At 34.5% G+C, this 115,343-nt stretch carries 103 protein-coding genes, 1 tRNA gene, 1 other RNA gene and 4 pseudogenes (1 of these 109 only partly in view); 50 read left to right on the top strand and 59 right to left on the bottom strand.

The window, feature by feature from the left end:
- The 6 genes from CYAN10605_RS15260 to CYAN10605_RS15235 form a co-directional block, all read left to right on the top strand.
- Positions 1 to 386, top strand: the end of a protein-coding gene (locus CYAN10605_RS15260; RefSeq protein WP_015220843.1) for a S8 family serine peptidase. It extends 1,195 nt beyond the left edge of the window; 386 of the gene's 1,581 nt are visible here — the last part of the coding sequence; its start codon lies beyond the left edge, outside the window; its stop codon occupies positions 384 to 386.
- Positions 387 to 538: 152 nt separating this feature from the next.
- Positions 539 to 1,786 carry a sensor histidine kinase gene (locus tag CYAN10605_RS15255; RefSeq protein ID WP_015220842.1) on the top strand — a complete coding sequence of 416 codons (1,248 nt, stop codon included), beginning with the start codon at positions 539 to 541 and terminating at the stop codon, positions 1,784 to 1,786.
- A gap of 73 nt (positions 1,787 to 1,859) precedes the next feature.
- A complete protein-coding gene (locus tag CYAN10605_RS15250) occupies positions 1,860 to 2,384 on the top strand; it encodes a PPC domain-containing protein (RefSeq protein ID WP_015220841.1) in 525 nt (174 codons plus the stop codon).
- Between the two features lie 394 nt (positions 2,385 to 2,778).
- The gene (locus CYAN10605_RS15245; protein ID WP_015220840.1) at positions 2,779 to 3,441 is read left to right on the top strand and encodes a DUF4079 domain-containing protein; all 663 of its coding nucleotides are present in this window, start codon (positions 2,779 to 2,781) and stop codon (positions 3,439 to 3,441) included.
- Between the two features lie 272 nt (positions 3,442 to 3,713).
- The gene (locus tag CYAN10605_RS15240) at positions 3,714 to 4,937 is read left to right on the top strand and encodes an RNA-guided endonuclease InsQ/TnpB family protein (protein WP_015220839.1); all 1,224 of its coding nucleotides are present in this window, start codon (positions 3,714 to 3,716) and stop codon (positions 4,935 to 4,937) included.
- Between the two features lie 132 nt (positions 4,938 to 5,069).
- Positions 5,070 to 5,327 carry a hypothetical protein gene (locus tag CYAN10605_RS15235; RefSeq protein ID WP_015220838.1) on the top strand — a complete coding sequence of 86 codons (258 nt, stop codon included), beginning with the start codon at positions 5,070 to 5,072 and terminating at the stop codon, positions 5,325 to 5,327.
- Between the two features lie 57 nt (positions 5,328 to 5,384).
- Here the strand turns inward: CYAN10605_RS15235 and rpmB are convergent, their stop codons facing one another.
- Positions 5,385 to 5,633 (bottom strand): 50S ribosomal protein L28, encoded by a 249-nt coding sequence (gene rpmB, locus CYAN10605_RS15230; RefSeq protein WP_015220837.1) that lies wholly within the window; start codon positions 5,631 to 5,633, stop codon positions 5,385 to 5,387.
- Between the two features lie 310 nt (positions 5,634 to 5,943).
- Here rpmB and rsmI point away from each other — a divergent pair, with 310 nt between their 5' ends.
- From rsmI to hpnK, 3 genes are all read left to right on the top strand, one after another.
- Complete coding sequence (gene rsmI / locus CYAN10605_RS15225; RefSeq protein WP_015220836.1) at positions 5,944 to 6,768, top strand: 16S rRNA (cytidine(1402)-2'-O)-methyltransferase; 825 nt, start codon at positions 5,944 to 5,946, stop codon at positions 6,766 to 6,768.
- An 85-nt stretch (positions 6,769 to 6,853) separates the two neighbouring features.
- Positions 6,854 to 6,925 (top strand) — tRNA-Gln (locus CYAN10605_RS15220).
- A 26-nt stretch (positions 6,926 to 6,951) separates the two neighbouring features.
- Positions 6,952 to 7,800 (top strand): hopanoid biosynthesis-associated protein HpnK, encoded by an 849-nt coding sequence (gene hpnK / locus CYAN10605_RS15215; RefSeq protein ID WP_015220835.1) that lies wholly within the window; start codon positions 6,952 to 6,954, stop codon positions 7,798 to 7,800.
- Between the two features lie 197 nt (positions 7,801 to 7,997).
- Here the strand turns inward: hpnK and CYAN10605_RS15210 are convergent, their stop codons facing one another.
- Positions 7,998 to 9,194, bottom strand: coding sequence for an NAD(P)/FAD-dependent oxidoreductase (locus CYAN10605_RS15210; RefSeq protein ID WP_015220834.1), 1,197 nt, complete (start codon positions 9,192 to 9,194; stop codon positions 7,998 to 8,000).
- Between the two features lie 188 nt (positions 9,195 to 9,382).
- Here CYAN10605_RS15210 and CYAN10605_RS15205 point away from each other — a divergent pair, with 188 nt between their 5' ends.
- Positions 9,383 to 9,769 carry a c-type cytochrome gene (locus CYAN10605_RS15205; RefSeq protein WP_015220833.1) on the top strand — a complete coding sequence of 129 codons (387 nt, stop codon included), beginning with the start codon at positions 9,383 to 9,385 and terminating at the stop codon, positions 9,767 to 9,769.
- A 45-nt stretch (positions 9,770 to 9,814) separates the two neighbouring features.
- Here the strand turns inward: CYAN10605_RS15205 and rimI are convergent, their stop codons facing one another.
- From rimI to CYAN10605_RS15195, 3 genes are all read right to left on the bottom strand, one after another.
- Positions 9,815 to 10,288, bottom strand: coding sequence for a ribosomal protein S18-alanine N-acetyltransferase (gene rimI / locus CYAN10605_RS15200; RefSeq protein WP_015220832.1), 474 nt, complete (start codon positions 10,286 to 10,288; stop codon positions 9,815 to 9,817).
- A 123-nt stretch (positions 10,289 to 10,411) separates the two neighbouring features.
- Positions 10,412 to 10,596, bottom strand: a non-coding RNA gene (ssrS, locus tag CYAN10605_RS18250) — 6S RNA.
- Positions 10,597 to 11,024: 428 nt separating this feature from the next.
- The gene (locus CYAN10605_RS15195) at positions 11,025 to 12,020 is read right to left on the bottom strand and encodes a CsgG/HfaB family protein (protein ID WP_015220831.1); all 996 of its coding nucleotides are present in this window, start codon (positions 12,018 to 12,020) and stop codon (positions 11,025 to 11,027) included.
- Between the two features lie 182 nt (positions 12,021 to 12,202).
- Between CYAN10605_RS15195 and CYAN10605_RS15190 the strand changes: the two genes are divergently transcribed.
- Positions 12,203 to 13,279 carry a RuBisCO accumulation factor 1 gene (locus CYAN10605_RS15190; RefSeq protein WP_015220830.1) on the top strand — a complete coding sequence of 359 codons (1,077 nt, stop codon included), beginning with the start codon at positions 12,203 to 12,205 and terminating at the stop codon, positions 13,277 to 13,279.
- A 75-nt stretch (positions 13,280 to 13,354) separates the two neighbouring features.
- Here the strand turns inward: CYAN10605_RS15190 and hpnI are convergent, their stop codons facing one another.
- The 4 genes from hpnI to CYAN10605_RS15170 all read right to left on the bottom strand — a co-directional run bounded on the left by hpnI (position 13,355) and on the right by CYAN10605_RS15170 (position 18,025).
- The gene (gene hpnI / locus CYAN10605_RS15185) at positions 13,355 to 14,458 is read right to left on the bottom strand and encodes a bacteriohopanetetrol glucosamine biosynthesis glycosyltransferase HpnI (protein ID WP_015220829.1); all 1,104 of its coding nucleotides are present in this window, start codon (positions 14,456 to 14,458) and stop codon (positions 13,355 to 13,357) included.
- A 230-nt stretch (positions 14,459 to 14,688) separates the two neighbouring features.
- Entirely contained in the window at positions 14,689 to 15,780 is a 1,092-nt protein-coding gene (gene ychF / locus CYAN10605_RS15180; protein ID WP_015220828.1) for a redox-regulated ATPase YchF, read from the bottom strand.
- A 760-nt stretch (positions 15,781 to 16,540) separates the two neighbouring features.
- Complete coding sequence (locus tag CYAN10605_RS15175; protein WP_015220827.1) at positions 16,541 to 17,185, bottom strand: ribonuclease H1 domain-containing protein; 645 nt, start codon at positions 17,183 to 17,185, stop codon at positions 16,541 to 16,543.
- Between the two features lie 84 nt (positions 17,186 to 17,269).
- Positions 17,270 to 18,025, bottom strand: coding sequence for an amino acid ABC transporter ATP-binding protein (locus CYAN10605_RS15170; RefSeq protein WP_015220826.1), 756 nt, complete (start codon positions 18,023 to 18,025; stop codon positions 17,270 to 17,272).
- Between the two features lie 34 nt (positions 18,026 to 18,059).
- Between CYAN10605_RS15170 and CYAN10605_RS15165 the strand changes: the two genes are divergently transcribed.
- Entirely contained in the window at positions 18,060 to 19,601 is a 1,542-nt protein-coding gene (locus CYAN10605_RS15165; protein ID WP_015220825.1) for an ABC transporter permease subunit, read from the top strand.
- Positions 19,602 to 19,723: 122 nt separating this feature from the next.
- Here the strand turns inward: CYAN10605_RS15165 and CYAN10605_RS15160 are convergent, their stop codons facing one another.
- The gene (locus CYAN10605_RS15160) at positions 19,724 to 20,926 is read right to left on the bottom strand and encodes a class I SAM-dependent methyltransferase (protein WP_015220824.1); all 1,203 of its coding nucleotides are present in this window, start codon (positions 20,924 to 20,926) and stop codon (positions 19,724 to 19,726) included.
- Between the two features lie 103 nt (positions 20,927 to 21,029).
- On the opposite strand from CYAN10605_RS15160, the gene CYAN10605_RS15155 reads away from it, so the two are divergent.
- Positions 21,030 to 21,638 carry a PH domain-containing protein gene (locus CYAN10605_RS15155; RefSeq protein WP_015220823.1) on the top strand — a complete coding sequence of 203 codons (609 nt, stop codon included), beginning with the start codon at positions 21,030 to 21,032 and terminating at the stop codon, positions 21,636 to 21,638.
- A 336-nt stretch (positions 21,639 to 21,974) separates the two neighbouring features.
- On the opposite strand, the gene obgE is transcribed toward CYAN10605_RS15155, so the two are convergent.
- Entirely contained in the window at positions 21,975 to 22,973 is a 999-nt protein-coding gene (obgE, locus tag CYAN10605_RS15150) for a GTPase ObgE (protein WP_041922944.1), read from the bottom strand.
- A gap of 185 nt (positions 22,974 to 23,158) precedes the next feature.
- On the opposite strand from obgE, the gene CYAN10605_RS15145 reads away from it, so the two are divergent.
- Complete coding sequence (locus CYAN10605_RS15145; RefSeq protein WP_015220821.1) at positions 23,159 to 23,446, top strand: cupin domain-containing protein; 288 nt, start codon at positions 23,159 to 23,161, stop codon at positions 23,444 to 23,446.
- A gap of 42 nt (positions 23,447 to 23,488) precedes the next feature.
- On the opposite strand, the gene CYAN10605_RS15140 is transcribed toward CYAN10605_RS15145, so the two are convergent.
- Both CYAN10605_RS15140 and CYAN10605_RS15135 read right to left on the bottom strand, forming a co-directional pair.
- The gene (locus CYAN10605_RS15140; protein WP_015220820.1) at positions 23,489 to 24,367 is read right to left on the bottom strand and encodes an alpha/beta fold hydrolase; all 879 of its coding nucleotides are present in this window, start codon (positions 24,365 to 24,367) and stop codon (positions 23,489 to 23,491) included.
- An 11-nt stretch (positions 24,368 to 24,378) separates the two neighbouring features.
- Entirely contained in the window at positions 24,379 to 24,816 is a 438-nt protein-coding gene (locus CYAN10605_RS15135) for a hypothetical protein (RefSeq protein WP_015220819.1), read from the bottom strand.
- 205 nt (positions 24,817 to 25,021) lie between these two features.
- Here CYAN10605_RS15135 and CYAN10605_RS15130 point away from each other — a divergent pair, with 205 nt between their 5' ends.
- Positions 25,022 to 25,414 carry a hypothetical protein gene (locus tag CYAN10605_RS15130; protein WP_015220818.1) on the top strand — a complete coding sequence of 131 codons (393 nt, stop codon included), beginning with the start codon at positions 25,022 to 25,024 and terminating at the stop codon, positions 25,412 to 25,414.
- 245 nt (positions 25,415 to 25,659) lie between these two features.
- Here CYAN10605_RS15130 and CYAN10605_RS15125 read toward each other — a convergent pair whose 3' ends face one another.
- A complete protein-coding gene (locus CYAN10605_RS15125) occupies positions 25,660 to 26,580 on the bottom strand; it encodes an Hpt domain-containing protein (RefSeq protein WP_015220817.1) in 921 nt (306 codons plus the stop codon).
- A 90-nt stretch (positions 26,581 to 26,670) separates the two neighbouring features.
- Between CYAN10605_RS15125 and CYAN10605_RS15120 the strand changes: the two genes are divergently transcribed.
- The 3 genes from CYAN10605_RS15120 to CYAN10605_RS18245 all read left to right on the top strand — a co-directional run bounded on the left by CYAN10605_RS15120 (position 26,671) and on the right by CYAN10605_RS18245 (position 29,419).
- A complete protein-coding gene (locus CYAN10605_RS15120; RefSeq protein WP_015220816.1) occupies positions 26,671 to 27,822 on the top strand; it encodes a cysteine desulfurase family protein in 1,152 nt (383 codons plus the stop codon).
- Between the two features lie 173 nt (positions 27,823 to 27,995).
- The gene (locus tag CYAN10605_RS15115) at positions 27,996 to 29,204 is read left to right on the top strand and encodes an FAD-dependent monooxygenase (RefSeq protein ID WP_015220815.1); all 1,209 of its coding nucleotides are present in this window, start codon (positions 27,996 to 27,998) and stop codon (positions 29,202 to 29,204) included.
- Positions 29,205 to 29,302: 98 nt separating this feature from the next.
- Entirely contained in the window at positions 29,303 to 29,419 is a 117-nt protein-coding gene (locus CYAN10605_RS18245) for a photosystem II reaction center protein I (protein WP_015220814.1), read from the top strand.
- Between the two features lie 212 nt (positions 29,420 to 29,631).
- Here CYAN10605_RS18245 and CYAN10605_RS15110 read toward each other — a convergent pair whose 3' ends face one another.
- The 11 genes from CYAN10605_RS15110 to CYAN10605_RS15065 all read right to left on the bottom strand — a co-directional run bounded on the left by CYAN10605_RS15110 (position 29,632) and on the right by CYAN10605_RS15065 (position 35,886).
- The gene (locus CYAN10605_RS15110; protein WP_015220813.1) at positions 29,632 to 29,877 is read right to left on the bottom strand and encodes a DUF4926 domain-containing protein; all 246 of its coding nucleotides are present in this window, start codon (positions 29,875 to 29,877) and stop codon (positions 29,632 to 29,634) included.
- A 21-nt stretch (positions 29,878 to 29,898) separates the two neighbouring features.
- Entirely contained in the window at positions 29,899 to 30,231 is a 333-nt protein-coding gene (locus tag CYAN10605_RS15105) for a DUF6883 domain-containing protein (protein ID WP_015220812.1), read from the bottom strand.
- 101 nt (positions 30,232 to 30,332) lie between these two features.
- On the bottom strand, positions 30,333 to 30,473 hold the full coding sequence (locus CYAN10605_RS19220; RefSeq protein WP_241212841.1) for a type II toxin-antitoxin system HicA family toxin: 141 nt from the start codon (positions 30,471 to 30,473) through the stop codon (positions 30,333 to 30,335).
- A gap of 89 nt (positions 30,474 to 30,562) precedes the next feature.
- On the bottom strand, positions 30,563 to 30,769 hold the full coding sequence (locus tag CYAN10605_RS15100; protein WP_015220811.1) for a type II toxin-antitoxin system HicB family antitoxin: 207 nt from the start codon (positions 30,767 to 30,769) through the stop codon (positions 30,563 to 30,565).
- 437 nt (positions 30,770 to 31,206) lie between these two features.
- Positions 31,207 to 31,434 (bottom strand): DUF433 domain-containing protein, encoded by a 228-nt coding sequence (locus tag CYAN10605_RS15095; RefSeq protein ID WP_015220810.1) that lies wholly within the window; start codon positions 31,432 to 31,434, stop codon positions 31,207 to 31,209.
- Positions 31,435 to 31,600: 166 nt separating this feature from the next.
- A complete protein-coding gene (locus CYAN10605_RS15090; protein WP_015220809.1) occupies positions 31,601 to 31,867 on the bottom strand; it encodes a type II toxin-antitoxin system RelE family toxin in 267 nt (88 codons plus the stop codon).
- 2 nt (positions 31,868 to 31,869) lie between these two features.
- Complete coding sequence (locus CYAN10605_RS15085; RefSeq protein WP_015220808.1) at positions 31,870 to 32,082, bottom strand: hypothetical protein; 213 nt, start codon at positions 32,080 to 32,082, stop codon at positions 31,870 to 31,872.
- Between the two features lie 162 nt (positions 32,083 to 32,244).
- Positions 32,245 to 32,736, bottom strand: a complete 492-nt coding sequence (locus tag CYAN10605_RS15080) for a hypothetical protein (protein ID WP_015220807.1) — start codon at positions 32,734 to 32,736, stop codon at positions 32,245 to 32,247.
- A gap of 137 nt (positions 32,737 to 32,873) precedes the next feature.
- Positions 32,874 to 34,919 carry a magnesium chelatase ATPase subunit D gene (bchD, locus tag CYAN10605_RS15075; protein ID WP_015220806.1) on the bottom strand — a complete coding sequence of 682 codons (2,046 nt, stop codon included), beginning with the start codon at positions 34,917 to 34,919 and terminating at the stop codon, positions 32,874 to 32,876.
- Positions 34,920 to 35,236: 317 nt separating this feature from the next.
- A complete protein-coding gene (locus tag CYAN10605_RS15070; protein WP_015220804.1) occupies positions 35,237 to 35,677 on the bottom strand; it encodes a PIN domain-containing protein in 441 nt (146 codons plus the stop codon).
- Between the two features lie 2 nt (positions 35,678 to 35,679).
- Positions 35,680 to 35,886: a hypothetical protein gene (locus CYAN10605_RS15065; RefSeq protein ID WP_015220803.1), complete on the bottom strand. Its 207-nt coding sequence runs from the start codon at positions 35,884 to 35,886 to the stop codon at positions 35,680 to 35,682.
- 386 nt (positions 35,887 to 36,272) lie between these two features.
- Between CYAN10605_RS15065 and CYAN10605_RS17960 the strand changes: the two genes are divergently transcribed.
- Positions 36,273 to 36,785 (top strand): Spy/CpxP family protein refolding chaperone, encoded by a 513-nt coding sequence (locus CYAN10605_RS17960; protein WP_015220802.1) that lies wholly within the window; start codon positions 36,273 to 36,275, stop codon positions 36,783 to 36,785.
- A gap of 119 nt (positions 36,786 to 36,904) precedes the next feature.
- The gene (gene fba, locus CYAN10605_RS15055; RefSeq protein WP_015220801.1) at positions 36,905 to 37,978 is read left to right on the top strand and encodes a class II fructose-bisphosphate aldolase; all 1,074 of its coding nucleotides are present in this window, start codon (positions 36,905 to 36,907) and stop codon (positions 37,976 to 37,978) included.
- A 124-nt stretch (positions 37,979 to 38,102) separates the two neighbouring features.
- Here the strand turns inward: fba and CYAN10605_RS19215 are convergent.
- Positions 38,103 to 38,546, bottom strand: a pseudogene (locus CYAN10605_RS19215) (M23 family metallopeptidase); the annotation flags it as partial.
- Positions 38,547 to 39,886: 1,340 nt separating this feature from the next.
- Here CYAN10605_RS19215 and CYAN10605_RS15045 point away from each other — a divergent pair.
- Positions 39,887 to 40,222, top strand: coding sequence for a hypothetical protein (locus tag CYAN10605_RS15045; RefSeq protein WP_015220799.1), 336 nt, complete (start codon positions 39,887 to 39,889; stop codon positions 40,220 to 40,222).
- 223 nt (positions 40,223 to 40,445) lie between these two features.
- On the opposite strand, the gene CYAN10605_RS15040 is transcribed toward CYAN10605_RS15045, so the two are convergent.
- The 6 genes and pseudogenes from CYAN10605_RS15040 to CYAN10605_RS19400 form a co-directional block, all read right to left on the bottom strand.
- Positions 40,446 to 41,369, bottom strand: coding sequence for a class I SAM-dependent methyltransferase (locus tag CYAN10605_RS15040; RefSeq protein WP_015220798.1), 924 nt, complete (start codon positions 41,367 to 41,369; stop codon positions 40,446 to 40,448).
- A 533-nt stretch (positions 41,370 to 41,902) separates the two neighbouring features.
- Positions 41,903 to 42,400 carry a cytochrome b6-f complex subunit IV gene (gene petD / locus CYAN10605_RS15035; protein ID WP_015220797.1) on the bottom strand — a complete coding sequence of 166 codons (498 nt, stop codon included), beginning with the start codon at positions 42,398 to 42,400 and terminating at the stop codon, positions 41,903 to 41,905.
- A 159-nt stretch (positions 42,401 to 42,559) separates the two neighbouring features.
- Positions 42,560 to 43,228 (bottom strand): cytochrome b6, encoded by a 669-nt coding sequence (petB, locus tag CYAN10605_RS15030; RefSeq protein WP_015220796.1) that lies wholly within the window; start codon positions 43,226 to 43,228, stop codon positions 42,560 to 42,562.
- A gap of 708 nt (positions 43,229 to 43,936) precedes the next feature.
- The gene (rpsU, locus tag CYAN10605_RS15025; protein WP_015220795.1) at positions 43,937 to 44,113 is read right to left on the bottom strand and encodes a 30S ribosomal protein S21; all 177 of its coding nucleotides are present in this window, start codon (positions 44,111 to 44,113) and stop codon (positions 43,937 to 43,939) included.
- A 111-nt stretch (positions 44,114 to 44,224) separates the two neighbouring features.
- A complete protein-coding gene (locus CYAN10605_RS17955) occupies positions 44,225 to 44,707 on the bottom strand; it encodes a thermonuclease family protein (protein ID WP_015220794.1) in 483 nt (160 codons plus the stop codon).
- Between the two features lie 302 nt (positions 44,708 to 45,009).
- Positions 45,010 to 46,316: pseudogene (locus CYAN10605_RS19400) on the bottom strand (NF041680 family putative transposase).
- 305 nt (positions 46,317 to 46,621) lie between these two features.
- Here CYAN10605_RS19400 and CYAN10605_RS15010 point away from each other — a divergent pair.
- The 16 genes and pseudogenes from CYAN10605_RS15010 (at position 46,622) to nadB (ending at position 61,530) form a co-directional block, all read left to right on the top strand.
- A complete protein-coding gene (locus CYAN10605_RS15010) occupies positions 46,622 to 47,893 on the top strand; it encodes a DNA cytosine methyltransferase (RefSeq protein ID WP_015220793.1) in 1,272 nt (423 codons plus the stop codon).
- Positions 47,839 to 48,018, top strand: coding sequence for a ribonuclease toxin HepT-like protein (locus CYAN10605_RS19470; protein WP_370670897.1), 180 nt, complete (start codon positions 47,839 to 47,841; stop codon positions 48,016 to 48,018). The genes CYAN10605_RS15010 and CYAN10605_RS19470 overlap by 55 nt, the downstream gene beginning before the upstream one ends.
- Before the next feature lie 34 nt (positions 48,019 to 48,052).
- Positions 48,053 to 49,087: a DNA cytosine methyltransferase gene (locus CYAN10605_RS15005; protein ID WP_015220792.1), complete on the top strand. Its 1,035-nt coding sequence runs from the start codon at positions 48,053 to 48,055 to the stop codon at positions 49,085 to 49,087.
- Positions 49,088 to 49,170: 83 nt separating this feature from the next.
- Positions 49,171 to 49,506, top strand: a complete 336-nt coding sequence (locus CYAN10605_RS15000; protein WP_015220791.1) for a cupin domain-containing protein — start codon at positions 49,171 to 49,173, stop codon at positions 49,504 to 49,506.
- Between the two features lie 25 nt (positions 49,507 to 49,531).
- Positions 49,532 to 50,173 (top strand): 7-carboxy-7-deazaguanine synthase QueE, encoded by a 642-nt coding sequence (locus CYAN10605_RS14995; RefSeq protein WP_015220790.1) that lies wholly within the window; start codon positions 49,532 to 49,534, stop codon positions 50,171 to 50,173.
- 194 nt (positions 50,174 to 50,367) lie between these two features.
- Positions 50,368 to 50,712, top strand: coding sequence for a slr0373 family blue light stress response protein (locus CYAN10605_RS14990; RefSeq protein WP_015220789.1), 345 nt, complete (start codon positions 50,368 to 50,370; stop codon positions 50,710 to 50,712).
- 57 nt (positions 50,713 to 50,769) lie between these two features.
- Positions 50,770 to 52,290 carry a stress-responsive protein Ycf46 gene (gene ycf46 / locus CYAN10605_RS14985; protein ID WP_015220788.1) on the top strand — a complete coding sequence of 507 codons (1,521 nt, stop codon included), beginning with the start codon at positions 50,770 to 50,772 and terminating at the stop codon, positions 52,288 to 52,290.
- A gap of 122 nt (positions 52,291 to 52,412) precedes the next feature.
- A complete protein-coding gene (locus CYAN10605_RS14980) occupies positions 52,413 to 52,763 on the top strand; it encodes a DUF1257 domain-containing protein (protein ID WP_015220787.1) in 351 nt (116 codons plus the stop codon).
- Between the two features lie 388 nt (positions 52,764 to 53,151).
- Entirely contained in the window at positions 53,152 to 54,747 is a 1,596-nt protein-coding gene (locus CYAN10605_RS14975; protein WP_015220786.1) for a glucose-6-phosphate isomerase, read from the top strand.
- 168 nt (positions 54,748 to 54,915) lie between these two features.
- Positions 54,916 to 55,230 carry a lipopolysaccharide assembly protein LapA domain-containing protein gene (locus tag CYAN10605_RS14970; RefSeq protein ID WP_015220785.1) on the top strand — a complete coding sequence of 105 codons (315 nt, stop codon included), beginning with the start codon at positions 54,916 to 54,918 and terminating at the stop codon, positions 55,228 to 55,230.
- Between the two features lie 51 nt (positions 55,231 to 55,281).
- Complete coding sequence (locus CYAN10605_RS14965; RefSeq protein WP_015220784.1) at positions 55,282 to 56,589, top strand: cytosine deaminase; 1,308 nt, start codon at positions 55,282 to 55,284, stop codon at positions 56,587 to 56,589.
- Positions 56,590 to 56,766: 177 nt separating this feature from the next.
- Positions 56,767 to 56,985, top strand: a complete 219-nt coding sequence (locus CYAN10605_RS14960) for an NAD(P)H-quinone oxidoreductase subunit O (RefSeq protein ID WP_015220783.1) — start codon at positions 56,767 to 56,769, stop codon at positions 56,983 to 56,985.
- Between the two features lie 666 nt (positions 56,986 to 57,651).
- Positions 57,652 to 59,238, top strand: a complete 1,587-nt coding sequence (locus tag CYAN10605_RS14955) for a glycosyltransferase family 39 protein (RefSeq protein WP_041922548.1) — start codon at positions 57,652 to 57,654, stop codon at positions 59,236 to 59,238.
- A 23-nt stretch (positions 59,239 to 59,261) separates the two neighbouring features.
- Positions 59,262 to 59,363: pseudogene (locus CYAN10605_RS19465) on the top strand (IS1 family transposase); the annotation flags it as partial.
- A 15-nt stretch (positions 59,364 to 59,378) separates the two neighbouring features.
- Entirely contained in the window at positions 59,379 to 59,765 is a 387-nt protein-coding gene (locus tag CYAN10605_RS14950; RefSeq protein ID WP_041922939.1) for a RidA family protein, read from the top strand.
- 100 nt (positions 59,766 to 59,865) lie between these two features.
- On the top strand, positions 59,866 to 61,530 hold the full coding sequence (gene nadB, locus CYAN10605_RS14945; protein WP_041922547.1) for an L-aspartate oxidase: 1,665 nt from the start codon (positions 59,866 to 59,868) through the stop codon (positions 61,528 to 61,530).
- A gap of 430 nt (positions 61,531 to 61,960) precedes the next feature.
- Here nadB and glgA read toward each other — a convergent pair whose 3' ends face one another.
- Positions 61,961 to 63,379, bottom strand: coding sequence for a glycogen synthase GlgA (gene glgA, locus CYAN10605_RS14940; RefSeq protein ID WP_015220779.1), 1,419 nt, complete (start codon positions 63,377 to 63,379; stop codon positions 61,961 to 61,963).
- A gap of 236 nt (positions 63,380 to 63,615) precedes the next feature.
- On the opposite strand from glgA, the gene CYAN10605_RS14935 reads away from it, so the two are divergent.
- The 3 genes from CYAN10605_RS14935 to CYAN10605_RS14925 all read left to right on the top strand — a co-directional run bounded on the left by CYAN10605_RS14935 (position 63,616) and on the right by CYAN10605_RS14925 (position 67,274).
- Positions 63,616 to 64,023: a hypothetical protein gene (locus CYAN10605_RS14935; protein ID WP_015220778.1), complete on the top strand. Its 408-nt coding sequence runs from the start codon at positions 63,616 to 63,618 to the stop codon at positions 64,021 to 64,023.
- A 475-nt stretch (positions 64,024 to 64,498) separates the two neighbouring features.
- A complete protein-coding gene (locus CYAN10605_RS14930; protein WP_015220777.1) occupies positions 64,499 to 66,391 on the top strand; it encodes a DNA-directed RNA polymerase subunit gamma in 1,893 nt (630 codons plus the stop codon).
- Between the two features lie 229 nt (positions 66,392 to 66,620).
- Positions 66,621 to 67,274, top strand: coding sequence for a DUF8619 family protein (locus tag CYAN10605_RS14925; RefSeq protein ID WP_015220776.1), 654 nt, complete (start codon positions 66,621 to 66,623; stop codon positions 67,272 to 67,274).
- Positions 67,275 to 67,332: 58 nt separating this feature from the next.
- Here the strand turns inward: CYAN10605_RS14925 and CYAN10605_RS14920 are convergent, their stop codons facing one another.
- The 10 genes from CYAN10605_RS14920 to trmB all read right to left on the bottom strand — a co-directional run bounded on the left by CYAN10605_RS14920 (position 67,333) and on the right by trmB (position 79,450).
- The gene (locus CYAN10605_RS14920) at positions 67,333 to 68,847 is read right to left on the bottom strand and encodes a sensor domain-containing diguanylate cyclase (protein ID WP_015220775.1); all 1,515 of its coding nucleotides are present in this window, start codon (positions 68,845 to 68,847) and stop codon (positions 67,333 to 67,335) included.
- 513 nt (positions 68,848 to 69,360) lie between these two features.
- Complete coding sequence (locus CYAN10605_RS14915; RefSeq protein WP_015220774.1) at positions 69,361 to 70,047, bottom strand: YggS family pyridoxal phosphate-dependent enzyme; 687 nt, start codon at positions 70,045 to 70,047, stop codon at positions 69,361 to 69,363.
- A 220-nt stretch (positions 70,048 to 70,267) separates the two neighbouring features.
- On the bottom strand, positions 70,268 to 70,669 hold the full coding sequence (locus CYAN10605_RS14910) for a fasciclin domain-containing protein (RefSeq protein ID WP_015220773.1): 402 nt from the start codon (positions 70,667 to 70,669) through the stop codon (positions 70,268 to 70,270).
- Between the two features lie 151 nt (positions 70,670 to 70,820).
- Positions 70,821 to 72,107 (bottom strand): CO2 hydration protein, encoded by a 1,287-nt coding sequence (locus CYAN10605_RS14905; RefSeq protein ID WP_041922938.1) that lies wholly within the window; start codon positions 72,105 to 72,107, stop codon positions 70,821 to 70,823.
- A gap of 113 nt (positions 72,108 to 72,220) precedes the next feature.
- Positions 72,221 to 73,735: an NADH-quinone oxidoreductase subunit M gene (locus tag CYAN10605_RS14900; protein WP_015220771.1), complete on the bottom strand. Its 1,515-nt coding sequence runs from the start codon at positions 73,733 to 73,735 to the stop codon at positions 72,221 to 72,223.
- Between the two features lie 272 nt (positions 73,736 to 74,007).
- Entirely contained in the window at positions 74,008 to 75,828 is a 1,821-nt protein-coding gene (locus tag CYAN10605_RS14895; protein ID WP_015220770.1) for an NAD(P)H-quinone oxidoreductase subunit F, read from the bottom strand.
- 498 nt (positions 75,829 to 76,326) lie between these two features.
- A complete protein-coding gene (locus CYAN10605_RS14890) occupies positions 76,327 to 77,226 on the bottom strand; it encodes a LysR family transcriptional regulator (RefSeq protein WP_015220769.1) in 900 nt (299 codons plus the stop codon).
- A 253-nt stretch (positions 77,227 to 77,479) separates the two neighbouring features.
- Positions 77,480 to 77,986: a tRNA adenosine(34) deaminase TadA gene (gene tadA / locus CYAN10605_RS14885; RefSeq protein WP_015220768.1), complete on the bottom strand. Its 507-nt coding sequence runs from the start codon at positions 77,984 to 77,986 to the stop codon at positions 77,480 to 77,482.
- 147 nt (positions 77,987 to 78,133) lie between these two features.
- Positions 78,134 to 78,703 (bottom strand): DUF3611 family protein, encoded by a 570-nt coding sequence (locus CYAN10605_RS14880; RefSeq protein ID WP_015220767.1) that lies wholly within the window; start codon positions 78,701 to 78,703, stop codon positions 78,134 to 78,136.
- Positions 78,704 to 78,814: 111 nt separating this feature from the next.
- Positions 78,815 to 79,450, bottom strand: a complete 636-nt coding sequence (trmB, locus tag CYAN10605_RS14875) for a tRNA (guanosine(46)-N7)-methyltransferase TrmB (protein WP_015220766.1) — start codon at positions 79,448 to 79,450, stop codon at positions 78,815 to 78,817.
- 46 nt (positions 79,451 to 79,496) lie between these two features.
- On the opposite strand from trmB, the gene CYAN10605_RS14870 reads away from it, so the two are divergent.
- The 4 genes from CYAN10605_RS14870 (at position 79,497) to murJ (ending at position 85,489) form a co-directional block, all read left to right on the top strand.
- On the top strand, positions 79,497 to 80,579 hold the full coding sequence (locus CYAN10605_RS14870; protein WP_015220765.1) for a metallophosphoesterase family protein: 1,083 nt from the start codon (positions 79,497 to 79,499) through the stop codon (positions 80,577 to 80,579).
- Positions 80,580 to 80,888: 309 nt separating this feature from the next.
- Positions 80,889 to 83,156 (top strand): ATP-binding protein, encoded by a 2,268-nt coding sequence (locus tag CYAN10605_RS14865; RefSeq protein WP_041922546.1) that lies wholly within the window; start codon positions 80,889 to 80,891, stop codon positions 83,154 to 83,156.
- 56 nt (positions 83,157 to 83,212) lie between these two features.
- The gene (locus tag CYAN10605_RS14860) at positions 83,213 to 83,665 is read left to right on the top strand and encodes a tRNA (cytidine(34)-2'-O)-methyltransferase (RefSeq protein ID WP_015220763.1); all 453 of its coding nucleotides are present in this window, start codon (positions 83,213 to 83,215) and stop codon (positions 83,663 to 83,665) included.
- A 228-nt stretch (positions 83,666 to 83,893) separates the two neighbouring features.
- Positions 83,894 to 85,489, top strand: coding sequence for a murein biosynthesis integral membrane protein MurJ (gene murJ / locus CYAN10605_RS14855; protein WP_015220762.1), 1,596 nt, complete (start codon positions 83,894 to 83,896; stop codon positions 85,487 to 85,489).
- A 57-nt stretch (positions 85,490 to 85,546) separates the two neighbouring features.
- On the opposite strand, the gene CYAN10605_RS14850 is transcribed toward murJ, so the two are convergent.
- On the bottom strand, positions 85,547 to 85,732 hold the full coding sequence (locus tag CYAN10605_RS14850) for a DUF3285 domain-containing protein (RefSeq protein ID WP_015220761.1): 186 nt from the start codon (positions 85,730 to 85,732) through the stop codon (positions 85,547 to 85,549).
- A gap of 381 nt (positions 85,733 to 86,113) precedes the next feature.
- Between CYAN10605_RS14850 and CYAN10605_RS14845 the strand changes: the two genes are divergently transcribed.
- Together CYAN10605_RS14845 and CYAN10605_RS17950 are read left to right on the top strand one after the other, a co-directional pair.
- Complete coding sequence (locus CYAN10605_RS14845; RefSeq protein ID WP_015220760.1) at positions 86,114 to 86,764, top strand: beta-carotene isomerase domain-containing protein; 651 nt, start codon at positions 86,114 to 86,116, stop codon at positions 86,762 to 86,764.
- 231 nt (positions 86,765 to 86,995) lie between these two features.
- Positions 86,996 to 91,780: a response regulator gene (locus CYAN10605_RS17950; RefSeq protein ID WP_015220759.1), complete on the top strand. Its 4,785-nt coding sequence runs from the start codon at positions 86,996 to 86,998 to the stop codon at positions 91,778 to 91,780.
- Between the two features lie 201 nt (positions 91,781 to 91,981).
- On the opposite strand, the gene CYAN10605_RS14835 is transcribed toward CYAN10605_RS17950, so the two are convergent.
- The 5 genes from CYAN10605_RS14835 to CYAN10605_RS14815 form a co-directional block, all read right to left on the bottom strand.
- The gene (locus tag CYAN10605_RS14835) at positions 91,982 to 92,848 is read right to left on the bottom strand and encodes a hypothetical protein (protein ID WP_015220758.1); all 867 of its coding nucleotides are present in this window, start codon (positions 92,846 to 92,848) and stop codon (positions 91,982 to 91,984) included.
- A gap of 134 nt (positions 92,849 to 92,982) precedes the next feature.
- A complete protein-coding gene (locus CYAN10605_RS14830) occupies positions 92,983 to 93,237 on the bottom strand; it encodes a DUF3146 family protein (protein WP_015220757.1) in 255 nt (84 codons plus the stop codon).
- A 44-nt stretch (positions 93,238 to 93,281) separates the two neighbouring features.
- A complete protein-coding gene (locus CYAN10605_RS14825; RefSeq protein ID WP_015220756.1) occupies positions 93,282 to 94,061 on the bottom strand; it encodes a pentapeptide repeat-containing protein in 780 nt (259 codons plus the stop codon).
- A gap of 119 nt (positions 94,062 to 94,180) precedes the next feature.
- A complete protein-coding gene (locus CYAN10605_RS14820; protein WP_015220755.1) occupies positions 94,181 to 95,047 on the bottom strand; it encodes a formylglycine-generating enzyme family protein in 867 nt (288 codons plus the stop codon).
- A 293-nt stretch (positions 95,048 to 95,340) separates the two neighbouring features.
- Positions 95,341 to 96,639: a hypothetical protein gene (locus tag CYAN10605_RS14815; RefSeq protein WP_015220754.1), complete on the bottom strand. Its 1,299-nt coding sequence runs from the start codon at positions 96,637 to 96,639 to the stop codon at positions 95,341 to 95,343.
- A gap of 149 nt (positions 96,640 to 96,788) precedes the next feature.
- On the opposite strand from CYAN10605_RS14815, the gene gshA reads away from it, so the two are divergent.
- Positions 96,789 to 97,943, top strand: a complete 1,155-nt coding sequence (gene gshA, locus CYAN10605_RS14810; protein ID WP_015220753.1) for a glutamate--cysteine ligase — start codon at positions 96,789 to 96,791, stop codon at positions 97,941 to 97,943.
- 136 nt (positions 97,944 to 98,079) lie between these two features.
- Positions 98,080 to 98,445 carry a hypothetical protein gene (locus CYAN10605_RS14805; protein WP_015220752.1) on the top strand — a complete coding sequence of 122 codons (366 nt, stop codon included), beginning with the start codon at positions 98,080 to 98,082 and terminating at the stop codon, positions 98,443 to 98,445.
- 68 nt (positions 98,446 to 98,513) lie between these two features.
- Here CYAN10605_RS14805 and CYAN10605_RS14800 read toward each other — a convergent pair whose 3' ends face one another.
- From CYAN10605_RS14800 to CYAN10605_RS14780, 4 genes and pseudogenes are all read right to left on the bottom strand, one after another.
- A complete protein-coding gene (locus CYAN10605_RS14800; protein ID WP_051018161.1) occupies positions 98,514 to 99,911 on the bottom strand; it encodes a transporter substrate-binding domain-containing protein in 1,398 nt (465 codons plus the stop codon).
- An 88-nt stretch (positions 99,912 to 99,999) separates the two neighbouring features.
- Positions 100,000 to 101,054 (bottom strand): annotated as a pseudogene (locus tag CYAN10605_RS18415) (IS630 family transposase).
- A gap of 10 nt (positions 101,055 to 101,064) precedes the next feature.
- A complete protein-coding gene (locus CYAN10605_RS14785; RefSeq protein ID WP_041922545.1) occupies positions 101,065 to 102,171 on the bottom strand; it encodes an alpha/beta hydrolase in 1,107 nt (368 codons plus the stop codon).
- 358 nt (positions 102,172 to 102,529) lie between these two features.
- Positions 102,530 to 103,843, bottom strand: a complete 1,314-nt coding sequence (locus CYAN10605_RS14780; protein ID WP_015220751.1) for a dihydroorotase — start codon at positions 103,841 to 103,843, stop codon at positions 102,530 to 102,532.
- A 257-nt stretch (positions 103,844 to 104,100) separates the two neighbouring features.
- On the opposite strand from CYAN10605_RS14780, the gene CYAN10605_RS14775 reads away from it, so the two are divergent.
- Positions 104,101 to 105,636, top strand: a complete 1,536-nt coding sequence (locus CYAN10605_RS14775; protein WP_015220750.1) for a hypothetical protein — start codon at positions 104,101 to 104,103, stop codon at positions 105,634 to 105,636.
- A 536-nt stretch (positions 105,637 to 106,172) separates the two neighbouring features.
- Positions 106,173 to 107,363, top strand: coding sequence for a HEAT repeat domain-containing protein (locus CYAN10605_RS14770; protein ID WP_015220749.1), 1,191 nt, complete (start codon positions 106,173 to 106,175; stop codon positions 107,361 to 107,363).
- 140 nt (positions 107,364 to 107,503) lie between these two features.
- Here the strand turns inward: CYAN10605_RS14770 and CYAN10605_RS14765 are convergent, their stop codons facing one another.
- The 6 genes from CYAN10605_RS14765 to der all read right to left on the bottom strand — a co-directional run bounded on the left by CYAN10605_RS14765 (position 107,504) and on the right by der (position 115,116).
- Complete coding sequence (locus tag CYAN10605_RS14765) at positions 107,504 to 107,698, bottom strand: hypothetical protein (RefSeq protein WP_015220748.1); 195 nt, start codon at positions 107,696 to 107,698, stop codon at positions 107,504 to 107,506.
- A 73-nt stretch (positions 107,699 to 107,771) separates the two neighbouring features.
- Positions 107,772 to 108,539, bottom strand: coding sequence for an imidazole glycerol phosphate synthase subunit HisF (gene hisF, locus CYAN10605_RS14760; RefSeq protein ID WP_015220747.1), 768 nt, complete (start codon positions 108,537 to 108,539; stop codon positions 107,772 to 107,774).
- A 258-nt stretch (positions 108,540 to 108,797) separates the two neighbouring features.
- On the bottom strand, positions 108,798 to 111,077 hold the full coding sequence (locus CYAN10605_RS14755) for a ribonuclease catalytic domain-containing protein (protein WP_015220746.1): 2,280 nt from the start codon (positions 111,075 to 111,077) through the stop codon (positions 108,798 to 108,800).
- Between the two features lie 230 nt (positions 111,078 to 111,307).
- Complete coding sequence (gene pdxA / locus CYAN10605_RS14750; protein ID WP_015220745.1) at positions 111,308 to 112,345, bottom strand: 4-hydroxythreonine-4-phosphate dehydrogenase PdxA; 1,038 nt, start codon at positions 112,343 to 112,345, stop codon at positions 111,308 to 111,310.
- Between the two features lie 38 nt (positions 112,346 to 112,383).
- Positions 112,384 to 113,604 (bottom strand): RNA-guided endonuclease InsQ/TnpB family protein, encoded by a 1,221-nt coding sequence (locus CYAN10605_RS14745; protein ID WP_015220744.1) that lies wholly within the window; start codon positions 113,602 to 113,604, stop codon positions 112,384 to 112,386.
- A 150-nt stretch (positions 113,605 to 113,754) separates the two neighbouring features.
- On the bottom strand, positions 113,755 to 115,116 hold the full coding sequence (gene der / locus CYAN10605_RS14740; protein ID WP_015220743.1) for a ribosome biogenesis GTPase Der: 1,362 nt from the start codon (positions 115,114 to 115,116) through the stop codon (positions 113,755 to 113,757).
- Positions 115,117 to 115,343: the final 227 nt, after the last annotated feature.

Genomic DNA, 115,343 nt, shown 5'->3' with positions numbered 1-115,343 from the left:
TGGGATGGAACTATGATACTATGACGGAAAATACGGTTCACGACTATATAATTGATACTCCTTTAAAAGCAGAAAGTTTTATCAATATAACTGTTACATGGCATCGAAAAGTTGGATTAAATGATAAAAATAAAAATAATCAGTATGACTTAGGAGAAAATTTTATTAATGAGAGTTTAAATAATTTAGATTTATACTTAATTAATAATGATAAAAAAGAGGAAACAGTTTGTTCGTCTATCAGTGAAGTTGATAGTGTTGAGCATATTTTTTGCCCTATTCCCGTGACAGGAGAGTATAAAATCAGGGTAAAATTTACAGAAAAGGAAAATGATTCAGTTCAACCTTATGCTATTGCTTGGCACGGTATTTCAATTAGCGAATAAAAAGGGTGGCAAAGGGCAACGATGCACAGGGCAAAGTTAAATAGTTGATAATTTATAATTAAAAACTTCTTATTTCTACTTATTGCTCGTTTCTCCCTAATTTCTCATATTCCAAGACCAATTACTTAGGATTTTAGTAAAACATAAAGATAATGAATAAAGATGATGAAAATATTAAAATTAGTGATGAATTTCTGCAATTATGTCATTCTCAATTAAATCTTTTATTTACACAATTTTTTGCTCAAGAAAGTGTTATTTATTTAACTGATAGCCAAGCAGAAGAACCTAAATTAATTCCCATTTTAGTATATCCAAATTCTTCTTCCCACCATTTCCCTAGTTTACCCCCTCTTCAAGAAAATCCATGGGAAGATAGTTTTTCCGACGCTTTAGATGAGAAAAAAAATAGTGAGCCTTTAATTAATTATTATCCTAACTCCCACGCTCCTCATCAACTTATTTTACCTTTAATTTATCAAAATATTGTTTTAGGATTATTAGCAACTACAAGAAAAAATTCTCCTTGGCAACCCACAGAAATTTTACAAATTAAAGAAATTACCAACACAATTGCGATCGCACGTATTTTAGAACAAAAACAACAAATAACTGTCGAAAAGTTAAGTCAACTACAAAAATTTAGACAATTAGAAAGTGATCATTTAGATGATTTTTTACATCAACTACGCAATCCTTTAACTGCAATTCGTACTTTTGCGAAATTATTACTTAAGCGTCTTTTTGTGGACGATCCTAATTATAGCACCAGTCAAAGCATTTATCGAGAAAGCGATCGCATCAAAGAATTAATTGCCGATTTTAGTGAACAATGGCAAGGAAAAAATGAAGAAGAAATTTTCACTTTAGATACTCTTCATACTAGCTTTTTTTTAACAGAAAACATAGAAAATTTAGAGGTAGTAAATATCATTAATGTTATTAAGCCAATGTTAGAAAATATAAGAATTATTGCGGAAGAGAAAAATATTCAAGTCTTAGAAAAAATAAATATTGACACAGAATTCATATTAACTAACAAAAAAGCATTAAGAGAAATAATCAATAATTTACTAGATAATGCTGTGAAATATACCCCTAATAATGGTAAAGTAAGAATAGAAATTGAACAGAACAAAGGTGATAAAATCATAGTGAAAATTGCAGATACAGGCTATGGTATTCCTTTAGAAGACCAAACACATATATTTGAGAGACATTATCGAGGGAGTCAAATTAATGGCAACATATCGGGGACAGGTTTAGGTTTAGCTATTGTTAAAGAATTAGCTGATAAAATTAATATAAAAATTAAGTTAATTAGTCCTTTTCAATGGTTAGAAAATCAAGTTGATAACGGGACAGAATTTATTTTAGAAATACCAATTAATACTGATTAGAAATAAATAATATATTGCTTTATTAAGCAAACATTTAATTTTCATAAAATCTGGTTAATAACTAATCAAAAAAATGACTTTTAGAAATATAAATTTTGTTATTTTCTTTTATTTTCTGGTTGCTATTGTTAACATACTTCTATGGGGAAAAAATGCGATAACCCTAGCCGCACCTTTGGTGAACCAGCAGAGTAACTTCTTGAAGGGAGAGGAGGAAACATTACAAACTGCTCAATCTAAAATTTATAATCCCATACCGATACCGGAAAATCAACCTATTAATGATCAATTAACTGCTGATGATATTCCCACTGGAGAAGGGGGATTTGCTAGAGATTACTATATATTTTTACAGAAAGGTGACCAAATTGCGATCGACCTTATCTCTGATGAATTTGACAGTATTGTTGTATTGATGTCAGAAGACGGTACAACTATCGCAGAAAATGATGATGCCCCTGACAGTAGCACAAATTCCTTATTATTTACCAGAATTGCGGAAACAGGAAAGTATATTATTAGAGTTAGAGCATTTGGACAAACAGGAAACGGTAATTTTCAATTAAAAGTTACTCGCTTACAGCCGATAAAACCCTAAATATTAATTTAGTAAAAATAATTATTGATTTCTGGACATTGAATATCGGATAAGATTAGGTGTCAAGGATGAAAGGATGGGGGGATGAGGAGATGAGGAGATGAGGCGAGAGGGGGAAGTAGGGGCGAATGGCCATTCGCCCGTAAAGGAGTTCGTGGTTTTTCATTCTTAATTCTTAATTTTTAATTATCAACTATTCACTATTCACTTTTGCCCTTTTAACTTTGCTTCTTGCCTTCGACTAACAACAAAAAATCATAGCTCAAATCACCAAAGCGGATTTCAGATAGTCCTTTTCAGAGAAATTTTATAAACATCTATTAGAATAAAGTTGTTTCGCTTTACTGAAATTATTTATTTCTGAACATACTTAATTTAATACTCTCAGAAAGTCATGACAGCAGAACAATTTACTCTTTTAATTCATCCCACATTAGTGGTAATAAGTGTTTTTCCTCTGATTGGAATAGTTTGCTATTTTGCATGGGAAACTCGTCAAAGGAGACTACAAATAAAAGCAGGAGAAAAAAGTAAAATTCCTCCCCTTGTGGGCAAAAACCATGTGGAAATTGGGAAATGGCTATCCACCGCAGTAGTTACGGTTAGTTTAATTGGGTTAGCAAGACCAATTATTGCTAAAAATATAGTTAAAAATACACTTTGGGCAACCAACACTTTTCAATTTATTTTCTTGATTCTGATTTTCCTTTTTACCATCATTACTTTTATCCTTTTATTTCGTGCTAGAAACAAATTGTGGCGGGGAATTTTTGCAACTTTGAGTGGCATGGGAGTAGTAATATTAGGTTGTCAAGATGGTATTTTTCGCCGCACCAATGAGTGGTATTGGTCACATTATTATTATGGTGTAATTGTCACTTTATTGATGATTTTTTCTGTAGCAATTATTGATGATATTTACCGAGATAAATCTTTAAAGTGGCGTAATATTCACATCATTCTTAATTGTTTAGCTTTACTATTATTTATCGGACAAGGATATACAGGGGCTAGGGACTTATTTGAAATCGGTTTGTGGTCTCCCCCCCCTTCATGACGAAAATGAAAAAGTAACAGGAGTATGAAATTTTGGTGTCAAAGGGAATTAGGAATTAGGAAAAAGCAAGAGTTTAACAATTCTTCATTTGTCATTCCTCTATCTTAAATGTCACTCATAGGACTCCCGTTCAATTTCTCCCGAAAAAATACCCTTGAAATGAACGGGAGATGAATTTTGACCAACAGAAAAATGGAGGGATAGCGACATCTACATCTTGACAAATCTGTGTAGATAACTGAAGATGTTAGAAAAGGTAAATTGTTTCCCAAATGTTGAATCTTTCCTACGAGTATAAACTCAAACCAAGTAAATTCCAAGTCGAGCAAATAGAACATACGCTAGATGTGTGTCGCTCAATCTGGAATTTTGCGCTCTTGGAAAGAATCGACTGGGTACGATCACGAAAATCACCTGTAAACGCTTGCTCCATTCAACAGGAGTACATTATATCACCTGAGACAAAATATCCTAATTATAATCAACAAGCAAAATCCTTGACTTTGGCAAGGAAGCAAAACGAAAGGATTGCTTCGGTTAATGCACAGGTTGAACAACAGGTATTGCGGACGCTAGAACGAGCTTTTGCGGATCGTGAAAAGAAAAAACTAGGTTTTCCTAGATTCAAGAATCGTAATCGCATGAGATCTTTTGTTTTCCCTCAAATGTTAAATAATTGCATTCAGGGAAATAGGATTAAATTACCGCAACTAGGATGGGTTAAATTTAGACAATCTCGCCCCATTCCCGATGGTTTCTTGGTAAAACAAGCCCGAATCGTGAGAAAAGCGACAGGATATTTTGTCATATTGTCCTTGCAGTCAGATGTAGACATTCCCCGGCCAATCCCTCATGGGCATCCCAAAGGATTAGACTTAGGTTTTATTTTGGCGGTTGTTACCAGCGATAACGAATCAATCCCAAGACCCAGATTTCTGAATAAATATGCTAGGGAGTTGAAAAGACTACAGCGAAGACTCAAAAACAAACAAAAAGGGTCTTGTGGATGGCGAGAATTGCAGAAACGTATATCCCGTTTACACTTTAAGATTGCTTGTCATCGGAAAGATTATCACTTTAAACTTTCTCACCATTTGGTGCAGGATACGGGAATGATTTTTGTTGAAGACCTAGATTTTAAGTCTTGGCAAAGATCTTTTCTCTCCAAATCCAGTGCTGATTTTGCTTTCGGGCAATTCGTTAATATCTTGGAGTGGGTTTGCTTCCGCACGGATACTTACTTCGAGAAGGTTGATTATCGCTACACATCTCAGGAATGCCCTGAGTGTGGTGTTATGACAGGTAGAAAATACCTCCAGGAACGGGTACATCATTGCCCTGAATGTGGTTTCACCACAGGGAGAGATCATGCCTCCGCTCTTGTGGTCTTAAAACGTGGATTAGATTTAGTGGCGGTCGGACAGCCCGTCCAAGAAAAAGCTAGTGGAGATGGTCGCAGCGGGGGCGAGTTTATTCGTCTAGCCACGAATCTGTGAAGCTAGAATCTCCCGACACAATCTTTTGATTTGTCGGGGGAGTGTCAAAAAACCTAAAAATATGATTTTTTTTCCTAATTTTATGAGAAAATGATCAGATTAGCGTGAGAATAAACGATTAGGAAACAGTTTATGCCCAGAAAACCAGACGAGTATATAGTGCATATATTAATCAGTAATGGTCATAGGGAAGAGGTTAGATTTCCCAGTATTCAAGAGTTTCAAAAGTGGTACAGTGGAGAGTTAGTACCAAAGGCAGATTCTAAAGATTTTATTAATGTACCTATTAAAAACATTCAGGGAGAATACATGGTTGTTCGCCCTTCTTCTGTGGTGGGATTAAGAGTTGAGCCAGTATTTTTTGGTAGTGTGGACAGAAACGACATTTAGTCACCTGTTCCATTACTCACAATTTAAGATAACTTTGTCAACTCTTAGGAAAATGGTTTAGTTTTCGCACTTGAATTGTCTTAAGTCTAAACCAGCCTCTCTTGCCATAGCGTTAATACCTTTTTTGTCAAGGGTTTTTAAGGCTTTAGTTGATAAGCGTAATCTAACGAAACAGTTACCTTCTGCCCACCAAATTTTTTTATCTTGTAAGTTAGCGTGTTGTAACTTTTTGGTACGGCGATGGGAGTGAGAGACGGCAAAACCATTATTCGCTCTTTTTCCTGTCAACTGGCAAACACGAGCCATAATAATTATCTCCTAATGTTAATTTAATATTTAATTTAGTAAGCAAATTACCATTTTACTCTTATTTTGTCTTGATCTGCAAATTTATTGAAGCTAGTTTTTGCGTTTAATTTGTTTGATGATGGTGGGGAAAAGAGAAGAGTCAAGAGGCAAAAGGGAAACCCCTCTGTGTCTCCCCTTAAAAGAAACCACCCTTTATCCCCCTTATCGAAGGGGGAGGGCAAAAGTGTTTAATTAATTTTTATATCTGAAACCTGATACCTTTTTTTAGTAATCATTAATCACGACGGGAAGCAAAATAGCCAGATTTATGAGTGGATTTCTTTATTTAGTGGCAACACCTATCGGTAACTTGGAAGATATTACTTTTCGAGCCATTAAAGTTTTACAATCGGTGGATATTATCGCCGCCGAGGATACTAGACATACTGGCAAGTTGTTAAAGTATTATCAAATTAGCACACCAACGATTAGTTATCATCAACATAATCACCAAAGTCGTGTACAAGAATTGCTAACCAAACTAGAAGATGGTTTAAGTATTGCTTTAGTTACTGATGCTGGTACTCCTGCTATTTCTGATCCGGGCTATCATTTAGTATCAGCTTGTATTAAGCATCAAATTAATATTATACCAATACCAGGTGCGATCGCAGCTATTAATGGTTTAATTGCTTCTGGTTTGAGTAGTGATAGGTTTTGTTTTGAAGGATTCTTGCCCCAGAAAAAGAAAGAAAAAGATAATTTACTCAAAGATTTACAAGGGGAAAAAAGGACGATTATTTTTTATGAAGCCCCCCATCGTCTCTTAAAAACTCTAAAGGATTTTTCTCAGTATTTTGGAGATAATCGCCGTATCACCTTAGCCAGAGAATTAACTAAACTCCATGAAGATTTTTGGCGAGGTACGATTAAAGATGCGATCGCATTTTATCAAAATCAAAATCCAAAAGGAGAATTTACCATTATTGTAGAGGGAAACCAACATCAAGAAATAGTGGAGTTATCACCGACTCAGATAAAAGAAGAAATTGAACAACTAATGGCAAAAGGTATGACAAAAAGTGAAGCCTGTCAGGAATTGGCAAAATATAGTAATTTGTCTCGTCGGGAAATATATAAGTTATCGGTTTAAGACTCTCAAAGCTGAAAAAAAATCTTTTTACTCTTGACAAAATTGGTTAGGTTTCGCCATAATATTTAATGTGCGTTAAACGCAATGGGGTGTCGCCAAGCGGTAAGGCAGCGGGTTTTGGTCTCGCCATTCCTGGGTTCGAATCCTAGCACCCCAGTTTTTAGCAGATAATTCGGTGAAGAAGTGAAAGTTGCTGATAAGTATGTAGTAGTCAATGCCGATGATTTTGGTTATTCTGATGAGATAAATGAGGCAATTATAGAAGCTCATCGAAATGGTATTCTCTCTAGTACCAGTTTAATGGTGACAGCGGAAAAAGCAAAATCTGCCGTAAAGTTAGCTAAAGAAAATCCGAGTTTAGGGGTTGGTTTACATTTAGTTTTATGTTGTGGTAAATCTGCCCTGAATCCTCAGCAAATACCTAATTTAGTTAATAAAGAAGGATTATTTCATGATAGCGCTGCGATCGCCGGTTTAAAATATCAATTTATCCCCTCTGCCAGACAAGAGTTAAAACGAGAAATTAAGGCACAATTAGATCTATTTAGGGAAACAGGATTAAAATTATCTCATGTGGATGGACATCTACATTTACATATCCATCCCATCGTCATTCAAATTCTGGCACAACTAGCTCCAGAATATCAAATCAAATTTATCCGTCTTCCTTATGAAGAATTAAATTTTACCCTAAAACTCGATCGCACTAACCCCATCTTAAAAATTATTTATGCCAATATATTTCGTTGGTTAAGAAAATCAGCAAAAAAACCCTTATCAACATCTGGAGTTCAATTTTTAGATAGAGTCTATGGATTACTGCAAACAGGCAATATGTCAGAATCTTACTTATTAGGCTTAATTCCTCAGATAAAAACTATTTATAATGAAATCTATTTTCACCCTCAATCCCTCACAGATCAAGAATATCAGGCACTTTGTAGTCAAAAAGTTCAAGAAATAATATTAACAGAAGGTTTTAAAGTAGTTAACTACTTCCAACTGGGCAAGGCAAGGGGCAAAGATGAATAGTGAATAGTTAATAGTGAATAGTTGATAATTAAGAATTAATAATTAATAACTCCGAACACTCATTACTCATTACTCGTTACTTATTACTTTCTCCAACACCTGCAACCTGAAACCTGACACCTTATCTCCCTCTCTCCTCATAACCCCAAAAGTTAAATATATTCAACTCCTAGCACCTGACACCTGACTTCTACTCATTACTCATTTGCACTACCGATAAGCTGAGTTAAAGGAGAAGTAATCCAATTCATCGCAACCGCCATTTGATGCTCAAAAGTGGGTAAACGATAAAGGTAAATTAACCTTCTTGCTAAATAGCCCAAACCACCACCAAGAGATAAGCCTAAACCGCTAATAGTTGCACTATCTTTGCCCAGTGCTAACATTTCCCCAAGAGGTTGATATTTAAAAGCTAACAGGGGTTTATTTTCAATGGTAGCCCAAATATTCCAAGCACAGTAATCCGCCTGTTGAAAAGCAACTTGGGCAGTAGCTGGTAATTTCTTTCCTTGTTGATCATAACACTCAACCAAGTCACCTAAAGCCCAAACTACTGAATTATCTTTAACTTGTAGATAAGAGTTAATTTCTATTTTTCCTTGAGCATTAGTGGCAAAGGGAAATTTTTTCTCTAACATTACAGGTTTTGTTCCTACCGTCCATAATACTAAATCGACGGGAATTGTATCAATTTGATTTTTGTAAGATAAGCTGATGTCTTTTTCCGTAATATTCGTTACTTCTGTTTCTAAATCAGTCCAAATAGTGCGATCGCGCAGAGCTTTTTCGGCTGTTTTTCGATTAAATTCAGGAGAATCTGATAAAATTTCTGAACCCCTATCAACTATCCTAATTTTACCCCTTTTTCCTAAACGATCAGCCACTTTTAAGGCTAATTCAACCCCACTATAACCCCCCCCCACGACGACAACTCTAATGGCTTCTAAATCAGAATTTTCTAAAACCCTCAATTTCTCCTTAACTCGGTAAGCATCTTCTAAAGTGCGAAAAGGAATAGCAAAATCCGATGCCCCTGATACTTGGTTAACAGGAGTTTTTCCTCCTAGTGCCATTACCAAATAATCATAAGATAAATCACCATTATTTTTTAAAGAAATCTGTCTTGCAGTGTCATCAATCTCTGTAACAGTATCTTGAAGAAAACGAATAGAAGTATTGCTGAGTAGTTCATAATAAGAAGGTGCTACTTCCCAACTCTGCATTTCATCCGTAATTAATTCATATAGTAACGGAGAAAATAAAAAACGATCATTTTTATCAATTAAAACAATTTCAGGATTCGACTCTTGCCACGGAAATTGAGCTAATTTAATAGCAGTATATAAACCGCCAAAACCACCGCCAAGAATAACTATTTTATTCACCTTAACCACAACTCCTTGCTTAACTATTCTTAATATTTTAATCTATGACTCTTCCTATGAGAAATTATTAATAAACCGAAAACCGATAATATTTATTATATCGATCAGAAATCTTCATAAAATCTTAAATAGTGGCATGAATGAGACAAAATATTGCAAAATGTTAATTAAGTCAACTAAAAATTAACAATGAGCTAGTGAATAACCAGTTACTTGAAACACAACTTAATGATAATTCCACCCAGAATAAAACCACTGGGAATATATTGGCAATAGTTATTATTGTCCTCATATCTTTAACTATATGGTGGTTATTTCCTATTTCAGATCCTTATGTGCAAGAAGTTTTATCTTTGGAAGGTAACAAAACAAGAGGAGAAGCTATTTTTCAAGTAAACTGTGCAGGTTGTCATGGATTGAATGGTGCAGGTAACGTAGGCCCTAGCTTACTTAACGTGACTAAACATAAATCAGATTCACAAATTATTAAACAAGTTATTAGTGGAAAAACTCCCCCCATGCCTAAATTTCAAACTTCCACAGAAGACATGGCAGATTTACTTAACTATTTACATCAATTATGATTTCAGTTTTAAATTTCCTTAAATTTCTTTTTTTTCATTCAAGTTTTAAGTGTTTTCCCTTATAGATTTCCAGAAAATTAAAGCGTCTTCTCCTGTTTTTTTATAGTATTTTTTTCTTCTTCCCGCTTCTTTAAATCCAAATTTTTGATATAAATTAATAGCTTTTGTGTTATTTTCCCCTACTTCTAAAGTTGCCCTTTCCAATTTTCTGTTAACAGCTTCTTTCAGCAAATTTTCCAGTAATAGACTACCTAAACCTTGCCCTTGAAAATCAGGATGAATAGCAAGAATTGTTATATGTGCTTCTTCTAAAATTGCCCAAAAACAACCAAAACCAATAACTTTTGTCCCTGAGTGAGTATTCACTGTGATGATTAATAAATAACTATTAGGACTTTCTATTTCTCTTTTATAGCTGTCTAAACTCCATAAACCACCAAAACAAATCCGATCGAGTTCTAACACCTGTTCCAAATCTTTGTCCGTCAAAACCTGAAACTGTATTTCTGCTAAACTCATTTTTGATGATGATGTGAGAGTGACATAGTATATTTAATTTACGGCTGAGATAGACAAATGAAAGAGAATAATCTTTTTTTATTTTTGTTTATCTTTACCAACTTAGCATTCCAAATTGTAAAATTATAGACCACTACGCCGTTTTACCTCAGTTTATGACCTGGTATGTCCAGGTGGAGACCAACGTTTCCGTTTCCGTTTCCGAGTACAAAAGCTCGGTTTACTACCACTGGAAATCTGTCGGTTTCCTCATAATTCAAGTATAGATCAAAAAACTTGATTGGCAGTCACCAACGCAGTAGCCTTGTTATTATCTATGATAATAATTTAATCTTCTTTGAGCAAGGATTTATCAAAATGGGAGCAAAAATACTTATCCTTCTACAAGGTAGGGTTCTTCAATCTAGTATTTAGTTTAGGGTCTTAGGGAAAGGTTAATTAAATACTTTTGCCTTCCCCCCTTATCTCCCCAGGGCTGTTTCAAAGTAAAAAATTAGGTTAACTGAGATTAAGTAAGAGTAAAAGATACAAGGATTTTTTTCTATTAGTTAAAACTTTATGAACAAAAATCCCCCCATCTCCCTCTCCCCCTATCTCCCGCTCTTTTTTCTTTCTCGAAAATGAAACAGCCCTGCCTTATCTCCCCATCACCGTAAGAGTTGAATATATTAAACCCCTACCACCTGCAACCTGACACCTAACCTTATCGGATATTCTTAAACCGAATTGAGGTTATTTATTCTTTAGGAGTAGCAACATCCCCCACTTTAAAACCATTCCCCGAAATAATTTTCCCCAGACTGGAAGAAGTATCGACATCATATAATTCAACAACACCAATAGCAGTAGTTAAGCGACGAATAACTTTCCCCGTTTCTGGGTCTTTTATTTCTTTCCCAACTCTTTCTATAGAAACTTTCATTCCTGTACGGTAGCCATCTTGAGAGCCTTTATTTAAAACAACTGTCCCCCCACTCACATCGGCAACAACAGCATCGATATTAGGTAAAACTTTTGGCACAGCCGCTAATTTAGCTTCATTTTCTGACATTTTAGAAACAATACCTTTTACTGCTTCTTGAGTAGCAACAGTTAGTAGCTTTGTTTCATTACTTGTACTTGTTCCTCCGCCAATAGTAAAAACTCTAACATTGTCATCAGATTGGTTTGCAACTCCTTTACCCTCGGCTGTCATCAAAATTTCCCCAGTATTGGTGTTAACAATACGAGAATTGAGGGTTACATAGGCTTCAGAACTTTCATTACCTACACTTACCCCAAATAAACCAAAGTTAGAACCTCTTTTTTCAATATCAAATTGGGTAACTGAACCTATTACCACCATTTCAACTCCTAGTAAGCGTCCGATTTCGGCGGCGGTACTAGCATCTACTCTACCACTAGCTCCTAAATTTTGTTCTGCGAGAATTGCATCCAAGCGACTTCTTTCGATAACTCGATATTTTCCTGTTTCTACCAGTTGGTTGACTATCATATCGCTAACACCCTTTGCTCCGCCATTAAAATAGCTTAACCAAGTAGGATTACTAACTGCACTATAGTCAAAGTCTAATACTGCTACTCTAATTTTTTCATCGTTAGTGGTTTGAGCAACAATTGACGGGGAGGGATTTGCTTTTACAAAATTGATGTTAGTTTCTATAGCGAAGGCGGATAATAATATGCCTATCAACAGAAAGGAAAAATTCTTAGGGTAAAAATGTTTTTTCATAGCTCTTTATTCTGTATATTACGTTTTCAAACAACTGATCACAAAATACAACATCTTTATACTAATATGCTTATTTTTTCTCTAATTCAGGATAAGATTAATTAGTTAGTATTGAAAAAAAACCTTACCCAAATTAATAATCATTGGGGTTTTCAATTGTTTATTGTCTAAATAAAAAATCTATGACAGAGAATAATAGTCTTCAACAAAATTTGACTGCGGCAGAAAAGGAAGAAATAATAAGATCGTTGCTACATAAGGAGGGATGTTGGGTAGATTGGGGGAAAGCCTGTCAGAAATTACATGACAATGGGGTTAGTAATCAAGAAATATTTGAACAAACGGGATTACAAAATAGTCATCAAAACTTAGTTATTGTTGCGAGTAAAGTTTTTGAGAGTTTAAAACAACAAGAGGCAGAAGAGGATTTATTAGAGTATTATCGAGGCCCTCGTTCTGATGTATTATATGAGCTAAGAATTTTAAATCATCAAGAGAGGTTATCGGCGGCGAAGTTAGTCCGAGAAAAAAATCTCGATGTAGATGGGGCAAAGGAGATTGCAAAGGCAATGAAGGAGTTTTCCCACTTAAGTCAACCTCCTAGTGGTTTTACTCTTAATCCGGGAGATGCGGTGGCATATCAATATTGGAAAAATGCTCGTCAGAAAAAAACTTTGGCGGATAAAGCCCGTTTGATTGCAGAAGGGTTAAAATATGCTCAGTCTGCTACTGCTAGGCAACAAATTGAGAGTTTATTAACGGATATTGCCCAGACTCCTCAACAAAATGCTCCGTTATTACCAATGTATCGTTTGGAAAGTGATGAGGAGTTACCTTGTATTTTACCAGTGGCAGGAAGATTTCCTTTGAGAGTTAGAGATTTAGATCATGTTCCTATTTTAGATGCGATCGAACCTTTTGGAGTTGTGAATGTAAAAAATAGTGTTTCTGTGGTGACAATTCCTAGTTGGCAAGTAATTCTGAAGGCGGAAAAACCTGCTGTAATTTTTTGTCAGGGGAAAGATTTACCGAAAGAAACTCAAAATAAGTCAGAAGAATTATTAATAGTGGTTGATTTAGCTGTAACGGAATGGAATGCAAATCATTATTTTTTGACAGAAGAGGATGATAATTTGATTTTCAAGTGGTTTAATTCTTCTCCTCAACAACGAATATTAGGTCAGTTATTAGTTATATTAAGACCGAAAAAAATTCTTGATGAAGGTAATTTAACTCAACCTTGGCAAATGGATGATTAATAATTAGCAATCAAAGGGTAAGGGGTAAACCCCTCTATGTCTCCTCTTTTAAGGGGAGAAGGTGATTAAACATTATTAACATCGTTTGCTTAATTCTCCATCTTTGTTAACAATAAATTCGTTGTCACGCCATTTAATTTGATTACCAAATAACGCTTTTATCCATATATATAAGTTAATAAAATCAACAAGTATAGTTAATCCTAAATACTGATAACAGGTTGAATTTTTTAAATATTTTATTCCTACTTGATAGGCTAAATTTAACCTCAAAAAATAAGTAATTATTAATAGTAAAAATGCAAAAAATTTAAAGTTACTTATACAAAGAAATATGGTACTTGTGGCAATTCCTTGAGTGAAAATCATTCCTATATAACCCCAAAAACGCTGAACTCGAATACACTTTAACCAACGTATTTGCCTAGTTAAATAGTTTATAAATGTTTCTTTTCCTACATGGTGGGTAACTATATAATTCACTAATTTAACTTGATAACCTAATTTTGTTGGGAGGTTTCCCAATAAAAAATCGTCGGCAATATTATTAATTAATTGATCAAAATTACCAATTTCTTCTAAAACCTTTTTTCTAATTACAATCGTTGAGCCAAAAGCAAATTTCACCCCTTCTAATTTTTTTGCGGTTATAACTCTAGGAATGAAATTACCGCTCATATTTAAGGATTCTAAAATAGAGACAAGGTGATTACCGATAGATTCATAAAGACAGGTGACAACGGCTATTTTTTCTTCTTGAAAAGGTTGAATAATGGTTTTTAAATAGTCTGCTTTAACTTCTATGTCACTATCTGCAATTAAAATAAAATCATAATCACAATGAGGTAAGCCGTTGACTAAATTACTAGCTTTATAATTATAGCCAAAGATGCGATCGCACACTATTAATTGTAAATCTTTTTCTGGAAAAGAAGCGATTAATTCCTGTACTAAAATGATAACAGGATCATTAACATCTCTAACACAAAAAATAATCTGATATTGAGGGTAGTTTTGTTGAATAAAAGAGGTTAAATTTTCCCTTAAATTATCTTCTAAACCACATAATGGCTTAAGGATAGAAATGCCAGGGGAGAAACTTTCATTTATATCTATTTCCTCCTCAAAAAAACTTTTTACCCCATAGATACTATATACATAAAATGCGATCGCACCCAAGATTACAGGTAAAAAAAAACATTAACAATCATGATAGATAATTATGAAAGGGCAAAGGCAATTAAGAATTAGTAATTAAGACAAGGCAAGAGGCAAGAGGCAATAGGCAATGGTGAATAGTGAATAGTTGATAATTACTTCTCTCATATTCCTGACACCTGACACCTAAAACCTGAAACGTGAAACCTCTTTCCTCACTTCCCAACATTCCAACCTCCTATTTCTCCTCATCAGACATTAAAACGGAATAACATCACATCTCCCTCTTGTACAATATACTCCTTACCCTCAGAGCGCACCAAACCTTTTTCCTTTGCCGCCGTCATACTACCACAGTCAACCAAATCTTGATAACTAACTGTTTCCGCACGGATAAAACCTCTTTCAAAATCAGAATGAATCACCCCCGCCGCTTGAGGTGCAGTCATACCCGCTAAAATAGTCCAAGCACGGGTTTCTGTTTCCCCTGTAGTTAAATAAGTGCGCAATCCCAGTAAATCATAAGTAGCTTGAATTAAAGACTGCAAACCACCTTCACTAACCCCTAAAGATTCTAAAAACTCGGTTTTTTCTTCGGGAGATAATTCCACCAATTCAGATTCCACTTGTGCAGAAATTATCACCACCTTAGCATTTTCTGTTTCTGCTTGTTGCTTAACTTGATTTACCCAGTCGTTACCTGTTGCTAAATCTTCATCACTAACATTTGCCGCATAAATAACAGGTTTTGCAGTCAATAATCCTAGAGGTTTGATAATCGCTTTTTCTTCCTGTGTTAATTCCACTAAACGGGCAGGTTTACCCTCATTGAGTATGGGCAAAATTTTCTCTAAAATTTCCACTTCTTCTCCTGCCTCTTTCTCCTTTTTAGCCTGTTTTCTCTGTCTCTCAAGGCGTTTTTCTACCTGAGATAAATCCGCTAAAGATAACTCCAAATTAATTACATCCATATCACGGAGAGGATCAACAGAACCAGAAACATGGATAATATCATCATCATCAAAACATCTTACCACATGGACGATCGCATCGACTTCTCTAATATTAGCTAAGAATTGATTACCTAATCCTTCTCCTTTACTTGCCCCTTTCACTAAACCTGCAATATCCACAAACTCAATACGGGTAGGAACTATTTTTTGGGATTTAGACAATTTTGCCAAGACTTCCAAACGCTCATCAGGCACAGCTACAACCCCCACATTCGGTTCAATGGTACAAAATGGAAAATTTGCCGCCGTAGCTTTTGCATTGGCTACCACAGCGTTAAAAAGGGTTGATTTGCCCACATTTGGTAATCCAACAATTCCCGCTCTTAACATAAACTTCTTTTTCTCTTACTAATCCAAACCTTATTATTAAGCATTTCAGGACTAATGGTCAATCCGAGTTAAAAGTTCACCTGAGTTTGATATAACATTGTCGGTTAAGGTAGGCAATGGGCGGCTATTAAATAATAATCTATAAACTTTTAGTTTTTCTCCTACTATAAACCTTATAATATATGGGACAAATTATGACAAAAATGAATTTTTTATAAATTAACAGTTTTTATTTCACCTGACACATGAAACCTTTTCCTAAGCAGGGTTTTTTCAAAGTCAGGGCAAAATCATCTTGCCCTCACCCCCAACCCCTCTCCCACAGTAGAGGGGGGCGTTTTTTCTTAATAATTGATTAATTAATACTTAAAAACTCCTGTATCTGTTACTATTTGTTAACCTGAGTTTTGGATAAGCTGAAAGCAGACCAACTCGTAGTCAAAAAACCTTATAGCTTCTTAGAAATAACGATAAAATTGCCTTAATCCGAACTGACTTAAACAAGGGGCTTAAGCCCCTTGCCTAGGTCAGAAGAAAGCCCCTTGCTAAAAACCCCTACCACCTGCAACCTGCAACCTGACACCTGACACCTAACCTTATCGGAAATTCTTAAACCGAACTGAGGTTATTTGTTAGTTTCAAAAATTGACATTTTTGAGAATGAAAAAACCCTGTTTCCTAAGCAATAATTGACACGATGAGAAGTAAGAGAGCCACTTTTCTTCTTCAAAAAATTATAGCTCAAATCATCAATGCCCATTTATTTTCTGCCAAAATCCGCAGGAATTTCTCCCCATTCTTTACTATTCCATTTCAAAATTTTATTAGGATAACTATTATTTGATAACCATTCTAAAGCTCTATCTACTAAGTTAAATATTTCTTCATTACTTGAATTCCTTATTAAAGTTGTTTTGATTTTTTTATTTTTCACCCACGAAATAGCTGTGCGAGAATCGGAGTAAATAGGTATATTTTTATTTTGTTTCTTGAGATACGCTAAACCGTGAACAATAGCTAAAAATTCGCCTAAATTATTAGTGCCATTATTCATAGGACTTTTGTGGAAAATTTCCTCATGGGTTTTAGTATCAACTCCTCGATATTCTACTATACCCGGATTACCTAAACAAGAAGCATCAACACAAATACTATCGATAATGATAGAAGAAGGGGTTAATTTTTCTTGGCTAAGTTTATTTAAGTTTCTGCTGTTTTGTAAAGATTTTACTGTAGTATTTCCTTGAGAATTAAAAGCACTTTCTGCTTCTAAAAGAGTTTTATAAGACTTATATCTAGCTCCACTAAAATTGATAACTTGTTGCTCACATTCTTTCCATGTATTAAAAATACCTGTTTTTCTACCTTGCCAAACAACATAATATTTTTTATTATTTTTACTCATTTCATTAATTTTTGAAACATTAACCTAACACTCTACTCCTGACAAATTTATACTATCGAAAATTTTGTATTGAACACAAGTTATTTAAAAATTAGTCCGCTTTAAAAAAGTTTTAAGACGATCACTTTTTGGTTGAGAAAAAATTTGATGGGGATTCCCCATTTCTTCTATAATTCCTTGATTAAAGAATAAGACTAAGTTAGAAACATCTCTAGCAAATTGCATTTCATGGGTAACGACAATCATTGTCATTCCTTCTTCTGCCAATTGTCTCATAGTAGTAAGAACTTCGCCTACTAATTCTGGGTCTAAAGCGCTGGTAGGTTCATCAAATAGAATAATATCCGGTTGCATACATAAACTGCGGGAAATAGCAACTCTTTGTTTTTGCCCCCCAGAAAGTTGTTGAGGATAAAAATTAGCTTTGCTAGATAATCCCACTTTATCAAGGTAGTGCAGAGCCATTTCTTTTGCTTCTTGTGGGGATTTTTTTAATACTTTTTGGGGTGCTAGTGTGAGGTTATCTAAAATTGTCAGGTGAGGAAATAAATTAAAATGTTGAAAAACCATACTTACTTTACTTCTTAGCTGACGCAGTTTATTATTGCTGATAGTATGATCTGAAATATCAATACCCATGACTTGTAAAGTACCAGATGTAACACTTTCAAGACGATTTAAACAACGAATAAATGTAGTTTTACCGCAACCTGAAGGTCCGATAATTGACACCACATCCCCCTGATGAAATTGAACATTAACACCTTTTAAGACTTCTAAAGTACCATAACTTTTATGGAGATTTTCACAGATAATGATTGGCAAAGAGGATTTCGTCATAAGATGGAATTTTCCGATAATAAACTAATATAGTATGCTCAAGTATTTTTTTCGCCACCGAAAATCTAAAGTAATTATATTTGGATTTCTGATTTTTGTTTGTATATTATTGACTACCTTTAACCCTTTTGAGAAAAAATCTTTTGCCAATGAGTCTATATCTTTTACTGTAGGCACAGAGCCGACTTTTCCCCCTTTGGAAATGCCTTCAGCAACGGGTAATGGTTTAGAGGGTTTTGATATTGATTTGATGAATGCGATTGGCAAGGAGGTGGGTTTAAATATTGTTTTTGAGTCTATGCCTTTTGATGGGTTAATTCCTGCTTTACAGTCTAATACCATTGATGCGGCCATTGGTGGTATTACTATTACCCCTGAAAGGGCAAAATCCGTTCGTTTTTCTAGTCCTTATTTTAAGGCAGGATTAGCCATCGCCGTGCAACAAAGTAATGAGGTCATTAAAAATTATGATGATTTAAAAGGAAAAAAAATTGCTGTTGCTATAGGTACTACAGGTGCGATCGCAGCTTCAAAAATCCCCAATGCCCAAGTCATTACCTTTGATTCTGCGGTATTGGCATTACAAGAATTAGTCAATGGCAAAGTAGATGCAGTGTTAAACGATACTCCTGTGACTCTTTATGCCATAAAAGATGCAGGTTTACAGAAAATAAAAATTGTGGGAACAGTTGAAGAAGAAGAATACTATGGAATAATCTTACCCAATAATTCTGACAAAGTGGCTTTGATTAACTATGGTTTGTATGAAATTTTACGCAACGGAAACTATAACGCAATTTATAGGAAATGGTTTTCAGGAGAACCAACAAACTTACCGATAATAGCCCCTTCATTGATCGCTAGTGCTAATTCTAGCAGTAATAACACTCAAAATAATCCTAATTTAACAAATCAACCCCTAGCCTTACTATTAATACAAAAACTGCCTCAAGGGGCGTTAGTTACCATTACTTTAACATCCTTTTCTATCTTCTTTGGCTTAATTGGTGGTTCGTTAATCGCTTTTGGTTTAATTTCCCGAAGAAAAATTCTTAAAACCATATTGCGCATATATGTTGAGTTTTTCCGAGGTACACCCATGTTAGTACAATTGTTTATTATTTATTTTGGATTACCTGCCTTTTTTCAAGGTATTGGGCTATCTTGGAGTTTACAAAGGTTTCCTGCCGCAATTATTGCTTTAAGTTTAAATGTGACTGCCTATCTAGCAGAAATTATTAGGGGCGGAATAGAATCCATTGATTCGGGGCAGTGGGAAGCCTGTGAGTCTCTAGGAATGAATTATTGGCAAACGATGAAAGAGGTTATTTTACCTCAAGCATTCCGAAGAATTTTACCGCCTTTAGGGAATGAATTTATCACTTTGATTAAGGATACCAGTTTAGTGGCAGTAATTGGTTTTGCTGAGTTATTCAGACAAGGGCAGTTAATTGTGGCAACTACTTACCAGTCTTTTGCTGTATATATTACCGTTGCTTTAGTTTATCTATGTTTAACAACCTTATCTTCTTTTATCTTCAAATGGACAGAAAGGAGGTTGAAAATTTTGAATTAAAAAAAGGCAAAGTTGAAGGGGTAACAGGCAAACCCCCCTTTATCCCCCATTCCCCAACACCTTACACCTGCAACCTGAAACCTGACACCTGAAATCTCATTTCCTCAATACCCAAAACATTTTTATTTGTTCGACAAAATAATTAGTTGCTGAGAAAGAAGCGATCGCACCTGTGGTAAAGTGAAGTTAGTTTGACCAAGAATATCTGTTACCGTTAAATTGGCGGTGGGATTCTTCGCACAATATTGCATAAAAGTAAACTCCTCATCATCAATGGTGACAGGCTTAAATTGATAGTCTAATAAACTTTTACTTTCCCAACCATATAAACAAGGATTTAATTCTGGTTTAGCCTTTCCTAACAACTCATCATCCTGCCAATCATACTTTGGTAAAGGAGGTTTAGCTAAGAAAAATTCATAGTGGGTGATAGACTCAGGATCAAGTAATTCAATTAAACGATAACGTTGTATAGGGTTGAGATTTTCTGCTCGACTCATTAAGTCAGGATTTTTGCCGATGAGTCTCTCAATTTGCCATATATCAGGATTGGAAAAACCAATAAATTCTAAACTCGAACTATGAATAAAATCGAATAAAGTATCAATATTGTAATCTGTTTCGCAAGGATGGACATACATATCTGCAAAACATTCATCCCTTTGATTTTCCCACTGCCATCTTTCTTTTTCTCGTTTCACTAAACGATTATTTTCTGGTAAAGTAGCAAATATTTCTCTCCCTACTTTTACTCCATCCTTATAGTCTCCTATCTTATCATTTTGTAAAAGTGCGATCGCTTTTTGCATTAATTGAATTTCCCATCTACCTAACTCCCCATAGACGAAAATGTGCATAATCCCACCCTCTGCCAACTTTTCCCCTAGGGCTTTAATACCCGCCTTGGGATCTGGTAAATGATGTAATACACCCACACAATTAATTAAATCAAAATGTCCCTCTAACGTAACTGCCGACTCAATAGGTAACTGTTTAAAAGTTATACTACCGTGAAAATTAGCTAAAACTCCTGATTTCTCCAAGCGTTTCTGTGCCGTAGCTAAAGCATTTTCGCTGATGTCGATAGCAATTATTTCTGCGTAGGGATTATGTAAAATTAAGTACTCTGTACCAGAACCTGTACCACAACCTGCATCTAAAATACGGATTTTGTCGTTATCAGGTTTAATGCCAGTACAAAAATTATAAGCTGATTGATAGTGCCAACGCCAATTATAACCAGTCGGTGGTTCATCAAGTAAAGGGTCAGGAGGAAAAGGATATGTGTTATAAAGTTCTTGAACGGCTTTTCTTAACTCAGACATTATATTTATTATTTTTTAATATTAAGGTTATATTTTTCCTTACTATTATTTCTTAGAATGAAGATAAATTTCAATCACAATAGTCATTAAATTCAGGAAAAAAATGTTTAAAAAAGTTGCTTCAGATGTACTCGGTTTAAGTGATATTGGTCAAGTAATTTCCCCTAAAGATTATGATAAAGTAGCCTCTGATGATTACGTTTTACACGAAGATGGGGAAAAAATTTATTTCCTAATCAAATCTCAAAGTGATGAATATTGCTTTACAAACTACGCTTTAATTCATCTTGATGGAACTTCTGCAACTAGCAAAAAACGTTTATTAAAAAGATATAGTTACAAAAATAATCATTTCAGCGATATTAAATTAGAAACGGCTGGTACTGTTGATTTAGATATAGAAATAAAATTTAATTTAGGTAGTAACTCTTATTCAATAGATGTGCGAAAACAAGATATAGAATATCTGAAAGATTTGTATAAAAGTCTAATAAAAATTAGTAGTATTCAAAAGGAAAATGCCCTTTATTTAGAACTAGCTGAGAAAAGTTTAAATATTGCTTCTAATGTTTTAACACCTTATCATCAAGAGTCCACTGAGCAACAGTTTAAAGCTATTAATTCCTATACTTTTAATTGGCTAAGAAAAACTCATCAAGCCTTTAATAAAAAGGATTTTAGTGATGTATTTTTAATGTTTATTAATAATTAATTTTAGTTAGACGTTGCTTAAAAGTGTTTTAGTTAACTCAAGTTCGATATAAATTTTTTGGTTAGGGTAGGCAACGGGCAAAGGTAAATAGTGAATAGTGAATAGTGAATAGTGAATAGTGAATAGTGAATAATTAATAATTAATAACTCCGAACACTCATTACCCATTACTCGTTACTTATTACTTTCTCCAACACCTGCAACCTGAAACCTGACACCTTGTCTCCCTCTCCCCTCATCACCCCATCCCCTCAACACCGTAAGAGTTGAATATATTTCCCCTACCACCTGAAACCTAACCCCAAACTCGTCTTCCTTAACCTCCTACTAATTACTCTACTGGTGCAAAGAGTCTAGTTGATCCCAAATAGCTTGTAAAAGGCGATCGCATCCTTTTTGTGTTACAGCAGAAATAAGAAAAATAGGATCTTTTGTTACTGTTTTAAATTCTTCTATAATCTCATTTTGACGACTATCGTCCAAAGTATCTATCTTATTTAAGCCAATAATTTGAGGGCGATCGCCCAATCCTTTGTCATAGGCTTGTAATTCGTTTTGAATAATATTATAGTCATGGAGTGGATCATCACTATTAATATCAACCAGATGTAATAAAACTCTCGTGCGCTCAATGTGTCTTAAAAAATCATGACCCAAACCAATCCCCAGGGAAGCCCCTTCAATTAACCCCGGAATATCCGCAAAAACTGTACCATCTCCCGTCGGTTTACGCACAACCCCCAAATTGGGTACTAAAGTAGTGAAAGGATAATCAGCAATTTTAGGACGTGCCGAGGATAAAGCAGAAATTAAAGTGGATTTACCCGCATTAGGAAGCCCAATAATGCCAACTTCCGCTAGTAACTTCAATTCTAACCTTAACTGTCTGTAATCCCCCTCTAAACCGGGTAAAGCATACTCTGGGGCTCGATTACTGTTACTCAGAAAATGCTTATTACCTAAGCCCCCTTTGCCTCCCTTCGCAATGACGAAGGTTTGTTCATTATCTACTAAATCAACAATCAATTCATCGGTTTCTAAATCATAGACCATCGTACCACAAGGCACTTCTAAAATTAAATCCTTACCCGATGCCCCTGTGCAATTATTGGGACCTCCTCTTTTACCATCTTCCGCCTGAAAATGACGAGCATATTTAAAGTCTAATAGGGTTTGTAACCTATTTACAGCCTTGAGAATAATTGAACCTCCTCTGCCACCATTACCCCCTGCGGGGCCTCCGGCTGGTACATATTTTTCTCTCCGAAAAGCAACTATCCCATCTCCTCCTTTCCCTGCTTGTACCTCAATTTTAACTTGATCAATGAATTGCATAAGTTGTATTGCTTTATTTTTTACCCCAAACATTTAATTGTATCTTATTTTAATAACGAAGAAACTATTAGTATGTTAATCCTTGGGTTTATAGTAATTAATCGAACTTGATACAAGATAGTTGAATAATTTTCGTTAAGCTAAGGTTACAATAAACTTTTTTCGCAACTATATTTTTTCTTTGTATGAATAAAGCCCAGAATTTATTTAAAAATATTCCTTTTTTGGTTGAAGGAGAGGAGTTTTTAGAACTTCTGAAATGTCGTAATATTGCGATCGAAAGAATTGTTAGCAGTGAAAAGCCCGATAATAAAATTTATAAACAACTTCAAGATGAATGGGTTATTTTAATTAGAGGAGAGGCAACATTAAAAATAAATGATAATGTGATTAATATCAAGGCAGGAGATTATGTTTTTATTCAGGCTCAAACTCCCCATCAGGTACTCACTACTTCTAATAATTGTTTGTAATTGTTTGTGGTTAGCTATACATATTTATCCTTAATTTTCATTCTATATTTTGTCTTTTTCTAGTTGTAATGATTGTAAAAATTGATTAATAGTTTGATTAAATTCATCAGGTTCAACAATAAAAGCCCAATGATTTCCTTTAACTTTAGCTATCTGTAAATTGGTCAAATATTGTTTATAGGGGCTAATTTGCCATGATGTTCGATTTAATCCTTTTTCTGGAAGAACTAATAAACTAGGTAGGTCTAATTTAGTTGTTAATCCTTTCTCTTTCATGACATCTTCAAAAATTTCGTTACGAGCGGCTTGAGAAAATTTACTACTCCAATAACCATCTTTTTTTTGTTCAATACCATAGTTAAATATTTCTTGTTGCCAAGGTGTCCAACCTTGATATTGCTTGAGGGTTTTTGCTGTTTTTTCTATGGATAAATAATCAGGAAATAACTGCATTAATTTAAGAAAAGGCAGAACTTTATAAAGAATAGGGAAAGTAAGACTGAAGAAAGAAGGCATAGAGTTGATAAAGAAAGGATCTATGAGGGTTAAACTTTGACATAATTGAGGATTTTGTGTTGCCCAAATACAAGCTATTTTTGCACTCCAAGAGTGAGCAATTATATGGGCTTTTTGCCAGTTAAAATGTTGATAAATTTTTGATAAATCCTCTAAATAATCATCTTTAAAATATCCTGTTTTTGGTTTACTGCTATCTCCATGACCTCTTAAATCAGGGGCGATAATATGATAATTCCTATTATTTGTTGATAAAAATTCTCCTAATTTTTGCCAAACTAAGCAATTATCAGCCATGCCATGTAACAACAGTATATTTTGTGATTTTCCCTCTAATAATCCTTGATTTTTCCACTCTAAATAAGCTAAATTTAGATTCCCTAATGCTAGTTTTTCTCTATTCATTCTCGATTTTTTTAGTTTGCAATAGATTTTTCTTGTAATTTCACAGAGGGAGAAGCACTACCATAGTTAACTCTGCACCCCATATTAAATAAACTTGTACCACACTCCAGAGGCACTATTTGATTATCTAATTTTGCACTACAACTGATATATTTATCATCATTACTATCTTGCATCATACAATCGATCGCCTCTGCTTGAGCATGATTTGCCCATCCTTTTAAACTCTGTAAAGCAATGATATGTTTCCAAAAGAAAATAACCCATAAAGACGATATAAGTGCGATCGCAGCTATAATTACTTTTAATTGCCAACTAAAAATAAAAGATTTAATCTGATTAAATAAATTGCCTGACTCTTTTGTTTCAACAGTTTCAGAAGGTGCAAAAACATTTTTGTCGGGGGAAGATTCTTGATTTTTTTGTTGATTATTGACATTATCACTCATAATTTTTACCTCAGAAATTTATCTTTCTAGTTCTGATCATAATCAAATTCCAAAAAGATGAAATCAAATAACAATTGACATAGTTCGACTCTTTCTGAAAATTACTTTTTATTTCTTAAAAAAAATTCATATAAGTAATAATCTGTTATAATTCTTAACTAATAATTTCATAAAAATTAATAATAACTAAAGGAGTAATAATTTCATGGCTGGTTTATTCGGCTTATTTGGTAGGAAAAATAGTAATCCCCAACCCTCTCAACCCGCTCAACCTAAAGATGCGTATTTCTTAGATCCCGATTCTGCAAAAACTTTCGGAGATATTGACTATATGCGCAAATCTAAAACTGTAAGAAGAACTTTCCCCAAAACTGCGAGTAATCCTAGCGGTGGAGAATTAGTACAAGAAGTATCTTCCACAAAAATGGCGAAGAAAAACCCCAATCAATTTGGTGGCTCTAATAGTTCTTCCAATATCAATTCTACTCCTTCCACTAGCAATAATACAGAATCATCCCCCAGTTTTTCAGATCAACGCCGTAATACTGATACCAATATGGATATGTTCCGTAATATGGCGAAGAAAATCAAGAAATAATTAGGGGTTGAAAGTTCGGAAAGAGGTGTCAGATTTCAGGTATCGGGTTTCAGGTTTCAGGTTTCAGGTGTCAGGTTGCAGGATGTTAGGGGGATGAGGAGATGAGGAGATGAGGGGAGAGGGAGAGGGAGAGCGGGGGAAGTAGGGGCTTAGGGTGGCAGGGGTTGAATATATTCAACCATTACGGGAAATTTCTTTTTTATCTAACTCCTAACTCCTAACTCAAATTATTGCCCCTTGCCCGCTTACTTAGCTTGTAATAAATTCACCAGTTTGGAAATTTGCTCTGGATTAAATACCTTGTGAATGGTTTCGGCGGCAATTACAGGGTCAACGGTGACTAAAACCTGTGGTAATTTAGAATGAGCTAATTGTTCTAAGCCCTGAGATGGTGTTATTTCCGAGCCTTTTCCTACTTCTAGGCAGTCTCCTGCTAATTTTACTTCTTTGATGATGACTGGAGCTAACAAACGATAGGAATGTTTTGGGTTGCCAATGGCGAGTCTGGCACACTTAAGAAGATTTTGCCAACCGTTTTCTGCTGGAGCTAGTTTCACTAATTTATCACACATTCCCTGCAATTGTTGTCGATTATTGGGGGTGGCATCCTGTTTGAAAATCACAAGCATTTGCTGTAAAATTTGCCTAACCTGCATCGTAATCTCATCGCTAGGAATTGCCGTTAAAGACGGAGTGGAAGAGCGGACAGAGGCAGAGGTAATCTTTTGAACATCGGGGCTTTCTCCTGCCACTAATTGCTCAATGTAGTTAAGTAATTCAACAAAATGGGGTTCGGCTTCTTTCATTATCTCTTCTCCTTCATCCTCAGACAAGCCAAAAGGTCCTTGGAGACGTTCTAATAAGTCTTGTAGAATATCGTAGGCTTTGAGAAAGAGACTTTCTAGGGTTGAATCTGGTTCAATGGTTTCATCTCTAAGAATTTTAAAAGCATCTTCGAGACGGTGGGATGTTTTTTGGATACTGGTAAAGTTGAGCATTGCCGCACCTCCTTTAATGGAGTGGGCCGCCCTAAATAGTTCGTTAATTCTTTCTTCGTCATTGATGGCGGATTCTAGGTCTAAAATCCCTTTCTCAATGGTTTCTAAATGTTCTTTTGCTTCCTCAATGAAGTAGCCGACAATCTTCTCATTATTCGCACTATCCATAATTTTTTACTCCCACATAGTGAAAACCGTCTTTAACTGTTTGTTTATAATAATAACTGATACTTTTATCTTCAGGTTACTAAATCTCTTATGCGCGATCGCCCCATTTATTTAGATGGACACGCTACCACACAAGTTGATGAACGAGTAATTAAGGCTATGATGCCCTATTTTACTGAATATTTCGGTAATCCTTCTAGTAATGCCCATGTTTATGGTTGGGAGGCTCAGGCGGGGGTGAAAAAAGCGAGAGATGCGATCGCATCTGCCATTAATGCTGAACCAAGGGAAATTATTTTTACCAGTGGTGCAACAGAAGCTAATAATCTAGCTATTAAGGGAGTTGCTGAAGCCTATTTTCAGAAAGGCAGACATATTATTACAGTAGAAACCGAACATAGAGCAGTCATTGAACCCTGTGAGTATTTGCAAAGTCTTGGTTTTGAGATTACTTTTCTACCTGTAGAAAAAAACGGTTTATTAAACTTAGAATTACTAACAAAAACTATCAGAGAAGATACTATTTTAGTGTCAGTTATGACGGCTAATAATGAAATAGGAGTAATTCAAGATATAGAAAAAATAGGGGCTATTTGTCGTGAAAACGAAGTTATTTTTCATACTGACTCTGCCCAAGCCATTGGCAAAATTCCCCTTGATGTGCAGAAAATGAATGTTGATTTAATGTCTTTTACTGCCCACAAAATTCATGGTATAAAAGGAATTGGGGCATTATATATCAGAGCAAAAAATCCCAGAGTAAATATCGCCTCTCAAATTCAAGGGGGAGGACAAGAAAGAGGTTATCGATCTGGTACACTATGTACACCGCAAATAGTGGGTTTTGCTGAAGCGATAAACATCGCTCTAAAAGAGATGGAGCAAGAAAATCAAAGACAAAAAAATTTAAGAGATTATCTGTGGCAAGAATTAAAGCAATTAGATGGTATTTACTTAAATGGAGACTTAAATCAACGATTAGCAGGAAATTTAAATATTAGTGTTGAGGGAGTAAATGGATCTGCATTATTATTAGCATTACAGTCTCAAATTGCCGTGTCATCTGGTTCTGCTTGTTCTTCAACATCCACTAAACCTTCTCATGTTTTAAAGGCTTTGGGGTATTCCGATGAGTTGGCAAGGGCTTCGTTACGATTTGGCATTGGACGTTTTAACACTTTTGAGGAAATTAAGGAAACCGCTAGTTTCACTCTACAAACTATTAAAACTCTGAGAAGATGAATTACAACTAATCTGAGTTCAATAGATACCTCCAACAAGAGGTATTTTAAGGGAACCAAGCCCTAACTACAAAAAATTAAAAATAAGTTCTGGAGATGTCTAATATAAAATTATCGGTGTTGAATTGAAAAGGTGTCAGGTGTCGGGTGAAAGAATTTATCTTGTAAGAGGCTATGGAAAAGGAAATTATTATTATTGGTGGGGGTATTGGGGGATTAACTCTGGCTCGTGCTTTACAGTTAAAGAGAATTGATTTTCAATTATATGAACAGGCAAAGTCTTTTGAGGCTCTAGGCTATGGTTTGCAAATTAGTCCCAATGTGGTTCGAGTTTTTCAACAATTAGGATTAGATAAGGAGTTAGAAGCCATTTCTCATCGTTGTTATGGTTTTCAGTTAAAGTCTTTTGATTCTGATAGGGAAATTGCGTCTTGGCAATTAAATCAAACAATTCCTTACTATCAATGTCGCCGAGCAGATTTGCACCAGTTACTATATGATTCTATTGAAGATAAAAGTAGAATTCATTTTTGCCAACGGTTAACAGATTATCACCAAGAGGAAGAGAGCTTATATTTTAGCCTTGAAAATGATCCTCAAAAGTATTCTGCTAAGGCTTTAATCGGAGCAGATGGAGTGCGATCGCATCTTAGAAAGTCCTTATTTCCCAATTATGAGGCGAAATACTCAGGTTATTTTGCATTTAGGGCAATTTTGCCATTTTCTGAAAAATATCGACCTTTATGGGGCAAAGCTACCGTTTGGATGGGGAAAAATCATCATGTTGTTGCTTATCCTAATGAAAATAAACAGATAGGGAAGTGTTGGTTAAATTTAGTGTTAGTGGTAAGAGAAAAAAATTGGCAGGAGGAGGGGTGGGCTATTACTGCGGATAAACAAGAAATTTGGCAACGTTTTGGGAATAAATCACCCTTACTTGATGAAATTTTGCAAGATTTAGGCAAAACGGAGGAAACCTGTTATAAATGGGGCTTATTCACCCATCAACCCCTACCCTATTGGTCAAAAGGAAAAGTAACTCTGTTAGGGGATGCCGCTCATCCTATGTTACCATTTCAAGCCCAAGGAGCAGGAATGGCTATCGAGGATGCTTATGTTTTAGCAAATTGTTTGTCTCTGGAAACAAAGATAGAAACCGCCTTATTCAAATATCAACAATTACGCCAAGAAAGAGCGACTAAAGTTCAACAAACATCACGAAAAAACGCTGACATATTCCACGCTACAGGCATAAGTGCGATCGCTCGTGATATTGCATTAGGCTTGGCAGTGACGGTAAATTCTAATTTAATCAATCTTAAAACTGCGTGGATATATGATTATGATGTCACTAACCTAGGCTATATAAGTAAAAAAACCTAATAACTCAGCGAATTTGAATTCTGCAAGAATTCTCATAAGGTAAGGACATTTTTCGGTAGAATAGACCAAGAATAAAATCATTAGGAGTATATAAAAAAGTGTTAACCCTTAAAATTGTTGTAAATATTGTTGTAGCGTCTTTTATCCTTCTATTTATCTTTGGTTTCTTATCCGGAGACCCTGCTCGTAACCCCGGACGTAAAGACTTAGAATAATATCATACTTTAATATTAATAACGGTGGGGCTTTTTTGCTTATAAACCCCACCTTTTTTTATTAACTCGGATGGGATTAAAAATTAAATAAAATGCTATCTCTTTAGGAATTACTTTGTAATATGTAACCTTTTAACTAATCAACATTGATGCAGAAGAGCGATCCGAAGGGATCTGCTACGCAGTACGCACCTTAAACCATACCAACATTATTAGGCAACCTCAGCTAAAAGTCTTACAGTAGGGATATCTGATTTAGTCGGTTGACGAAAATAACTCATAGGTAGCGTGACAACCGCTCTTGTATTTCCTAACAAATCAAAAAATTCTACACTGTAACCAGTTTCTAAACCACTAACATTATGTATATCTACCACTGTCCCAATATCACCAGCAAATAAACCATCTTCGACTATATCTTTTAATAAAATTACATCAGAATAAAGAGCAAAATTCATACTGTTTAAAACCTCCAATTTTTATTCAGGAATCATCGTAATTAATCGAGGAATTTCTGTACCTTTGTCAATTTGCCATACACTTTTCATCAATAATGGCTTGTGAATAGGAGTAAGTATTTCTGATATTATTTCGTATCTTATGCCGTAGGATGTTTCTTTGATTATAGAAACTTCTGCATTGAGATGAAACTTGCGAATATCTGACTCTAATTGTTGCCAATTTTCAGGAGAATAGCCATAATTAAGCAATATTTTTGCTTTTGAACCTCCCCTTTTATGATTGATATTCAATAAATAATCGATTATTTTCGATTTTTCAATGATAGCGAGATCGAAATTAGGAATCTGCATTATATTTCACTCCCAATCCTTTCCATTATATCTCATCAGCTCGATCGCACCCTTAACCAATCAACATTAACTCATAAGCTCGATCGCACCTCTTAACCATATCAATTAAACTTAATACCTGACTGTTTTTCAATGGCTTTTAATGTGCCAATAGGAATTATTTTTCCTTGATGAATAGGTACAATAGCTGTTCTTTGAGTAGTGTTATTGAATAATTTTAGATGAGAACCCGTTTGCGAAATTTCAATAAAACCGTTCTTTTTTAGTTAGTTGCTTAATGATTTCTTTGGATGTTAAACGAGGAGATTTAGAAAACATTTTGAATTGTTTTTTAAACTAAAATTTCGATGCGATTATTAATATCAGTATTCGATGAAATTTCGGGTATTGGTTCTAAAAGTAATTGAATTGCATCTTTTAAGTTTTCGATTGCTTCTTCTTTTGTGTCTCCGCAGGAAGAAATATAGTTTAATTCAGGACAAGTAGCTGAATAAGATTGTGCTTCCTCATCCCATTCTAATATTGCTTTAACAATCATTTTGACTTATCTTGATTAAAATAACATTGATTTTGCCTATATATTAACTTATTTTAGTGATCGAACCCTCCCTAAGCACAATCGCACCCCCTAAACCAGTCAAAATTACCTCATAAGTATGATCGAACCTTAAACCATATCAATATTATGACCTAAGAGCGATCGCACCGCCTCAACCAAATCAATATTACTTCAGAAGCTCGATATAATTATTGATGAATAGTAATCTGAGTTTGATTAACTTCAATAAAATAATGATTTTCAAATAGGGTAATTATTTCTAATAAATTATTAGATAATATATTAATTAAATCGCTATTTTTTATATTTCCTGTTGTTATTAATAAAAGTTTATAAGGTTTTTCCTAAGAATAAATGAATCTAAAAAATCTTTGTCTTTAGTAACAACAATATATTGATATTGACAAGAAATTTCATTATTTAATCAAAGATATACTTTTTACCTGCGTTAATTTGGTAGCAAAAGATAAAACGGCTAAAATATCTTCTAATTCTAAATCTTCGTAGTCTAGCAAAATTTCTTCTGTTGTCATCCCCGCACTTAATAATTCTAAAATCATTTCCACAGGATAACGTAAGCCTCTGATACAAGGTTTACCATGACAAATATGAGGATTGATCGTGATACGTTCTATGGATTCCATTTTCTACTTATTAGTCAACTCTAATATTATTTAATTATATCTGATGAGGCACGATCGCACCCCCTAAACCAATAAAAATTACCTCATAAGTATGATCGCACCTTTAACCAATCAACATTACTTCAGAAGAGCGATCGCATTCATCTAAATTAGAATAATTAAGTAGTTAGGGAAAGTATTTATAAATATCTTTGCGATGAAGAAATCTAGTGAAAATAATTGTATCTTCTTGTATCTCTAAACCTATTCTATAATCTCTAATTTTGATACGGTAGAAGTTATTATATCCTGTTAGTTTTTTTACATTTTTAACTTGATTGAATAATTCTGCTTTTTTACACTCTAAGATCACATATTTTATTTGTTCAGACAGTTTTTTATCTTTTATTTTTTGTAAATCCTTAGCAAAAGCTGATTCAAATTTTACTTTCATCTCTAATTATTTTCTAACAATAAAAATATATCTTCTTCAGCAACAAAATCATTTTTTCTACCTTCTTTAATAGCATTTTTTAAACCTATTTCTTCTATAACTTCTAAAAACAGTTCTTGAAAATCATCCTTTTTAGTTTCCATCAGTTCTATCAAAACTTCTTTTAATAATTCTTTGATTTTTTCTTCTGATAAATCGATCGTTTTGCTAATCATAATTGACAATTCTACCTCTAAATATATAGTAAATTTATTTAATTATATCTTATCAGATATGATCGAACCTCCAACCACCAACATAACCTCATAAGCACCATCGAACTCCTCAACCATACCAACATTACTTCAGATAAGGATGTCATACTTTTTTAGTTAAATTTATAAATTTTCTAATAATAACTCTGCTAATTCCAATTTTTGATCAATTGATAAAGAAGATAAATTGTTTTTAATTTCAGAATATAGTTCTTCATATTTGCTAATTTTTGAATTGACAACAACACGACTGTTAATAGAATAAGACGGATGAGATTTTTTTTGATTTATTTCAGACTTAATCTTCGCCAGTGCTTCCTTTGCTTTATAAAGTTGTTCTTGTCTCTTATAATCCAAAATTCTTTGATAGCTTTTTTTTCTTTCTATTTCATCTTTTTTTCTAGCTAACATTATCAAATCATTTTTAATTTTTTTTTCGATGTTTTCCATCTGCATCATTATATTAAATTTATGACTTGATAAGAGTGTTTGAGGTAATTTTTCAGAAAGTAATTTTAACTCTTTTTTTAGCTCAATATGTTCTCTCTTTAAACGGACTTCTTCCTCAAATAAGGCATATTCTAATTGTTCTATTTCTTTAGTTGTTATATCCATATTTGATAACTAGGACTGCTATAGTGAGTATTGTAATTATAATATTCTTTATCTCTTTACGAAAACAATATAGTCAGTTAACATTTATTTAGTAGGTTGGCTTGAATGATAAAACTCAACACCAACCTAAATTAATCCTACTTCAAATCAGCGATCGCACCCTTTGCCATATTCGCAATAGCCTGATCTGTAGCCTTTGGTAACTGATAATAATTACCTCCTGCTTGTTTAGCCAACTCCTTACCGAAGCCAGTAGAAACAAACTTCTTCTCCGTGTCGATAACCAGCAATTTCATGCCCATAGCACGGATTTTCGTGGCAATATCCAACAATTCCGCCTTAATATCGGGTTTTTCTCCTTCTTCAAGGGTTTCACCGAGAGATCGCGCCAAAGGAATATTCCCCCGTCCGTCCGTAATCGCCACAATGACAACCTGTCCAATATCCCCCGACATCTGGGCATTTACCCCCACATGAACCGCCTGAGTTAAGGCATGGGATAAAGGCGAACCACCACCGCAAGGCAAGGTTTCCAAACGGGTACGGGCTAAAGTAATGGAACGAGTAGGAGGCAATAATACGTCCGCCTGTTCACCTCGGAAGGGAATTAACGCCACCTGATCTCGATTTTCGTAGGCTTCCGTTAATAACCGCATTACCGCACCCTTTGCCGACTGCATCCGATTAAGAGCCATCGATCCGGACGCATCCACCACAAAGACGATTAAAGCCCCTGCTTTCCTTGCGAGGCGTTTTGACCTCAAATCACTCTGCTCCACGATAACACGGCGATTAGGATAGCGTTCACGGCGACTTTTTTGATAGGGTGCCGCCGCCCTCAATGTGGCATCAACAGCGATACGTCTTACTTTCCCTTTTGGTAACATGGGCTTAATATAGCGTCCTCGATCATCGGTGAAAATGAGGTTACGAGCACCGGACTTACCCTGTCTTTGCATCTGTTGGGCAAAATACAAGACACTGGGATCTAAAATCACCCCTTCCACATCAAAAACAAACTCCTCGGGAATTTGCGGAGTTTCATCCTGTTCTTGATTTTCATTATCTTTTTTATCTTCTTCTTGGGAATCATCTTGATCCTGATCTTGATTTTCCCCTTCATCTTCTCCTTGATCTTGGGGTTGTGGTGGTGGGGGAGGTGGAGGAGGTTGCATTTGCTCATCTGGGGGTGTTTGAATCAGGGTTGAGCGAGGTACAATCACCAATTCCACCGCTTTACGCAAATCATCCGCGCTGACGTTATTGCGTCCTTCTAATGCCGCCGATGCCATAGCTACCCTGACAGCGAAAATCTCCGCTCTATGCCCTTCTACTGCCCCTCTGATGGCTTCTTGCACTAAATACTTAACCTGATCTTGAGTAATTTTTACTTCTTTAATCCACTCCCTTGCAAGGATAATCTCGGTTTTCAGTGCGTCCATATCCTCATCATATTGTTGCAAGAATTGTTGAGGGGAAGCCGCATAATCGATCACTTGATCCACCGCTTGGACTCTTTCATCTAACGCCAATACTCCATCAGCACTAAGCGCGATCGCAACTCTATCCAATAAATGTTCTCGCAATGCCCCTTCTTCGGGGTTATAGGTAGCGATGAGTAAAGGTTTGCATGGATGCGCAAAACTGATGCCTTCCCGTTCAATTTGATTTTTACCATCGGTTAAGACGCTTAACAGTTGATTGGCGATTTGGTCATCTAACAAGTTAATTTCATCGATATATAAAACCCCACGGTGTGCCTGTGCTAACAATCCGGGCTGAAATACTGGTTCACCACGCTTAACGGACTCTTCCACATCCACCGAACCCAAAAGCCTATCTTCCGTTGTACCTAAAGGTATTTGCACAAAAGGGGCAGGTATTACTTCCGTGGGGATTTCCTCTCTAGGGGTGTTGCCATAAATTTCGAGGGTTTCACTATCCCAATCTTGTCGATTATCGGGATCACAGTTGAAACGACTATCTTTGATTACTTCAATAGGAGGTAATAGGGCATGGATTCCCCTAGCCATAACTGATTTTGCTGTACCCCGTTTACCTGCGATCGCAACTCCCCCCAATTGAGGATCAACGGCGGCGAGGAGAAGGGCGGTTTTAATGGCTTGTTGCCCAATAACGGCAGTTAAAGGAAAGTTTGTATTAATAGTTTTTAGTGTTGGCATTAATATAGTGATTATTATAAATGCAATGTTAATCAAACCTATATTTTACCGTACATTGACAATGACTTAATCCGTCTTAAAATACACGACAAGATAATATCATTAAAATATAACTTTCGTAAAGTTTTTAGCAATATTATTATTACGGCTATATAACCCAATTATCTTAACAATTTAATGTATTATGAAACAAGATTTACAACAACTTTACTTTAATTCTGAGGAATTAAAACAATTAACAGGAATCAGTATTGACTTAAATAAAATAACTCCTCGATCAGAAACATCACTTTGTGACTTTTAAACAGGAAAATACCTTAAATTGTTAACAGATTAGCATTAATTAAATATATTAAAGTATCCGTTGTCCAAGTCGCTCTTCCACAACCAATAAAATCAGAATCTTTAGTCCAAATATCAACATCAAGTAGAATTGAAATCGCTACTGTTTCCCAGTCATTTAAGTCTCTAGGAATTAAATTTTTTGCATGATTTTCTAAATGTTGATAGTCAGAAAAAATGACCATATTAAGACTTTCGACAATTAACTTCGCATCCCCTAATCTTTTCTTTCCTTCATTTTGAGTTAATCGTTTTTGTTGAATCATAAAGTTAACCCTTTTATCTAATTCATAATTTGCCTCACTAAATACTCTTTCTGAGACATAAAGAGTTAACATCGGATTTAAGATTATTTCTTGTCCTCTTTTTCTTAATAATTCACCAATTAAGATATTGGCATCTACAACTAAAAACATCGTTAAAAAGAAAATGGATTACTAGGATCTAATATATTGACTAATTCTTCAACAGTCATATTACTACTTTTTGCCATTTCTTCTAAATCTTTATTTAAAGAGTCAAATAATTTTTTTAGTTTTTCTGGATCTTTTTTTTTAATTCCTATTTTTTTGCGATAATAATTAGCATCTTTATTTTTTGCTTTTAAAATTTTGATCGAACTCATAATTCTATCTTTCTTATCGACATTATATTATTTCTATTCTAGCCTAGGATATTGCTGAATAAAGATATGAAACACAGAAAAAACTATGTGAAGATATAAAGCCAAAGTCTAAATATGGGTTATTTTTGCCCTTTGCCAAGGGGGTGTCACTGCTAACTGTGAGCGATGCTTGTAAGTCCCGTTCTTGCCTTCGACTTACAACAAAAAATAATAGCTCAAATCACCAACGCTTAATATTTTATTTAGCTGAAATTTTGGGATGAACTTTTTGTAAAAATCGACGGTCTAAAAATATAGCAACCACGATATTAAATAACTGAGTGATTATTTTAATTTATTGGGGGCTTATTAACTAAATACTTGTATTTTTATGGAGGGTTTTAATTATGAATAATTTAATTCGTCATTCCTTGATTTTTGTTACTATAGCTGGTTTTGGTTTTACTGGCAATGCTTCGGCTTCTAATTATGAACAGAATCTTAATGTAAATTCTCGTTTAAGTGTTTCCACTGAGTCTTCCCAAATTGTTGCCCAAAAGAGATGGGGTGATGATGATAAAGAATATAAGGGAGAAAAATTAATCGAAAGATTGAACTTGACTGCTGAACAACGAAATCAAATGACTCAGATACGTAATAAGTATCAACCTCAGTTTAATAGTTTAAGAGAACAAATTCGCACTGAAAGAAATACTCTTAGTCAAATGATGCGTAATAATCAAAATGAGTCTCAATTGCGATCGCAGCATCAAAAAATAGTTACCCTAGATCAACAAATTCATAATTTGAGATTTGAAAGTATGTTAGAAATGAGGGCCGTATTAACCCCTGAACAAAGACAAGAATGGGCAAACATGATGGCGGACAGAAAGATGTCTCGTCAAGGACAAAATCGCTAAATTCTCTCAAGAAGCTACACAAAAGTCAAAAAATATCCTAAGATCGACCCATAATAGGTTAAGATTCTTAACAAAGAAAATTCTAAAATAAAATAAAGAAAAACTTAAGGAGGATATTTATGGCTTTAGTCCCCATGCGGTTATTGTTAGACCACGCCGCCGAGAATGATTACGGTATCCCTGCATTTAACGTTAATAACTTAGAGCAAATCTTAGCCATTATGAATGCGGCTAATGAAACTGATAGTCCCGTTATCTTACAGGCTTCTCGTGGTGCTCGTTCTTATGCTGGAGAAAACTTCCTCCGTCATTTAATCTTAGCGGCTGTGGAAACCTATCCTCATATTCCCGTTGCTATGCACCAAGATCATGGTAACAGCCCTGCAACTTGTTATAGTGCTATTCGTAATGGTTTCACCAGCGTAATGATGGATGGTTCATTGCAAGAAGATGCTAAAACCCCTTCTAGCTTCGATTATAACGTTAGTGTTACTGCAGAAGTAGTTAAAGTTGCTCACTCCGTTGGCGCAAGTGTTGAAGGTGAATTAGGTTGCTTAGGTTCTCTAGAAACTGGTATGGGTGAAGCGGAAGACGGTCACGGTTTTGAAGGTAAATTAGATCATTCTCAACTTTTAACTGATCCTGATGAAGCTGTTGAATTCGTAGAACGTACTCAAGTTGACGCTTTAGCTGTTGCTATTGGTACTAGCCATGGTGCGTACAAATTTACCCGTAAACCTACTGGTGAAATCTTAGCTATTAGCCGTATCGAAGAAATCCATGCTAAATTACCCAACACTCACTTAGTAATGCACGGTTCTTCTTCTGTACCTCAAGAATGGTTAGAAATGATTAACCAATATGGTGGTCAAATCCGTGAAACCTATGGTGTACCTGTAGAGGAAATCCAAAAAGGTATTAAGAGTGGTGTTCGCAAAGTAAATATTGATACTGACAACCGTTTAGCTATTACCGCCGCTATTCGTGAAGCTGCTGCTAAAGATCCTTCTAACTTCGATCCTCGTCACTTCATGAAACCTTCTATGAAGTACATGAAACAAGTTTGTGCAGATCGTTATCAACAATTCTGGACTGCTGGTAATGCTAGTAAGATCAAGCAAATCAGCTTAGATGAATTTGCCGCTAAATATGCTAAAGGTGAATTATCTGCTAAAACCACTGTTGCGGTTTAATTTGTTTGTGAACTAAATAGTATCGTGAATAAAAATACCCCTTACCTTTTTTGGTGAGGGGACTTTTTTTGTCTCATTGAATAGTAGTAGAAAGCAGGAAACATTAGCCTGCTGTCAGTTATTTTTATCTTCCTTTTTTCGGTAAGAATGCGATCGGATCTACCGCTTTACTACCATTAGGATGAATTTCAAAATGTAAGTGAGGACCAGTGCTAAAACCAGTACTACCCATTTTGGCTATCTGTTGCCCTTGGGTGACGTTTTGTCCACGACGAACCAGAATTTTGCTATTGTGAGCATAAAGGGTAACGCTACCATCATAATGTCTGATTTTGACTAAATTACCAAAACCACCAGAATTCCAACCAGCAGTGATAACTTCTCCATCAGCCGCCGCAAAAATAGGAGTTCCCACTGGTGCGGCAATATCTATACCCCTGTGCATTCTACCCCAACGCCAACCATAACCAGAAGTAAACACCCCTTTAGCGGGCCAAATGTAACCTCGAAAAGGTCTTTGACTTTCAGGTAAATAAGGATCGGGAGAATTCAGTTGTGGTAAATTTGGAGAACCTATATCTCCCACCGCAGGACTCATAGTCGGATCATAGTATTCTATTTGAATGGGAACAACACTAACTAGATTACTGTTTTGAGAGCTATCTTCAAAATTGTCTTGACTCGAAGCACTAATCAGATTGATGTTATTCTCGTTTGCGGTAGAATTAGCATTTATATCACCATTAGAAATAAATGTTGGTTCTTCTACATCTAAAGTAATTACATTGTTGGTAGTATTACTTTCAGTCTGTTGTTTTATAAAAGAATCCTTCGCAGAAGGTACAACAGGTATATTAACAGCACTAACCCCAGCACTATTGTCAGAGTTTTCGATCGCAATAGGAATAGAAACAGACTCAGTTTTGATCAAATTGGGAGATTCCACAGAATTAACAGGAATACTCAAAGATTGCCCTTGATTTCCAGAAATGATGTGATTATCAGCAACCGTAAATTTTCCCGCCGACTTAAAAGAAGTGGCTGATGTTTTTAATCTTTGATCAAAAGAAGGAGTAATGACTCTGGAAACATTGTTTTCAGTGACAACACCATTATTGATATTAGATGAATTAGAAGTTGCTCTTGCAACTATAGAGTTACTGTTAGAATCAGTTTTTAAACCTGAAGTATTCTCCGTCAAAATAGAAACCTGTTCGGCACTATTAACCAATAAAGTAGGTTGGAAAAATTCTTGAGTGTTTGTCTTAACAGACTCTAAGACAGTAGCACTAACTGATTCAGGTGATGCGATTAATCCTAATGCTAGAATGAATCCAGCAGAAGATAATCTCTGAGATAGACACTTTAATTTCATGGATTTAGTTTCCTTGTTACTCGTCACACGCTAAATAAAATTATTCGTGGGCAACTATTTTTTTTAGTAAAATTAATTGACTCCAATTAATTATAAATGGATGTCTTTTTTTAGACTAAATTCTAACCCAATATATCAATAAATGTAAATTTTTTTTTAAATTAATGATATAAATTTCTTATATGTGTTAGGTAATATTGTAATTAACCATTAAAAATTTATTTCTCTGTTTATGTTCATTAATATAGATTAGAAGGCTGAATAGCTATTGATTTTTAATTTATTTTTCATCATCTAAGGGAAATTACGTATTAATTTTTTATTGTTTATTCTTAATAATGATGATGAAGAAACCTTGAAAATCTTAAAAAGTTCGTAAATAACAAAATTACATCTTTGTTTTGGTTATAGTATAGGATATTAGATTCTTTCTTTTCCCAGAATCAATCCTTTTTTTCAAATCAGCTTTAAGAAAAATAACAAAAAATTTTTCAATAATTATTGTCGTTTAAAATTGAGGAGAAAATCAAACAATGACCTACTGTTTTGATATTGTGGGAATTGCCCCCGTATTAGATTTTTTCTACTATCAACAAAAAGTCGAGCAGAGTCCTCATCGTAGTAAAGCCTATTTAGGAAGCTATGAGTGTACTTTAGATAGTTTTATTCAATCAACAGAGATGATTCTTCAAAAGCCAGACTGGAACTGGGATCAGGTGATAGAAAGTATCATTGATTTTTGGTTACATCAGGAAAAAGAAATTGAGAAATGGAGAAGCAGTTTTACCAAGACAAAAGAGGAAATCTTAATCATTGGGAGAATTGCAAATGTTAATCTTTTGAGAAGAGACTTTGACTCTCTAATTTGATCCCAATATTATCTGAGTTCGGAGTTCAGAAGATGAGGGGAGGGAGTGAGAAGGGAAATCAGTTTGGAGTGTTTAATTCTTAATTCTTAACTATTTACCTTTGCCCCTTGCCTATTGCCTATTCCCAATCTCAACCAAAAATCATAGCTTCATTCTCCAACACTTTATATGGAAATAAGGTGAAACCATCCTGAGCCGATTTTTTAAGCCCAACAGGGGTTTGTTATCTCTTTCGGGCAATAATTGTACGATGACGAATACTAATGGGAATAATGGAGGGTTTTTCAAATCCAGCATCGAGAAAAACTGATTCCATATTCAAGCTAAAATATTCGTCTAAATAAGGTTCAGTGCTTTTCAAAAGGGTGAACACATAACGAGGCATTTTTTTATAAACTTCTGATTGGGGATTCATGTCCATCATGGAAAAGTATCCCCCTGTTTTTAAGACTCTATGGGCTTCTTGGATGATGTTTTTTGCGGCTAGTTGGGGCAATTCATGGAAAATTAAAAAGGCGGAGACTAAATCATGGGAGTTTGAGGGAAGATTTGTTTTTTCAGCCTGAGAGTGTAACCATTGAATATTTTGATTTTTTTGTCGGCTTTGATAGTTGGCAACGGCAAGAAAGTAGGGAGATAAGTCTAATCCTGAAATTTTACTTTCTGGATACTGCTCTTTTAATGCAAAGGTACTTAAACCTACTCCACAACCAATATCAAGAATATTTTGAGGGGTAATAGCTAACTTTTCTTTTAATACTTGATGATAGTTATTTCTGAGGGTGCGATCGCCCTCTTTTTGAGGAGTTTTACTATAGATGGTAGAATGAACGCTATAAGCCGCAGACTCTAATTCCCAAGCCGCTTCCCATTGCAGATTTCCTTTTTCGTAGGCATGGAAAGAGTTAAGATAGTATTCTGGGTAACTTATATTAGCGTTGGTTAAGGAATTTATTTCTTGTTCCCAATCGTGATTTTGTAAGGAATTGATATTTTCTTGCCAGTTTACCCCAATGGAATAAGCCCGTTTGATAATCATGTTTCTAGCTCTGTTTTTGGCAAATTCTGCCAGAGGTTTTATAGCTAATAAACCATTAATGATTTTCGTACTTAGGGTCGTTTCTGGAGAGGTAGCACTAATAGTCATGTTAAATTATTTATCACTTACAATTGATTATTTATAATCCTTATATATTTAACTTTTTTTAAGATTAAAAAACAATCTTTGTAACAAAATATAACTAAAAAGTTATTGAATAAATAGGGCTTTACATCGAGCTGAGATTAAAATAACCTGAGTTTTGGATAAGCTGAAAGCGTTATTTTTTCGTAGTCGGAAAACCTTATCGCTTCTTATAAATAACAATAAAATTGCTTTAACCTGAACTGACGTTAAATAGTTAAGAATTAAGAATGAAAAACCACGAATACTTACTACTTATTTATTATTTATTACTTGTTTCCCCCTTTCCCCTCATCACCTCATCCCCCCATCCTCCCATCCCCTAACACCTGCAACCTGAAACCTGAAACCTGAAACCTAACCTTATCCGATATTCTTAAACCGAACTGAGGTTAAAATAATTAAAGGCTGCGATCGCATCTAACCAACTTCAGGCTATAAAGCAATCACAGACCTTTTTCACTTAAGATAATTAAAAAAAATCAAAGTACTAGAACTTAGAATAAACCTAAAGTTAAAGACTTATCAATGGGGAATACAGAACCAGCACCTAACCAAAGGGTAACTAAAGTACCGAATAAAAATACAGTCATCGCAATAGGACGACGGAAAGGATTTTGGAACTTATTAACGCTTTCAATGAAAGGAACAAGCATTAAACCTAAAGGAATAGCCGCTTGACAAGCAATACCTAAAAGTTTGTTAGGTAAAATACGCAAAATTTGGAATACAGGATATAAATACCATTCAGGTAAAATTTCCAAAGGAGTTGCGAAAGGATCAGCAGGTTCACCAATCATAGCAGGATCTAAAATTGCTAAACCAACAATTAAACCTAATGCACCCAAAATACATACAGGGAACATATAAAGAATATCGTTAGGCCACGCAATCTCACCGTAGTAATGATGTCCCATATTTTGAGCCAATTTTGCTCTCAATTTAGGATCATTAAGATCTGGCTTTTTAATTAACTGAGAATTAGGATTAGACATAGTATGCAATTATCTCCTTAAATGAATGAGAAAAAGGAATAAAGACAATTCAAGAATATGTTTTATTTTATCCCGAACATCCTTATTTCCTGTCAATTTGTTAACCAATATTGAAAAAGACGAGACATATTGTCATCGCCTTCAACGTTAACTATCAATTTACAAAGGACCAGAAATACCTTGCTTACGAATTAAGAGGAAGTGTAATAACATAAACACTGCCATTAACCAAGGTAAAACGAAAGTGTGAATAGTATAGAAACGAGTTAAAGTTGCTTGACCAACACTCGCACCACCTCTCAACAGTTCTACCATTTGATCTCCCACTACAGGAATCGCCGCAGGTACACCAGAAACGATTTTAACCGCCCAATAACCTACTTGGTCCCAAGGTAAAGAATAGCCAGTAACACCAAAGGAAACGGTGATAACTGCCATGGTTACACCCACAATCCAAGTTAACTCACGAGGTTTTTTGAAACCACCAGTCAAATAAACACGGAAAACGTGGAGAATTAACATTAAGACCATCATACTAGCAGACCAGCGATGGATAGAACGAATTAACCAACCGAAGTTAACTTCATTCATGATGAATTGAACAGAAGAAAACGCTTCGGTAACAGTGGGTTTGTAGTAGAAAGTCATGGCAAACCCAGTGGCAAACTGAATTAAAAAGCAAGTTAAAGTGATTCCACCAAGACAGTAAAAGATATTTACATGAGGGGGAACATACTTACTGCTAATGTCATCGGAGATCGCTTCGATTTCTAAACGATCATTAAACCATTTATAAACAGGTGAATCGGTTACTTGTTTAGTAAACATTAAGCCCTAAGCTAAATATATTATTATTTATGTACAGTTAAGTGCCGTTTAGAAAACCTATAGAAATATACAAGTATCTTCTCTAGTCCAGTTTTGAACTAAAAGCCTAACGGCAAGGCTTTCACCTAATTGTGTTACTCAGTTTCTCTTTCTCACTTTTAGGATAATTGTTTTTTAGGACTTACGTTAGTTACCGCCTAAAACGTCTTAATTGTGTGCTACAAGAAAACCTGAGAATTTTAGACACAATTCTTTAAGTTATCTCTAGTTAACAACGACAATTAATCAATTGGATGATTATATCATGACGTTTTAGTAAAAAAAGAAAAAGTATAAGACAACTATTCTTCAATTACTAAATAAAATTTAACATATCTCTAAGTTTTTCTGCTAGTTTTGATGATGACTAGAAACAAAAACTTAAAGTAACAGTCAAAAGCAATGTTTTGTTTATTTGTTGCCTTTGAACTGTTTTAAGGGAGATTTCCCTTACCTTATATATTCAAAAAAATCACCAAACCTTAAAAATAACAATTTAACTTATCTTTTATCCCTTGATATTATAATTCGGGACATATTCTGAAGCAATCAACAAGAGTGATGCTTTGCCGAAGGTATCTGGGGCTTAGATGTGTACGACTTTCAAGTAAATCAACCCCACGATTAAACTAACTTTAAAAGTTAAGATAATATGATTAAATCTAAACCTTAACGAAAACGTTTTTTGCGACGAGCAACGGCTTTGCGTTTTTTCTTCTCAATGGGGGTTTCATAGTGACGTAAACGCTTAATATCAGCGAATATACCCGCTTTGGAAACTTGTCTTTTAAAACGACGTAAAGCTGATTCTATATTTTCATTTTGTCCCACAACCACTTGGGTCATGCAATATCCTCCTTTTTCTAAAATTTACTACTTTTCCAATTATATCGTGATCAGGATATTATATCAAAATATTAAAGAGATTTGACTACTAAATCTTGAGTTTTAAGTCTGTCAATGATTAATTTTCCAGATTCCATTCCCCATAATTCGAGCGTATTCTTCTCCTTGCAATAAATCTCGATCGTACTTTCCATCAGTGTATTCTAAAGATGCGATCGCCCATCCTCCCTCTAAAACTTTGCGATTAATCAATTGATTATTTAACCAAACATACCCTGTCAAACGTCCATATTTATCTTTTTGATTTAATTTTGTTTCAACTTTGACAATTACTGAATTAAGCGGATAATGATAATTACTGGTCAATAATTGAATTAAATGCTGTTGAGCTAACTTTTTATCATAATTAATATTTGATGGTATTCTTAACCCCATTAACCTAAAAGAAACGTTTTTTTTATCAACAAAAATTTCTATGGTTTGTCCACTTATGACTCTATTTATTTGTGCATTTATACCGCCAAATTTATGGGAAGAATTACAACCAAATAAGAAAATAATTAACAGAGATATTACCAAAAGATTTTTAATCATAAAATAAAAAATATTTTTACTTAAACAGTTATTTTAAAAAATAAGATTACGTCAGTTATACATAAGTTTCAATACGGTCTCCATCTTTTCTTTAAAATTTTATTTCCTTCTTTTATTAAAAGCTATAAAACCATAAACAAAAAAATTAGAGGCAAACAATTAGAAACAATAATTATGGCAGTATATTTGGCATCGTACTTGAAATACTGTACTTTAGACTAAGAAAATATTGCACGGCAATAAGTAAGCTAATAAAAATTAGCCCTCAGAGAAAATAAATTGAGTTAGTTATTTCTTAAAAGTTACGTTTTTCGCCTTTTTTTACTTTTGGATTGCCGTTTTTTGATGGTGGGATAAACTTTTGCTTTATTTCTTTTTCTCCCTTTTTGCCAACCATTGGATTTTCCCCGACTTTTGGGAGTTTGGGTCGGACTTCCAATCTCCATCAATAATGAAATCATTGACCGAGCTACCCTTTGAGGGGTTAAATTCTCTTGTGGTTTTTGCCATGGTAAATGGTGTTCTTGGACTAAATCCTTTGAAAGCCATAATTGCCAAGTAATATTAACAATTAAATCACTCCATCTTTGACATTGGATTGGAGTGCGAAAATTGGGTAAAGTCCAATGCAATCTCTGTTTGGCAAAACGATACCAATGATCTACACCAAACCTTCTACTGTATTGGCTCCAAATCTTTTCTAATGATAAAAACTCCTCTCCTACCCAGATTAACCATAGTGGGCGATGTTTACTTCCCGTTTTTTTTGGGTTTAATCGTTCAATTTTCAATAAAGTCAGTGTTTGTAATGGTGCGTTGTAAAAATGGAGTTGTGTCCATTTACTGACTCGTATTTGTCCCAAAGATGGATCTTCCATTTCCAAGACTTCATCCGCACAGGGGAAATTATCAGACTCATTTAACTTCCATTTGTCACCATGTTTTTTGGTCTTCCTCTACCACTATAAGGCTCAGGATTTCCATAAAAACAGAGATTAGAACGAACTCGAATTAGTTTGCTCACCTTAACATTTGCCGTTTGTTTAAGGAAAGTAGCGTTCCCATACTCGCAATCTAAGACCACTAATTTGGGGATGTTGGATGGTAATTTTTGACAAACTTGTTTGAGTTGCCACGTTGCCTTATTTAAAGGAGTTTCAAAGGATGTAATTCTTTCATGTCTTAAAGGTAATGTCCAACTACCTTGATGATCTAATTGGGGCAACCATGCAATGGTACTATACCCTTGTCCTATTACTGATGAGTGGACAGAGCAATGAGAATATTGATAAGTTCTGTCTTTCATGGTGGGACTATCTTCAAATTCCCACCGAGTATGGTCGATGCCAAATAAAAAATATTCTAAAATGGGAATTTCTTGAATATATCTTCTCATAAATTTGTTGCCATTAGGACGACAATCTTCTATTGCTTCATATGTACTAGACCATTGGCGGTGAAAAAAGGGGGACAAAGAAAATTCTGCCAGACTACGAGCATTTTCAGTAGCCATGATACTATCCATTAACTGAAAAGCGGCATCCTTACTTTTGACCAACATTTGATGAGTGTCAAAACGAAATTGTTGAAGTCTGCTATATTTGTTCATAGAGAGAGAATCAAATTTGTGGTTATTTTTATTGTCTCTCTATTTTCTTTAAAAGTCTCTTGTATCCTGATTTCCTTTTTATTTAGTCTAAAGTACAGTGAAATAAATATCTATCCTTAATAAAATGAAAATTAGCACTGTCTAAAAATCTCGAAAAATGTTGAATAATTTTAGTAGAAAGAATTACAATATTTTCATCTCATTTTATATTTAGATATATTTAGAACCAGTACATAAATTTATAATTAAAACTATAACAAAAAACCTAACTGTATATTTTATATTAACTGTATATTTTATATTAAATGAAAAGACCAATTGCGATCGATCTTTTTTCGGGATGCGGAGGAATGTCATTAGGTTTAGAAGCGTCTGGATTTGATGTTATCGTAGCTGTAGAATTTGACGCAATCCATGCCTTAATTCATCATTTGAATTTTCCCTACACTCATACTATTTGTCAAGATATAAACCATCTCAAAACAGACTACTTAAAAGGTATTCTCCAGAATAAAGGTATTGATGAAGTCGATTTAATCGCAGGAGGCCCACCCTGTCAAGGTTTTTCTCTCATGGGAAAAAGACAATTAGATGATCCTCGTAATTCATTGGTATTTGAATATGTGCGAGTGATTCGAGATTTACAACCGAAATATTTTATCTTTGAAAATGTACCCGGTATCGCCGTTGGTAATCACAAACAATTTTTAGAAGAATTAATTAACGAATTTGAATCATTGGGTTATCACATTGCAAAACCCATTCAAATCCTCGATGCAAGTCTTTTCGGTGCACCCCAGAAGCGAAAACGCCTTATCCTCATGGGTAGTCGTCATGATATGCAACCCGTTAACTATCCCCTCGAAACAGGTGAATATAATGATGTGGAGAATACTATCAATGATTTAAGCAATATTCCTGCTTTTATCGGTAAAAATGAAAGTATAGACGCAAATAAACTCGATTATTCAGGATTTAGACGTAATTTTGCTCCTTCCCCTCAAGGGATTTATAGATTATGCCACGATCGACAACGAGATAATTTCGTTTATAATCATGTTGGCTCAAATCATACAGAAAAATCAAAACAACGTTTTCAAAATACCCATCAAGGAGAAGTGGAGAAAACCAGTCGTTTCTTGAAACTTTCACCTACAGGATTATGTAATACATTAAGGGCTGGAACAGCCAGAGATAAAGGGGCTTACACAGCCGCTCGTCCCATCCACTACAATCAGCCAAGATGTATTACAGTTAGAGAAGCTGGAAGACTGCACACATTTCCTGATTGGTTTTTGTTTCACGAGACAATTTGGCATGGTTTTCGAGAAATTGGCAATGCTGTTATTCCGATGTTAGCTAAAGCAATTGGTGACGAAATAATTAAAGTTTTAGAAATAGATATTAACCAATTAGAAGTGAGAAAATTAGAAAAAATCGATCTAGAATTTATGGCATATAATATGGACAAAGCATCAAATTATTGGAATGTTTCTAATGATATAATTCCTAAAAGAAAAAGATTAGAAATGATACTTACCGACAAATTAATGAATTTAGAGGTTTTCTTCATGTAGCAAGAAATTTATATACTTATGAATTAAAACCAGAAAGAATCATTGATTTAGGAGAAAAATTTGAAAAATGTTATGATAATTTTCACAATGATATAATAAATTTTATTGAAACTATTATTCTTTAATAATATGTTGATACAATCTCTTTAAAATAATTGAATGAAAGTTTTAAAATATGTAAAATTTATCGATTTATTTGCAGGAATTGGTGGTTTTCACCAAGCATTAAGTTATTATGGTGCTAAATGTGTTTTCGCTTCTGAATGGGATAAACATTGTCAGGGAATTTACTTAAAAAATTATGGAATTTTACCCGAAGGAGATATAACGATAATTCCCGAAAATGAGATTCCTAGTCATGATATTTTGTGTGCTGGTTTTCCTTGTCAAGCCTTTAGTATTTCGGGAAAACAATTAGGGTTTAATGATACTAGGGGTACTTTATTTTTTGATATTGTGAGAATTGCTCAATATCATCAACCGTCATTATTAATCTTAGAAAATGTGAAAAATTTTGCCAGGCATGATGAGGGAAAAACTTTAAAAGTTGTTGAAAATAGTTTAAATGAGATTGGTTATGATGTTTTTTATAAAGTGTTAAATGCTTCTAATTTTGGTGTACCTCAAAAGCGAGAAAGAATCTATATTCTAGGTTTTAGAAAAGATTTAAACGTGAAAAAGTTTATCTTTCCTCATAGTTATAGTAAAGCAACCAGTTTAATCGATTTTTGTTTAGATGACTCAGAAATTAAAGATTTTATTATTAATAGAAGTGATATAAAAATTAAGAATAATTTAGAGATAAATAGAGATATTTTCGGTAATTATCCACAAAAACCCATCAGAATCGGGATGATTAATAAAGGTGGACAGGGAGAAAGAATATATCATCAATTTGGTCATGCTATCACTCTATCAGCTTATGGTGGTGGCGCCGGTGCGAAAACAGGAATTTATTTAATCAATGGTAAAATCAGGAAATTAGCATCAAGAGAATGTGCCAGAATTATGGGATTTCCCGACGATTTTGTAATTAGTGATAGTAAAAATATTGCCTATAAACAATTTGGCAATAGTGTCGTGGTTAATGTTTTAAAGTCAATAGTAGAAAAAATTTTTGCCGTTGATAATTTGGTGACTTTTCATCCTAAAGTTGTTTCACTCTCAAGTTTTGCCGGTGACAAAAGCAAATAAAAGTTTTCTGTATTTACATTACATCTGAGGTTTAAAATAGTTTATAATAATATGTCTATAAAAATATAAATTCCTTGGTCAGTATGGAATATATTTCTCTAAAAAATTTACCTAATCAGTCAGTATCTCATAATCAATCTATAAAAAAAAAGACTATTTTAAGCAAGGGAAAATTACCCCATATTACTAATTTTTCACAGGCTATTTTCGCTCCTCAACAAATTGCATATGTTCATAATCATGATGATATGTGGGAAGTTTTTTATGTAGAACAAGGAACGGGAATTATTAAAATTAATGAGCGAGAATATATTTTAGAAAAAGGTGTTTGTGTCTTAGTTGAACCAAAAGAAAATCACGAAATCATTAACAATAGTGATGATAACTTAATCATTAATTATTTCGGCGTTATAAACTAATATTTTTAATATAGGAGTAAGGTCAATGCTTTTATTTAATAAAAAAGAAGAAGATATAAAAGACTATTTAAAAGTAGAGTATCCTGTGGTGGAGATTTTTCATTCTTTACAAGGGGAAGGCTTTTGGGCAGGGGTTAATGCTTTTTTTATTCGCCTGGCAGGATGTGATGTTTACTGCCCTTGGTGTGATCAAAAAGAAACTTGGTCAATGAAAAAACACCCTCTGTTTACGGTAGAAAATTTATTGAATGAAATCAATACGGTTGAGACTAAACATATTATTATCACCGGAGGAGAGCCTTTGTTACACAATCTTCTACCTTTAACTAAAATATTGAAATATGGAGGTTATCAAACTCATTTAGAAACTTCTGGAAGCAATGTTTTTACTGGGGAATTTGATTGGGTAACTCTTTCTCCTAAACCATATAAAAAGCCCCATGAAAGTATTTATGCTCACGTAGATGAATTAAAGGTAGTTATTGATAATGAAAACGATTTAAAATGGGCGGCTTCAGAGGCGGAAAAACTACCTAAATATACAGTCAAATACTTACAACCTCAGTGGGAAAATCCTGCTAGTCAAAAATTAGTCATAGACTATATTCTTTCTCATTCACAATGGCGGATGAGTTTGCAAACTCATAAATATCTCAATATTCTTTAAAACTAATTTCAATTCCTATGCCCTCAAACCTTTCTAAATTAAGGTATTATTGCGTCAAACTGAGATGATTTTATCAGATTAATGTAAAGTTTTGTAACAATATTACCGTTATAACGGGTTGACATCTTGACAGATGAAAAAAAAGCAGTTAAATTAAAAACATCGCAATTTGGGCATATCAAAATAAAGCGAATATGCAAGATAAGCAAAAAGTTACTCTTTATCTTCCACCTACCTTACACCGTCAATTGAAAGTAAAGGCGGCGATCGAAACTGATTCCATGTCAGCTTTAGTCGAAAAAGCTATTAGCTTTTATCTTCAACATCCGGAAACCGTGGAGGAAGTAGAGGCCAGTTATGGCAAAACTCACCAAGTACACGTTTGCCCTGAGTGTAATGCCGCAATGGTAATGCGTGATGGCAAAATGATTTCGTTGAAAAACCAACCTAGTATTGTTGATGAAGAGTTTCCCTTAATTGGCGAAAAATCTTCCGTGACTACTGGTACAGAAGGGCAAGAGGAGTTAATTCCCTGCTAAACGGTGATTCATAGTCGGTAACGACAGTAAACTGCCTATACTAAAGAGGTTGATCCCATGAAAGAAGAACTAAACACTCTCATTAAAGCTCAATATCCTCTCATCTACTTGGTGACATCCGAGGAAGAAAGAGCTGAAAAGGCGATCGCCGATATAGTGGCAGAGTCCAATGACAAGAATCCCCCTCGCATTTATGCTTGGACTGTTACTCGTGGTCTGGTAGAGTTAGATAATCCTAATGGCAGTTCTGTACAACATAACACTGTGTCCCCTGAAGCGGCGATCGAGTGGGTTGTCAGACAAAAAGAAGCAGGAATCTATATCTTCAAAGACTTACATCCTTACTTGGAGTCTCCCCCCGTTACCCGTTGGTTAAGAGATGCGATCGCCTCTTTCAAAGGTACAGATAAGATCATTATATTAATGTCCCCTTATCAACAAACCCCTTTGGAATTGGAAAAAGACCTCGTGGTTTTGGATTTTCCCTTGCCCCAAGCCAGTGAATTGGATCAGGTTTTGGAAAAAGCCCTCAAAAGAGCCAGAGGAAAGCAGTTACAGCCTGAAATTAAGGAAAGACTGCGTCGTGCCGCATTAGGTTTAACCATCGATGAAGCGGAAAAGGTATATCGTAAAGCCTTAGTCAAGGCAGGAAAATTAAGCGATGAAGAGGTTGAGATTGTCCTTTCTGAGAAGAAGCAACTAATCCGTCGTAACGGTATCCTAGACTATATCGAAGAGGATGAAACTATCAACGGAGTAGGTGGTTTAGAAGAACTGAAACACTGGTTAACCCAACGTTCTCAGGCTTTCACCGAAAAAGCAAGAGATTATGGACTACCTCAACCCAAAGGAATGCTGATTCTAGGCGTACCTGGGTGTGGAAAGTCACTCATTGCCAAGACCACTTCTAAATTGTGGGGTTTACCCTTACTTCGCTTAGATATGGGTAGAGTCTATGATGGCTCGATGGTTGGTAAATCTGAAGCCAATTTACGCAGTGCCTTAAAAACCGCAGAATCAATTTCTCCTGCTATACTCTTTATCGATGAGTTAGACAAAGCCTTCGCTGGTAGTGCAGGGTCTGGAGATTCCGACGGAGGAACATCTAGTCGTATTTTCGGTTCATTCCTCACATGGATGCAGGAAAAACAATCTCCTGTATTCGTAATGGCAACGGCTAACCGTTTAGAAAAATTGCCCGGTGAGTTTTTACGCAAAGGTCGTTTTGACGAAATCTTTTTCGTCGATTTACCTAATGCCCAAGAAAGAGAAGCGATTTTCCATATTCACCTCAAAAAACGTCGCCATGATATTGACAGATTTGATCTGGATCAATTAGCAAAAGTTTCCGACGGGTTTTCAGGGGCAGAAATAGAACAAGCGATCGTAGCGGCTATGTATGAGGCTTTTGCCCAAGAGCGAGAGTTTACACAGCTAGACATCATTGCCGCTATCAAGGCTACATTGCCCCTATCCCGTACCATGACTGAGCAGGTCTCTGCACTACGAGACTGGGCAAGACAACGCGCCCGACCTGCTTCGTCCTCCATAGCGGAATATCAACGCATGGAGTTTTAACAGGCTTTCTCTGCTTCGGAGAAAGGTTAGCTTAGGCTAACAGTTTTCATAGCACATTATGTGCTTTTTACTTACTTTTTAATTGTTTGTTGTTTTTATTAATCTTTTAGGAGGAATTCCCCATGTCTCATTTTAGCACCTTAAGAACCAAAATCACAGATGCTGAAATCTTAACTAATTCTTTAAAAGACTTAGGTATTAATGTCAAAACTGACGCTGATGTTCGTGGCTACAACAGCCAACGCATTCGTGCTGACATCGTGGCAGTATTAGATGGAGAATATGATCTCGGTTGGTCTCGTAATGCTGATGGTAGCTTTGATCTAATCGCTGATCTCTGGGGCGTTGCTAAAAAGCATAATCAAACTGAGTTAATCAACTCTATTAACCAAAAATATGCGGTTAACAAAACTTTAAGCGAAGTTAAGCAACGTGGTTTACAAAACGCTAACGTCAAGTTAGTTCTTAAATAATGTCATTTTCTGGCTAAAAAAAAGTGCGTTCCCAATAGTGGGGGTTAATCAGTTAATTTTGGTTAGCCCCTTTTTTGTTGTCTATTTTTTTATCTAATACCTGAGTTTACCTATAAGGGTAGGTGTCAGGTTTCAGGTTTCAGGTTTCAGGGGTGTTAGGGAGAAACAAGTAATGAGAGTTCGTTGCACTCCTACACTCTTTTCAATTTATCTTTACCTTTGCCTCTTGCTTTTTACCTAACTTAAGCGATAATTTTATATCGAACTCAAATGAGTTTGACCCGTAAATATCCTTGAAAATCTATACAATATATGTGATATTCTTAGTTCTACATAAAAAATGTGGGTAATAATGAGAAAATGATAGGTAAATATCAGGATTAAGTTTATGGACAATTTACGACTTTGGCAACGTTATCAAGATTGGCTTTATTATCACCCCACTTTAGATTTATATATTGATGTTAGTCGCATGGGTTTTGATGATAGTTTTTATGAATCTATGCTTCCTAAATTTGCTGTTGCTTTTGAATCTGTGGCAAAATTAGAACAGGGTGCGATCGCAAATCCCGATGAAAAAAGAATGGTGGGACATTATTGGCTAAGAAATACAGATATTGCACCTAATCAGGAAATTAAAAGAGAAATAGAAGATTGTCTCGTAAAAATTAAAGATTTCACCCAAAAAGTTCATTCAGGAGCGATAAAAACACCATTCGGAGAAAAATTCACCGATTTACTCTCTATTGGTATTGGAGGCTCTGCTTTAGGCCCTCAATTCGTTTCCCAAGCCTTAGCAGATATTAATCCTCAGTTAAAGATTCACTTTATTGATAACACAGATCCGGATGGAATCGATCGCACCTTAACACAAATTAAAGACCGTCTCAAGACAACTTTAGTATTAGTTATTAGTAAATCTGGCGGTACTCCAGAAACCCGTAACGGAATGCTAGAAGCAAAACACGCCTACGAGAAACAAGGATTAAATTTTGCTCGTCAAGCAGTTGCCATCACCATGATGGATGATAGTAGTAAACTATATCAAATCGTTCAAGAAGAAGACTGGTTAGATTGCTTTCCCATGTTTGATTGGGTAGGCGGTAGGACATCAGAACTATCCTCCGTGGGTCTATTACCAGCCGCTTTAGAAGGTATCGATATTGATGCCATGTTGGCAGGGGCAAAGGAAATGGATATTGCCACCAGAGAAACTAATGTTAAAAATAATCCTTCTGCTTTGTTAGCACTATCATGGTACTATGCAGGAAATGGAAGGGGTGAAAAAGATATGGTTATGTTGCCCTACAAAGATAGCCTTTTGCTCTTTAGCCGTTATCTGCAACAGTTAGTAATGGAATCCCTTGGCAAAGAAAAAGACTTAGATGGTAATAGCGTTTATCAAGGTATTGCTGTTTATGGTAACAAAGGATCTACAGATCAACACGCCTATGTACAACAATTAAGAGAAGGCATCAGCAACTTTTTTGTTACTTTTATTGAGGTTTTAAAAGATAGAGAAACTAAATCTATTGAGTTAGAGAAAAATGTTACTAGCGGTGATTATCTGTCTGGCTTCTTACAAGGTACTCGTCAAGCCCTTTATGATAATGGTAGAGATTCCATTACTGTCACGGTGAATGAAGTTACTCCCTATACTGTTGGTGCGTTAATTGCCCTTTACGAGAGAGCCGTAAGTATTTATGCTTATTTAGTTAATATCAATGCTTACCATCAACCCGGGGTAGAAGCAGGGAAAAAAGCCGCCGCATCAATTTTAGCTTTGCAAAAAGAAGTATTGGATTTGATTCAAAATAATAGTCAATCTCTTACAATCCAAGAAATAGCGGATAAAATAGACAAATCACAGGATATAGAAGCTATTTATAAAATTTTACGTCATCTTTCTGCTAATAACAGAGGTATTCACTTAGAAGGCGATCGCATCTCTCCTAGTAATTTACAAGTAAAATACATGAAATAAAGGTTTTATCGCTATCAGCTATCAGTCAACTAGGACGCATCTAAATTATCAGGAGCGTTAGGCACTAGGCAACGGGCAACAGATAAGCACTTGAATCATTTTTACAATTAATAAACAAGGTAAATTTAATGTGTCCTAACTTAATCAGTTATTGGAAAATTAAAAAAGATGGGAATAACAAAAAAGTTATTTATTAATTTAATAATTAGTTTTTGGCTTATTTTAATAGCGGTATTTTCTATTCAAAATATAGATAAAGTAAGCCTTAAATTTTTCATGTTTGAATCAATTTCTATTCCTATTGGGGTATTATTATCGATAATGGTAGCTATAGGATTTATTTTAGGGTGGTTATTACCTGTTTTTTTTACTAATAAAAGTGCTGACAATAAAAGAAAAAATCTTAATAGAAGCAATCGTCAAAGAACAGAATTTAGTAGAGATTTACAAGAAGAAAATGATCCTCTTTTTGACTGGGAATAATTACGTTACTAGGGGATAATAGTATTTGATAGTAATAGTCACAAATTTATTATGTTGGTTAGTCATCCTCGATATTGGCTGAAAAATGCTCATATTCCCCTATGTTTAATTAAAGATAATTTGCATTTATTTTCTGATACTACAAGAGAAAATTTATGTTTATGTGATATAGAAATTAGTCAGGGTAAGATAACTCAAATTATTCCTGCTTGTGAAAATACCATTGGTATCGACTTAAAAAAAGGAATTGTTTTACCCTGTTTTGTTGATATTCATACTCACCTTGATAAAGGACATATTTGGGAGCGAAGCCCTAACTTACAGGGAGATTTCCAGACAGCCTTAGCAACCGTGAGGGAAGATAGTCAACGATGGAATGAAGAAGACTTGTATCGGCGGATGAGTTTTGGTTTACAATGTAGTTATAGTCAAGGTACAATTGCACTTCGCACTCATTTAGACTGTCACGACAATCAGGCGGAGATTAGTCTTAAAGTATGGCAACAGTTACGACAAGAATGGCAAGGAAAAATCAGCTTACAAGTAGTGCCTCTAGTTAGTTTGGACTATTTCCTTACCCCTGAAGGAGAAAAATTAGCCGATAAAATTGCGGAAATGGGGGGCGTATTGGGGGGAGTCGCCTACATGAATCCAGAGATTGATACCCAGATAGAAAAAGTGTTTGAGTTAGCAAAAGAGAGAAATCTAGCCTTAGACTTTCATGCTGATGAGAGTGGAGAAGTTGAGTCAATATGTTTGCAAAAAATTGCCGAAACCGCCTTAAAAACAAATTTTAATCAAGATATTCTCTGTGGTCACTGTTGTAGTTTAGCAGTTCAAAGCCCCGAAAAAGCTGATGAGATTATTAAGTTAGTTAAAGAAGCAAATATTGCCGTTGTAAGTCTTCCTATGTGTAATTTATATTTACAAGACAGAGAAGCAGGAAAAACTCCTTTTTGGCGCGGTGTGACGAGAGTTAAAGAATTAAAACAAGCAGGGGTTAGGGTTGCTTTTGCCAGTGATAATTGTCGAGATCCTTTTTTCGCCTTTGGGGATCATGATTTATTAGAAGTGTTCAGAGAGTCAGTGCGAATTGCTCATTTAGACACCCCTTATGAAGACTGGATTGCCTCTGTTTTAGAAATTCCAGCAAATTTAATGAATTTACCCCATCTGGGGAAAATAGCCTTACAAAGCCCCGCAGATTTAATTATTTTTCCTGCCCGTTATTTTAGCGAGTTATTATCAAGAACAAGATTCAGTCAGGGATTTGGTCACGAAATGGCACAGTGCAACCGCATCTTAATTAGGAATGGTAAAATAGAAAAAAATTCTTTGCCAAAATATATTGATTTTTGAAGTTGAGCAAGAAAAATGGCAGAATGATGAGGTAATTATTTATACTCGGTAAGGAAAATAAAACCTAATAGTAAAGGTCAGAAAATAAAGAAAAGAGTTAGAGAACTTAAACTATAACCTTGTTGAGTGTATTCTATTTACAAATTAATTATTGTTATAAATTTAGTAATTACTAATATGGCAACCAAAATCAAAAAAGGCACTTTCGTCAAAGTTATCAAGGAAAAACTAGAAGGTAGCTTGGAAGCAAAAGCTAGTGATGTTCGTTTTCCTGCATATATTTTTGAAAGCAAGGGAGAAATTTTAGATTTAAACGATGAATATGCTTTAGTGAGATTTTATACCCCTACTCCTAGCACATGGTTTCGTTTAGATCAATTAGAAGTTATTCCCTAAGACTAATATTTTTCCCTCATTTCCACACCTCAAGCAAAGTTGACATTGGAGAATCACATTATTGTGTGATTTCTTAGGATTGGGGGAAATTTATTAAAGGTGCTTTAAAACTGTTTAGATGAGGGTAAGAAATAAGAGTTTTGGGTATTGGTGAATTAAGCGATGATTTTAAATTTAGATTGGGAATAGGAAATAGACAATAGGCAATGGTAACGATAATAATATTTTGAGTGAGTGTTAGATGTTTCGAGTTTTTCAATAATAATTTATGTCACAATTAACCAATTTTAAATTTTGTAATTAAAATGTATTTCATCGCGATAAATGCGATCGTAGGCTGTATGAATAGTTTTTGAGTAAAATTGCTGAAAATTACTCATTTTTTGAATAATATAATTATGTCTCAATTTTTCGTTTTATGGCTTTTTGATTCCCAACAGCAAACATTAACTAGCAATAAGGAATAAAATTAAAGAACTTATCACTTTTAGTTTAACTCGGAATTTATGTTGTCCTGTGTTGGCAAAAATTAATCTTGAATAAAAGTTGAAACAAAAGATAAAAAAATTTGTCTATAAAAATAGACTAAATATATGTTAAGAGAAAATAGTGTCAAAAAACATCTTCATAAACTTATTTTTCAGGCGGATTAATTTCGCCATTATTTTGATTATTTTATTTGCTTTATTGTTTCGTTTAACGAATTTAACATCGAAAATAATTTGGCATGATGAAATCCATAGTCAATTACATATTGTTGGCTACTATTCTCAAGAATTAAAAGCACATTTTTTTAATGGTAGCATTATTCACCCTCAAGATTTATTCTCATCTTTAACACTGAAAAATAATCTCCAAGATAGCACTTTTGTTGATACCATAAAAGGACTATTAATCGATGATCCTCACCATCCACCTTTATATTATTTATTGGCTAGATTTTGGTTATATATTTGGGGTGATAATATTATTTCTGCCAGAGTTTTATCTATCATTAGTGGTGTTTTAATTTTACCAATTGCTTATCTTTTAAGTCAGCAAATATTTAATAATCAAAAAATTAATTTAATTTTTACCCTACTCATTGCCAATTCTCCTTTTTTTATTTTATTTTCTCAAGAAGCAAGAGAATATAGTTTGTGGACATTATTTATTCTTACTTCCTATTTATATTTATTAAAAGCATTAAAAACAACATCCATTAAATTAGCTTGTTTATATTGGGGTATTTATACACTATCCATAATCGCAGGTATTTATACATCAGCTTTAATGTTGATAGTCATTTTTTCTCAATGGATTTATTTAGTTATCTTAAATCAATGGAATAGAAGAAATTTATTTTGTTATTTTCTTTCTCTAAGTCTAAGTTTTTTTGCTTTTTTACCTTGGTTAATAGGTTTTCTTAATAATTTTCAGACTTATAAAATTGCTACTGCATGGATTTCTGAAACCCAACTACCCCTAAATATTTATTTTCAATATTTGTTTATTAATGTAGGTCGTTTATTTTTATTATTAAATGAAGTAACAAGCCTTAATTATCATCTAAATATTTATATAGTTAGTATAATCATTATTTTACTTATTAATTCCTTTATTTATATAGTGTTAAATTGTCAAAAAAACATCAAAATTTTTCTTCTTTGTTTTAGCTTAACTCCCATACTAATGCTTATTATTCCTGATTTATTGCTAGGGGGAATTCGGGGAACTATATCTCGCTACTTAGTACCTAGTCAGTTAGGTTTATTGTTAATTATTTCTTACTTTTTAGGCATTAATTATTATAAATATAAAATTGCCAAAATACTATTAGCATTTCTATTGATATTAGGACTATCTGCAAATATTAAAAATATGTATGCAACTACCGCATGGACAAAAGATATTAACTACAATTTAACTGCAGTAGCTAATATTGTTAATAATGATACTCCTTCTTTAATTATCGGGAATGACTTTGGTTATCATTTTGGTACATTTTTCGCTCTTAGCTATCTACTGAATGAAAATGTAAATTTACAACTATTTTCCCATCAAAGAGAGTTACAAAATTTTCAATATCCTGCTGATTTTAACAAAGTTTATTTTTTAAATATGCCTGATAGTTTGAAATTGGAGTTAAAATCTAACGAAAATATAGTTTTTAAAGAGTCTTTCTTCGATAGAGATTTATGGTTGTGGGAAGTTAAACTTCGTGACGAAATTAAGACAGAACCAGAGTTCGATGAAAAAAGTATTAAAAAATAAAAAGTTGAGAATCATTAATCAAAAAAATAAAAAAAATGGTTGATTTAACTATGGCATTGTTTGCTAGGTTAAAAGTTAATGTCAATGAAACTATTGATTTACTTCGCAATTGGAAACTTACATTATTTAGAGGACAAAAAATGACACGCTATAACATCTCATCGGGAACACCTTGGGAATCCTTAGTTGGTTACTCCCGAGCTGTAAAAATTGGTCCATATGTTCATGTATCGGGAACTACAGCAACAACACCAGAAGGAATTACTGGTATTGATAATCCATACGAACAAACAATTCAGGCACTAAAGAACATCGAAGCGGCTCTGGAAGAAGCTGGTGCCAAGCTAACTCAGGTCGTTCGTACTCGCATATATGTCACAGATATTTCTCGATGGGAAGAGGTGGGTTTAGCACATGGAAAGTTTTTTGGCGAGATTCGTCCAGCTTCTAGTATGGTAGAAGTAAGTAAGCTAATCTCTCCTGAACTGCTCGTCGAAATTGAGGCTGATGCGTACGTCAACAGATGATGATCTAACAAGTCAACTTGGTAATAAAATCATGGCAAACTGACCATTGATTAGGTACAATGAGCAACAATATTTATATAGTCTGCAAAAAATCCTGACCTTGAACGCTAATAACCCTTGTTTTCCCCCATTTGATATTATTATTGTTGGTTCTGGTGCGGCTGGTTTATATGCCGCTTTATGTTTGCCTTCTCATTTTCGTATTGCCTTAATTACTAAGGATAAGCTCAAAAAAGGTGCAAGTAATTGGGCTCAGGGAGGTATTGCGGCGGCTATTGATTCAGATGATTCTCCTTGGTTGCATTTACAAGATACTCTTAAAGCCGGTGCTGGTTTGTGTGATGAAACTGCGGTTCAATATTTAGTAGAAAATGCGACTACATCTATTCAATCTCTGATTGCTATGGGGGTAGAATTTGATCGCACCAATGGGGATTTAGCGATGACATTAGAAGCCGCCCACTCTTTTCCGAGGGTGCTTCATTCGGCAGATACCACGGGAAAAGCGATCGCATCTATTTTAAGACAAAAGGTATTAGAAAGTAAAAATATTCAGGTTTATGAACAGGCATACGCCCTAAGTTTGTGGATTAATCATGAAGAAAATAAATGTCAGGGATTGTGTTTATTACACCAAAATAAAATTCAATGGCTACTGGCAAAAGGAGTCATTTTAGCCACTGGGGGAGGAGGACAAGTGTTTGCACATACCACTAATCCCACTGTTAGTACAGGAGATGGAGTGGCTTTAGCTTGGCGTGGGGGGGCATTGTTGAGGGATTTAGAATTTTTCCAATTTCACCCTACGGCATTAAATGTTGTCAATGCACCTCGTTTTTTAATTAGTGAAGCAGTGAGAGGAGAGGGGGCGCACTTAATTGATGAGACGGGAAGACGCTTTGCCTTTGATTATCATCCTAAAGGAGAATTAGCCCCCAGAGATGTAGTTAGTAGAGCGATTTATTCCCATCTACAGAAAACCTGCCCTAATCCTGCTCATGGTAAAGTATATTTGGATTTACGCCCCATAGACAGAAAGCGCATCGAATATCGTTTCCCGAATATTATTAATAAGTGTCAACAATGGGGCATTGATTTGTTTTGTCAACCAATACCTGTTTCTCCTGCGGCTCATTATTGGATGGGAGGAGTGGCAGTGGATGTTAATAATCAAAGTTCGATTCAAGGTTTATATGCCATTGGAGAAACTGCTAGTACAGGAGTTCATGGGGCAAATCGTTTAGCTAGTAACTCGTTGTTGGAATGTGTGGTTTTTGGGGAAAGTTTCAGAAATTTGTCTGTGGAAGACTTAGCCCCTACTCCTGATATTTTCTTTGATACTAAGACATTTGATCATGATTGGAGTGCAGAAATTCCTTTGATTCAATCCATTAGAAATCAATTACCAACTCTTATGTGGGAAGGGGCTGGGATTTGTCGTACTCAAAAAGGTTTAGAAGATGCGATCGCTTCTTTGATAACATGGAAAGAAGAATTAGAAAATCAATCCATTTGCCAATTAATTAGAAATATATCTCCTAACAATAATTATCAACTCACATCCCTTGACAGTGAAAATCAGTTAAAACTAGGGGCAGAAACTTTGAATTTACTTGATATTGGCTATTTAATCTTAAAAAGTGCCAAATTCCGCACTGAAAGCAGAGGAGGCCATTATCGCCTTGATTTTCCTAACACTGATGATACTTGGCAACATCATACTCTTGTCAAAGAAAATAAATGGTTTTTGGGAGAAATCAATTAATAAGAAAAGGGCAAGGGGCAAAAATGAATAGTGAATAATTAAGAATTAAGAATTAAAAACCTGACGGGGAGACAATGAAACTGCAATGAAGGTAGGTTTCAGGTTTCAGGTTGCAGGTTGCAGGTTTCAAATACATGAACAGTATTTTGTATTTACGAAATAAATAGCCAGACATATTATCTCAAAATGTTGATAATCCAATAGTTTCGCCTATTATTTGAACCATTGAGTAAATGGAGATAATGATAAATATTAGTGGATACAAAACCTAACACCTAACACCTGCTACCTGCTACCTATAAGGTTTTTAGAGTTATTGTCCCCCTTTCAGATTAAAAACTCTGAACTCCGTTCACGACTGAAAGGAGTGTACGAGCGCAGCGAACTCTCCGAACCCTTATCCAATATTCTTAAACCAAACCGAGGTTAACTATGAGGCAATAGCAATTTCCTGTTTTTCGTCCTCAGAGATATTTACTAGGGGCATCACTTGTTTATATATTTCTATATATTTTTGGGCTGATTTATCCCAACTAAAATCTTGTTTCATCGCCCTTACCTGCAATTTTTGCCAGTCTTTTTTAAAGCGATAACCCTCGTAGGCACGAATTAAGGCTGTATATAAATCTAGGGCATCATACTGATCAAAACAATAACCTGTACCCTGTTCATTATGGGGATCAAAAAAAGATACCGTATCTAATAAACCTCCTGTTTTACGCACAATAGGAATTGCACCGTAACGCATAGCTAAAAGTTGACTTAAGCCACAGGGTTCAAACCGAGAAGGCATCAAAAAAGCATCAACACCACTATATAAACGTCTTGATAATGCTTCGTTGTGAACTATCTGCACGGAAATTCTTCCTCGATGGCGGTTGGATATATCCCATAATTTGGATTCATAGTTGCGATCGCCCGTTCCTAGTATTACCATTTGAGCATCAGTATAACCAAGAAAGCGATCTATAATCTGTAAGACTAAATCAATACCTTTTTGTTCAACTAAACGGCTTACCATACCCACAAGAAAAGTACTACGATTAATTTCTAATCCCGATTCTTCTTGTAACTTAACTTTATTCCGAAAGCGTTGATCTAAGGTTTGGATAGTAAAGTTTTGGGCAATAAATCTATCCGTAGCTGGATTGTAATTATCAGTGTCAATGCCATTAACAATACCAATTAATTTATCATTAATCCATGACAATAATTCGTGTAAACCTTCTCCATACTCAGGGGTTTGAATTTGACGGGCATAGGTAGGAGAAACCGTATTAACCACATTCGCAAAATGTAAAGCGGCTGCGATCGCATTTTCCCCTCGCATATATTCAGGACACCACGTAATCTGCTGTAATAAGTCCCGACCCGGACCCCGATAAGCCAAATTATGTATCGTAAAAACAGTGCTAATATCTGGAGTTTCGTGCATCCACACAGGAATCATTCCCGTATGCCAATCATGACAGTGAACAATATCAGGTTTCCAATAATTCCAAGCAAACTCCGCTCCACCATTAGCAAAAAAAGTAAAGCGCCAATACTCATCATGATCACCATAAATATTACGACGGGCAAAAGTTTGATGACCAAAAAGATATAAAGGAATATCCGTTTCAGGTAATAAAGTGGAATAGACAGTAAATTCCTGCCCCATAGCATCTCCCCACCAAATTGGTTCAGCAGGAATATCTAATTTATCAGGTAAAAAACCATAGTAGGGAATAAAAATACGTACATCATGACCTTGTTTTCTCAAAATTTTGGGTAATGAACCCACTACATCACCCATACCCCCAACCTTAGCAATAGGAGCGACTTCCGCCGCCACAAATAAAATTTTCATAGTTGTTTAATTACCTGTAACTGTTTCCTTAAAATCAGATTAGGGTCATTTTGACATAATCTTAGTCAATCTTAATACCAGTAGAAAATCTTTTCTCTAACTAAGAAAATATACAGAGAATTAACTACATATTTCTACGATTGATACTATTTATTTTTTGCGTAATTATCCCGTAGTTATAGTTACTACAGAATAAGTAGAATTGAGATAAAGAGAGATAAAAAAGGGGTGAGACCATGAAAAAACTACTTTACTTCGCCTCTAGTTTAAATTTAACGGTTGTTTTGTGGTTGACATCTGCTATTTCATCAGTTGCTCAAATACCGATAAATGCTTACTACATGGAATCGAGAATGGATGGTAGTACTTTTTACACTACTGTACAGTATATGGTTGATGTAGATACTTTCAATGATATGAATGGTGTTCGTTTGATAGTTAACCATGATCTTTTAAGAAAAAATGACGAAAACTTAAATCCTTTAATAGTCAGAGGTGTTGAACCTTCAAGTATCAGCGAAGATAATTTGATAATAAAATCCACATTTACATCATCTCCCGCTACCGAAGATTTACAACCGAAGATTTACACCAATCAAGAGGATATATATGAAAATAATTTCCACTATTTTGGACTGGAATAATATTCTCTATTTCTAAACCGTCATCAGCAAGGTTATTAATGAGCTTTTAGCTTATCTCATCAGTTTCTAATGTAAGTTTTAAGTTTGTAACTGATGTTACGCAAAAAGATAATTAGTTGTTGTTTTGATGTGTCAGGTATCGGGTGTTAGGTATTAGGTTAAAGAATTGATAAAAAAAATATATTAATTGATTTTCTTGTTTTAAATTCTTGGATAAAATAATGTAATCTTATGAAAATTAAACCTGCTAACTGTTACCTGAAACCTGAAACCTACCAAAACTTAACGCATGAATAAGTGCGTAACGTCAGTTTATAAATTATCCTTGCCCCTACCTTAACCAAAGTATAGTATAATGGACAATCTGACAATTATCTCTAATGTCTAAATTCATATAGTCGGTAATTGCATATAGATTAACATTATAACTAACTGAATAAATATTAATATTCAAAGGGTTAAGCCAGAGCTGAATATGCCAAATCAACAACAAGAGAGACAGTTTGATTACGTTAAAATTGGGATTGCATCCCCCGAACGTATCCGACAATGGGGAGAAAGAACCCTTCCAAATGGTACAGTAGTAGGAGAAGTAACCACTCCTGAGACAATTAACTATCGTACCCTAAAACCCGAAATGGATGGTTTATTTTGTGAGAGAATTTTTGGACCTTCTAAAGATTGGGAATGTTGGTGTGGAAAATATAAAAGAGTACGTCATAGAGGGATTGTTTGTGAGCGTTGCGGTGTAGAAGTTACCGAGTCAAGAGTACGCCGTCATCGCATGGGTTATATTAAGTTAGCCGCCCCTGTTACCCATGTGTGGTATTTGAAAGGTATTCCTAGTTACTTAAGCATTTTGCTAGATATGCCTTTGCGTGATGTGGAACAAGTAGTTTATTTTAACGCCCATGTGGTCTTAAACCCCGGAAACGCTAGTAATTTAAGCTATCGTCAATTACTCACTGAAGACCAGTGGATGGAAATTGAGGAACAAATTTACGCAGAAGATTCTGAGTTAGAAGGTATTGAAGTTGGAATCGGGGCAGAAGCGGTAGAAAGACTCTTACAGGATATTAACCTCGAAGAAGAAGCCGAAAAACTAAGAGAGGAAATTGTTAACAGCAAAGGGCAAAAAAGAGCAAAATTAATCAAAAGATTACGCTTAATTGATAACTTTGTAGCTACTGGGGCAAAACCTGAGTGGATGGTTTTAAGTGTCATTCCTGTTATTCCCCCTGATTTACGTCCGATGGTACAGTTAGATGGTGGGCGTTTTGCTACTTCTGACTTAAACGATCTTTATCGTCGAGTTATCAACCGTAATAATCGTTTAAATCGCTTACAAGAAATTCTTGCTCCTGAAATCATCATTCGTAATGAAAAACGGATGTTACAAGAAGCGGTGGATGCTTTAATTGATAATGGTAGAAGAGGAAGAACTGTTGTCGGTGGTAATTCTCGTCCTTTAAAATCTCTTTCTGACATTATTGAAGGTAAGCAAGGTCGTTTCCGTCAAAACCTCCTCGGTAAACGGGTTGACTATTCTGGACGTTCCGTAATCGTTGTGGGTCCTAAGCTACAGATTTATCAATGTGGTTTACCCAGAGAAATGGCGATCGAACTTTTCCAACCTTTCGTCATTAACCGCTTAATTCGTCTTGGTATTGTCAATAATATCAAAGCGGCGAAAAAGATGATTCAAAAGGCAGATCCGGGTATTTGGAGGGTATTAGAGGAAGTAATTTCAGGACATCCCGTCTTGTTAAACCGTGCGCCTACATTACACCGCTTAGGGATTCAGGCTTTTGAACCTGTATTAGTAGAAGGAAGAGCGATTCAACTTCATCCGTTGGTATGTCCTCCCTTTAACGCTGACTTTGACGGAGACCAAATGGCGGTACACGTACCTCTCTCCATTGAAGCCCAATCAGAAGCTCGTCTGTTAATGATGGCTTGTCATAATATTCTCTCTCCTGCAACTGGTAAGCCGATTATTGCTCCTTCTCAGGATATGGTTTTAGGTTGTTACTATTTAACTGCCGAAAATCCTTATGCCACTAAAGGTAAAGATGGTTACTATGCTAACCTCGATGATGCTTTACGGGCTTATGAACAAGGCTTAGTGGATTTACACGCCTATGTTTGGGTACGCTTTGATGGACAAGTGGAAAACGGAAAAGGTGCGAATGAACTAGAAAGAGAAGAAACTCTTGCCGATGGCACAGTCTGGAAATATTACGAAGGGCGCAAAGTGAGAGAAACTGCTGATGGCGAAGTGTTAGCTCAGTATGTTTACACTACTCCTGGGCGTATTATTTACAATAAAACCATCATGGATGCCTTAGAAACAGAGACAGTCCATTAATATAATGAGGAATTAGGAATTAAGACAAGGCAATAGGGAAACCTCTCTGTGTCTCCCCTTAAAAGAAACCCCCCTTTATCCCCCCTCGAGAGGGGGGAGGGCAATAGTAAATAGTGAATAACTAAGAATTAAAAACTCCTAACTCTCATCCTCATCACTCATTACTCCCCTAAGCCCGAAACCTGACACCTCTTTCCTAACTCTGAACCCCGAACTCCGAACCCTAATTATGCTTATTCCTCTCAAACAAGATGCCATCAATGATTTAATACCTGCGATCGCAACTGGAAAGCAATATGCTTATTATTGGGCAAATTTTCCTACATTATTAAAAAATCTCTTTATTTCCCTAGTTGGAGTGCTTTTTTTCTGGTTATTAGGATCATTTTTTGGACGGGCAGGGGATAATATTTCTTTAATTTTTCGTATTGTGATGGGGCTATATTGGTTGTGGAGTCCTATTTATTGGGCGAGTGTGAGAAATAATCGTTTTCGTCGTTATCGTTATTGTGGTTTCTGGCGAGGTAAAGTTTTAGATGTTTATTTGACTGAAGAAATCGTTAAAGAAGAATCTGCGATCGATAAATTAGGTAGAGTGATTATAGTAGAAAATCGTCGTCGTTTGTTTAATATGGAGATTGCCGATAAAAGCGGTTTTCGTGCCACTATTACTACCCCAGTCAAAAGAATTTATAAGTCTATTAATCGAGGACAAGCAGTAGAGGGTTTATTATTAACTAATGATCCTGATTTTATGAATATTGCTCAAATTACTGATGTTTATATTCCCCGCAATAAACTTTGGTTAGGAGAATATCCTTATCTACGTAGGGATGTTTTTCTGGATATTCGTAGAGAGTTAGCCGCAATTTACGGAAGATAATTTAAATATATTTACCCTTCTCCACTATTACTTAAACATTTTTCTAGTCATCTTCAATTTACACTAAAATTACGAAGCGATCGCGCCCTTGCTGTTTTGCTTGATATAAAGCCTTATCAGCTTTTTGAATAAAATCTTCTAAAGAGTCATTAGCTTGAGGAGTAGATGTGGTAATGCCAATGCTTAAGGTAACAATTTTTAATACAGTGGAGGTTTTATGGTCAATTTGTAACTTGCGTATTTCTTTAAGAATTTTCTCTGCTATAAATTGGGCTTCTTTTTGATTTGTATTGGGTAAAATAATGGCAAATTCTTCCCCACCATATCTAGCTATACAGTCAGAATTATGACGGGTAACAGATTTAAAAGTTTGTGCTACTTGGATTAAACATTCATCTCCTTGGGGATGTCCATAAGTATCGTTATATTGTTTAAAACAATCAATATCAATCAATAGCAAAGATAAAGGGTGTGCTATTACTAACATATTATGCCATTCTTCCCGTAAACGGCGATCGAAGTACCGACGATTAGCCACTTGAGTTAGACTATCGGTATTAGCAATTTTTTTTAAAGTATGGTTAGCGTGTTTGAGGTTAAGTTGTGCTTGAGTTAATTCTCTGGTACGCTCAAATACCTTTATTTCTAAGTTTTCCAGAGTTTCTTTTAAAGATTGCTGTGCAATTTGTCTCTCACTTAATACCGCCGATAAAATTAATGTCGTTAAAGAAAGCATGGCAGTAAAAGACTGTAACAACATTAAAGAATCATTCACAGAACTTTTGACAAATATTCCATAACCCTTGCCTGTGGCGGTAATAGCCACAAATGCAACAAAACTCACTAATAAACTAGAATTGCAACGATTTAAACGAAATACTCCCCAAATCAAAATCGGTAATAGTAAATATTCGAGAGGATAGGCAAATTGAAAAATAATTATACATATAACACATAAAATACTTAAGTTGATAATTATTTCTCCATAACTTGCTTTTTGATGTAAAACTTCTTTTTCTCGATAAATTATCATGGGCGGAGAAAATAAAATGTGAGCTAAAGCCGATGCTAACCACCAAGTAATAAAAGCAAGAGGATATTCTCCAATGGTTAAAGCATTTACTATCAATAAACCTGTCACTCCTAACATGGCAGAAATTAAAGGAGCAACAAAAGAAGCAACGATAAAAACTAAAACTGAAGATAAATGAGTAAAAATCTCTTGATGTCGAGAAAATTTATTCAACAAATATCTAGCGAACCAAGGTTGTAAACAATTAGCAATTACACAGATAGTGTTGAGAAGAAGACTATTTATCAAAGATAAAGGAGGATCTAAACTAGATAAAGCAGGAATTAGACCAACAATAGAACCAATGATTATACCTGAAAAAACTTTTGTCCCATAGTAATAAACCATCGGTAGAGTTATAGCAGAAGGAAACCAAACCGATGCCACTTCTCCGGGTAGAGTCGTAAAAGCATGGCTAATTTGAATCGCAATTATATATGCGATCGCAATTCCTCCATTCAGAAAAACTAACTGACGACCTTTCTGGCTTTGATTTTTCAACTTTCCCTATTAAAAAATACAGATAGTATTATATTAAAAGTAATTCTTCCATATTCTAGGAAATTTTTTGCAATCATAGTACAAGGATAAGAAAATTTAATTTCCTTTTGCCAAAACGCTACCATAGCGAAGAAAATTGCTCCAAAACTCAGCTTATTTACCCAATTTATCCTTAATTTAACCTCAGTTCGGTTTAAGAATATTGGATAAGGGTAGGTGTCAGGTTTCAGGTTGCAGGTTGCAGGTGTTGAGAGAAAGTAATAAGTAACGAGTAATGAGTAATAAATAATGAGTGTTCGGGGTTTTTTATTCCTAATCCTTAATTATCAACTATTCACTATTTACCTTCGCCCATTGTCCTTTTAAATTTTCTCCTTGCCCTTTGCCTTTTTCTCCATCATTCATAGATGAAAATTTATCCCGAACTCAGGTTAATTTAGAAACAGAACTGAAAAATATTTATCATCCTATTTACCAATAAATAATATCAACTAAAATAGAAAAAAGAAAATATTAACTATCATTAAATATAACTCTACCTAGGCGAATCATAGTAGCTCCAGCCTCGATCGCATATAAATAGTCTTCTGACATTCCCATAGATAGTTGATTAAAATTATCTGAAAAATAACCCTTATCTTTAATTTTTTCCTGTAAAACTTTCAACGATTTAAAAGTAGAAAGAGTTTCCTCTTGAGACAAACCTAAAGGTAAAATCACCATCAAACCTCTAACACTAAGATAATGTAACTCTTGCAGTAAAGGTAAATCATTCCACAGTTGTTCTGTGGTCCAACCATATTTATTATCATCAGGTAACGGCTTAACTTGTAAGCACACTTGAGGTTTTTTTATAATGACCTTTTCGTTCAATGCCTGTTGTGCATAAAAATCAAGACGTTGAGCAATTTTCAGACTATCCACCGAATGAATCCAAGCAAAAGACTCTACCGCTTTTTTTGCCTTATTACTCTGCAAATGCCCAATAAAATGCCAAGTAATATCATTTAAATCCTGTAATTGAGCCTGTTTATTAATCGCCTCTTGTAACTTATTTTCTCCGAAATCTTTGATTCCTTGCTCATAAACCCATTTCATGACCTCAACATCAACTTTCTTTGTTACCGCCACCAATCTCACAGAGGTAGGAATAGTATTTCTGATTTCATCTAAATTTTTTACCAATTGATTCTGATTCATTCCAACGAATATTAACTATTAGCTATATAGCAATTCTATTTTAGTTGTATTGATTACTAGGTGGGAAAAACGAGGAGAATTAAGAAATATAAATAACGTCAGTTAATTAAACACTTTTGCCCTCCCCCCTATTTAGGGCAGGGCTGTTTCATTTTCAAATTTTAACAGAAAAATAAAGGCGATCGCCTCCTCTATCTCCCCAATACTCCAAAACCTCAATCTACCCCATCAAAATAACATTATCAATCACATGAATAACTCCGTTATCTGCTTCAATATCCGCCATAATAACTGTTGCATTTTTTACCTCAAAACTATCACTACAATCAATAGTAATTGGTGAACCCTCCACAGAAATGACAGAGTCAACTTTTTCTAAATCAGCTTTCATTAGTTTTCCTGCAACCACATGATAAGTTAGGATTCGAGCCAGTTGAGGGGGATTTTGTACTAAAGTGGTAACTGTGCCCGGAGGTAGTTTCGCAAAAGCATCATCGGTAGGGGCAAACACGGTAAAAGGTCCTTCACTTTGTAATACATCCACTAGGTTAGCGGCTTGAACTGCGGCAACTAAAGTTTTAAAGTTATCGTTATTAACGGCAATGTCAACGATGGTAGGCATAATAAAAATGGTTCTCTTACTGTGTGTAAATTATTAGTTAGGAAAACAAGGTGTCAGGTTTCAGGTTTCAGGTTTCAGGTTTCAGGTTTCAGATGAACAAGTTTTCTCCCCACTCCCTACTTTCTTTAACTCCGAACTCCGAATTCTTGTATTAACGGTAATCTTGAGATTGAATATCTCTTAATCTTGCTTCTGGGCGCTTAAATCTATCCATTTGCATTTCAAAGAATTGACGATTTTTCATTAAGTGCTTGGGATTATCGTCATCAAGGGGATACAAAAGGGCAGTGCGTAATGCTTGGATTACCGCCGAAGTAACATTATACATTGAGCGTTGGAATGTTACCCCTAATTGAATTAACATATCATCTTCCCCTCGACAGTGTTTTTGATAGTATTCCACTAAATAGTCAGGGAGAAAATGCAACATATCATCCATTAGTAATGTGGGGGGAATTCCTGCACTACCAACGGGGAAAACATCTGCATAGAGAATACCATAATGGAAGTCTTTTTGTTCCCGGGGTACTTGATGGGCTTGGGCATTGTAAGATTTTGTACCTCGGAAGGGGGCAGTGCGATAAAATACCGCTTCTACATAGGGAAGAGCGGCTTCATATAGCCATGTAAAACCTTTGGATTTGGGGATAATTTCATAGCATTCTCCCTTTATATATACATTATGATATATGGGACGACCTGCGATCGCAAATATACCGTTAACCAGAAAATCCATTGCATCAGGCACTCCTTTAAAACCGCCCTCATCGTAAATATCTGACATTTCCAGAAACACTGCGGTCATAATTTCCCAGAATAAACCCAGATTAGCATAATAGGATAGTTGGCGTACTTGTTCTAGGAACATTTCAGGGAACAATTTATATAAACCCAACATCAGAGGATTGCCCTTAAAATAGGCTTTTATGGCTTTATCAGCATTGGCTTTATACTCATCACTGTCGAGATAAGCATCAAACTTGCCCATACCCATATCTCTACCATGCCATAACATCGCCCGCATACAAGCCTCAGCAAACTCCATATTAACGCGATCGTGCATCAAATGATGGAATAATTTAGGCATTTTACTTGTTTCCCCTTTTTCCATGAAGGCAAGTAATTCAGGATGAGCGCTAGCTTGCCCCCGCCATATTCTCAAATCGGCAGTATCCCCAGCGTAATGGTTGGGTAAATCGAGATATTCTTGAGAAATAAAATATTTAAAGAAAGGAAGGGGATTAAGAAAAACTCTTTCGGCAATATAGAGTAAATCTCGCCAGTAAAAATCCATCGGGATAGCATAAGCCTTGTAGATACCGATAATTTGCATTAAATTTTCTGGGGTATCTGGTAACATTGAGCCACCAGCTTCCAAACGATGGATAACTTCGGCAAATTCGTGAGTGGAAGGAGGAATTTTAGTTGCTGTTTTCATGATTGATAATTGATAATTAATGACATCTAAATCGTTTGAATATCCTAATTCCATAAGATTTGAATATTTTTCAAGTTCTAACTCACCTTTTCAGGATGAAAATTGATAGTTTATTACTGAAAAAGTGCGGTTTGCGGTGCTACACTTTGTGCGGTTGCTGAAGGCACATTGATACTGATGGCACTGCTAGTATTAACGCTAAGATTAGTTAAAAAGGAAGGTTGTAAACCGAAGAAAATAATCATCACCGCCAAAATAACTGCGGGTAAACGCTCAAAAGATTCTACTTTCGGTAAATACCCTGTCTTATTCTCCATTCTGCCAAAGAAAACACGATTGAGGAGAATGACAAAGTAAACAGCCGTTAAACCTGTTGCAATTAGGCAAACTAGGGTGTAGATAGGGAAGACGCTAAAGCTACCCTGAAAAGAAAGAAATTCTCCGATGAAACCAATCATCCCCGGAATTCCCGCACTAGCCATAACGGCGGCAATCATTAAACCCCCCACAAAAGGTAAACCTCGATAGGGATTCATTAAACCGTGTAATTCTGATAATTCCCTTGTGCCTGTTTTCGCTTCGATAATACCTACTAAGTGGAATAGTAAAGCCACGATTAAACCATGAGCAAACATTTGACAAATTGCTCCTAATATGCTTAGGGATGAACCCGCCGCCGTCGCTAACACCACAAAATTGATATGGGCGAGAGAGGCATAAGCAACCATTTTTTTGATGTCGGTTTGAGAAATTGCTACTAATGAGCCGTAAATAGCACTAAATACAGCTAAAATAGCTAAATAAGGAGATATATCACCCCAAACATCTGGAAATAGCTGTAAACCAAAACGAATTAAACCATAAGTGCCTAATTTTGAGATAACCCCCCCTAATAACATAGATAAAGGAGTTGAGGATTCGGTATAGGCATCAGGTAGCCATGTATGAAGGGGGAAAATGGGGATTTTAATGGCAAAACCAATAACAATGGTGAGTAGTAAAAGAATTTGTTTCGCTTGGGGTAAGACTCCACTGGAAATCATCTCCATATCAAAAGTATTGGCATTAGTGAGAAAATTTAAGCCTAAGAAACCAGTTAAAACGAAAATTCCTGAAAAGGCTGTATATAATAAATATTTGGTTGCCGCATAGTTTCTTTTATCTCTACCCCAAATGGAAATTAAAAGATAAATTGGTACTAATTTAATTTCATAAAAGATGAAAAATAGTAGTAGATTTTGAGCAATTAACGCACCATTAACACAGGTAGTTAAAAGTAAAATGAGGATGTAATAAAGTTTAGGCTTATTAAGAGTTTTACTGTCTAATTCTCCGTTGTAAAATGTCAGGGTGACAATTAGACAATTCAAAATAATTAAGGGTAAAGATAAGCCGTCTATACCTACGGTGTAGTTTAAACCTAAAAAGGTTAGCCAGTCTAAGGATAAAGACTCTTGTAATCCTACTGCTTGATAGTCAAAATTTAAGCCTATTATTATACTAATAAAAAAGGCGATCGCACTTGTTATTAAAGCAATCTTTTTTGGAATATTACTCTCTTTTTGTGAGGGGAAAATTGCAATTAAAATCGCCCCTAAAATTGGTAAAATTAACAACAAATTAATCATGATGATAGCATTGTAATAATGTTTATTGGTTGACTTAATATATCAGTCCTAAATGATTTGAGGACACTCCTCCAAAAAACTTTGAGCGGTTAAAGGAGGAGTAACTTTGACAAGTGATTTGGAGTTGCAATAAAAGAATAATTGCTGAAAAATCTTAGGCATCACAGAAAAAATCGAATAATTAAATCTTTAGTTTTTTCTCTTTTCTTACTTTTAAAAAAAGTATTACTTTGAGAAAATTTACTATGTAATATTTAGCAAAAATCTAACATCTAAAACTGAGTTAGACCAAAAATAATGGCAACAAATATTAAGCCTAAAAGAATAGAAAAAATATATAATTGCGATTGCCCAGATGTGCTATATTTTAAGGCTTGTCCACCAAAAATAGTGCTTAAACCCACTAAATTAACGACTCCATCAACAATATAGCGATCGAACCAATAAGCTAATTTTGCAGTAACATTTACTATACCCACAACTGTGACTTTATAAATGTCTTGAATATATAAATCATTCGCAAAGAAATTACGAACAAATTCAGGCACTACATCAACACTTTTATCGGCTGGTTTTTTGCCATAAATTAACATTGCTAATACCACCCCAATTAAAGTCGAAACACTAAAGAAAATGTTTAAATTTCCTTGGAAACTAATTAAATTAAATTGGGCTAATACTAAAGGTAAATGTAATGTCACCCCCGTTAATATCATCATTGGTAATACCATCGCCCACAAAACTTCAGGCGATCGCACTGTCATTTGTTTGGAGTCGCCTAGAAATATGAGGCAAAAAGTTCGCAGGAGAGAAAAAGCTGTTAAAGCATCAACAATTAATAACACCCCTACTAACCAAGGTTGAGAAACAAAAAAATCATTGCCTAACTGGGGTAATATCCAGAAACCACCCAAAGGAGGAAAAGCCACTAAACCAAAACTACCCACCAAAAAAGCAATACCTGCTAAGGGGCGCTTTTTCCATAATCCCCCCAATTGGGTTAAATCCTGAGTGATATTACTAATAATAATTGCACCGATACTCATGTATAACAAAGCCATTGCCACTGCATACACTGCGATTAAAACTAATGCCGTTTTTTCGTGATTTGTACCAACGGCGATAAAAACTAACCCCATGTAAGCACTAACAAGATAAGATAAAACTCGTTTTATATCCACTTGGGCAATGGAAATCAAACTAGCCAAAATGGCAGTTATTACCCCAATAATTGTTACTGCTTGAGAAGCAATAGGAGACATTGCCAAAACAGGCTGTAACTGGATAATAACATAAGCACCAACCGTCACCACAATGGCATTCCGAAGGATAGAAGCAGGTAAAGGACCTTCCATGGCCTCATCCAACCATAATTGTAGCGGTATTTGGGCACATTTTGCGATCGGACCTGAAATCAGAGCTAAACAAAGTAAAGTAGAGAAAGTGTTATCTATTGGAGAGTTTTCCGCCCAAAAAGCTAAATAATTATAATTCCATGTATTAGAAAAAGGATAAATAGCAATTACTCCCATCAATAATAGAATATCACCCACTCGCTTTGTCCAAAAAGCATCCCTAGCCCCAGAAACAACTAAAGGTTGTGCAAACCAAAACCCAACCAATAAATATGTACCTAGAGTTAGAATTTCCAGATAAACATAACTAAAGAAAAGGGAATTACACAAAACTAAACCACACATCCCGGCTTCAAAGAAACCCATGAGGGCGTAAAATCTTGCCCATCCCCAATCCATTTCCAGATAACCAATGGCATAAATTTGAGATAAAACATTTAATCCCGTAATCAACGCCAAAGCACCGACACTCACAGAAGAAATCTGTAAATCAAAAGAAATATTTACTCCTGCCGCTTCTAACCAGGTAAACCGAAATTCTTGGGCAGGTTTTTCCCAAATTTGGTACAAAGCAACAACGCTATGGATAAAAGCAAGAGAAGTCATCACAATGTTAACGTAACCTGCAGGGCGAGATCCCGTTTTGCGTATGATACCGGGCGACCATAATAGTGCAATCAAGCCCCCAATCAGGGTATAACAAGGGATAAACCAGATAGTTTCACTAAAAAAATTCATGTTTTTTATATCATTTACTTACAGCAATTGTGTATTTAAAAATCTATCTATACTTAATCATAAATTTCTTTCTTCTGTCCAACTTTTTGGATAAGAATTATTTTATACTAGACATCAAAATAATAAATAAGAGTATTTTTACCTAGTCTATTTAAGCAAAAGTAAACTCATTTCTTTTGAAGAAACGACATGAAACAAGAGCAAAATTATTGTTCAAATAAGCTATCAGACTTATTCAAAAATAACAATTTCCTTGAACCTATAAAGATAAAAAATATAGACTTCTTAAGCTAAAAATTAGAAATCTGTTTTTAGCATTTGAGTATTGTTATCTATTTTGTGCTACCATAAATAGATAATAGAAACTCTATCACACTCAAGAGAATTTATAGCTATTAAATAACCTTAAATATGTTGATATAAAAATACTTGAGTTAAAATAAGTAGTAAATTTAGAGAATAGTTAAAACATAAGTATAAGTGCTTTTCATTAAATATTTAAACCTCCATTAACTGAGTTCTATCTAATAAAAAATCGAGGAAAGTTTGAGCAATAACAGATAATTGTTTGCCACTTAAATAGTTAATATACCAGTGTCGAGAAATGGGAAAATGTTGAACGTCTAAAATAGTTAAATCCTCATGACAAGCAGTAGTAAGGGTATGTTTAGACAATACAGAAATTCCTAAATCACCTAAAATTGCTTGTTTAATTGCCTCATTACTACCTAATTCCAATCGCACCTTAACACTGATATTATGCTCCTTGAACAAATTTTGTACAGCTTGACGTGTACCTGAACCAGATTCGCGCATAATAAAAGGATAGGATTGTAAATCCTCAAGAGAAATATTTTGACGACTAGCCAAAGGATGATCCTTTCTTGCTATCATAACCAAGGGATTATCAATGAAAGGTTGGCTTTTTAAATCCATATCCTCTGGCGGTTGACTTAAAATATATAAATCATCCTGATTATTACTCATCCTTTGTTGCATTTGCTCATGATTTGTAACTTGTAGAGCAACATCAATATTGGGATAAAGCTGACAAAAAGCCCCCAAAATACGAGGCATAAAATAGGTAGCTGTGGTAATCACTGATAAACGTAATTTACCTTCTTTCGTGCCTTTTAAATCAGCGACTTTCATCTCAAAGTTTTCTAACTGGGAAAAGACATCTTGACAGGTTTTTAATAATTCTTTTCCCGCATCGGTGAGATAAAGTTGCTTGCCAATTTGTTCAAATAAAGGTAAACCAACGGTTTTTGTTAACTGCTTCACTTGACTAGACACGGTGGGTTGAGTTATTTCTAACTCCTCTGCGGCTTTGGTAAAACTGCCTAGTCTAGCAGTGGTTTCAAATACTTTTAATTGATGTAGGGTGGCTTGTATCAAACATCTATCTCCTTATCTATTGACCTTTGTTAATCCATAATAATCAATGGATAGACTTTTGTCAATATCAAATCAAGAGAGAATAAGAGGTAATAGATGGGTAGAGAGAAAAGGAGATGAGGATATTAGGGCATTAGGGGAGATGAGGTTTCAGGTTTCAGGTGTCAGGTTGCAGGTATTAGGGATAGGGGGATGAGGGGAGAGGGGGAAGTAGGGGCGAATGGCCATTCGCCCGTACAGGTGTTCGGAGTTTTTAATTCTTAATTCTTAATTTTTCCATTGCCCCTTGCCTCTTGCCTTGTCTTAATTGATTAAACCATGATTTCAATAAATCTCCACAGGCGACTGCTTGAATCCCCGCAAAAACTTGTAAGCGATGGTTAGAAACTTCACTGTCTGGAATGTTTAAAATAGTGCGCACTGCACCTGTTTTGAAATCATCTACCCCATAAACAAGAGTTTTGATTCTAGCTTGAATGATTGCACCAATACACATGGGACATGGTTCAAGAGTGACATATAATGTACAATTGTCTAAACGCCACTTGCCTAACTTTTGATTAGCTTGGTTTATCGCTAAAATTTCTGCATGGGCGATCGCACTTTTTTGTAGTTCTTTTTGATTACTCGCTTTTGCAATTAAATTATTGTAATTATCAACAACTATCGCCCCAACGGGAATATCTCCTCTATTTCCTGCTTCTTTTGCCATAATTAAGGCTTGACTCATCCAATATTGATGATTTTCTAATTCTTCCATGATGTTGAAATAAATAAGTAGGAGTAAGAAGGAAGTAATAAGTAGAGAGATAGTGTGAGAGGGGAAGATAAGGGCTTAGGGTGTTAGGGGTTTTAAATTATTAATTATCAACTATTCACTATTCACTATTCACTATTCACCCCAACACTAATTGCTGATGCGATCGAGTAAAATTAAAGATGTCACAATACCTGTAAAATGGGCGGTAATAGTGTTAGTATTTGCCTGAATAATCAATAAATCAAGAGAGTTAACAAACTGCTGAGGATTGGGGCTAATTAATTGAGGTGCTAAAGTTAATAACTTTGCTAAAGCCAATCCCACGAGAGTTTCTGCCCCAATAATGGCAAACACCATTCCCACTAAATTAAAAATCAAACCAATTCTGATTAGACGTATCGTTTCTGATTTCTTCGGACGTAAAGCAGGATCACGATTTTCTATTTTCCTCCCTATTTTACCATAACGAAAAGCTAAAACAATAGCTGCCGTTAATAACAACACACTGATAAAAGCTGAAAAAATACCAAACTGAATTCCCCTCGTATTTTCCTTCGCTTCGAATAAAGCTGGTGTTGCAAAAAGAAGGGTGACAGCAGAAATAATCCCCAAGACTAGCTGTAACCAAAAACTCCAAAATCCCCACAATTGAAGATTCCTTGACACTTTTTGAATTGCCGGAGGCAAAGATTGAGTAATTTGTGATTCTCTAGTCATGTTAGTTGTTACACTAGGATTATTAAAGCAAGAAAAAATAGTGAGAAAATACGAGTTATATTCTTTCTAAGTATAACTTGAGATTAACAAGAAATTATCAGTTAGTTTGCCTTATTTCATCATCATAACTGCACGGTAAACATTTTCCCCTTTATTCAAGGTAGCAATTTCCCTTTCTGTCATTATTCCTAACGGATTTTCTAGCAACCAAATGTTAGGGGAGAGAGAGAGAAAATTAGGATTTTCTAAAAATATCTGGCACATTTCCTCTGCTAATTCTTTTATGTCAGATTGAATAAAAATACGTCCGTCTTTTCTCAAAAATTCAGCTAAAATTTCTACTATCTCAGGTTGTACAACTCTACGCTTATGATGTTTCTTCTTAAACCAAGGATCAGGAAATTGAATCATAACTAATTCTAAACTATTCGGAGGTAAAGAGGTCAATAGTTTTTCTAAAGAAGAATTAATATTAGCGAATAGATAATGAAGATTGGTAAGATTATGATCGGTTTTTATTTCATTAGCTTCATCCACTAAAGCCTCTCTGATTTCTATACCCAAATAGTTTTTCTCAGGATATTGTTGTGCCATCTGTAATAAAAAACGCCCCCTTGCACAACCTAAATCAAGATAAAAGGGCAAGGATAGATTAGAATATACTTGACTCCAATCAGGGAAAGAAATAGATTGTTGATATTTACTACTCAGGGGATTAACGTGTTGACGCACTCTCACTCTAGCCAATGAATTTTCCTCCTTAATCTTGACGTTATCTTTATTTTCAATTTTTATGAATATTCGTTTTGCTATTGCTAGTGATTTACATATTGCCTTGCCAGAAACTATTGATGCTGAGGCTAAACGTTTTCATTTAACTCAATTCAGCATACCAGCCTTAGAAGTAGTTTTACAACATCTCCAAAACCTGAATTTAGATTTTCTTCTTTTGCCGGGGGATTTAACTCAAGATGGGGAAATACTTAATCACTGTTGGCTGAAGACTCAATTGGAGAAATTACCCTTCCCTGTGTATGTGATACCGGGTAATCATGATATACCTAGCATCAAAGGTAATGAGGATATAATTGCTTTTCAAGATTTTCCTCTCTACTATCAAAAGTGCGGTTATCAAAGTGCGACAAAAAATCTTGACTACACTTGTGAGATTGCACCCAATTTACAGTTAGTAGCTTTAAATTCTAACAATTTCGATCGAGATGGTAAACAGCAAGGGTATTTAAAAGATGAGCAATTTTCATGGTTAGAGCAAACTTTAGCTAATCTTACCGATAAATTAGTCTTGTTGATGATTCATCATAATGTAATTGAACATTTACCTCAACAGTCAACTCATATTCTCGGAAGAAGGTATATGTTAGATAATGCCCCTCGTTTATTATCTATTTTAGAAAAGTATGGAGTAAAGTTGATTTTTACAGGACATTTACACATTCAAGATGTTGCTAAGTATGGAGATATACAGGAAATTACTACTGGTTCATTAATCACCTACCCTCATCCTTACCGTATTCTTACATTGACACGGGATAGGCTAATTATTGAGTCCCATCATATCACAAAACTGCCAGAAATGGACGATTTCGCCGAATTTTCTCAAAAATGGATGGGCGATCGCTCTTTTTCTTTTATGATGATGATGTTAACCTCTCCCCCTCTAAATCTCAAAGAAGAGAAAGCGAAAGAATATGCACCTATATTAAGAAATTTTTGGGCTGACATTGCCCATGGCGATAAACAATTTGACTTTCCCCAATTTCCCCCAGAAATAAATAAGTATTTTCAAGCATTTGGTGCCATTGATGAACAAGGAAAACCTGTTAAGAAGGATAATAATACTATAATTGAACTGTGACTTTAAGATGATATTTCGAGAATTACCAAGAAACGTTATCGTCTAATTTTATTGGCTTAATCTTTTCATTTTTATTGATTTTTTTCCTTGATAAGGAATTATTTAGTTGAAATTAATAGTCCTATTGAATAATAACTCATAGTCTGTTACTATTAGCTTACTTAATAAGTAAAAAATCTTAACTAAAATATTGTTTAATCTTTAGAAAAGATTACAGTTTATCCAAAATAAAAAAAAAGAAGACATCATAATAATAGATAACTATGGTTGGGGCTGGTCAAACAAAATTCTTGGCACAAATTCTTATTAATGTTTATTTCTAATCAATCTTTAATTAGTATCATCATATCTCATCCTATATTTACTAAAATATCTCATCTTTGGCGAAAATTAGTAAAAGAAAATTGTCATGGCGCAATATATTTGAACGAAGAAAAATTACTCAATACTACAAATATTAGAAATAAGGGGCAAAAATTTCATAGTTTTCAGCTTTTTATCTCAGAAGAATTACAGTGTCTTTTAATAGTTGAAAAGCAAATTAATGAGTTATATTACCAAATAACTATCACTTTAGAAACAGAAGAAATATTAGACTTTTTAGAAATTAGTCAATCAGAATTATCTATTTCTAACGAAGAATTAACCACAATAAAAACTGTTCTTCATCGGAAAAAAAATCATCATATTATTAAACAAAATTTTATTTTTTCTCTGCTCAAAATTCTCACTGAACCTTTAGAGCTACAAGAAAGTTATGTTAACGAACATTATCAAAGTCAGCCCATAGAAGTTATTTTAAGAAACAAAATAGCTCAAGAAAGAATTATTAGACAAGTAACTCAACAAATTCAGCAGGATTTAGACCCTTTAATTATCGTCAAAATGACCATTGAACAAGTGCAGTCATTATTACAGCTCGATCGCCTCTTAGTATATCAAATAAATGTTCCCGTTAAAGGGAAATCAGAAAATAATATCAGTTTTATAGACACCGTAACCTATGAAGCAAAAGCATCAAATGTAATTCCCTCAGTTCTAAATTTTAATGAAGAAAGTTGTTTTCATAATAACCAAGAATTTCAAAAAAAATATTTAGAAGGATATACCTTAGTTATTGATAATATCCATGAGTCAAATATGGATATTTGTTTAAAAATGATGATGGAGAAATTAGAAATAAAAGCAAAAGTTGCTATTCCCATTATCGTTAAAAATCAACTGTGGGGTTTATTGATTGCTCATCAATGTTTTACTATAAGAAAATGGAAAAATAGTGAAATTAAATTCCTTAAAAATATTGCTGAATATTTATCTTTAGCTATATATCAATATAACTCCTATCAAAAACTAGAAGAACAAAAAAATTTGCTAGAACAACAAATAGAAAAAAAAGCAAAACAATTGCAAGATGCCTTAGTAGTGGCACAAATAGCCCATCAATCCAAAACAGAATTTTTAGGAAGTATTAGCCACGAGTTGAGAACTCCTTTAACTTGTATTATTGGTTTATCAGGAACACTACTACACTGGTCGAAAGAGAAAAAAAGAGAAAATTTATCTCCAGAAAAACAAGTTAGATACTTACAAATTATTCAAGATAGTGGCAGAAAACTGCTTCAACTAATTAATAATATGCTAGATTTTGCCGACTTAGAAGCGGGAAAGTCTTTGTTATATATTGAAAGAATTTCCTTAGAAAATTTGAGCAAATTTGTTTATATTTCAGGTTTAGAAATAGCTAGAAATCAGGGAATAAAAGTAAGATTAGACTATCAAGTTTCTCCAGAATTAGATCTATTTTATGCCGATGAAGAAAGACTATATCAAATATTATTAAATCTTGTAGATAATGCCATTAAATTTACTCCTAGTGGGGGACAAGTTATTATCAGAGTAATGAGAAATCAACATCAAGCCATTTTTCAAGTAGAAGATACAGGTATTGGTATTGATAAAAAACAAATTCCTTTATTATTCACTGAATTTCAACAACTAGAAAATTATCGTAGTCGTAGTTATTCTGGTACAGGTTTAGGGTTAGCACTAACAAAGCATTTGGTGGAATTACACGGGGGTATGATTGAAGTAGAATCCATTATTGGAAGTGGTTCAACTTTTACAGTTTTTTTACCCAATTACGAACAAAAAAATAGTCTGAAAAATGAATGTAATCAGAATGTTATCAATCAATCTAAAGTTAATAAAACCATTGCAATTATTTGTGATGATGAGGAAGTTGGTACATTTCTGTGTGAGTTATTAACCGCCGCCGATTATCAGGTAATTTGGTTAGTAGATGTTCAAGAAGCCATTAGTAGAATTAATCTTATTAATCCTGCGATCGTAATTTTACAACAAGAGCAAGATATTTCTTTAACTATTGCCGAAAGCATTAAATCTCAAGCCGATTATCCCCTCTATCTGATTGTCATAAAAGACCAAATACAGGGAAATGAGTGGGAAAATTTAGTAAGCTCAGGTATTGATGAGTATTTACTAAAACCTTTACAACCTCGCATCTTTCTCAAGAAAATCAATCAAGTGATTAATCAGCATTGTTGCTTAGAAGATTGACAATTCACCGTAACTTAACTATTAATTATTAATTGTTCATTATTCATTGTCATACTATGCCCAGAGTTGTCTTAGTTCATCCTCAGATTCCTCCCAATACTGGTAATATTGCCAGAACTTGTGCCGCTACAGAAACAGAATTACACTTAGTTGCACCTTTAGGATTTGAAATAAGCGATCGCACCTTAAAAAGAGCTGGACTAGATTACTGGCCTCATGTAAAATTAACGTACCATTCTAGTGCCTCAGAGTTTCTACAATTTGCCAAAGAAAAAGGGGGAAGAATAATAGGCTTAAGCGTTAGGGGAAAAGAAAACTACCTCAAATGTCAATATCAAGAAGATGATTGGTTACTGTTTGGCAGTGAAATAGACGGCTTACCACCATTCGTATTAAAAGAGTGTGACTTAACCTCTTATATCACCATGAAAAGCAACAATGTGCGCAGCTTAAACTTATCCGTCAGTGTTTCTGTAGTTTTATTTGAATCGATACGCCAATTAAGCTAAAGACTATATTAACCTGAGTTCGGAATTAAGATAAAAAAGAAATTTCCCGTCAGGGTTGAATATATTCAACCCCTATCACCCTAAGCCTCCACCTCTCCCTCTCCCCTCATCCCCCTAATACTCCAACACCTACAACCTGAAATCTATCCGATATTCTTAAACCGAACTGAGATTATATATCTCCTGACCATTATAATAATAGACCAAATAGTTATTAATTTTAATGGTGTGAATAAAAAAAGGAAAAAATCCTTAGCAGGAATAGCGGGAATCGTGGCAGTTGCCACCCTCATCAGCAAAATATTCGGCTTAGTCAGAGAGCAAATTGTTGCCGCCGCTTTTGGGATAGGCCCCGTTGTTAATGCTTATGCTTACGCTTATGTTATCCCCGGATTTCTTTTAATCCTTCTGGGAGGCATTAATGGGCCATTTCATAGTGCCTTAGTTAGCGTTTTGGCCAAAAAAGATCAAAAATCCGCAGCCCCTCTCATCGAAACCGTCACAACTCTAGTTAGCGGAATTTTACTCTTAGTTACGGTTATTTTAATCATCTATGCAGACAAATTTATCGACTTACTCGCCCCCGGATTAGAAAGCAATGTGCGAGAAATGGCGATTCTGCAATTACAAATTATGGCACCTTTGGCAATCTTTGCCGGATTAATTGGCATTGGCTTTGGTAGTCTTAACGCTTCAGATCAATATTGGCTACCTAGTATTAGCCCTCTATTTTCTAGTTTAACAATAGTTGTGGGTGTTGGCGGACTATTTTGGTTTTTAGGAGAAAAAATTAACGCCCCTGAATACTTACAATGGGGTAGCATTATGTTAGCAGGTACAACCCTAGCTGGAGGTATTTGGCAGTGGTTAGCACAACAAACCGCCCAAATCAAAAGCGGTATTAGCACCCTAAAACTAAGATTTAACTTTCGTCAAGAAGGAGTTAACGAAGTTGTTAAAGTTATGGCACCTGCGACTCTATCTTCTGGGATGTTGCATATTAACGTTTATACAGACTTATATTTTGCTTCTTACATTGAAAATGCGGCGGCGGCAATGCGTTACGCCAATTTCATTGTTTTAACTCCATTGGGTATTATTTCTAACATGATTTTAGTACCTTTTTTACCCATTTTTTCTCGTTTAGCAAGTCCAGAAAATTGGGATGAATTAAAGTTAAGAATTAGACAGGGTTTAATTTTAACAGCTTTAACAATGCTACCTTTAACCGCAATTTTTGTCGCTTTATCTCAACCAATTGTTGCCTTAATTTATGAAAGAGGGGTGTTTAAATCCTCGGCTTCTGCCATTGTTGCCCCTGTTTTATTTGCCTATGGTATAGGTATGTTTTTTTATTTAGCCAGAGATGTTTTGGTAAGGGTTTTTTATGCTTTAGGAGATGGACAAACTCCTTTTAAAATTAGTATTATCAATATCTTTATTAACGTCATTTTAGATTATTTTTTAGTCAAGAGCTTTGCAACCCAAGGATTAGTTTTTGCCACTATTGGGGTTAATATTTTTTCTATGATAATTATGTTATTTATTTTAAATAAAAGACTTAACGGCTTACCGTTAAAAGAATGGACTGTTATCTTTCTAGGTTTAATTGTGGCAACTATTATCTCAGGTTTTAGCTGTTGGGGATTTTATGGGTTAATATCCTCTTTATGGGTTAAAGAAAGTCTATTATTACAAGGTGTTAATTTACTTTTTTCTTGTTTAATTGCTTTAGGGATATTTTTATTATTTACTATTCCTTTAAAGTTACCAGAGTTAAGTATCTTATTAAGTAAAATTAATGCTAAAATTTCTAAGTCTTAATTTACTTTTATTTGACTAATTTTTAATTTAATTATTTCCTAATTCCTTATTCTATTTTTAACGAGTTAAGTAAGAAATTCCCACAAGAAAAACTAATAAACCAAATGTAGTTAGAAAAAAGTGTTTTAATGATGTTCCTCTTTTTTTTACCATATTACGCATAGCTAATTTTACATAGCTATCTTTTCCTTTTTCTTGGGAATTGTCGATGTTTTCTGGTTCAATTTTACTAGAATTAGTCATAGTTAATATGAATTGGATATTTTCCTATAATTGTTTTTTAGCGTTGCTGAATTAAGATTATGATTTTTAGTTTAGGTTGGGAATAGGGAATGGGCAATAGGCAATTAAAAATTATGAATAATAGACATCTCCAATAATAGACATTTTAAGGGCTGAAGCCCTTACTACGAGCCAACGAAAAATAATTTATGGAGAGGTCTAATGAATTAAAAACTCCTAACTCTCATTACTCATTACTCCCCTAAACCTGAAACCTGAAACCTGCCACCTAGAACCTTTTTTTAGCTTATTCTATTCTAACCCGAGCAAGAATATTAACAAGTTTGGGCAAGAGACTTAAGATAGGATTAATGTTATTAGGAATAATCGGATAATTATTTTATGAATGTTACAGATAAAACAGAATATAAAGATAACTGGTTTGATAGACTATTTATTGCTTTGTTTTCCCGAAAAATGGCGAAGGCGGTGGGGAAAAAGAGTCAAAAGAAAGGTTATGAGGGTTTTGTGGATTTGTCGATGCAAATAATGGAAGGGCGCAATTCTCAACAACAACAAGAGTTAGTGGCTATTGTTTTACAATCTCTTGTGCCTTCTCCTGTTTTATTTCTAATTCGTAATCTCTTTTCTCCTACTAAATGGGTATGTGAATCTAATGCTTGGTTTGCGACAGTTTTATTTGAGTGGTTGGTGGGGGAGTCAGAAATTAGAGAGGCAGAAATTGTTACGGAGGATAATCAGGTAACGATACTCAAAAGCGGTGTTTATATCAAAAAATGTCGTTATTTAGAAGCTAGTGGATGTGTGGGAATGTGCGTGAATATGTGTAAATTGCCCACTCAAGAGTTTTTTACAAAGTCTTTTGGTATTCCTTTGACTATGACTCCTAATTTTGATGATTTTAGTTGTGAGATGGTTTTTGGGCAAGTGCCTCCTGCTTTTGAGGATGAAGAGGCTAGTCGGCAGTCTTGTTTAAAGCATATTTGTCCAACCGCTAGTGTTACCAGTCAACCTTGTCGTAAGTTAACCTAAGCCCTTAGATATGATTTTTCTTCCTTTAGCTGGGGTTAGAAGCAATATATTTTAAGTAATTTAATGATGTTTTATGTCACAGTTAGGCAACCCTATAAAACCAAAAGCCTCCATTACTAAAGGTGTGACTAAGTTGAGGTTGATCGCAAATATTTGTTAAAATCTCGCCATAACTTAAATGGGATTGTTATAGTGTGAGTAAATTGAATAGGATTTTTATGCTTTTTCAAAATGTCTCACTCTAATGCTCATCCCGTCTTAATTTTAGATAATAGCCACTATTCTTTGCATTCTTTGAGAGTGATTCTTGAGGAAAATAATATTACTTATTTACATTTTCAAACTGAGCAAGATATTTTTAATTATCTACAAGAAATTAATTATATTCCTATTATTTTTACTAGCTTTACTGAGTCTTTTTTTGATTTAAAAAATAACCTAAATTCATCTAATTGTTTTTCAAAAAATAAGCAAATTTTTATCGCATTTATAAGTAATAATCACGATAATAAGGAATTAGTGTTTAAATTAGGTGCGATCGAATTTTTGACTAAGCCTTTATGTAGGGAAGAAATATTAACTAAAATATCCTATTGGCAAGAGTTATCAATTTGTAAAAATATCAAACTAAATTCATCTATTCTTAATGGAGAAATAAAAGAAAAAGAATGGGACAACAAAAAAGAAAAGGATAAGAGAGAAAAGAGGATTATAACTGAGTGTGAAGAACGTTTTAATAGTATAATTCAATTAATTAATGGTTGGTTTTGGGAGGTTAATTTAGAGGGAATTTTTACTTATGTAAGTCCTAAAATTGAAGAGCATTTAGGTTTAAAACCAGAGCGACTAATCAGTAAAAGTGTTTTTGAAATTATTGAAGAATCAGATAGAGCAGAAATGCAAGAAATTTGGGATGATTTATTAAAAAATCCTCGGTTTTTTCACCGTGTTAAACGCTATTATTTATTGCCTATACAACAAGATATTTGGTTAGATTCAAAAGGATTACCTATTTTTAGCCAAGAGGGAAAATTACTCGGTTTTAGAGGTATAGAAGATAATATAACCTCAACAAAACAAACGGAACAAGAAGTTATGGAATATGACGATGAGGGAAATTTAAAAAAAGTCACAGGGGTTGTGACAAATATATGCGATCGCAAACGTGTTGAATTAGGCATTCGTCATATAGCAAAAGCTGTTTCCTTTAAATCAGAAGAAACTTTTTTCCAATCTCTAGTAAAATACCTAGCCGAAGTTTTACAGGCAGACGTTGTTTTTCTTTCCGAAATTAAGCCCGAAACTTCTGATTCTGCCACTACATTAGTCTATTATCATCAACAGGAATTTAAAGATAACTTCACCTATCAAATAAAAAATACTCCTTGTCAAGAAGTTGTCAACCAAAAAAATTTCAATTTCTGCCTATATTCCGATAATATTCAAAGAGAATATCCCCATAGTTTATTACTGCAAACCATTCATGCTCAAACTTATATGGGTATGGGCTTATTTGACGGTAATCAAAAACCCATTGGCTGTTTAGTTGCCCTGAGTAGTAAGTCTATTCCCAATACATCTATTAATCGAGAAATTTTCCAAATATTTGCCTCTAGTGCTTCTGGGGAATTAGAAAGAAGAAAAGCAAGACTACAATTAGAAGAATTTAATCAACAGTTAGAAGCCAAAGTAAAACAACGCACCCTTGAATTAGAAGAAGCCAAAGAAAATGCCGAAGAAAAAGCGATCGCACTGCGCTATCTTAATGAAATAGAAAGATTACTCTCGGATATTTCCACCAGCCTATTCATGGTAGAAGCAGAAAAAGTAGATGAGTATATAAATGATGCTTTAACAGCTATTGCCTCATTCTTAAAAGTAGAGCAAATTAGTATTTTTGAATTTGATCAAAAAAATGAAACTTTTTGTTTATCCCATCAAAGTCAATCATCCTTAATTAATCAAGATTTGAGAGAATGGCACATATCCACCCGTGTAATTTCATGGTTAGTTAACCAACTGCAAACAAAATGGATAGTCATGATTAACTCGGCAGAGGATTTACCAGAGTTAGCCGTCAACGAAAGAATATTATTTGAGCAACTTAACCTCAAATCCTTTATTGCCTTACCCATCGAATTTTCTCGACGAGTAGTCGGTTTTTTAACCGCAATTTCTGCCAAAAATCATCATGAATGGAATCAAGGAGAAACCAACCTACTACAGTTAACAGGAAAACTTTTTAGTAATGCCATTGCGAGGAAAAAATCTGAAACTGCCCTCAAAGAAGCCCAAGAGGCTTTATCCGCCACCAATGAAATTTTAATGGAGGAAGTAAAAGAACGAGAGAAAATATACAACAAGTTACAACAGAGTGAAATTAGATATAGAACACTATTTGAATCTTCCCACGATGCTTTATCTTTAATTGACGCAGAAACGGGTAAATACATAGACTGCAACGAAGCCTCCATAAGACTACATGACTGCATTAGTCGTAAGGAATTTATCGGTAAAACACCCCCTGATTTTTCCCCTCAACGTCAACCCAACGGAGAATTATCACATAATCTAGCTTTGAAATATATTCATCAAGCGGCAAACAATGGAGGAAGTTTGTTTGAGTGGAATTTACAAAAAAAAGACGGCACTATTTTCCCTTGTTTAGTTTCTCTAAGTGCTATTCCTAACCAAAAAAATAAAATGGTTTTGGCTATTTCTCGTGATATTTCCGAAATTAAAAGAGTACAAGAAGAATTAGAAAAAGCAAAAGAAGAAGCCGATTCTGCTAACAAAGCCAAAAGTGAGTTTTTAGCTAGTATGAGTCACGAAATTCGCACTCCCATGAATGCAATTCAGGGTTTCACCCACCTTGCTTTGCAAGAAGATTTAAGCAATAAGCAAAAAAGTTACTTAGTAAAAATCCAAAAAGCCTGTGAGTCTTTATTACTTATCATCAACGATATTCTCGATTTTTCTAAAATAGAAGCAGGGAAATTAGATTTAGAGGCAGATAATTTTTTACTGGATAATATCCTAACAGATGTTGCAAATTTACTTCATCCCAGAATTCAAGAAAAAGGACTAGAATTAGTTTTTGATATAGATGACCATTTAGATTGCAGTTTTTTAGGGGATTCTCTCCGTTTATCCCAAATCCTGACTAATTTAATTAATAATGCCATCAAATTTACAGAAAAAGGTCAAATTGTCATAACAGTGCGACGACAACAAATTACCGAAGACAAAATAACCCTATATTTTTGTGTGGAAGATACAGGAGTTGGTATTGCTAAAGATAAACTCTCTCTTTTATTCAAACCTTTTTCTCAAGCTGATAATTCTATTACCCGTAAATATGGCGGCACAGGCTTAGGATTGGTGATTAGCCGTCGTTTAATCGAAATAATGGGGGGGAAAATTTGGGCAGAAAGTCAAGAGAATAAGGGTAGTAAATTTCATTTCACCATCAATCTTAACAAAGGTAATTCTAATTCTAATCTTATCCCTCGTAATCTATCTCACTTAACCTCTAATCCCATTTTAGTAGTTGACGACAACTCAATAATTCGTCAGGTAATTACTCGCTTTTTAGAATCTTTTTCTTTTGCTGTTAAAGCAGTTAATTCTGGATTAGAAGCCATTAAGGAATTAGAAAAAGGAGAAAAAGACTATAAATTAATTATTATCGACTGGCAAATGCCCTATCTCAATGGCATTGAAACTATTCAAGCTATTAAAGCCAATCCCAATATTACGAATATCCCACTGATTTTAATGATAACGGCTCACCATATCAGTGAACTAGAGGAGTTAAAGAAAAAACAGGAGTTACAACATTTTCTAAGTAAACCGATAACCAAATCAAGTCTCTTTAATGCCATTCTCGAAGTATTTAATCACAAAAGCTATCTCGAAGACAGTTCTTGTGTTATGGTTAATACCTATCCTTCCTTTCAGTGCTTCCAGAATTGTCATCTTTTACTGGTAGAAGATAATGAAATTAATCAAGAAATTGTAGTGGAGTTATTACAAGAAATTGATATAGATGTGGCAAACAACGGCTTAGAAGCCTTAGAAAAAGTGATGACACAAAATTATGATGCTATATTAATGGATATATCTATGCCTGAAATGGATGGACTAGAAGCTACAAAAAGAATTAGGAAACTGGAAGGAGAATATTTTCAAAAATTACCCATTATTGCCATGACTGCCCATGCCATGACGGGAGATAAAGAATTGAGCCTCAAAGCAGGTATGAATGACCATATTACCAAACCTATTAACCCTAATCAACTTAAAGAAACTCTGATGCAGTGGCTACCTCAAAATAAAATACAATCGGGAGAAACCAATCAATCTTCATCCACTTTTAAGTGCAACCAAAATGAAGATATACATATTCCCCCTTTGCCAGAGATTAATATTGAAAATGCTTTACAACGTCTTGTGGGCAATAAGGAGTTATATTTAAGATTATTAAAACAATTTACTTCCCATAACATTGGAAAAAAAGAATTAATAATATCTGCCATCGCAAAAAACGATTATCGTAAAACTAGGGAGATAGTTCATTCTATCAAAGGAACAGCAGGAAATATTGGGGCAGAAAATCTTTTTAATATTGCCCAGGAATTAGAATCAGCATTAAGACAAGAAGATATTGAAAAGATACCATCTTTAGCAGAGAAATTTTACTTATCTTTTGACTTAGTTATAAATTCCCTGAAAAAATTAGAAAATAAACCTCTACAGTCATCTACAAATATAGCTAAGAATCAGAATATTGACTATTCGCAAATAAAAGAATTATTAATTGAGATTATAAAAGTATCGGAAATAGACTTAATGGAGGCACAAAATAAATTAGAAAAAGTTGAAGCAATGGCGCAAAATAGTGAAATAAGTATGAAAATAAAAGAAATTAGAGCTAATTTTGATAATTTTGATTTAGAAAAAATGAATAAAAATATTAATTCATTACTCAATATTTTTCTGACAATTAATCATTAAAAGGCAAAATCCTCTTTAATCTCCCCTTCAAAAGGGAGAAGATAAAATTGATAATAATTTACAAAAAACTTATATTTATTGATTTTTTTTTTTCAATCATTATAACTGTAGTTTAGACTAAGAAAAAATTGCAAGACAATCAATAAGCTAACAAAAATTAGCTTACGGAGAAAATAAATTGAGTTAACTATTCCTTCAAAGTTAGGTTTTTCCCCTTTTTTTACTTTTGGATTGCTGTTTTTTAATGGTGGGATAAACTTTAGCTTTGTTTCTTTTTCCCCCTTGAGGCCAGCCATGGGATTTTCCCCGACTTTTAGGAGAAAGGGTAGGACTTCCAATCTCTATCAATAATGAAGTCATAGATAGAGCAACCCTTCCAGGAGTTAAATTCTGTTGTGGTTTTTGCCACGGCAAATGGTGTTCTTGGACTAAATCCTTTGAGAGCCATAATTGCCAAGTGATATTGACGATTAAATTACTCCATCTTTGACACCTGTCAGGAGTGCGAAAATTTGGCAAAGTCCAATGCAACCTCTGCTTGGCAAAACGATACCAGTGTTCTAATCCAAACCTTCGCTTATATTGACTCCAAATATACTCCAAAGATAAAAATTCCTCTCCTACCCAGATTAACCAAAGTGGACGATGTAAACTCCCTGTTTTTTTCTCCTTTAATGGTGGTAACCATGCTATGGTGCTATATCCTTGTCCTACTACTGATGAATTTAGGGATGAATGAGAATATTGATAACCTCTATCTTTCATCGTGGGACTATCTTTACATTCCCACTGGGTATGATCTATGCCTAATAACGTATATTCTAAAGTGTCTATTTCTTGAGTGTATCGTTTCATCAATTTGTTGCCATTGGGACGACTATCCTCTATCGCTTCATAGGTGCTACACCATTGTCTCTGGAAAAAAGGCGATAAAGAAAATTGTGCCAAACTACGAGCATTTTCTCTGGTCATGATGCTGTCCATTAGCTCAAATGTGGCATCTTTACTTTTGACTAACATTTCATAGGTATCATGACGAAAATTTTTTAGTCTGTTATATTTGTTCATGTAGAGAGATTTTAATTGGTGATTATTTTATTTTCTCTCTATTTTTCTTTTTTGTCTTGTCCTTCCTCATTTTTCTCTACATTTAGTCTAAACTACAGATCTCAGTCAGAGATTCTTAAGTTGAACAGAGGTTATCAAAGTTTTGCTCGTAAACAAAATTGATAATCTCCCCCTGCTTCTAGTTGGTAGTCATGGCTTTCTAAAAAACGGCAGAGGGGTTCTTTTATTAAGCTACGTCCCAATGTGGGAGTGATCGATAATTTTCCTGCGGGAAAGTGCCACTTAAAATACCATTGGTAGCTACCCGCATTAACTTCTCCTTTTATTTCTCCTTTACTCCAAGATTGACTCGTAATTTTCACCTCAACAATGGTTTCTGGTAAAGCCATGAAATCAAATTTCAATCATAATTTTTCTTTTCCATATCGTAATATCAAGGGAGAAATAATTTCAAGACCATAGGTGCGATCGAATTTACTATTTGGACGAACTGAGGACTTCCCTGATTACCATCTTTTTCTTCGGCTTCGGCTCTTGCTTTCACTAATTGAACAAAACGACTGGACAATAAATAACCCTCGGAATTGTTTTGAGTTTCAAATAACCCTTGAGCGGTTTCTGCATCTTTGATAGCGGCACTCACTTGTCCGTAACGGGATTTAATCACTGCTCTTCCTAAATAAGCCTGAGCTAATTCTGGATTAAGATTAATTGCTTGAGAGTAATAATCAGCCGCCGCTTTATAATTACCATCTTTATCTTCAGATAATCCCCACACATAAAATTGCTCTGCACTGGCGGCAGTGGCGGGAATACCTACAGTGCCTTGTATATGAGCCATACTGAGGTCTAATCCTTCAATAATAACCCCCTGCACATAACTGTTTCTAAAGTCAGTATTATAGGCATTAGCTCCTGATAAATTTGCCCCAGAGAGATTTGCACCGAAAAAAGAAGCGTTAGTTAAATTTGCTCCTCGTAAATCTGCTCCAGTTAAATCGGCACGGGATAAGTTTGCACCGACTAAATTTGCACCTCTTAAGTTAGCTCCTTGCAAATTAATCATTACTAAACCTGCATCGGCTAAATCACAATTTTCACACTGCTTAGTTTGCAGTAATTGATTGAGATGTTCAATATTTTCAGCTTGACAGGGGAAAGTAGCTATCAAGCTCATTAATAAAGTGGAGGTCAATAAAATAGTTTTATTCATGATGACAATATTTTTTAAAGAGTTAGCTCATAATCCATAATATTGATAATTTAAGAGACTTCTCTATGAATTTAGCAAAAGTCTAAAATACAGTAAAAACATCCAATTTTATATCGAACTCAAGTACTCATTGAGTCACAAGCAATGCGAAAACCAATTAACTTGCCCTTAAAGCTCGGTAAAGCCCACAAACGAACCCCAGAACGACAATAGTAGGCTGTGTCATCCCAAGAACCTCCACGAATTACTCTAGGAATTTCCTCCTCTGAGTCTAAAGAAGTTTCTTTTTCGAGCCACGGTTGCCCATTGGTGGGAGCTTCGATGTAATTTTCATGCCAATGATCCTCACACCATTCCCAAACGTTACCATGAACATCATATAAACCATAATTGTTTGCAGGAAAAATTCCCACTTCAGTTGTTTCTTGTCTCCATTTTCCGCTTCCCCCTAACCCATAACCAAAACTAGCTTTATAATTTGCCAATTCGGAAGTGATAGTTGTACCATAACAGAAGGATGTGGTAGTCTCTGCCCGACAAATATATTCCCATTCCGCCTCCGAAAGAAGACGATATTTTATACCTGTAAGTTGCGATAGTTGTTGACAAAAATTGTGGGCATCAAACCAAGAAATATTTTCTACTGGCTTATTATCTCCAGCAAAAAAAGAAGGATTTTCTTTCATTATCGCTTGATATTGACTTTGAGTGATAAGGTATTTACTAACAAAAAAATCTTTGATTTCGACTTCATGTTCTGGGGTTTCATCTTTGCTTCGTCCTTGCTCTTGAGTTGGTGTCCCCATTTTAAATTTACCACCATGAATACTAACCATGTCAAGGGTTACTTTTTCATCTAAATTCACAGAAAAATATTCTATTTCTTTTGTTTGTTTCCGAAGGGTTAAAGTGGGGTAATCTTGGTATTGGTTTTGATTTGTGTCGATTGTCACCACTTCTATTTGATTTTTTTTGAGGTTATCCATCAGTTTCAAGAAATCTTAAAGTTTAAAAGTTTGCAAAAAATATTAACAAGTAGTAAAGAACGAAAGAGAATTATTAATTAATAGTTTAGTTATATTTTTCTTATTATAAGTCATCAAAATAAATTTTAAGTTTTGGCTCTTTTTCAATTTTAATTAGTTTAAAAAATCAACAAAAAACTATATTAATTCAATAGAAATACAATAATTAAATATTAGTAAAAAAATGAATAAAATTAAAATAATTTTTTACTAGTTAATTTAAAAATAAACTAGCTTAATCAAAACATAATAAATTAATTATCCATTAATTTTTTTCTCCATTCTTCATCTATCTTATCTCTCTGTTCTATTTCTTGGTCTAACAAGTCTTTTTCTGTGGAATAAGCTAAGTCTTCTCCTGTAATTACTTTTTGTTGGGCAAATTGTTGAGCGTAATTAATTTTATTTTGTAATTGAGAATTAGATTCTAGTATGTTGGCTCGATTTTGTCTTTGATTATTTCTTTCTACTACTTTTTTATTGCGGTTTTGTAACCAAAAATAACGGATTAAGGGAATAGTTAAATAACTAACTGCGTAAGCGACTAAAATGCCGTAAATGGAGTTCACAAATAGAATAAATCCTCCGATTTCTTGGGCTAATTCGGGAGTGAGTAATGTACCTAACATTAAAGCTAATACTATATTAACTCCCCCAAGCGCGATCGCACCTATTTTTTGACCACTACTAGCAATACTAAACTGCCATAAATTTTCTTTTAAGTAAGGAGCAACACTAGCTTTATTTCTTTCTTTTGCTGTTACTTGTAATTCAGGAAAATAATAAATAATTTCTCCTTTATCTGACACTTCAGGATAACCATTAAAACGAATTAAAACGGGTAAAATATAATCTTCATCTTCTTGATTGCTAATATTATCTAAATAGGGGGCAACTTGTTCAGCGATAATTGCACCATTATTATTTTTTATTACTGTAGCAATTTCTCGCCAACGTCTTTCTTCTAAATTGCGATTAGGATTACCGTCGCCAAATAGAAAAGAATAAATTGATTCTAAAAAATTAAGCTCATTTTCTGTTTTATTATTACGTTGTCTTTGATAACGTCTTTCTTCATAATTGGGGGAAAACATCCAGAAAAAATCTGGGGAAATCCAAAATTGAGGTAGAAAAAAGAAACCTCCCCCTCTCCGAGAATCCCCTCCATTGTTATCCCCGTCTTTGCTACTACTTATGGCAACGACAATAACAATAATGGCTAGTAACATAATAATAATAGAAGAAATCAGGATAATTCCGAAGGATATTTTAATTAAATAAAAAACTATATCCCATGCTTTTTGTAACCATTTTTTCCATCGTAATTGCCAGTATTTATTCCGAAGAATTGAGCGAAAATTAGAAGAAAATAAATAGACAATGTCTCCTGTTTCTGCTACTTGCAAATGTCCACTGGTATCGTTGGCTAGTTGTAATAATTCTTGTTGAACAATTTTGACATCCAAGCCAGATTGAGTTGCGACATCACCCACAGTCACTCGGTAATTAAGTTTTTCAACGGATTGCATAATCGCAGAATTAGGACTTGCCATTGTTACTCCCCTCTATTCTCCTCTAAGATATTTTTGATGACGGAAAACATTTTCTTTTTTTACTATAGCAATTTAGAAATTGTAAATCTTGTCAAGACAATTATTATCCTTGATAATAGAATAGATAGAGTCATGATAGAGGAAAAAATGTGCTGTTATCCAAAGGATTTGAAGTTGAAGTTTACACTGGTACTGCTAAAGGTGAAATAATCGGACTTTCTAGCCAAATTGTTCAAGATTTAAAGGGTTTTGTGCGTGAGCCTGATAGTCGTAATGTAGAATATACTACCGCTCCTTTGTGTAATTACGATCGCCTCTTATGTGCTTTGTTACGCCCTCGTAAGGATTTACGTCAATATCTCAAGTCTTTAGGGAATTATACCATTGTACCAGGTAGCACTTTATCTTTAGGTGATAGTAGCCGTTTTTACCGCTCTGATCCTCAAAATCATTATCATGACTATATTGAAAATACTTACCATACCAATATTGTCACCGCTAGTATTCATATTAATATCGGTATTGAAGACACGGAAAAATTAATTCAAGCATATCGTCTAATTCGTATGGAAGCACCTTTATTGTTAGCATTGAGTGCATCCTCTCCCTTTTTAGATAATCAAGTAACGGGGTATCATTCTACCCGTTGGCATTTATTTCCTCATACTCCCATCGATGTGCCTTTATTTCGTAATCATAGCCATTTTGTTGAGTGGGTTGAAAAACAGTTGGTTTTAGGGACAATGCAAAACGTAAGGCATTTGTGGTGTTCTGTGCGTCCCAATGGAGATAATCGCCCTTATAGTCTTAATCGGTTAGAGTTGAGAATTTGTGATTTAGTTTTAAACCCCATTCATTTATTGGCCATTACGGCAATTTTAGAGGCGAGGATTTTTCAGATTTTAGCAGATAGTACTTTAGATCCTCTACAACAGAGTACTATTAGTCGAGGAGATTTAGAGACGGAATTATTAAAAATAGTTCGTCATAATGAACAGGCGGTGAGTAAAAATAGTTTAGATGCGACTTTGTATCATTGGCAAGATGGTAGGGAAATAGTTGCCCGTGATTGGTTAGAAAGTTTAGTTGCCCAGTTATATCCTACTGCTAAGGATTTAGGTTTTGCTTGTTTTTTAACTCCTGTTAATCGTCTAATTCGAGAAGGTAATCAGGCTCAACAATGGCTGAAAAAATATGAACAAGGTATCTCTATTTCTACAATTATAGAAGATGCGATCGCATCTGTGTATCAAGAGGAAAAGGAATTAGAAGACAAACTTTGTGAACCTATTTTGGTGGCATAAATCATATTAATTATGGTTCTTCTACAATGATTATGATAGATTAAAGGCGAGAGGCAAGAGTATCAAGGAGCAGTCAAAAAAGTTTATAATTGTTGTTGTTATTTTTTTACAAATTAGGATATTTATCTTTGGTAAAGTGTCTGTTTTTATTCCCAGTCAAATAGTAGCTTTAGATTATCAAAATAAGTCTTTATACTGTGAAGTAATAGATGCGTGCTGCGTAGCAGATCCCTTCGGGATCGCATCTCGTGATTTATGTTGGGTTCGCCCAATTATTTTGGTAGATAAAATGACAGAAAAAACTGATTATTTAACAGATAAAAATGACATTTACGATCTAAGGTTTACCTCAGATTTATTATGGAATATAAAAGATTTTAGAATAGTTTTAGATACAGAATATATTGAATTTTTAGTTAATTTAAGTGATTTTGAATTTGATGATGATAAATTAAAATTAGCGAGAGAAAAACTAAAACTATTTATTAAAGAAATTTGCTGATGTATTGTTAAATTTTATTAAACACTTAAATACCATTCTTGATTTATATATATTCTATTCGAAGAAAATCAAGGGTCTTTTTGAAAATTTAAACAGTAATTTAACTGCTCTAATAAAAGACTGTTAGCTTCTTGATTGAAGTAATTTTGAGATAAAGTATTTTTTGTCAAAAAACCATTAATAATATCAATCCATTGAGAATCAAAACTAGGTAATGACAAACCGTAATAATCACAATTTAAGATAAATTTAGGATTTATTTTATATTTATTCTGATTACTAATCTCACTAATTTTACTATTTAATAGTAAGCTATTTCCTAAAAAAACATCAATTTTATTATTTTCCAAATCAGTTAATACATTTTCAAAACTGTTATAGTAAACCTTTGATGCTTGAGGATAGTTTTCATCCAAAAACTTTTCATTAGCAATATTATATATACTGCCAATATTTAAACTATTTAACTTACTAAGATTAAAATTTTGAGTATCCCCCTGGGGTAGTAAAAACTGATTTCCTGTTACCATAAAAGGAATAGAAAATACTATCTTATCTATATTTTTAGAAATTATTTGACCACATTCAAGATCAACTTGATTAGTAGTAATTAAATTAAAGAGATTATCTGAATCAGAAGGAATAGATACCAATTTTATTTCAAAATCAAAGTCAAAATTTGATTCTAAATAGTCAGCTAAACTATGTCCTAAAAAAGAACAAAAACCGCTCCATTCACCATCTTGATTTATATATCCTAAAGGCTCATTATTTTGAGGATAAGCAATTTTTAAAACTCCTGTTTTTTTTATCTCTTCAAGAATAGATAAATTTTGATTTTCCCAACTAGGAGTAACCACTAAAGATGTTTCTATGGCAAAAGGTAAATCCCCTCCATAAGCATCTTTCAAATCATTGACACTTAATTGATTAGTTTGTTTTACTTGCAAAGAATTATTTTCTCTAAATTTGCCATAATCTGAGCTTAAATAAACTAAATAATCCTGATTATTTTTTAAATAAACTTCTAAAAAAGCAACCGCAATACCTCGAAAATATTCACTGCTTATATTTCTATTTTTTCCTAATAAAAACTCTGGTAAACTATCTAAAGTAAATTCAGGAGAAGGTTGTGTTGAACTAAAATGAGTACCGGGTTGGAAAAAAATTAAATATTTAGGTATATTTTGTAACCATAAAAAAGGGTGTATTTGCTCAATCACAAAAGGAGTAATTATGTCTTGACTTCCTGCGGTAATCATAGTTGGAATTTTAATTTTACTCAACCCTTCTGATGCAAAAATACTACTTACCAGAGGGTGAGTAGCAATTACTGCCTTAACACGAGAATCAGCGACTTGATATTGGGTAGGAGGTAAATAACTCGCTTGACACTGGAGAATAAGGGCGATGTTTATAATTACTTTGTCTGAACTACATTCTGTTTGTAAACGATTTATATTCAACGGTGCACCGGCAATTTGTAGTGCTGTTGTTCCTCCTAGTGAATCTCCTATAATATCAAATCCGTTTAATTAGCCACACTAAAAGATATTAATTAGGCCACCAATAAAAATTGGCTATTCCTTTAACTATTTCTTTTTCTTCCATAATTTTTTTGCATCTACTAATAACTACCTCTTCTAACTCTTCTAAATTTTTAAATGTCCTATTAGCGATGGCCTCATTTATTAATGGCCACAAACGTTCTGCCGGTTGTAATTCTGGAGAGTGAGAAGGCATCAGCATAACGTGGATTCCCTCTGGTATTTCCGTCGTTTCTTTAATCGGATGCCAACCAGCTTGATCCATTGCTAAAATCACCCTTTTGTTTTTACCTATTTCATAGTGCTGTGCAAAATCTTTTAAGACTCGATTAAACAATTCAGTATTTACATATGGTAGTAGCCACCAATATGTCTCTCCTGTATTTGGTTCCACAAAGCCATATAACCACAACCATTGAAAACGCCAATTGACCGTAGCTATCGGTTGATAACCTTTTTCTACCCATACTCTTCTCAATACTGGTTTGAGTCCTAAACGATGCTCATCCTCAGCCCACACTTGAACGTCCGCGTCGGGATATTCTTGTTGAATCTTTTTTTTTTTTCTGCTAGTTGATTTTTCCATTCATTTTGTTCAAGGCAGCTAGAATTTTGATGATTTGGACGAGGACATCGGAGACGATATTCTAATCCTTTAAGATATTCCCATCCTCTTTGAGGAGAAATAGTACGATCTAGAAGTTGAGTGAGCCATTTTGCGACTTTGACACCATTCCAAAGTCCTTGATCATCGGGGGGTGATTGTAATCTTTGATATAGCAGAGCTAATTGTTGATCGTCTAATAACGGTTTTCTACCCCGATTATGTTGTCTTTGATCCCCCAACATTTTTGCACCCGAACGATTATAACTACGAACAAGTTCGTAAATCCAACTTAAGCTATATCCTGTAACGTGGGAAACATAAGAGGTTCGTTTCCCTTGTGCTAATAACCAAATCACTTGGTAGTGAATTTTTTCAATCCCTTGTTTGGCTTTTCGATACCCTTGTTCTAATTCTTGTAAACTTAAATGGGGTTCAATTTTGATTCTTGAAGGCATTGGTCAAAATCTACGACAACAAATATACATCCTCTTGATTATACCATGTGCAATTAAGCGGATTTGATATAACTCCTATCTGGGAAAGATTAGCCCTTTTTTGCCATAAAGTATTATCTTCCTGAAAAGACTCTAAGTAATCAATAATATAACTTAAGTCAGCAGGACGAGCTAAGTATTCCATCGGACTTAATGCACTACTTAATGTCCCTTTTAATAGTTCTTGACGATATTGTAAATCGCTACCAATATGTTGAGGTATAGCAACAATAAAACCATAGGAAGCTAAATGTTGAGCAAGAGAGGTAAAATTTTCTCTAACAGAACCAAAACCATGAGATATTAAAACTAGAGGAAAAGTATGGGTAGCGTCATCAGGTAAATAAAAATCCACAGGGAAATTATATTGAGAAACAAAGCCTTCTTTTGTCATTCTTACTTGATTTCTTTCAAGAATAACAGTTTTTTTGATGACATTATATTGACCTTTTTTTGCTAAATCGGGTAAATTATCTAGTTGAGACAGAGGGATATTGTGACTATTTTTTTCTGCTACATTATCAATGGCTTTAGTTACTGCATCACCGTAACTTTGATAGGCAAATATTTCATCTTTTAATTGTGCTAATAACTCTAAATTAACGTAAACTTCCTGAGTAGGAAAAGTTTTTAAAACATCAATTAAATTCCATGATTCTTGATTTCCTGCTGTCGTTAAAATTGCACCTCTTATGGCATAAAAACCGTTTCTTTGGCTATGAGAAGAAATTACTTTTCCTAATTGTTTGATTAAATCTTGGGCTAAGGAGGTACGACTTATTCTATATAAACTTGCTTGAGGAAATTGAAAAGATTTATTTAAAAATAGTCTAACCTCAAAGAGAGTTTTTTGATCTAATTGAGAAGCATAAGGCTCTAAGTCTTCTTTTAATTCTCCTGTTTTAGCAAAAGTTTCTAAAGATTCTATAGCTACAGAAAAAGATAATGAACCATAAACAAAATTAATTTTTTCTGCACTTTCAGCAGATTTTGAAAATAGACAGGTAAATAAACTAATTAAAATACTAATCAGGAAAAATTTTTGCTGATAATGCTTTATTTTTGTAAATATTTTCATGGCTGTTAAGCATAATTTTAAGGGTAAAAAATATAAAAATACTTGTCATAAAATACTAAAAATGTTATAATGTAGTTAGAGCTAAATAGTCACCTTTCTCTTGATCCGTAGCGATCAGGGGAGGGGTGGCTTCTGCTTTTTATTGGCGAATTATAAGGAAATTAAATTTATTAATTAGTGAATAGGTTTCTAAAGGGTAAAGGGCAAAGGTAATTGACAATTAGTAATTAAGACAAGAGAATAGGCAACGGTGTTTAATTAATTAATTTCCCCTTCTTACCCCTTCCCCTCAACATCCCAATACCTGAAACCGGAAACCCCACTCAACTAAATATTTGAGTCATTAAACTGAGATTATTTAAGATTCAAAGGTAAGAGCTTTGCCTCTGACATCGGTACATAATTGACCATTATCAAGGGCAATATTACCATTAACAATGGTGTAAACAGGCCATCCTGTCAATTCCCATCCTTCAAATGGACTCCAACCACATTTAGTTGATAAATTTTCTTTTAAAACAGGGCGATAATTATTTAAGTCAACTAAGATTAAATCTGCATCATAGCCAATTTTTATTTCTCCTTTATTGGGAATTTTGTATAATTTTGCGGGGTTAGTACACATCCACTTCACCACTTGCTCAACACTACATCTCCCTTTTTTTGCTTCTGTTAACATTAAGACTAAAGAAGTTTCTACTCCGGGCATTCCTGATGGGCTATGGGGGTAAGGTTTCGCTTTTTCTTCTAAGGTATGGGGGGCGTGATCTGTTGCGATACAATCAATTACACCATCTAATAATGCTTTCCATAATATTTCATTGTTTTGGGGCGATCGCAGTGGGGGGTTCATTTGTGCTAAAGTCCCTATTTTTTCATAGGCTTCGGTATTTAGTAATAGATGTTGGGGGGTAACTTCGGTACTAATCCAAGGAGTTTTATGGGTGCGTAAATATTCTGCTTCAATGCCTGTGCTTAAATGAAGAATGTGTAATCTTCTTTGATATTTATTAGCCAGTTTTACTGCCAATTTTGTAGCATTTAAAGCCGCTTCTTCGTCTTGTATCTGAGAATGAATCGCAGGATCGCTAATACCCGCAAATTCTTTTCTTCTCTCCATTATACGGGCTTGATCTTCCGCATGAACAGCAATGATGCGATCGCCTTTTGCAAAAATAGGTTCAATTTCTTCCTCTGTACTTACTAACAACGCACCATGTTGTGACCCCATAAATATTTTTATACCACAAGCAGGACTCGCTTCCCGTAAATCATCTAAATTGTCCGCCGTTGCCCCCATGAAAAAACCATAATTAACTAAACACTTCTCTTTGGCACGATTGAGTTTATCATCTAAAGCCGCTTGAGTTGTGGTTAAAGGCTTTGTATTGGGCATTTCCAGAAATGAAGTTACCCCCCCCTTAGCACAAGCACAACTAGCCGTAAATAGGTCTTCTTTATGCTCTAAACCGGGTTCACGGAAATGGACTTGAGGATCGATTACCCCCGGTAATAACGTTAATCCTTTTCCATCAATAATTCTTGCAGATTCACTATGTAGAGCAGTACCAATTTCTGCGATTTTCCCTTGTTGAACTAAAACATCTCCTAAAAGAAGTTCCCCTTCAGGTAAAACTATTTCTGCTTGTTTGATTAATAAATCAGAGGTCATAATAGTGTTTATTTCTTACTAAATTAATTGAGACAACAAAAAAATATATAGAAAAAATCACTTCTTTTATTAATGCTTAATTCTATTTTTTCAAAGCAATTTCATATTATCTCTTAATTTTTATTTTAATCTAAAATATCTTTTAATACAACCACTAAGAAGCAAAATATTTTACATTCTGACCAAGATTATGTTAAGTTTTATAAAAACATAAAAGATTATAAATTAAATCCATAAATCAATATCAATTAATTTCTATGAACAATAAAAAAGTAGATAAGCCTTATAAAAAACCAGTAATACTGTCATGGTTCTGTGAATGGTACTTAGATCGTATCTTTATTAGTCGAATAATGGCAATTATTTCTGCATTAAATTTGTTAGTTGTTGCTTTTGATATAACTTATATTCCTCTAAGAGATATATGGTTAAATGGCAAAATTACCCTAGGAAAATTTAAAATAGGTCCGTATGAATATGAAGGTTTACCTTTAACTGTTTTACCTCAGAAATGGAGTCAAAAAATTACTCAATATGATGTAATAAAAGGCATTGAACCTAATAGAGATACTCAAACATATTTAAAGGAAGTTAGTTTATTAGAAGATAGTATTAATCAATATGGTTTAAATAGTCCAGAAACAGAAGAAATTTTGACAAAATTAAGAGAATATAGTGAGGATATGATTGAGCAAAACCCTTTTGCTGTCGCTAGTAAAAGTGGGACTTTAGAAGTAATAAAAAATCGGATGCGAGATCATATGAATAAATATATTGATAATCCTGAAGACTCTGCAAAACTTGCTTTTGATTCCTTCTGGAATACTCAACATTTGCAGAAACAATTTCCCAAAGAATTAAATTTTTTCAATGAACAAATAAAACCATTAATTAAAACTAATTATTATCGTCCTATAGGGGAAAATGGGGACTTTGTTGACTACTTCGGTTTAATTGATTTTCCATTTATTGCGATCCTTTTTGCTGATTTTATTATCCGTTGCTTAGGGATTAGTATTCGCTATCATGGAGTGAATTTCAAAGATGCTATTTTTTGGCGTTGGTATGACCTAATTTTCTTTTTACCAAAGTATAGATGGTTAAGAATTATTCCTGTTACCATTCGTTTAGATGAAGCAAAATTACTCGATTCTAAAAGGATTAAAAAACAAGCTAGTCAAGGTTTTGTGGCTGGAATTGCAGGAGATATAACAGAAGTTGTAATTTTGAGAATTGTTAATCAAATACAGAGTGATATAAAAAAGGGACAAATAGAAAAAATGTTAATTCCCAAAGGAAAAGTTAGGGAATATGTGGATTTGAATGATATTAATGAGATTGCCGAAATTACTAAATTGGTTATTGATTTAGTTGTTAAAGAATTATTACCTGAAATCAGAAGTGAAGTAGAAATTTTATTAGCCTATACCATAGAAAAAACAATCATTGATTCTCCTATTTATCCAAATATAAAAAGTTTGCCCAATTTTAACAAGGTATCTCAAAATCTTAGTCAACGTTTAGCCAATAGAATTTATCAAGTTTTCTTAGAAACTATTAATAATTTCATCAAGGAAGATCCCATTTTCGATCAATATTTAGAAAAAATAATTGCTAAATTTGGAAATACTTTAACTGATCGACCTAATGCTAAATATGATATTAATAAAATTGAACAGTTATTAGTTGCCTTGTTAGAAGAAATAAAAGTTAATTATATTCAAAACCTTTCAGATCAAGATATAGAGGCTTTACTAGACGAAACCAGAGCGTTAAGATCGTTTAATGAATAAGAATAGGCACTATTTTCGTTAGTTATCTAAGTAGGCAATAGGAAATTCTACCAGGTTGCCCCTTGCAAACACAGTTTCTCGGCAATGGGTAATGATGACAATATTTAGATGTCTCAATTTTTGACATAGTTTCAGCACATTTCATACCATGATTAAGAAATGCCTTAAAATCAATTTTAATAGTTTTTTTGTTAATTATTATTACTTTTTCCTCTTAAAAAGGAAGATATAAAGGGTTTTCCCTGTTCCTCAACACCGCCAGACCACTTTATATCGAACCCAAGTGATATAATAATGCCGAACTGAAGTTAACGTATTAGTCAATTTGTATTTTTTGCATTAATGTTATGCTTAAAAGGTATCAATCGCAAAAGAATGTGATTATCGTTACCAAATGTTGACAAAAAGGCAATTAGATTATTTCAAGAGGATTGAATAATTATATTTCAAACTTAGTTAATTACTTGCCTCTTGGTGTTATGGAAAATAAAGCTAACCTGCACTATCTCCCATCGAATTTTTATTAACTTACTGGTATGTCTCAAACTTTAGAAAGCCTTACTTTAGAAACAGAAACAGGGAAGATTAATCATTATGACATCTCCTATATTTTAGGTAGTAATGATTCAATTTCTTTAGAGACTGCTATAGAAATTTTAGCAAGGGGCAATTTTGAAGCGAAATGGGTTGTTTCTAAAGTTTTGGTTAGATATGGAGAAAAGGTTATACCCTTATTGAAAGAAATTATTCTCGATGAAAGTGCGGATGTAGAGTTGCGTTGTAGTGCGTTGAGAATAGTTCAACAAATTAAAAGTCCTCAAGTAATATTCGTTATTAGTGAGCTATTTTCTCTTACTCAGTCAGAAGAATTAATGGCTCTAGCTATTGAAACTTTAGCTTCTCAGGGTAAAGAATGTGTTGACTTTTTATCTAATCTACTAAATCAAGAAGAATATCGTATTTTTGCCACCAAAGCCTTAGCACAAATTCCTCACACTTCTATTATTGCACCATTACTATCTGTTACTAAGGATGAAAATAGTGAGGTTAGACTTTACTCTATCACTGCTTTAAAAAACTTCGATCGCGCCTCGATACTTAAGGTTATGATAGAAGCATTGGAGGATAATAGCTCTAGTGTTCGTAAAGAAGCTCTAATCGGAATTGGTTTAAGGTTGAAAAAAACCCAAGAAATTCCCCTTATATCAATAATTGCACCCTTACTTAATGACCTTAATCTTGGAGTTGCCCAACAAGCGGCAATTACATTAAGTAAATGTAGTCATCCCCTAGCAGTTAATTTTCTGGAAAAATCTTTAATCTCTCCTTATACTCCCATACCATTAAAAATAACTATCATTAAGTCACTGGCATGGATAGAAACAGAAAAAAGTATCCAATCTTTAGGAAACTATCTAATCTTAGCTGATCATCTCCTCACATTGGAAATAATTAAAGTTTTAGGTAGAGTTACTAATTCCAAAATAACACAAGATGCGATCGCGCTACGCCACCTTGTAATCGCAATTTTAAATAATTTTTACGAAAATATTCCCTCAAGTAAAAACACCCCAGAAATTCTCCAAAGTCTTTGTTATTCATGGAAACAATTAAAAGCAAAATCAGCCTTGAAATATGTTCAAGAAATTACAGGAAACAGCAAGAAATATTTTAATTCTTTAGAGGCGGAAAAAACACTATTTCACCTAAAATCCCTTGAATCTTGAGGATTATCAACAAAACAACAAAAGCAATCAATAATATAGATTATATTCAATATCTAATTTTTTAAAATTCTAATATCAAAAAACTTTCTTTAAATTTTCTTATTTAGTTATCTAAATAAATATATAAAAAATATCAATAATCAACTAGGAATGTGAGCAAAGTATGCTAAACAATTGTGTACCAAAAAATAAACCACCATCATCGCTGCCGCCGCAAGGGCGACTAATGTGCCAGCTAACATCAAAGAGAATTCTCGGCTATCAAAAGCCTGTTGCATTAAATGCAACGACCAAGCTACTAAAGCTATATCTAAAATGAGAATCGGAATTAACATTTCTTAAGAATGTAAGTTTTAGTCTATTTTAATACATCTTTCTTAGAAATATTAACTTTCGTTAAGGAAAAAATTAATTTTTTACTGGCACTTGATGACTACTTAAGTATTTTTTTATCTCCTCTACCGTCAATTGTCCATAATGTAACAAAGAAGCTAACAAAGCCGCTTCCGCTTTTCCTTCCGTTAAGGCTTGATAAATATGATGACAATTACCAGCACCTCCAGAGGCAATAACAGGTATTTCCACCATTTCCGCAATGGTTTTAGTTAATTTTAAGTCATATCCTGCTTGAGTTCCATCCGCATCCATACTGGTAATTAGTAATTCTCCGGCACCTCTTTCCGTCACCTCTTTTGCCCATGCCACCGCATCAATTCCAGTGTTTTCCCTTCCCCCTCTCACATATACATCCCACCCCGGATTATTTGCATCTTCTCTTCTTCTTGCATCAATAGCAACAACAATACATTGACTGCCAAAACGCTCACTAGCTTTATTAATAAAATCTGGATTCCTTACTGCCGTTGAGTTTACACTTATTTTATCTGCCCCTGCTCTTAACAAATCCTTAACATTTTCTAAGGTTTTAATCCCCCCCCCAACAGTAAGAGGAATAAAAACTTGTTCGGCAGTACGATAAACCACATCAATAATCGTGTCTCTCGCTTCATGGGTAGCGGTAATATCAAGAAAAACCAATTCATCTGCCCCTGCATCATTATATAGCTTTGCTAATTCAACGGGATCACCTGCATCTTTCAAATTAGTAAAATTTACACCTTTAACAACTCTACCAGCATTAACATCTAAACAGGGTAATATTCTCTTTGCTAACATTTATTTATCTCTCCTTTGACGCAGTCTCATTATAATATCATGTCAGGGAACGAGTCATCTTTTGCTACCTCTGGCAAAAAACTAGAGAAAAAATAAACTCTGTTCGGTTTAAGAATATCGGATAAGGTTAGGTGTCAGGTTGCAGGTTTTAGGATGTTTAGGTGATGAGGGGAGAGGGGGAAATTAGTTCGGAGTTGAGAGTTAGAAGGTATTAATTATCAACTATTTACCTTAAATCATAGCTCAAATCACCAACACCTAAGTTTCTAATTGATGTTGAATCATAAACACCTGAGAAGCTGATTGTTTTGCATCCTTTTTGCTTTTACCATAACCTTTAGATTTTAAGACTTTGTTTTCCACAGACAAAACGACTATACAAGAAAAAAAAGTACCAAAATTATCAAATATATATTCTGGGGATTTCCAATGATTTGCCTGACAAAGATAATGAAGTTTAGATACCCAATCAACATTTAATTTTGTTGGTTTTTCCTCGTTATTATCGATACTATTAACAATATCTTTTTTAGGGTTAATATCATCATCTTGATCAGCATTTTTCTCAGGATAATTATCTTCATTTTCATCTGCAAAAATATCAGGAGCGGTAATTAAAGTATTGTTAACGTAAGCCTGAATATACGCCATAGATGCTTTTTGTTTTGCCCTACTTTTTTTTGCATCCACTGAAATTTCTGGGGAAATTAAATTATTGATACAACAAAGGGCAGAATAAACTTCTTCAGAAGGATTATATTCTATTCTATATTTAATGGAGTAATTATTTATTTGACAATAAATTAAAACTACTGAGGTAAAGTCTAGGTTGCTAAAGTTGAAAAATTTATTTATTTTTCCTTCAAACCAAATTTTATATAAATCTTTAACACTCAGACGATTAATTCTGTTTTCTATTTCTTCGATAATTTTTTCTTCAAACTGATTTTTGAGACAATAGTCTATGAGTTGGCTAAACAGCTTGTCATCTAAGTTAGTTAAATCAATATCATTTTCTAGTTTTTGCAATGATTGTTCTTTGATAAAATCTTCAAAAGTAGCAGAGGGAAAATTATTCGGTTGTGATGTTAATTCTCCTTTTAAATATGATTTAATTGTTGCCAACGCCGCTTTCTGTCGAGCTTTATTTTTTTTGCTATCTTCTTCTGGATTGAGGGTTGTTTTACCATCAAGATAACAGAAGGCAAAGTTTTTTTGTCTTATGGGGCAGTAGTGAGACTTATAATCTACCATAGAGTTGTCTAGTTGGCATTTAATTCTTAAAACGGAAATAGTGTCTATTTCTTCGTCTTCTAAAAAATGTTGAATTTTGCCGACAAACCAAATATGATAAAAATCTTTTGGTTGTAAATCTTGTTTTCGTTTTTCCAGAGATAAAATTATGTCTTTTAAACGATTATTTTTCGCAGTATATTGAATTAATTCTGATAATTCTTCTGAAGATAATTTATCAATATTAACTTGCTCTAAATGACTATATTTTTCTTCTAATTCATCTTTTCTTTTTTGCTTTAAATAATTAGCTCGATCGCACTTAAATTTTTCGGTAAACTCATTAACATGATCACAAATTGTATTTAATTCTTGAATAGAATAAGGATGAGATTTTTGCTGAAGAAAATTTTTAACAATGCGATGATTAACTAAATCAACAAATCTTCTTAAAGGACTGGTAAAATGAGCGTAAGCCATCAAACCTAAGCCAACATGGGGTTTTGCCCAAGACTCATAAACAGCAGGAACTAAACAATGCCCCATCGTTTTAATCACAAAATCAAAATCCGTTGTACCAACATCCTGAGTACGATAAATTGCTGGTAGATTATTCTCTGCCAAAAAATTACCAACTGTTGCATTAGTTAGAATCATAAACTCAGCAATTAATTGATGGGTATTAACATTTTCTTTAATTAAATTGCCGTCTTCATCAACATAACCTTCCGTTGTTAATATTCCCGATTTACCCACTCTTTTTTGAGCAAATAAATGAGCTAATTGTTGCATTTTTAATAATAATTTATGTTCAGGAATATCTTGAGGATTTGCTAAAATTTTTTCTACTTCTTCATAACTAAAGGCTTTTTTATTAGTAAAAATAGTCTCTTTAATAGTAAAATTATTAACGTTTCCACTACTATCAATTTGAAAAAAAATAGTTAAAGCTAACCGTCTTTGCTCTTCTTCCAATGAACCTAAATTAGTACTAAGATGATTAGGTAACATGGGGGTTGAAGGATTGGTATGATAAAGAGTTATTACTCTTTCCTCTGCTTCTTTATCAATGGGGGAATGTTTAGGGATTACGGTAGAAACATCAGTAATACTCACTTGAAGCTCGAAATTACCGTTACTTAATTCTATCAACCAGATACCATCATCTCGGTCAACGGTACTTGAATCATCTATCGTTATACCAAATACAGATAAACGATTATGAAAATGATCAGCTAAATTTACAGCAGAAGCCTGTTGAATATGGCTAGAATTAAATTTTCTGGGTCTGATTTCTGCTTTCATCCTCTGATTTTTAGTTGACAGATAATTTCTTTAAATCATTATATATAGGAATTCGTAATTAGAAATTCATAATTAGTAATGTAAGACAAGGCAATGGGTAAACCCCTCTGTGTCTCCCCTTAAAAGGGGAGAAGGGCAATAGGCAATGGCGAATAGTGTTGGGGTGTTGGGGTGAATAGTTGATAATAAACCTGAAACCTGACACCTTTTTCCAAACCTCAAAACCTGAACTAAGTTTGTTTTCGATTATAGCACAATGCGATCGCCCATTCAATGGCAGAAAGCATACTTGAAGGGTTAGCGACCCCTTGACCAGCAATATCAAAAGCAGTACCATGATCGGGGGAAGTTCTAACAAAAGGTAAGCCTACGGTAGTATTAACCGCTTGATCAAATGCCATAGCTTTTACGGGAATCAAACCTTGATCATGATATAGTGCAAGAAACGCATCAGGGGTATCTATATTACCATCTCTAAACCATGCTTGAGTTGGCTTAATCCACATAATATCGGGTGGAATCAAACCAATTAATTTAACTTGAGGATATTTTTTCTGAGCATTGATTAACCAATCTTGTAACCATTCTTTCTCCTCTATACCCAATTTTCCATCCTCACCACTATGGGGATTTAGTCCTGCCACTGCTATGGTGCTTTTTTCAAGGTTAAAGTCTTGTTTTAAGTTTTCAATCAACAATTCTAGTTTAGAGTCTAATATGGACGAATTAAGATTATCTGAAACAGTTTTTAAGGGGATATGGGTAGTAGCCAAAATAGTACGTAAGACCCAATTAGTATAAGGAGATAACCCAAGAAACATCATGGCAAATTTTTCTCGTCCGCTTTTTTGGGCTAAAACCTCTGTTTGTCCCGGGTAGTCATACCCTGCACTTTGCCAAAGAGATTTTGCAATGGGGGCAGTGACAATGCCTTCAAACTGACCGTTTAAAGTAAGTGCGATCGCATTTTCTAAATATAAAAAACTAGCTTTACCCGTCTCTTGATTTCCCTTGCCCCAAATAATATTTTCTGGGGTGTCCACTTCAATAATATTTAAACTATCTGGATGTATTAATTCTTGGGATGTAAAGGGCTGTAAATGATGATAGGTCTTTTCAAGATGCGATCGAGATCCAATGATCGTAATATTAGCACGATCATGTATAGAGGGTCTGCTAAGGGCTTTTAAAATTATTTCTCCTCCGATACTAGCAGGATCACCCATAGTAATCGCAAGGTCAACTTTTGAACCAGATTGGTTAATCATTGTCTTTGGTGTTAAGGAAACTAAATCAGAGTGAACTACTACCCGACCGCTATGGCTGAGTCGGGAGCTTCATCTTTCACAGGTTCGTGCCTCAAAACGGATTTACGTCCGCCTTTTGGTCTTACCGATCCTCCAGATGCAGAGACGGCTGTTCCATCCGTCTGTATTTTTCTGATGCCTTCTGCTCTAATATTTTTACTTGCGTTCTCATCTCTATCATGATGACTACCACAACTTGGACAAGTCCATTCTCTTATCTCTAATGGCATTTCAGACATTTGATAATGACAATGAGAGCAAGTTTTAGAGCTAGGAAACCATCTGTCTATCTCTACTAATAACCCACCTTTTTGCTTGAGTTTATAGTCTAGGAAATTGATCAATGTTCCCCAACCGACATCAGATATTGCTTTCGCTAAGTTGTGATTCCGAACCATACCCTTGATATTCAACTGCTCAATGACTACCACTTGATTGTTATTCACAATCTTTCTTGAGAGTTTGTGTAGGAAGTCTTGACGGGCATTGCTTATGCGTTCGTGAACTTTAGCAACTAGCTTACGAGCTTTTTCTCTATTCTTAGAGCCTTTTTTCTTACGGGCTAATTTTTGTTGTTTCCGAGCTAAGTTTTTTTCATGTTTTTTGATGTGTCTAGGGTTAGCGTACTTACTGGTTTTCCTGCCATCATGAACAATAGCAAAATCTTTGATTCCTAAGTCAATACCACAGACTTTTCCCGTAATTGTTACTTCAGGAAATGTTTGTTTGGTATCAAATAATATACTTGCATAGTATTTACCAGTAGGAGTTTTGCTTACTGTTACAGTCTTAATCTCACCTTCAAATATCCGATGAATAACTGCTTTTACTAAGCCCAGTTGGGGAATTTTGAGACATCCATCAACTATCGAGACATTTTGGGGATATTGGCAAGACTGTCTTCCTTGATATGACTTGTATCTGGGGTATTTGGCTCTACCTTCAAAGAAGTTTTTGAAAGCCTTAGTCAGATTAAGAGTCGTTGATTGCAGACATTGTGAGTAACAATCCCCTAACCAAGCCGTATCTTCCTCTTTTTTTAACTTAGGGAGATACTTATTAAGGGCTACTTGCTTTAATGCCTTACCTGTAGCTTTATAAGTGTCAATGCACAAGTTTAGAGCATAATTGTACCACCAGCGACAACAACCCATAACCTGAGATAATTTCTTGGCTTGGGTTTTGTTGGGATAGATTCTGACTTTTATCGCTCTGTGCATTGAGGTTTATTGCTAACTTAGGTTGCCAGTAAATTTATTATAACTAATGATTTTGGTTTTGTGTCGAATCCTACGGATATTTTTTTATCGAGGCACAATTCATCCGCTAATCCGCTATGCTGAGATTAGGGACTTCTTTTGCCATTTACGTTAAACTTTTGTTGCTCGATTGCTACTGCCCATTTTTTCTCCTTCCCTTAAACTCTTACCACGCCAGAGCAATTTTAAGGGTGTACCATGAAAGCCTAATTGTTGTCTAAACTGTTTTTCCATATAACGACGATAGCTATCGTTAAAGCGTTTTGGATCGTTCACAAATAAAGCAATGGTTGGAGGTTTAGATGTAACTTGAGTACCATAATAAATCTTACCTTGTTTTCCTTGACGACTGGTGGGAGGTGAGTGCCAACGCACAGCATCTTCAATTACTTCATTAATTACAGAGGTACTGACTCGTTTTTGATGTCCTTCGGCGGCGGTGTCAATTAAGTCCAAAATTTTGTCAACTCTTTTGCCTGTCATCGCTGAAGTAAAAACTCGATCTGCCCATTCCATAAAGTAGAGGCGATCGCCTATAATTTTCTGATATTCATAAATAGTATGGGTATCTTTTTCCACCGCATCCCATTTATTAACAACAATTACGGCGGCCTTACCCTCATCAATAATTCTTCCTGCTAACTTCAAATCCTGTTCAGTAACACCATCTAAAACATCGATTACAAATAAGACCACATCAGCCCTTTTGATGGCTTTAAATGCCCGATTAATACTAAAAAATTCCGTACCATAATCAACATTTTTTTTCCTTCTGATACCCGCAGTATCAATTAAACGATAGGTTTTTCCATCTCGTTCTACCACCATATCAATGGCATCTCTGGTAGTACCAGAAATAGGACTAACGATCGCTCTTTTTTCTCCTGTCAAGGCATTTAAAAGACTTGATTTGCCGACATTAGGACGACCAACAATGGCAACTTTTGTTTCTTCTACCTCCTCCCACTCATCCATCGAAGGCACGTATTCTGTTACCTTTTCTAATAAATCTCCTGTGCCATTACCATGAATTGCTGAAATCGGGAAAGGTTCACCCAAGCCCAAATTCCAAAATTCTGCCGCCAGAGTTAACCCTTGAGTTTCCGACTCACATTTATTAACTGCCAACACAACGGGTACAGGTTGAGAGCGTAACCAAGAGGCAATTTCTTCATCTCCTGCGGTCAATCCCAATTTTCCATCCACCACAAATATAGCTACCACGGATTCACTTAAAGCCGCTTCTGCTTGTTCCCTAATCAAAGGCAAAAATTCTGTCTCATCATCAAAGACTAATCCCCCGGTGTCCACTACCTGAAATTCTCGATCCTGCCAGAATGCTCGACGGTAGGTGCGATCGCGGGTTACACCGGGTTGATCAAAAACGATGGCATCCTGTTCACCGCATAAACGATTTACTAGGGCAGATTTACCGACATTGGGTCGTCCAATTATAGCAACGATGGGTAGCATGAGTTTGAGAATGAAGATTATACAGACCAAATTATATATTGTACCCTAAATTCTTTTTCATTTCAATCAATCGGAGTTCGGAAAGAGGTGTCGGGTTTCAGGTTGCAGGTGTTAGGGTGTTTAGGGGATGAGGTGATGAGGGGAGAGGGAGAAGTAGGGGCGAATGGCCATTCGCCCGTACAGGGTTTCAGGTTTCAGGTTTTAGAAGAAAGTAATGAGTAACGAGT

It is taken from the genome of Cyanobacterium aponinum PCC 10605, from assembly GCF_000317675.1.
In the GTDB taxonomy this organism is placed as follows: domain Bacteria; phylum Cyanobacteriota; class Cyanobacteriia; order Cyanobacteriales; family Cyanobacteriaceae; genus PCC-10605.
This window is presented reverse-complemented; position numbering and strand designations above follow the sequence as displayed.

Coding starts and splice junctions, on each gene's coding strand:
- CYAN10605_RS15255 (WP_015220842.1), top strand. CDS start 539: ATGAATAAAGATGATGAAAATATTAAAATTAGTGATGAATTTCTGCAA.
- CYAN10605_RS15250 (WP_015220841.1), top strand. CDS start 1,860: ATGACTTTTAGAAATATAAATTTTGTTATTTTCTTTTATTTTCTGGTT.
- CYAN10605_RS15245 (WP_015220840.1), top strand. CDS start 2,779: ATGACAGCAGAACAATTTACTCTTTTAATTCATCCCACATTAGTGGTA.
- CYAN10605_RS15240 (WP_015220839.1), top strand. CDS start 3,714: ATGTTGAATCTTTCCTACGAGTATAAACTCAAACCAAGTAAATTCCAA.
- CYAN10605_RS15235 (WP_015220838.1), top strand. CDS start 5,070: ATGCCCAGAAAACCAGACGAGTATATAGTGCATATATTAATCAGTAAT.
- rpmB (WP_015220837.1), bottom strand. CDS start 5,633: ATGGCTCGTGTTTGCCAGTTGACAGGAAAAAGAGCGAATAATGGTTTT.
- rsmI (WP_015220836.1), top strand. CDS start 5,944: ATGAGTGGATTTCTTTATTTAGTGGCAACACCTATCGGTAACTTGGAA.
- rimI (WP_015220832.1), bottom strand. CDS start 10,288: ATGAGTTTAGCAGAAATACAGTTTCAGGTTTTGACGGACAAAGATTTG.
- CYAN10605_RS15195 (WP_015220831.1), bottom strand. CDS start 12,020: ATGAAAAAACATTTTTACCCTAAGAATTTTTCCTTTCTGTTGATAGGC.
- CYAN10605_RS15190 (WP_015220830.1), top strand. CDS start 12,203: ATGACAGAGAATAATAGTCTTCAACAAAATTTGACTGCGGCAGAAAAG.
- ychF (WP_015220828.1), bottom strand. CDS start 15,780: ATGTTAAGAGCGGGAATTGTTGGATTACCAAATGTGGGCAAATCAACC.
- CYAN10605_RS15175 (WP_015220827.1), bottom strand. CDS start 17,185: ATGAGTAAAAATAATAAAAAATATTATGTTGTTTGGCAAGGTAGAAAA.
- CYAN10605_RS15170 (WP_015220826.1), bottom strand. CDS start 18,025: ATGACGAAATCCTCTTTGCCAATCATTATCTGTGAAAATCTCCATAAA.
- CYAN10605_RS15165 (WP_015220825.1), top strand. CDS start 18,060: ATGCTCAAGTATTTTTTTCGCCACCGAAAATCTAAAGTAATTATATTT.
- CYAN10605_RS15160 (WP_015220824.1), bottom strand. CDS start 20,926: ATGTCTGAGTTAAGAAAAGCCGTTCAAGAACTTTATAACACATATCCT.
- CYAN10605_RS15155 (WP_015220823.1), top strand. CDS start 21,030: ATGTTTAAAAAAGTTGCTTCAGATGTACTCGGTTTAAGTGATATTGGT.
- obgE (WP_041922944.1), bottom strand. CDS start 22,973: ATGCAATTCATTGATCAAGTTAAAATTGAGGTACAAGCAGGGAAAGGA.
- CYAN10605_RS15145 (WP_015220821.1), top strand. CDS start 23,159: ATGAATAAAGCCCAGAATTTATTTAAAAATATTCCTTTTTTGGTTGAA.
- CYAN10605_RS15140 (WP_015220820.1), bottom strand. CDS start 24,367: ATGAATAGAGAAAAACTAGCATTAGGGAATCTAAATTTAGCTTATTTA.
- CYAN10605_RS15135 (WP_015220819.1), bottom strand. CDS start 24,816: ATGAGTGATAATGTCAATAATCAACAAAAAAATCAAGAATCTTCCCCC.
- CYAN10605_RS15130 (WP_015220818.1), top strand. CDS start 25,022: ATGGCTGGTTTATTCGGCTTATTTGGTAGGAAAAATAGTAATCCCCAA.
- CYAN10605_RS15125 (WP_015220817.1), bottom strand. CDS start 26,580: ATGGATAGTGCGAATAATGAGAAGATTGTCGGCTACTTCATTGAGGAA.
- CYAN10605_RS15120 (WP_015220816.1), top strand. CDS start 26,671: ATGCGCGATCGCCCCATTTATTTAGATGGACACGCTACCACACAAGTT.
- CYAN10605_RS15115 (WP_015220815.1), top strand. CDS start 27,996: ATGGAAAAGGAAATTATTATTATTGGTGGGGGTATTGGGGGATTAACT.
- CYAN10605_RS15110 (WP_015220813.1), bottom strand. CDS start 29,877: ATGAATTTTGCTCTTTATTCTGATGTAATTTTATTAAAAGATATAGTC.
- CYAN10605_RS15105 (WP_015220812.1), bottom strand. CDS start 30,231: ATGCAGATTCCTAATTTCGATCTCGCTATCATTGAAAAATCGAAAATA.
- CYAN10605_RS15100 (WP_015220811.1), bottom strand. CDS start 30,769: ATGATTGTTAAAGCAATATTAGAATGGGATGAGGAAGCACAATCTTAT.
- CYAN10605_RS15095 (WP_015220810.1), bottom strand. CDS start 31,434: ATGGAATCCATAGAACGTATCACGATCAATCCTCATATTTGTCATGGT.
- CYAN10605_RS15090 (WP_015220809.1), bottom strand. CDS start 31,867: ATGAAAGTAAAATTTGAATCAGCTTTTGCTAAGGATTTACAAAAAATA.
- CYAN10605_RS15085 (WP_015220808.1), bottom strand. CDS start 32,082: ATGATTAGCAAAACGATCGATTTATCAGAAGAAAAAATCAAAGAATTA.
- CYAN10605_RS15080 (WP_015220807.1), bottom strand. CDS start 32,736: ATGGATATAACAACTAAAGAAATAGAACAATTAGAATATGCCTTATTT.
- bchD (WP_015220806.1), bottom strand. CDS start 34,919: ATGCCAACACTAAAAACTATTAATACAAACTTTCCTTTAACTGCCGTT.
- CYAN10605_RS15070 (WP_015220804.1), bottom strand. CDS start 35,677: ATGTTTTTAGTTGTAGATGCCAATATCTTAATTGGTGAATTATTAAGA.
- CYAN10605_RS15065 (WP_015220803.1), bottom strand. CDS start 35,886: ATGAGTTCGATCAAAATTTTAAAAGCAAAAAATAAAGATGCTAATTAT.
- CYAN10605_RS17960 (WP_015220802.1), top strand. CDS start 36,273: ATGAATAATTTAATTCGTCATTCCTTGATTTTTGTTACTATAGCTGGT.
- fba (WP_015220801.1), top strand. CDS start 36,905: ATGGCTTTAGTCCCCATGCGGTTATTGTTAGACCACGCCGCCGAGAAT.
- CYAN10605_RS15045 (WP_015220799.1), top strand. CDS start 39,887: ATGACCTACTGTTTTGATATTGTGGGAATTGCCCCCGTATTAGATTTT.
- CYAN10605_RS15040 (WP_015220798.1), bottom strand. CDS start 41,369: ATGACTATTAGTGCTACCTCTCCAGAAACGACCCTAAGTACGAAAATC.
- petD (WP_015220797.1), bottom strand. CDS start 42,400: ATGTCTAATCCTAATTCTCAGTTAATTAAAAAGCCAGATCTTAATGAT.
- petB (WP_015220796.1), bottom strand. CDS start 43,228: ATGTTTACTAAACAAGTAACCGATTCACCTGTTTATAAATGGTTTAAT.
- rpsU (WP_015220795.1), bottom strand. CDS start 44,113: ATGACCCAAGTGGTTGTGGGACAAAATGAAAATATAGAATCAGCTTTA.
- CYAN10605_RS17955 (WP_015220794.1), bottom strand. CDS start 44,707: ATGATTAAAAATCTTTTGGTAATATCTCTGTTAATTATTTTCTTATTT.
- CYAN10605_RS15010 (WP_015220793.1), top strand. CDS start 46,622: ATGAAAAGACCAATTGCGATCGATCTTTTTTCGGGATGCGGAGGAATG.
- CYAN10605_RS15005 (WP_015220792.1), top strand. CDS start 48,053: ATGAAAGTTTTAAAATATGTAAAATTTATCGATTTATTTGCAGGAATT.
- CYAN10605_RS15000 (WP_015220791.1), top strand. CDS start 49,171: ATGGAATATATTTCTCTAAAAAATTTACCTAATCAGTCAGTATCTCAT.
- CYAN10605_RS14995 (WP_015220790.1), top strand. CDS start 49,532: ATGCTTTTATTTAATAAAAAAGAAGAAGATATAAAAGACTATTTAAAA.
- CYAN10605_RS14990 (WP_015220789.1), top strand. CDS start 50,368: ATGCAAGATAAGCAAAAAGTTACTCTTTATCTTCCACCTACCTTACAC.
- ycf46 (WP_015220788.1), top strand. CDS start 50,770: ATGAAAGAAGAACTAAACACTCTCATTAAAGCTCAATATCCTCTCATC.
- CYAN10605_RS14980 (WP_015220787.1), top strand. CDS start 52,413: ATGTCTCATTTTAGCACCTTAAGAACCAAAATCACAGATGCTGAAATC.
- CYAN10605_RS14975 (WP_015220786.1), top strand. CDS start 53,152: ATGGACAATTTACGACTTTGGCAACGTTATCAAGATTGGCTTTATTAT.
- CYAN10605_RS14970 (WP_015220785.1), top strand. CDS start 54,916: ATGGGAATAACAAAAAAGTTATTTATTAATTTAATAATTAGTTTTTGG.
- CYAN10605_RS14965 (WP_015220784.1), top strand. CDS start 55,282: ATGTTGGTTAGTCATCCTCGATATTGGCTGAAAAATGCTCATATTCCC.
- CYAN10605_RS14960 (WP_015220783.1), top strand. CDS start 56,767: ATGGCAACCAAAATCAAAAAAGGCACTTTCGTCAAAGTTATCAAGGAA.
- CYAN10605_RS14950 (WP_041922939.1), top strand. CDS start 59,379: ATGACACGCTATAACATCTCATCGGGAACACCTTGGGAATCCTTAGTT.
- glgA (WP_015220779.1), bottom strand. CDS start 63,379: ATGAAAATTTTATTTGTGGCGGCGGAAGTCGCTCCTATTGCTAAGGTT.
- CYAN10605_RS14935 (WP_015220778.1), top strand. CDS start 63,616: ATGAAAAAACTACTTTACTTCGCCTCTAGTTTAAATTTAACGGTTGTT.
- CYAN10605_RS14930 (WP_015220777.1), top strand. CDS start 64,499: ATGCCAAATCAACAACAAGAGAGACAGTTTGATTACGTTAAAATTGGG.
- CYAN10605_RS14925 (WP_015220776.1), top strand. CDS start 66,621: ATGCTTATTCCTCTCAAACAAGATGCCATCAATGATTTAATACCTGCG.
- CYAN10605_RS14915 (WP_015220774.1), bottom strand. CDS start 70,047: ATGAATCAGAATCAATTGGTAAAAAATTTAGATGAAATCAGAAATACT.
- CYAN10605_RS14910 (WP_015220773.1), bottom strand. CDS start 70,669: ATGCCTACCATCGTTGACATTGCCGTTAATAACGATAACTTTAAAACT.
- CYAN10605_RS14905 (WP_041922938.1), bottom strand. CDS start 72,107: ATGAAAACAGCAACTAAAATTCCTCCTTCCACTCACGAATTTGCCGAA.
- CYAN10605_RS14900 (WP_015220771.1), bottom strand. CDS start 73,735: ATGATTAATTTGTTGTTAATTTTACCAATTTTAGGGGCGATTTTAATT.
- CYAN10605_RS14895 (WP_015220770.1), bottom strand. CDS start 75,828: ATGAATTTTTTTAGTGAAACTATCTGGTTTATCCCTTGTTATACCCTG.
- tadA (WP_015220768.1), bottom strand. CDS start 77,986: ATGGAAGAATTAGAAAATCATCAATATTGGATGAGTCAAGCCTTAATT.
- CYAN10605_RS14880 (WP_015220767.1), bottom strand. CDS start 78,703: ATGACTAGAGAATCACAAATTACTCAATCTTTGCCTCCGGCAATTCAA.
- CYAN10605_RS14870 (WP_015220765.1), top strand. CDS start 79,497: ATGAATATTCGTTTTGCTATTGCTAGTGATTTACATATTGCCTTGCCA.
- CYAN10605_RS14865 (WP_041922546.1), top strand. CDS start 80,889: ATGTTTATTTCTAATCAATCTTTAATTAGTATCATCATATCTCATCCT.
- CYAN10605_RS14860 (WP_015220763.1), top strand. CDS start 83,213: ATGCCCAGAGTTGTCTTAGTTCATCCTCAGATTCCTCCCAATACTGGT.
- CYAN10605_RS14850 (WP_015220761.1), bottom strand. CDS start 85,732: ATGACTAATTCTAGTAAAATTGAACCAGAAAACATCGACAATTCCCAA.
- CYAN10605_RS14845 (WP_015220760.1), top strand. CDS start 86,114: ATGAATGTTACAGATAAAACAGAATATAAAGATAACTGGTTTGATAGA.
- CYAN10605_RS17950 (WP_015220759.1), top strand. CDS start 86,996: ATGTCTCACTCTAATGCTCATCCCGTCTTAATTTTAGATAATAGCCAC.
- CYAN10605_RS14835 (WP_015220758.1), bottom strand. CDS start 92,848: ATGAACAAATATAACAGACTAAAAAATTTTCGTCATGATACCTATGAA.
- CYAN10605_RS14830 (WP_015220757.1), bottom strand. CDS start 93,237: ATGGCTTTACCAGAAACCATTGTTGAGGTGAAAATTACGAGTCAATCT.
- CYAN10605_RS14825 (WP_015220756.1), bottom strand. CDS start 94,061: ATGAATAAAACTATTTTATTGACCTCCACTTTATTAATGAGCTTGATA.
- CYAN10605_RS14820 (WP_015220755.1), bottom strand. CDS start 95,047: ATGGATAACCTCAAAAAAAATCAAATAGAAGTGGTGACAATCGACACA.
- CYAN10605_RS14815 (WP_015220754.1), bottom strand. CDS start 96,639: ATGGCAAGTCCTAATTCTGCGATTATGCAATCCGTTGAAAAACTTAAT.
- CYAN10605_RS14785 (WP_041922545.1), bottom strand. CDS start 102,171: ATGAAAATATTTACAAAAATAAAGCATTATCAGCAAAAATTTTTCCTG.
- CYAN10605_RS14780 (WP_015220751.1), bottom strand. CDS start 103,843: ATGACCTCTGATTTATTAATCAAACAAGCAGAAATAGTTTTACCTGAA.
- CYAN10605_RS14775 (WP_015220750.1), top strand. CDS start 104,101: ATGAACAATAAAAAAGTAGATAAGCCTTATAAAAAACCAGTAATACTG.
- CYAN10605_RS14770 (WP_015220749.1), top strand. CDS start 106,173: ATGTCTCAAACTTTAGAAAGCCTTACTTTAGAAACAGAAACAGGGAAG.
- CYAN10605_RS14765 (WP_015220748.1), bottom strand. CDS start 107,698: ATGTTAATTCCGATTCTCATTTTAGATATAGCTTTAGTAGCTTGGTCG.
- hisF (WP_015220747.1), bottom strand. CDS start 108,539: ATGTTAGCAAAGAGAATATTACCCTGTTTAGATGTTAATGCTGGTAGA.
- CYAN10605_RS14755 (WP_015220746.1), bottom strand. CDS start 111,077: ATGAAAGCAGAAATCAGACCCAGAAAATTTAATTCTAGCCATATTCAA.
- pdxA (WP_015220745.1), bottom strand. CDS start 112,345: ATGATTAACCAATCTGGTTCAAAAGTTGACCTTGCGATTACTATGGGT.
- CYAN10605_RS14745 (WP_015220744.1), bottom strand. CDS start 113,604: ATGCACAGAGCGATAAAAGTCAGAATCTATCCCAACAAAACCCAAGCC.
- der (WP_015220743.1), bottom strand. CDS start 115,116: ATGCTACCCATCGTTGCTATAATTGGACGACCCAATGTCGGTAAATCT.